The organism is Pontibacter populi, assembly GCF_040278685.1.
Classification (GTDB): Bacteria; Bacteroidota; Bacteroidia; order Cytophagales; family Hymenobacteraceae; genus Pontibacter; species Pontibacter populi.
Genome location: NZ_JBEOKT010000006.1, coordinates 230,687 through 338,569 on the forward strand (window position 1 = coordinate 230,687; position 107,883 = coordinate 338,569).

Genomic DNA, 107,883 nt, shown 5'->3' on the forward strand with positions numbered 1-107,883 from the left:
GCACAAGCGCATAGATCAGCAGGCAGAGCAACCCTAAAACATCGTGGAGTGGGTTGTCGGGCAGAATCTCAAACCAGACCAGCAGCAGGATGCGCAGTAAGTTGGAAACCAGGTTCAGAAGCAACATGAAACCTAACATTAACCCAATAAACCAAACGGGCAAAACTTTTTGGTTGGTACGTTGCAGGTGTGCCAGTATAAACACTGCCAGTATCAGGGCCAGCGACAGCATCGACAAACCTGCACAGGCTGGGTCTACTGAAAACTCTTTTCCATTTACAAGAATGATGTTACCTGCAGCTTCGGCCTGTTTTTCCATGGTTTTAAGTATGGCCACTGCCCAGGTGGTTAACTGCATCCGGAGCGGGAAACTGAGAATGTTGGCGATGTACTTAAAGATAGGAGAGGCCACGGCCAGCAAAAGAACTGGGTATAATGAGATCCTGCCAACTATAAGCTGCGCCCCACACCAAATAGCTACCACAAAAGTAAAAAAGTATAAGGTGCTGTTTTGCAATGTAGCCGCCAGAATAGCAAGTGCTATAGTTGCGATAAATAGGGCTGGTGCAAATACTTTTTGAAGCTGCACCTGCGCTACAAAAGGTACCAATACCAGCGCCAGTATCCATTGGCTGTCCCAGAGCAGGTACTCCCCCAGGAAAAATCCACCGACCAGCAGGTACAAACTTAGTACCAGCAACGGGATCAGCCATTGCTCAGTTGGGCGTAACGTGGCTAACTTCATCTCAGAAAGTAAGGTTTTAAGGTGATAAACCCGATAATGAGAACAGCCAGGATGATGAGCGCCCATTCTTCAGGTTCCGGTACCGCACCGGAACCGTTCATGCTGGCATTACCCAGGCTGTCTTTACTTTTTTGTATGTCGAAGCGTTTGTAATCTTCCTGCGTTTCGAGCACGATAAGGCTGGAAACCGGGGTCACTATATTTGCCTGGGTGGCTTCTGCAATCAGCTCATCTTCTATAAAATCCTTGCTGAAATACCGGGCCCCGATCTGCTGCAACACGTGGTTGTAAGCAAACAGGCGCAGCACATGATCCGGCGCAGTACCGGCTTCTATAGCTGCATTTGTTTTAACTATACCCAGCCCCGATTCTCCCAGGCGCACAGAGTTGTTATCTATAGTTGTGTTGATGAATTGCTGCTTCTGCAATAGGGTAGCCAGTTGTTCTGTACCGCCGTGCATGGGCGCAATTACACGCAGCTCTTTCAGGCTTTTAAAGTAAGGCGCTAGTTGCTGCCCAAGAGAAAATACTCTTATAGTTGCTTGTTGCGGCAACCCTTCAGCCATCTGTTCTGCAAACGGGGTGTCTTTCAGGTCGCTGAGGTTAGGTGAAACGCCGTTACTTTTACTGATGACCAGTGCCTGCTCGGGGTTTTTGATCTTGTGCAGCGGGAAGAGGGAATAGTTTTGTTGTTGCAGCAGGTTAAACAGTTCTGCTTTGCTCTGCTCGTTCAGTTGTACCAGTTTCCCATCCCAGGCATAAACAGGCTTTTGCTTTGCCATCTCCCATACTTGTTCAAACTCGCTCTCAGACCAGCTTGCATTTATATCCAGGTAAAGTTGCTGCGGCTCAAATGGTACAAACTGCTGAGGCAGCTCTGTGATACTATAGTTGTTGCCGGCAAAACTGAAAGCGCCTTTGGCTAATGCAGGTGTGCTAAACCGCAGGCTCCAGTCCTGGTTATAGTTGCCCTGGCGTTTGTACTCGTTGCTACGCGTTAGTTTATAGTTTGATGGTAATTGCAGACTGCTCACGTTATCGTCCAGGTAGATCATGGATGTTTCGGTGGCGCCCTGTGTTCCTGGCCCGGTAAAGTAAATGTTATCATACACGAGTGTTTCGCCTTGTTGCTGCAGTGGAGAAGTTACCCCGATCTTAAACTGGCGGTCTTCTTCGGGCGTGCACGGAAATACCCTGACAGATACCCGGTTGCCTTCCTGCCAGTGTACTACCGATGGGTCGCGGGCTTCTACGCCAACTATAGTTTTGTATGCGGTTTGTGCTTTGCTTTTTGTGGTGAGGTAGCCTTTTTCTTCGCGGCCGTTTATCCAGAGCGAAAGTGATGTAACCACGCTGCCTTCGGGTAAAAAGAATGTATAGATCGCTTCCTGCTGGTTGTTGCTGTGAGTCATGTTGTTATGCACACGCAGCACCTTCTCTGTGTAAGCTAGTCTAAAGTTCGGGTAAATGCGCACCTGCGATACCACATTGGCAGTGCTTAGGTTATTGCCCGACCAAAGGCGCTCTTCGGCCTGGTGGCGGGCATCGTACATGCTTTCCAGAATCTTTATCTTTTCTTTCCTGTCCAGGTTAGGCTCACCCAGCAATAGCACCGATAAGAATACCAGTGGGTCGTAGCGCTTTACTTCCTCAAAATTCTCGCTGGGCATATCCCACATACTGAACTCACCGCTCGGCACCTGGTACACCAGGTCGGTCTTCATCATGCGTTCGGTCAGGTAATCGGCTGGCAATTGCTGGCTTAGTTTTACCCAACGTGGCAGCGTTTCATTTTCCTGTATCACATAATCGTTCCCGCTAAAGGCAATCTGTTCGTCGCGGTTTTGCCATTGCCAGATATAAAATACCCCGAAAAGGATAGGAAATGCAGCGCCGGCCACAAAGCTGCGCAGGTATTGTCTGTCCTCCAAGGCTGCTTTGTACACCCCAAAACCCAGAGCCAGCACCACCCAAAGCGGCACATAAGTGTGCAACGACATCCCCAACGCCAACACCCCGAAAATACTGATGATGTAAAGTGGCAACATGTAAATGGCATAGGACACCCAAAGGATAGCGCTGGCACCAAGTATAAAGAGCAGCAACTGGTTCAGGAGTTTCGGTAACCGATCCCGGAAACTATAGGCCATCAGGGTAACACAGAAGAGTGTAACAAATGCCTCCAGCCAGGGAACAGAATCCTGAAAAATGCTCATCTGCCGGTTAAGCGAGTAACAGCTGATGATAAAAAGTACCAGATACAGATATAGGTATTGCAGGTGCTGGAAAGGCCTTTTAAATGAAAATACCCCTTGTGAGAACATCACCATAAAGTAAACGGCAACCAAACTATAGTTTATCCAGAACAGCCCGAATGATGCCTCATCTGTTGCCCCAACGCCCCACTCCGGAAGCATAAATAACAGGAAGGAAACTATAATCAGCCCGACCCCAATAAACTTCAGCTTAAGCTCGGTTTTAACAGGTATTTCTTTGATCAGTGTTTGCATATTTTTTGGCATAGTTGTGGTGTCTACCACATTAGAGGCAGGTAAATGGATAGTTTTTGAAAAGAAAGGAGGCGTGAAAAGTCGTGAGCTTACATAAACCCAAACAGCACCGGGAACAGGAATACCACGATAATCACCCAGATAAAATAAATCGGCAGGTAAGCGGCAATTGCCCTGCCTAATGCTGCGATATCACCCTTTTTAGTAATTACTTTGAAAAGTGAGCCCGTAACCAGCAGTAAGTTGAATAATATCAGAATATTGCTGCCTAAAACGGCCAGCCTGTTTGGTGTAATGCCCCATTCCGCAATCCGGAACATGATAGCTGACAAGGCAATGCTGTTGACAATGATGGTAACTATAGCCAGCAGAAAAAGTATCCAGGTGCTGGTGGCATCCTGCTCTTTCCGGGAGTTATCTGCGATGGAGAAAAAGATAAGTGCCATCACTCCCACCAGTAGCACATTGAAAAGTATCAGGAACTCGCGGTCATTGTAAGGGTCTTTGCCGGAAAAGGGAATCGCGATGAGGTAAATGGTAAGCATGATAAGCACCAGCGGACTGAAAATTTTGGCGATGACCGGAGATACTTTGTTTACCAGTTGGGGGTTGGTTTGGGTAAGGTACGTCGCAACTATAGGAATGGCAGCAGCACCAAACACCCCGACATATTCCGCATAAAACTCCTCTATCTGTAACCCGATTATTGCAAAAAGGCCAATCGTAATACCCGTCATTATAACGCCAGCAATTACCAGGAGCGCCGTCATGACAAGCAGGTCGCCATTGAAACTGAGATAACCCAACCGCTTGCTATAGTTGTTAAATTCATTGCCGGTATAGGCGGCACCCAACACTGCCCAGAGCAGCAGTGGCAAATGCAGGCAGGCCAGTACCAGGGTGTCATTCTCCAGAGTGCCGGGCAGCAGGTTAATGTAAACCAGAGCCACAAGGGTAAGTCCGGCTAACAAGGCTACTTTATTTACCTGAAGCTTGTTTTTCCAGGCGAAATAGGCAGTGAGCAGCGGGAAAACGATGAAGCCGATATTTCTGGGATAGAAAAATTCTTCCTCTACTGGTAAAAAGGCCGGTACCTTAGCTATAAATCCTGCTACCAGCGATGCCAGCAATACCAACAGCAGATCCCGGCCAGTGCCCCAGGAAATGTCGTCGCTTTCGTAACGAAGCCGTTCGTTCCAGAAATCAGCAAGCAGATTGCCTCTTAGGTCCGGATAAATGGATCTGAACTCCTGCGTAAAAGGAGCCCTGTTGTTACGGTATAACTTTTCGAGCTCACTTGGGTCGTTTAGGTGGGTTAGTATCTCATTTTTCATGGCTGATGATTTTATAGCTAAAGATGTATGTTGCTAAAACCTGCTGGTACCGGAGAGCTATAGTTTGTCGATCATATCGCCCAGATCACTTACGCCTAACGTAAACATGATCAGCACAATGCCCAACAGGATCTTAACTATAGCCGGGATGCCGAAACCAAACTTGCTTCGGATGTAGCTATTTACCGGAGGAAAGTAAACCAGCGAGATGAGCAGGTAAGCAATTCCCGGAACCGGGTGCACCAAAAACAGGTTCAATACGCCGATCGTAACCACAATCAGTGCGAAAATCCAACCAACTATAATCCATATAGTTGGTCTGTTATGCATTGTTATTTTATCTTCCATGATTACTTTATTTTATAGTGTTATCTAAGTTTGATAAGCCTTAAGCTACTCGTTTCCAGTTTTTTATTGTTTAACTTCCGGCAAATGGCGACCCGAAGATACCTACTGCCAGTTCGGCCCAGATCAGGAAAAGAGCTACCAGAATAACTGCAATTAAGCCGATGCGGTAATCAGCGTTTCTTACTTTCCGAATTACAAGTTCCACCACAAGTCCGGTACTAAGTAATAAGACGCCCATCACTATAAAGTCAAATACACCCCAGTTAACTTCGTTTGTAAACTGCATAGCTATTAATGGAATAGATAGTAAGAATGCTACTCCGAGCACTATACCAGTAAGTCTTTTGTTTTGCGTAATCATAATCGTTTTGTTTTTAAGTTATAGAATTATTTAAGTGTTTGAAAACTATAGTTTTAGAATGAGTTGGTCATCATTTCGATCTTGTCGAATAGCTCCCCGACGCCCATGGCAGCCCAGATAATGAAAAGGCCCACCAGTATCTTTACTAACCACATTTTAGGAATGGTAAAGCCTGTCATTTTGTAGAGGATGTCATTAACCGGGAGAAAATAGATGAGCGAAAGCAGCACAATGAAAATTCCGAAACCAGTGTCGCCGCCCCAAAATGTGTTCACTATTCCTATGAACAAAAAGAGTAGGCCAAATATCCAGCTGATAATGGCTATCGCAGTAGAGCCGTCGTTCACTGCTGTTTCTTCCTGAAGGTTTTCCTGGTTAGTCATGTTGTCGTGTTTAAATTTTAGGTTAGTTTTTATGCTGATTAGTAGGAGAGGGTTAGTCCCACATAGTCCCAGCCAGCCCCAGAACAGTTCCGAGCCACAGTACCACAATGAATACCACAAGGCTTAGCATATAGGCTATAATTTCCCGCCAGCCACCCTGAGCCCGTAAATGATCCATGTTGTAATAAAACAGCCCTCCTAAGGCGCCGGCAGCCGGAATTACGAGTAGCGGCCTGATCCACCATAGTTTAGACCAGTCTGGGTCTGGGTGCCCTGCAAGCACGAAAAACAGGCTTACAAATAAACCTACACCTGCGCCTATCAGCATCAGTTTTCCTACTGATACTGGATGAATTGGCTGATTCTGGTATTCACTTCTTTCTGTCATGATAATCGTATTGAAAAAATAATTCTTGTTTAAAGTACTTTGAAATGCAAAGTGTAGCTATAAAAAAAATATCAGTTGTCTTTCCGGTTGTTTAAAATAAGCTGCTCCAATGCATCCAAATGGTTGTTAAAAGCTTTTCGTCCTGCTTCAGTAGCGTGGTAAGTCGTGTTTGGCTTTCGGCCTACAAACTGTTTTTCTACGCGCAGATATTCGGCATCTTCCAGCGCTCGCAGGTGGCTGGCCAGGTTCCCGTCTGTTAATTGCAACGTATCTTTCAAAGTACTAAAGTCTACACGGTCTTCCACCATCAACACCGACATAATGCCTAGTCTTGCCTTGCTTTCGAAGGCCTTGTTTATATTTTCAAGATAATCTTTCACAGGTCTGCTAGCGTTCGTACTTAAAATACACCAGCGTACCATACACTATGTGCAGTACCCCAAAACCCAGCGTCCAGGCCAGTAAGCCATATCCTACAAAAAAGCTGGCTACCAGTCCCAATATGATCTCAATAATACCAAGGTACCGGATATCGCTCAGAGTATACTTGCTGGCATTTAGCAGAGCGCACCCATAAAAAATAAGCATTACCGGTGCCACCAGGTAAAACAGGTTGTGGTACATCAATACTAAACAAAAAACGCCACCAGCTGCCAAGGGTATAAACAGGTTGATCAGCATGCGCTCTGTTTTGCTATCCCAAACGCGGTGGCTGTTCTTTTTGGCGTTACGTGCTGTAAAGTACGTTGCAGCACTAAGGGCTAGTATAAAAACAATGCCCGCTACTGCCAGTATAAAAAAGATGGCTTCTCTGGTAAGCGTGAGGCCAACTATCTCATTATACACGATATTGTTTGTAACCAGGTACCATTTAACCACCGCTGCACCCAAAAGCGCCGAAACACCGGCTGCCACTCCTGAAAGTCCGCTGAGCGAAATAAACCGGGAAGAGCGATCCATTATCTTTCGGATCTCGTGCAGGTCTGCTAACTGGTCTTGCTGTTGATTCATGTTAAAGTACTTTGAGTTTCAAAGTTAATAATGCTTTACGTAAAGTCAAGTATAGTGGATGAAATATTTTTAAAATCTATATTTTATACTAGTTGATGATAACCTGATGGCTAAACTATAGTTAGTATAAGCATTAGCAATGAATATTTATGACCAACACATACTATAAAACCAAGACTGTTCTGATAACCGGAGGTGCCCAGGGCATTGGGCTGGGCATGGCGCAGGCCTTTGCACGCGAGGGTGCAAATGTAGTGATAACTGATGCCGACAAAGAAGCAGGGCTGGAAGCTGTGGAAAGGCTGCAAAAGGAGAAGCTGAAAGTTGATTTTATAATCTGCGATATCAGCCAGGAACATGAAGTGGCAGTTCTGATGCAACAGGTAGGGGAGAAGTATAACCAGTTGGAAGCGCTTATCAACAACGCCGGTATAGCCGACCCGTTTATGGGCGACCTGGGTGAAATGCTGATGTCGGAGTTTGACAGGATCATGGCTGTTAACCTGCGTGGTACGGTGCTGTGTTGCAAATATGGCTTGCCACTATTGCGCAAAGCGGAGCATGGGGCTATCCTGAACATCAGCAGTACGCGGGCTTTTATGTCGGAACCAAACACGTTTGCCTATTCGGCCTCAAAAGGTGGCCTGGAAGCACTTACACATTCGCTGGCCATAAGTCTGGCCGAAGACAGGATCAGGGTAAATGCCATTGCACCCGGCTGGATTGAAACTGGTAACTGGCAGAAAAAAAGCCAGCAATACAAACCCCAGCACACCAAAGATGACAAAGAACAGCATGCGGTTGGCAGGGTCGGTACCCCGGAAGATATAGCCGAAGCATCCCTCTTCCTTTGTTCCGATAAAGCTGGTTTTATCACGGGTCAAAGTATAACTATAGACGGTGGCATGACCGTGAAAATGATCTATAAATAGTAGACCGAATTATGAATTCGATCCTTTAAACAACTATAAAAGTTAAGAGGCCAATATATCAGATTGTATAACGAACAACTACCTTCCGTTGAATTTATAAAACCTACTTGCACTGGGTTTGGTAAACTATAGGCTATAAACAACTGCTGGTTATGTCTCAAACTTCCAATACGCCAACTATAATATACGTTACAAACCCGATGTGTGCCTGGTGCTACGGTTTTACAGCGGTGGTTCGCAGACTGGCAGCATTGTGGCGGGGCAGATTGCAGGTGCAGGTGCGGTTAGGTAATTTACAGGCCTATGCCACAGAACCTCTGCAGCGCGAAGAAAGGGAGCGAATCGCTACCAACTGGCATTGGGTACAGCAACGCACACACCTCCCTTTCGATTTCCGGTTTTTCCTGCAGAAGCGATACGTTTTTGCGACAGAGCCTGCCTGCAGGGCCTTGCTTTGCATGCGTTTGCTTAAGCCTGTTTTAACCCTGGAAGTACTTCGTGCCATGCATTCCGCGTTCTTCGCCGATGGCCAGGACATAACCGATACAGCTGTGCTGGTACGAATTGCCGGTATTTTTGGGGTGTCTGAAAACCTGTTTCTGGCTTTGTTTGAGTCGGAAGAAGTGATGCAGCAGTTAGATGAGGAGTTTGAGTTTATAGCTAATTTAGGAGCCACTAATTTCCCCAGTGTTTACCTCCAGACCCGCCACGGTGCACAACTGATCTCGAAGGGTTTTTGCCAGTTAGATGAGTTGGAACAAAGGCTTTTAGCGCATTTATAGTTTTTGTATTGTCATTTCGAGCGCAGTTGAGAAATCCTATATGTTATATTGTTGCCAGAGCTAGCAGTGTGCGCAGCTCCTGCTAGCGTCTGATGTTCTATAGTTGAATCGACTTTCAACTTGAACCAAGTTATCCTTGCAAATTTCCTCCAACCCTGGTAGCTCTACTCACCTATCGTTTTATAGGTAATTTGGTACCCTCATGGCCGGGAGGCCCCGTCTTCGGGCATCGCGCTGCTCCTTTCTCGCTACCCTCGTGCCTCGGTTGGCTGCGCCACCGCAACAAATCAAAGGCGCTCAACCCAAAGACTGCGATCTTTCACATAGTTATAATTCGTCTATAGTTTGAACCGCTAAGCTTCGAGATTTATCGTGGTTGTATTTCCGCAGGGACAGGTCGCGACCTGTCCCTGCGACAGGCTGTAACTATAGAACTATAAAACCAACTATAGTAAAGGCAGAAATTGTCCCCTTGAGGGGACTACAGGGGTGTTAAATCACCAACTATAAAACAATAATCTCAATTATAACAAAGGCAGAAAAGCTCCCCGCCTATACAAGTCTTAGACCCCGGACTTATTCCGGGGTAGAGGTTGGGGTGGTTGGACTACGCCAACTATAAACTATAGGCACCTCAGCCTTGTCCTTGCCGGGCCAGTTGAGTCAGGAGACTCAACACTATAATAAGTCACGAGTCTGCAGACTCGCGCCGGCGTAACATGGTAAAACCCTAACTATAAAACAATAAACTGAACGCTAACAAGAATCAGAATTATTGACAATAATATTAAATATGTCGTATATTTAGGAGCTATTATCGAGGTTGTAAACCACTACAGATAACTATGAGAACCAAGGCTACCACAAATCAGGTGGATGAATACATTGAAAAGCTGAACCCTGAAAAAGTGCATTTGGCGCAGGAAATCCGTCGCATCATTCATGCATCTGTTTCGCACCTAGAAGAATGTGTACGTTGGGATTACCCGTGTTATTTCTTTTATGGCCCGGTTTGTTATTTTGCATCTTCGCGTAGCGGTATCCACTTCGGCTTCTTCCGCGGAAAAGAGCTGTCTGACCCAGCCCGTAAACTAGTGAGTCGTAATGGCCAGCACCTTCATATCAAGATCCGTACCCTGGACGATATTGACGAAACTTATTTTGGAGAACTGATCCGGGAAGCTGTATTGCTTAATCAGAATTAGGGTTACTGCAGTCCTCGTGCTGGCAGGCATATCCCGCAACTTCCAACTCTACTGTAACATGTTGCACAGCCAGGTCAGCCATCATTTCCCGGATCCGGGTTTTTATAGTTTCGGTTTGCTCTAAAGGGAGGTTTTCAGTTATCACAGCATGCAACGTCAGCACATTATAGGTGCCGTCAAGTGTCCAGCTATGCAGGTCGTGAATCGATTGTATTTCCGGTAGTGCCAGAATACGATTTTGTACCTCGTCTAGGTTTATGTTGGTTGGCGTGCCCTGCAGCAATATCTTCATGCTCTGGCGCAGGTTCTTCACTACATTGTAAAGCACAAAAAGCGTAATACCTATCGATAGCAGCGGATCTATAGCAGGCCAGTCGAAAAAGTAAAGAAAGACACCGCCAACCAGCACCGCGATCCATCCCAGCACATCCTCCATCAAATGCAAACGCACCACGCGTTCGTTTATAGAGCTATCTGCTTTTAGCCTGAGTACTGCCGCGCCGTTTACAATTATACCTAATATGGCAAAACCGATCATTCCGAGAGCATTAACCGGTTCGGGGTTCCAGATGCGCGGAATAGATTCTGATAGGATTATAAAAGAGCCGACCAGCAGAATAACCGAATTGATGACAGCCCCCAGCAGCGAGAAACGTTTATAACCATAAGAGAAATTACGGTCGCTACCCTTTTTAGACAGCTTTTCGAAGTACCAGGCCAGTCCCAGCGAGAGCGAATCGCCGAGGTCGTGCAGGGCGTCTGACATAACGGCCACACTGTTTATCCAGAAACCACCTACAAACTCCAGTATAGTAAAGCCAAGGTTCAGGAAAAAAGCTACTTTTATATTGCCGCTTCCGTGGTGATGGTGGTGCGTGTGGTTGTGGTTATGTGACATAGTTTAAACAACGTAGCAAACGTGTTTTAGATGTTTGTGCTTAACTTTAGATGAATTTTCTGTTTAGCGGTAACAGGAAATGCGCTATAGTCTGAAATCACTGGTAAGATAACAAAAGAAACAGAGCTTACATGAGAGTATTGTTGATCGAGGATGAGCCCAAAGTAGCCTCTTTTATAAAGAAAGGTCTGGAAGAACAGGCTTTTGATGTTGACCAGGCCTACGATGGTACCTTTGGTGTTAAACTGGCCTTGCAGAACGAGTACGACCTCATTATTCTGGATGTGATATTGCCACACATGAGCGGGCTGGATGTTTGCCGGGAGATCCGGAAGAACAACACGACGGTCTCTATCCTGATGTTAACGGCCCTTGGCACCACCGATGACAAGATTACCGGTCTGGATGCCGGTGCCGACGATTACCTGACAAAACCTTTTGAGTTTAAAGAACTGCTGGCCCGTATGCGCGCCCTGAGCCGACGCAGCACGGATAATAATACCGGCGAAAAACTAACTATAGCAGACCTTGAACTGGATGTAGTTAAGAAGACCGTGACGCGTGCAGGCAAGCCCATTAACCTTACTGCCCGCGAGTTTGCGCTACTGCATTACCTGTTGCGCAACAAAGAACGTGTCGTGTCGCGGGTAGATATAACGGAGCAGGTCTGGGAAACCTCTTTCGATACAGGCAGCAATGTGATTGATGTGTATATAAATTTCCTTCGCAAGAAGATAGATAAAGATCATCCGGCTAAACTCATACACACGCTTGTTGGCATGGGCTATGTACTAAAAGAGCAACTGGAAGCATGAAAATAAGAAACAGGCTTACCATGCAGTTTGCTGGCATCTTTAGCTTGCTGCTGGTGCTTTTCTCATTGGTAATCTACTATTTTACCTCCATTTACAGGCAGGAAGATTTTTATGATCGCATACTTAGTCGTGCGCACGTGGTGGCTAAATATGTTTTTGATGCTGATGTAGCCGATGCCCGGACCAAACGCATGAACCAGATCCGTTTTTACCAGGTGCTGCCCTACGAAGTAGTAAAGATATATAACAGCGATAACAAGCAGATTTTTACAGAAGGCAACGGTGACCTGGAAGTGAGTGAAGTCTTGCTTGATAAAGTGCGCCAGGAGAAAGAAGTACATTTTGAACAGGACGTACGGCAGATAGTAGGCATAACCTATACTGACAACCAGGGCGAATTTGTGATACTGGCCTCGTCAGTGGATGCCTATAGTTTAAAAAAACTGCAACACCTGAAGGTAATTCTTATAGTTGGGTTGCTGGGCTCGCTGATAGTAGTATTGGTAGCTGGTTGGGTGTTTGCAAAAGAAGCCCTGCGGCCAATAACCAAAGTGGTTAGCGAAGTGGAAAAAATCACAGCATCGGACCTTCACATGCGTCTGAGCGATGCCGATGGTAAAGACGAGCTCTCGCACCTGGCCCAAACCTTTAACAAAATGCTGGAGCGCCTCGAGCTGGCTTTTGATATGCAAAGCACTTTTGTATCCAGTGCATCCCACGAACTACGCACACCGCTTACCACTATGATGGGTGAACTGGAAGTAGCTTTAATGAAGCCCCGCACACCCGAAGAATACCAACGGGTACTACAGTCTACCTTAGAAGATGCGCGCCTGCTGACAGAACTTTCCAATGGCTTGCTTCAGATAGCCCAGGCAAGTATAGACTCCTCTAAAATAGAGTTGGCTTACCTTAGGTTTGATGAAATTGCGTGGATGGCCCGCGACCAGGTTATTAAGCGCCGCCCGGATGCACACATCGACATTGATTTTGCAGAACTGCCCGAAGATGAGGACAGGCTTATAGTTAATGGCAACGAAGCTTTATTACTCATTGCGATGGTGAACGTGATCGAGAATGCCATTAAGTTCTCACCCTCGGGTAAAAGTGCTACCGTGCGCATCATGATCGGTAAAAACGATGTGAAGTTAGTCGTGAAAGACCGCGGACTGGGAATACATGAAGAAGACCTGAAACACGTTTTTGTGCCTTTCTTCCGGGCTGATAACGTGCGTAATATAACAGGCCACGGCATTGGTCTGCCGTTAAGCGAGCGTATTTTAAAGTTACACCGGGGTACTATAGAAGTTCACTCTAAAATTAACCAGGGCACCGAAGTAACGCTGACTTTACCACAGGCTTACGGAATTATTTCTGCCCGTTCCTGAATTTTAATCTCTTTTTAATCTCGTTTTAATTCCAACTTAATACCGCAGCTATAGCTTTGTTGCTTAGGTGAGACTAACAGCTTTCGTTCCTTCCCTTACAGATCATCTGTGGGGCGGGAGCGATCGTTGTCTCTTCATGAGATTAAAACAGTTTATGAAATCAGAAACAAATAAGAATACGCGTTTTTCCACGCTGGCCAAAGACATCCCGGCCGGATTGGTTGTTTTCCTGGTGGCGCTGCCACTTTGCCTTGGTATTTCGCTGGCGTCGGGTGCACCGCTTTTTGCCGGTATCATTACAGGTATAATTGGTGGTGTGGTTGTGTCGTGGCTTAGTGGGTCTTCCCTGAGCGTAAGTGGCCCCGCCGCCGGACTGACCGTTATAGTGCTGAATGGTATTGAAACGTTGCAGACCTATGAGGCATTTTTGCTGGCTGTAGTGCTGGCAGGGCTGTTGCAGTTAGTGCTGGGTTTTTTAAAGGCAGGTGTTATTGGTCTTTACTTCCCTTCGTCGGTTATCCGGGGCATGTTGGCCGCCATTGGTCTTATACTTATCCTGAAGCAGATACCGCACTTTTTGGGTGCCGACGAAGATTTCTTTGGTAGCCTGAATTTTATACAGCTTGATGGCAATAACACGTTCTCCGGAATCACTAACGCTTTTTCTGCTATTAACCTGGGCGCTTTTATAGTTGGACTTGTTTCGCTGGGTATTCTTTTACTTTGGGATACCCCTGCATTTAAGCGTGTAAAGCTGTTTAAGTTTATACCGGGTGCACTTATAGTTGTACTCTCGTCAGTTGGTATAAATGCGCTGTTCCTTAACTTTTACCCGGAACTGGCCATTTCAAGCAGCCACCTGGTAAACCTGCCCATCATCTCCAGTTTCCAGGATTTTGGCAACGAACTGCGCTTACCTGACTTTGCCTCCTTTACCAATCCATCGGTTTATGTGGTGGCGTTTACCATAGCTATAGTTGCCAGTTTAGAAACATTGCTTAGCGTAGAAGCTGTCGACAAACTGGACCCGCACAAACGACGCACGCCAACCAACCGGGAGTTAAAAGCGCAGGGTGTAGGTAACATGCTGAGCGGCCTTGTTGGTGGTTTACCAATGACGGCGGTAATTGTGCGTAGTTCAGCTAACATAGTAGCCGGCGGCGAAACCCGGTTGTCAAGCTTCTTTCATGGTTTGTTACTGTTACTTTCTGTGGTGCTGATGGCCGGTTTCCTGAACCAGGTGCCTTTATCTGCGCTTGCCGCGGTGTTGCTTATAGTTGGTTTTAAACTTACAAAGCCAGCATTATTTAAGGGGCAGTTCAAGCTAGGCTCCGAGCAGTTCATTCCGTTCATCGTTACTATCCTTGCCATCTTGTTCACTGACCTGTTGGTAGGTATCTGTGTTGGTCTGGCGGTAGGTATCTTCTATATTCTGAAAGCAAACTATAAGTCGCCTTACTTTTACCACGAAGAGGAGCAGAAAGACAAAGCACTTATCCGCATCAAACTGAGCGAGCACGTATCGTTCCTTAACAAAGCCAGCATTGTGCTAACCCTGGACCATATGCCAGCCAACAGCCACGTGATCATCGATGGTGAGAACTCAGAGTTTATAGATTACGATGTGCTGGAAGCGATACAGGAGTTTAAACAGACTGCTCACGAGCGTAACATCGTAGTGGAAGTACTGAATGTGCCCGCAGTAACGGCCATGGAAGTACACTAACACCTGTTTTAAAGTAAGTTAGCAGTGCATATTATAACTGAACTATAGCATGAAAAAGATATTAGAGAACAATAAGAAATGGGTAGCTGGTAAACTGGAGGAGGATCCGGATTATTTCAACAAATTAGCCCTGGGGCAGGAGCCACGTTATTTATTTATAGGCTGCTCCGACAGCCGTGTACCATCGTCTGCTATTACGGGTACTGGCCCAGGCGAAATGTTTGTACACCGTAATATTGCCAACCTGGTAGTGCACTCCGACATGAACCTGCTTTCGGTACTCCAATATGCCGTGGAAGTGCTCAAGGTAAAAGATATTATAGTTTGCGGCCACTATGGTTGTGGCGGAGTAGCGGCTGCGGCCAGCAACAAACAGTTCGGGTTGATAGATAACTGGCTTCGTAATATAAAAGATATGATGCGTCTGCACGAACGCGAAATGATGAGCATATACGATGAGGAAACCCGCCTGCGCCGCCTTGTAGAGTTAAACGTGATCGAGCAGGTACACAACTTGTCCAAAACCTCCATCATCCAGAATGCCATGCTAACCGATAACCCTCCGAAACTATACGGTCTGGTGTATGACCTGAAAGAAGGCTTGTTACGCGACCTGAATGTAGATATAAACTCGTTTAAGCGTTACGAACACATTTATAGTGTAACTGAAGAAAGTGAAATGGTTTAATTCTGCACCAATCTGAACCTGAACAGAAAAGCCCCGGTTTATGGCCGGGGCTTTTCTGTTATATGGCAGTTGCTGCCTGCGAATGTATTAGTAGAACAGGTAGCTCAGCATCAGGAAAATAGTAGAGTTACGACGCTCCTGGCCTACAAACGGACCTTCATCATCAATATTTTTCAGGCCGCCTGTGTAACGTACCTCCAGGCCAATGTTGCTGGCGCCACGGTAACCGATGCCGGCTGCATAACCAAGGTCAATGCTATAAGGGTGGTCGGTTATATCGGTTTTGGTAGATACTGTAGTATTGTTGTTAGTAGTTTCGGTTACACGTTTTGCTTTAACCATGAACGATGCCTGTGGACCCAGGTCGAAGAACAGACCGCCAGCCGAAACATGGAGCAACACCGGAACATCTACATAATTTAATCTGAATCTGTCTTCGGTGCTCGCTGCTTCTCTTTGGGCTCCGCGTGAGGTATAGATCGCTTCCATCTGTATCCCGATCAGTTCGTTAATGTGCTGCTGATAAAACAAACCGGCCGCATATCCTAAACGGTGATCATAATCTTTCGCGTCATCGCCTTTGAAATTTGAATAAGTTCCGCCAGCCTTAATGCCAAGCTGTTGTGCCGATGCAGCAAATGTGAGGGAGAAAAAGCAAAGCAATAGTACAATTTTCTTCATGAGTATAATTTCTAATAGTTCTTTTCTAAACTGCTGCAACGCCTGAATGAAGCAATGCAAGGCTTGCATAATTTTGAATTTTAAGGGCAGCAAAAGTGCAAATAAAAAAGCCTTGCTGCAATATATCAGCAAGGCTTTTTTTGTGGAGTTTCATCCACTATTCAAATGTAGTAATTACCATTGGTACCCGTATGTATAACGGGGCCGGTTGTAATTTCTACCACTCATAGTCTCTGCGCGAAGATGATCCGTAAGAGTAGGGAGGTCCGCTATAGGTACCTGATGATGATCTGCTGCTGCTCCCATAGCGGTTGTAGTCGCTATCGTGCTCGCGGTCACGCATCTCATCCATTCTTCTTCTGCGTTCTGCTTCTTCATCTCCGAACCATGATTTTATCTCATCACCGGCACGGTCAAAAAAGCCTCTGTCTTCGTCTCTATCGCGGTAGCCTCTGCTATAGTCGCTCATGTTGCGGTCTCTGTCGTAGCTGCCAGTGCCATAGTTTGAGCTTCTGTCATAGTTGCCTGAACCATAGCCTGTAGTACCAGTGCTCATGCTGCCATAAGAAGTGCCACGGCCATAGTTGGAGCTACCATAACCTGAGCCATAGTTAGATGTGCCAGAGCCATAGCCGGAACCAGTGCTGCCATAGTTTGATGAACCATAGTTAGAGCTACCTGAGCCGTAACGGTTGCTGGTGCCATAACCAGATGATGAGCCATAGCTCCTGTTTCTATTGTAATCATCATCGTCTGTCATGCGGTCCCATGCATTTGAAACACGATTTTTGGTACGGTCCCATGCATTTTCAATTTTGTCGCCGGTACGGTCCCAGCTATCGCGGCCGCTTCGGTCGTAGTCGCTTCCGTAGCGTGAGCCTGTAGTACCCATGTTTCTATTATAGTTTGATGAGCCATAGCCAGAAGACGAACCATATCCGGAAGAGCCATAGCCTGATGTGCCATAGTTGCTGCCGGTAGAGCCAGCTGAGCGGCCATACGTAGAGCCGCTGCCATATCCTGAACCTGAACTATAGTCGCGGCCAGAACCTAAAGTAGAGCCTGTTCGGTTAGCTCTGTTTCTATAATCACTGCTACTGCTATTTAAATTGTCGGAAAAGGAATTACTTGACGAGCCTCTGGACTCAGTTCGATAATTGTCGTTGTACGGGTTGTAACCCGAGTTTTCATAGCTTCTCATAGATTTTTTGGGTTTTCGATTAACAAAAAATTCAATTATAAATGCTGCCGGGCTTATGCCAATGCAACGTGTTTTTTTACGGCTCATTTAGCATTTAGTTATCAGAAAAGCACCAGGTAAGGCTGGCTAACGGGCAGGGTGTAATTATAAAATTTGTACTGCAAGCACCAGATTTTCTATAGTTATGCAAGACAAATCTGGTACTGATTTTATAAAACAAGAGCTGTTTTTCTCCTCTTTAACCCAGGCATTAACAGTTCTTTATGCTGTGTTTTGTATGTATTTGCACTATGAAAATAATATAGTTTGTTTTGTGTAGTTTTTAAAAAAATAATCTTGTTCTTAATTGGCTGTAAATTAAATGGTTTGTACTTTAGAATCACTTTAACAGGGTGCGGGCTTGAACTAATAAATGGTATTTTTTAGTTATAAGCTCATTGAGTAGATTAACTTTTAGCCAATATTACCATGAAATTGAAAACAATGCTGGCCGCTATGCTTGCTATAGTTGCCTTATCGGGTTGCGACGACCTTCTGGAGGAGGATAGTATGGCGCCAGATGGCTCTAACCCGAGCTTAACCATTAACAACCCTACCAACAACCAATCGGTAAGCCAAACAAAAGGACTCCGCATTTATGTAACAGCTGTGGATAAGGATGCTGTAAAAGTAGATGTTTCTGTAAAAGGTGATGAAACAAGCTTTATAACTTACAGCAAAATGTCGCGCAAAAATGTTGTTGATTTTGATACGCTTGTTTCTGTGGAGAACCTGGCACCAGGACCATACAAAATAGTGGTTCGCGCAACAGATGGCCGCACAAATGTATCGGAAGAGCAGGTGAATTTTATAGTTAATTAAGGCAAACAGCTTTACACATAAAAAAAGGGCAACTATAGCAGTTGCCCTTTTTAGTTGCCACAATAGCTAACCAGTTTAGAACTGGTATACTACCTGCCACTGGTCATTTATAGCCAGCGAAGCCTCGAAAGCGTTGCCGGTCTTGTGTGAGATAAAGCCTTTTATCTTCCCGGTTTTGCCTTTGGTAAGTAACGTAGCGATCTGTTTTTCAGAAAGTGTTTTTCCTCCTATCTCAAAAGGCACCTTAAACTGGCACCCTTCCCGGAAGCGACTGCAACCATAAGCTGTACTGCCTTTCAGCAATTTGCCTTGCTTACAGCGCGGGCAGGTCGCGAATGGGTCTGCGGCTTGTTTCTTTTCAGCTACTTCTACTTGTATCTGTTGGTCCTTCAACTTTAAGGTTCCATCAAAGCTGTTGCCATCTGCACCTTTTAATCCTTTTATAGTTGGTGTTTTGCCTTTGGTTAGCAGCGCAGTTACCTGTTTCTCGTTCAGGGGCTTTCCAAACTGCTCTATCGGAATTAAAAAACGACAGCCATCTTTGTACCGGATACAACCATACGCTGAGGAACCTTTGACAATATAGCCTTGCTGGCAGGCAGGGCAGGAGCCAAGTCCCTTGGTTGGTGCTGCTGGTTTATCTTTTGCCGGAGCGGCATTCTTTGCTTTTGGTGCAGCAGAAGTTTTTGCTGATGAAGTGGAAGATGCCTGCGGTTCTATTGTTACTGTTGCAGTATCGTATTTTACTTCCTGCACCAGGCTGATCACAAAGTTCTGGAGCTCCTGCAAAAAGGCTTCTGCTTTAAACTCGCCCCCTTCAATCTGGCGCAATTTCTTTTCCCACTGCCCGGTCATCTCCGCCGATTTCAGGGTCTGGTTCTTTATCACACCGATCAGGTCGATGCCCATTTGGGTTGGGATGATCTTCTTTTTGTCTTTGCGGATGTACTGGCGTTTGTAAAGCGTTTCGATGATGGCAGCGCGGGTAGAGGGGCGACCGATACCATTTTCTTTCAGGGCATCTTTCAGCTCTTCATCTTCCATCTGCTTGCCGGCAGTTTCCATGGCGCGTAGCAAGGTAGCCTCGGTATATTCCTTCGGCGGGTTGGTCATTTTCTTCTCCAGTAACGGCTCGTGCGGACCATGTTCCCCTTTATCGAAATGCGGTAATACACCGGTCGTTACTTCTTCAGCTTCACCCTCTTTAGCGGGAGCGTCTGGTTTTATATCTTCAGCCCCATACAACACGCGCCAGCCCGGCTCCAGAATCTGCTTACCCCTAACTCTGAAAGTATAGCCAGCCGATTCTGCATTCACAGTCGTGTTACTTACGATACAATCCGGGTAAAAAGCAGCTATAAAACGACGGGTAATGATATCATACACATCGGCTTCGCGGCCATACAAACTATTGGCAGATGCGCCGGTAGGTATGATGGCGTGGTGGTCAGTTACTTTATTATTGTTGAATACTTTCTTTGTCTTCCGGATCTTGTCCTGTAGCAGTGGTGCAACTTCATTTCTATAGTTGTCAAGGCCCTGCAATATGCCGGGTATCTTCGGGTAAATATCATCAGGCAAATACGTGGTATCCACACGCGGATAGGAAACCACTTTTTTCTCGTACAGGCTTTGTACGGTCTTCAGGGTCTCATCGGCAGACATGCCCAGTTTGTTGTTGCACTCAATCTGCAGCGAGGTAAGGTCGAAGAGGTTACGCGGTGCTTCTGTTCCTTTATTGGTCTCGACGTCGGTTATAGTTAGCTCAGCCTGTTTAATGGCCTCCATTATCTTCTGCGCATCTTCCTCTTTCTGGAAACGACCGTTGGTACTGGCAAAGGTTACATCGCGGTAAACAGTTTTCAGCTCCCAGAAAGGCTGCGGCACAAAGTTGGCGATCTCGTGGTGGCGGTTTACCAGCATGGCCAGTGTTGGCGTTTGCACACGGCCTATAGATAAAGTTTGCCGGCTGCCGTTCGCATACTTCAGCGTAAACAGGCGTGTAGCATTTAAACCCAACAGCCAGTCGCCGATGGCACGGCTTTTACCGGCCTGGTACAGCGAGTCGAACTCTGAACCTTCGCGTAGTTTGGCAAAACCCTGGCGTATGGCTTCTTCCGTAAGCGAGGATATCCAGAGGCGTTTGAATGGTTTTCTGTATTTGGCTTCGGTTAACACCCAACGCTGTATTACTTCTCCTTCCTGGCCGGCATCACCGCAGTTTATTACTTCTTCGGCATTATCAAGTAATTGTTTGATGATCTTGAATTGCTTCTGCACGCCGCTGTCCTGCATCAGTTTAATGCCGTATTGTTCCGGCAGCATGGGAAGGTCGTGTATGCTCCAGCGTTTCCATTCGGGGCGGTAATCGTCTGGTTCGCGCAGGGTACAGAAGTGCCCGAACGTCCAGGTTACCTGGTAGCCGTTACCTTCAAAATAGCCGTCTTTCTTTGTTCTGGCACCAATTACGTTGGCAATTTCGCGGGCCACACTCGGTTTTTCAGCAATGCAAACTTTCAAGCTCTTGTATCCTTTCTGGTGTTACTATAGAATTCAAATTTAACGCTTTTATGCGGGAATCGGTACCTTTTAACTAAATTGCACGCTCAAATCAGGCCACATTTTTACCCATGAAAGTAAGCGGTTTTACCTTTGTCCGGAATGCCATCAAGTATGATTACCCTGTGGTGGAAGCCATTAAGTCTATACTTCCCATCTGCGACGAAGTGGTGGTAGCCGTTGGTAATTCCGAAGACGATACGCTGGGCCTGATCCGAAGCATAGATTCCCCAAAGATCAGGATCATCGAAACCGTTTGGGACGATACCCTGCGACAGGGTGGCCGCGTGCTGGCCGAAGAAACTAACAAAGCCTTTGCTGCCATCTCGCCGGACTCTGACTGGGCCTTTTACATTCAAGGCGATGAAGTGGTGCACGAGCAGTTTCTTCCAACTATAAAAGCCGCTATGGAGCAGTATAAGGCTGATGCAAAGGTAGATGGCTTGCTCTTTAACTATAAGCACTTTTATGGCTCCTATGACTATGTAGGAGAGTCGACACGCTGGTACCGCCGCGAGATACGGGTAGTGCGTAACCGAAAGGACATTTACTCTTACCAGGATGCGCAGGGCTTCCGGAAAGGCGATAACGAGAAGCTGAATGTGAAGCCGATAGATGCCTTTATCTACCACTATGGCTGGGTAAAAGACCCGCGCGCCATGCAGGGCAAACGCGAAAGTTTTAACCGCCTGTACCACTCCGATGAGTGGGTGGAGAAGAACATTGCCACCGTAGAGGAGTTTGATTATTCGGGTGTGGACGCACTTGGACTTTTTAAAGGAACGCACCCAGCCGTAATGCAGAGCCGCATAAACCGGGTAAACTGGAAATTTGATTACGACCTGAGTTACAGACGATTTAGCTTAAAAGATAGGATCAGAATGTTTGTGGAAAGTATAACCGGTTACCGCCTCTGGGAATACAAGAACTATAAGATCATTTGATTTTAGGCAAAACAAAGTAATTATTTCGTAAACAACCCAAACCAAATAATTGCACTGCAGGTATATGCTATCAAATATATACCTGTCTATGCACTCCAGAAATCCCTTCTATACTTTTATTCATAAATTTTTGCTGTTGCTGCTTGCCCTGCCCATGCTGGCCTGCGAAAAGTTTGAATACAGCCCTTACGAAGTACGCCTCGACGATGATGAAATGCAGATAAACCAGCGCAACATCGAAAAAATACAGGCGCTCAATATCGCTGCTTCTGATACCCTCCGCTTTATACTTACTGCCGATACGCAGGGCTTTTACGAGGAGAACGAGATACTTGTAAACCACATCAACCGTAATTTTCCGGATGTAGATTTCCTGTTACTGGGAGGAGATATAACCGATTTTGGGTTAGTAAAGGAATTTACGATGGTGCATGATGAACTGAAAAGACTGAAGATGCCTTATGTGGCGGTAGTTGGTAACCACGATGCGATCAACAATGGCAAAGAGGTGTTCCAGGCCATGTATGGTAAATTCGATATCAGCTTCACAGTAGCCGGCAAAAAGTTTGTTCTGCTTAATACCAATCACCTGGAGTTTGACAAACAAGTACCCGACCTGGTGTGGCTTGAAAATGAACTGAAGGATGCGGCCAACTATGAACATGTGTTTGTGATGTCGCATATTGCACCTATCAGCAACGAGTTTGGTCCCCAAAAAGCTGAAATTTATGAACGCCTGCTTAGCCAGTATAATGTTAGTTTCTCGCTGCACGGCCATAACCATACCTACCAGTTTTATACCCCCGAAAACAGCATAGTCCCTCACCTTATAGCCGGCTCTACCGAGAAGCTGGAATACATTGTTTTTACAGTAATAGGAGATAAGGTGTCCTTTGAACGCGTTAAAATTTAAGACATTGAAAGCGATTATAAAATACCTGCTGCTTTTACTTCCCCTTTTAGGAGCAGCCTATACAGCCAATGCCGGCACCCTGCCAGACAGTACCGATACTGAAAAACGCAAATGGTATGCACCTGATGCCCTTACTCTACAATATGCTGGCAACCTTGGTATGTTCTCAGGTGGTGTAAACTATAGCTTTGTGCATGATAAACTGAATGCGGAATTTTTATATGGCTATATTCCTCGTTTTGATGCGGAAGAGGCATTGCACCTGCTATCATTTAAGGGTATTTACAAACCATTTAAGAAAGTGGAACTCGGGAACGATTATACCCTGACTCCGCTTCGCACTAACCTGGCGGTAAGCTATCATTTCCGGAGCCAGTTCTCGTCTTCGTGGGACAGTTCCTATCCTGAGAATTATTACTGGTGGATAAGTAGTTTCAGGTTGACAGGTGGGTTAGGTACAGCTATAAATAAGCGCATTGATGTTGGCAATTTTAAAGAGATCAGTTTGTATGGCGAGGTAGGAACCTATGACCTTATTGTAACATCGGCAGTAAAAGATAAGACTGTTACAGCCTGGGATATCATGAGCTTTGGGATTGGCACCAGCCTTAGTTTTTAACTTTTAAACAATGCAGCCAGCCGGAAAATATATTGTTATAGTTGGGGTAATTATAGTTGTTGTCGGGTTGCTGATTTGGTTTGCCGGCGACAAGATGAACTGGTTTGGCAACCTGCCCGGCGATATAAAAGTGGAGAAGAAAAACGTGCGTATTTATTTTCCGATCACGACCATGCTGCTTCTGAGTGCGCTGCTTTCGTTGTTGCTGTGGGTGTTCCGGAAGTTCTTCTAAACTATATCGGTTTTAAGGTTTAACTATAGTTTCCTATCTTGGCAGGGCAAAATGAGCCTTCATGTTTCCAAAGTTTAAACCGCATAAAGACGTTATTGCCATATTGGTAATGCTGATTGTTTTTCTGCTGCTTTGGTTAATCTTTTAACCTGATATGTTTTTCCTGCTATCCAAGCTGCTACATCTGTTTCTGATGCCTTTTTTATGGGTATTGCTGTTTCTTTTCCTGGCCCTGTTCCTGAAAAAACCGAAATACCAGCGAGGCTTTTTGCTGACGGCTTTAACTATACTGATCGTTTTTTCTAATCCGTTTTTAGAGAACGAAGCCTGGCGCGCCTGGGAAGTAGAAGCAACTCCGGTTAAAGAAGTGGGCCATTACGATGTAGCCATCATCCTTACCGGTATAACCGGCTACCGAGAAGATCTGCCAGACCGCATACACACGCACAAAGGCGCCGACCGTTTTCTACACCCATTGCAACTATACCGCTTAGGCAAAATAGAGCAATTCCTGATTACAGGCGGAGATGGACGCATAACCGGAACGGCTGTGCCCGAAGCAGAACAGATCGAAAAAGTACTGCTGATGGCTGGCGTGGCCGAAGAAGATATTATTACCGAAAGCAACAGCCGCAATACATACGAAAACGCTGTAAACACAGCAAAACTACTGGCAGAACACCCGGAATGGAAAAAGCGCCTGCTGGTAACTTCAGCGTTTCATATGCGCCGCTCTGCAGCGTGCTTTAAAAAAGCAGGCATAGAGACTGACGTCTATAGTACAGACTTTTACTCCGCCCCGCGCTACCTTACCCCCGACGAAACTATAGTTCCGAATGCAGGCTCGCTTAGCAACTGGCACCTGCTCATTCATGAAATAGCCGGTTATATGGTGTATAAACTGATGGGATATTTATAGTTTAAGAATTAGAGATTTTAGGAGTTAGAGAGTTATAAGTTTTTTAAATCATTGAATCCTAAACTCTTTAACTCACTAACTCCTCAACTTCTTACCCTACCCAGATACTTTTCTGATTCACAAACTCACGGATGCCTACATAGGACAACTCACGGCCGTAACCGGATTTTTTGATACCACCGAAAGGCATTTCCGGTGAGGAGGCAACCATGGCATTCACAAACATAGCCCCGGATTCTACCTGGCGGGCAACTTTTAAGCCGCGTTCGTGGTCTTTAGTCCAGACGGAGCCGGCTAAACCGAAGCGGGAGTCGTTTGCGATGCGGATGGCGTCGTCTTCGTCTTTGGCAACAATAAAAGCGGCTACGGGGCCAAACATTTCTTCGTCGTAAGCAGGCATGCCGGGCTTCACATTGCTCAGGATCATCGGTTTAAAATACGCACTGTCCTTGCCTTCGCGGCCACCTTTCAACACAACTTTTGCCCCTTTTTTTATTGATTGCTCAACCTGTTCCTGTAGTTCTTCTGCCAGGTCGGGGCGTGCCATCGGGCCGTAATCGCAATCGTCTTTCAGTGGGTCGCCGGTTTTGAGAGCTGCCATCTTAGCTTTTATCTTATCCAGGAAAGTATTGGCAATCGTTTCTACAACTATAAAGCGCTTGGCAGCAATACAACTCTGGCCCGTATTCACCATTCTTGATTTCATGGCGTTCTGAGCTGCCAGTTCCAGGTCCGCATCAGCCAACACTATAAATGGATCGGAGCCGCCTAATTCGAGAACTGTCTTTTTAATCTCTTTTCCTGCTGTGGCCGCCACATGGGCACCTGCTGCTTCGCTTCCGGTTAAGGTTACTGCTTTTACTGCCGGATGACCGATCACAGCATCCACTTCTTTAGAGCCTATTAGCAACGTATAAAATACATCTTCAGGGAAACCAGCCTTACGGATGATCTCTTCTATGGCCAGCGCACATTGGGGCACGTTTGAGGCATGCTTTAGTAAACCTGTATTGCCAGCCATAAGCGCAGGAGCCAGGAAGCGGAAAACCTGCCAGAACGGGAAATTCCAGGGCATAACGGCTAGAATAACGCCTAGCGGTTCATAAGCGATCAGGCTTTTTTCTGCTTTAGTTTCTATAGTTTCATCCTTCAGAAAGTCTTCTGCATTTTCAGCATAGTAGCGGCAGGCAAGGGCGCATTTTTTAACTTCAGCAATACCGTCTTTCAAAGGTTTTCCCATTTCGAGGGTAATGATGCGGCCATACTTTTCTGCATCGTTATCAAGTATGCCGGCACATTTTTGCATCAGTTTGGCGCGTTCTGCAAAAGTGGTTTTTCGCCAGTTTCGGAATGCTTTATCAGCAGATTCAATTTTCTGTTCGACCTCTTTTGAAGTGTGCGGTTCAAATGTTTTTACCACCTCGTTGGTGGCCGGATTCATAGTTTGGATGGCCATAGTGTCGTGTTAATATCAAAAGTAAATATACGCAACGCCAGTCTTACAGACTACAAACTATAGCGATCTGAACTATAGTTTATGACAGTAATCTATAGCAGCCGTTCGGTATTTTTTAAGTTATAGTTTAGTTTTCAGTAATGGCTGACGTAGATTTACATACAGGTAACAGCAAACAATACCGCTTGTTGCCGCTTTATTACAGATATGCAGTTATAACTTATGGAAAAGACCTATTACGACCCGGCCGACCTGAAAAAGTTTGGCGATATAACACAACTTCAGCCTGAAATGGGCAACAAGTTTTTCGATTATTACGGTGAAGTGTTTAAGGAGGGCGCACTGACAGCCCGCGAAAAGGCGTTGATCGCACTGGCGGTGTCGCATGCGGTGCAGTGCCCGTATTGCATTGATGCCTACACGTCGGATTGTTTGCAGAAAGGCGCTGACGAAAACCAGATGATGGAAGCAGTGCATGTGGCGGCAGCTATAAAAGGCGGTGCGGCACTGGTGCACGGCGTACAAATGATGAACAAGATCAAAGAACTTACCATGTAATTTATGGCGCTTTCGGCTACATCGCTACACAGGCAGAAACACGAATTATCAGAACCGGCTTACCAGCTTACGGTACTGCAACAGGGCGCGCAGTTCCCGGAGTTTGCAGCACAGTTACAGCAGCATGATTTATACCCGCTAAAGCCAACGGGCGCAACTATACTGCAGGTGAATGTAGGCAAAATGTGCAACCAGACCTGCCGCCATTGTCACGTTGATGCAGGCCCGGACCGTAAAGAGATTATGACCCGCGAAACGATGCAGCTGTGCCTGGATGCGCTGGTAGATTCTCCCGACATCACAACTATAGATCTGACTGGCGGTGCACCGGAGATGAACCCGGACTTCAGGTGGTTTGTAGAGGAATTGTCGAAGCTTGGAAAGCAAGTTATAGTTCGCTGTAACCTGACCATTATCCTGGCGAATAAAAAGTACCACGACCTGCCGCTTTTCTTTAAAGAACATAAGGTGCAGGTAGTATCGTCGTTGCCATATTTTGCTGCCAGCCGTACTGATGCGCAGCGTGGCGATGGCGTGTTTGATAAATCGATTAAGGCGCTGCAATTGCTGAATGAAGTTGGATATGGCAAGACTGGCTCCGGTTTGCAACTCGACCTGGTATACAATCCGTCTGGCGCATTTTTACCTGCTGCACAACAGGCTTTAGAAGCGGAATTTAAACGAAGACTGAAAACTGGCTTTGATATCGATTTCAATAACCTTTTCTGCATCACCAATCTGCCTATAAGCCGTTACCTGGATTACCTGGTGCAAAGCGGCAACTATGAGAGTTATATGGAGAAACTGGTTGATGCCTTTAATCCGGCTGCCGCAGCCAGTGTCATGTGCCGGAATACGATCTCGGTGGGCTGGGATGGTTATTTATACGATTGCGACTTCAACCAAATGCTTGAGTTGCACGTTAGCCCAACTGCCCCGCAACACATCCGCGATTTTAACCTGGCAGCACTTAACAAACGAAACATCATCCTGAATCAGCATTGTTATGGTTGCACAGCCGGAGCCGGCTCCAGTTGCGGCGGACAAACCGTTCCTTAACCTATAGTTGATTCATGCCCAAAAGAATACTTTTTTTAGTTGTTTTTATAGTTGCAGCCATTGTTTTCACAGACCTGGGCAAGCACTATAGTTATAGTTTACTCACCAATATTGTTTCAAACCAGGCGGTACCCAACATCGATCCTGAAGAGCTATATGCTTTAAAAGAACCCTACATTTTGCTGGATGTACGAACCCCTGCAGAGTACAAAGTAAGCCATATAAAAGGGGCAAGGCTCGCGAACTATACTACTTTTCAGGTTGATGATCTGGCTGATTTACCCAAGGATGCGAGGATCATCGTTTACTGCTCTGTTGGGGTGCGCAGTTCCAAGGCGGGATTGCAATTGCTTGAGGCTGGTTACAAAGATGTGGCACACTTATATGGCGGTATTTTTAACTGGGTAAACAATGGCTATCCGGTTTTTGATGCCAATGGCCAGACAAATCGTATACATGGCTATACCCGCTTCTGGGGTTACTGGCTAACGGAAGGTGTTAAAGTGTATGGAAAATAAAAGACTGCTGTTACTGTTTGTGCGTGCCCCCGAACTGGGCAAAGTTAAGACCCGCCTGGCCGAAGCTGTTGGCCCCGAAGTGGCACTCGAAATTTACATTCACCTGCTGCAGCATACCCGCCAGATAACCGAAAAACTGGACACTGACAAAGCTGTTTATTTTGCTGATGCTATAGTTTATGATGAACTATGGCCTAAAGCGATTTACCAGCATCATTTGCAAACGCAGGGAGATCTTGGCCAGAAAATGCAGGCTGCTTTTGAGGACGCTTTTGCAGAAGGCTATAGTTCGGTGGTGATCATCGGGAGCGATTGCAAACAACTGACACAGGAAATTATTGAACAGGCTTTTGATGCCCTGCAGACGCACAAGGTAGTGATAGGCCCGGCGCTTGATGGCGGTTATTACTTGCTGGGCATGAACAAACTATACCCGGAGCTTTTTCAAAATAAACAGTGGAGTACATCAACCGTTTTTGCAGAGACCTTATACGATGTGGAGCGGCTGCATTTATCTCACAAACTTATGCCGGAACTGTCGGATGTAGACCATATGGAAGATGTGGATTTTGACTGGCTGGCTGAACCTGAACTATAAATTTGCACTTTCATAGCCATACACATCATTCCTGAACTGTACTTTGCCATTCTGGTCTACCCAGGCTGTCTGGTATATAATGTGGAGCGGCATTGGTTTCCGGATGCGCAGGTACAGGTTACGATCCCACCTGGCTAATAATGCTTTCGCTTTCTCTTCTGTCTGATCTGACCGTTGCTGCAACAGGTATAACGCCAGCTCATAAGGTTTCTCCAGCCTGATGCACCCGTGGCTGAAATCGCGCTGTTCGTATTTAAACAGTTCTTTTCGGGGCGTGTCGTGCATGTATTGGTTGGCCTTGCTGTTATACAGAAATTTTAGCTCCCCCAACTCATTTTGTTTACCAGGCAACTGCACGATCTGGTAATTGAAATTGCTTGCATTTACTTTGTGCCAGTTCACCCGCCACGGGTTTATCTGCCTGCCATCCAGGTATACGCGCATGTTGCGTTTGTACAGGTAGTTGGGGTTCCGGCGAAGGATAGGTACGATCTCGTTCACGGAAATAGATTTAGGCAGGTTCCAGTTCGGGTTTACAACTATACTCAGCAGCTCTGTTTTATTCTGATAGGTAGGAGAACTTTTCTTGCCAACTATGGTGCGCATCTGCAACAATACTTTACTGCTATCAGCCAGGTATAGGTTAAAGGCCGGGATGTTGATGAAAATGGCTGGGAATTCGATATCAGCACAAGCAGATTGCCAGCGTTGCAGATTAACCTGAAGCAGTTTAAGCCGCTGAGATGGCAGTACATTTATGGCAGCTATAGTCTGTGGGCCTACAATACCGGTAGCTTTAATTCCGTGGCGTTTCTGGAAATTTATAGTTGCCACCACCAACAGCGAATCATAGACCGAAGTAGAATCAAGGTGGTCTAGCTGAAGGTCTTTGGTGAGTAATAGGTTGTGCTGCAGTTTGGGTACAGCCACGTTAGTATCGCCGGGGCTCAGGCGCAGGTCTGTCGGTAAGGTTTTCCAGTCGTTTACATTCGCGATACAGGTGTATAGTTCTATGGCCTGTTGCATCAGAACTGTTTGCCGCTCCGGGTTAAGCCAGGCTGGCTCCACCAGCTGCGCCGCACCCCGCAAAGGGAGCAACAACAAAAGCGCTGTTGCAAACAGGTAATACATGATTGAAAAGGAGAGAGTCCGTATTTTTGTCTACGGAGTTACAGGTTTATAGTATAGTTTTGCCCTGATAACCTTTTACTTAAAATTCGGTTATCAAACCAACTGTACTACCAACTGCTTCCAGTCACAACAAATTAGCTACATGCACTTTATCAAGCAATATAGTTTAGGTTTTATGCTTTTCATGCTGGCCGCCTGCTCTACCCCGGATGCAACTGATCAGAAAGCCGATAAGGATAGCTACGCAACTATAAAACCGTACTTTAAAACCGACTGGGCGATGAATAAACTGTGGGATGATGGCTTGGCAGAAGTTGCGATCTATGATGCGGAAAGGGTAGTGTACGGCAATAATCGGGAATTCGAATTCGCCATGATCACGGTAAAAGAGGATTTTAACCGCGAGTACAACGTTAAAACCGACAACTATACCCGCAATGACCTTTTCCCGGTGATGAAGATAAACCAGCTCTGCCGCATCCCTACGGATAATTACCCTTACCATTACATGACTTCCGTGTTCGTAAACCGCCAATATCCCTGGGATCTGCATAAACTTACCACCTCGTCGCAGGAGTGGTGCGGCAACACGTTTAAGTCTATCACCAGGGGGCGGAATTTCATACTGAACTATAGTTCTTATTTTGACGGGCAAGGCGAAGGCACCTGGCAGCTTTCTACTGAGTTGTTATTTGAAGACCAATTGCCGTATAGTTTGCGTGCGCTTCGTTTTGAAAGCAAGCCGACCTTTAACGTAACTATAGCCGAAACACAGCAGACTAACAAAGCAGCACAGCCGGAAGAATATAACGCCACTATTACAGCCACCGAAGCAACTATAGAGGGCAAAGCGACATGGCTGGTAAATGTGCAGCTGGCACCAAACAAAGTAAACCAGTACTGGTTTGCTACTGCATATCCGAACACATTAATCCGGCAAAAAACCTGGGATGGCCGTACACTGGAACTGAAAAAAATAAGCCGTTACGCCTACTGGCAAGGAAATTAAACAGCATAATATGTCAGCAACTATAGCTAAAAGCACATTACAATTTTTAAGCGACCTGAGCCGTAACAATACCCGCGAATGGTTCGCCGAAAACAAGCCGCGTTACGAAACAGCCCGAAAAGATTTCCTGGGTTTCCTTGATGAGATGCTGAAGGAGATGGCGCATTTCGAGCCTGTCGCCAGCACCCAAACAGGCAAGGATCTGGTTTTCAGGATCTACAGGGATGTGCGTTTTTCAAATGACAAACGACCGTACAAAGCTCATTTCGGGGCGTACGTGGCCGATGGTGGTCGCAAATCCATACTTCCGGGTTACTACTTGCACCTGGCTGGCAACAACAATTCTTTCCTGGCCGGCGGACTCTGGATGCCACCGGCCAATTACCTGAAAGCCGTGCGGCAGGAGATCGACTATAGCCTGGATGAATTTAAAACTATAGTGGAAGCGCCGGCCTTTAAAAAGAAATTTGGCGAGCTGCAGGGCGAGCAACTGAAAACCACACCAAAAGGCTACGACAAAGAGAACCCGGCTATCGAATACCTGCGCTTTAAAAGCTGGAACGCCGTTATGCCGCTGTCCGATAAAGTAGTCCTGGGAAGTGATTTTTTGGAAGTGGTGCTGGATGGATTTAAAAGCCTGAAACCTTTTAATGATTTCCTGACAGCCCCATTAAAAGAGATAGGAGAAGACTAGGCTACTTCAGGTTGGCATGGCTGCGGCGCTGGCGGTACAGGTATACTTCTACCAACAGCCAAAGCATAACGATAGTGTATTCCAGCATAATGAGGGCAGTGTCTTCGGAGTAAATGCTGGTGCGGTAGGCGCTGTAACTTAATATCGCCAGTCCCGACCAAACGACTGCAAACCGGAAAGCACTAAGTGTTGTTAGCGCCACAAGTGTTGTGATGTACCACGGGTGCACGGTAGTAGCCAGCAGCAGGAATACAGTAAGTGCAGCAGCCATGTAACCAGCAAGTCTTCTCACAGAGCCCAGTTTTTTTACCGCAGCCATCGGCACAACTATAGCAAACGTAGCCAGCGAAAGAAGTGGCCCGATTATGGCAATCTGGTTATAACCTGTTAGTTGTAAGCCAACCCATCTGAGCAGGTAATACACGCTTGCATTAAACTCAAACCGTTGGAAGTAAAGGTTCACGCTAGTGGCAATATGCTGTATCACCTCCAGGTTAATCAGCGGGAAACTAACTACTATAAGCGTGAGCCCGACAGCCGTTAAAAAATAGAAAAACTGTCGAGTACCCAGTTTGCGCCACATAAACGGTAAAAACAAAAGCGGCAGTAACTTAACCCCAACCGCAAGTCCGAAAGCACAGCCTGCCCATACCACACGCTGGTAAAAAAGCTGGTACAATCCAAGCAACACAAAAAAGATCATCAATGCCTCAAAATGCAGGTTGCCGGTCAGCTCCAGAATTACGAGTGGGTTTAGTGCATACAACAATACATGCCCATCAGATAAACCCATTTTGCGCAACAGCCTCAGCAACAGGAAAATGTTAAGCACCTCCGCTACCAGTATTATTACCCGGATAACAACAATACTGCCGGTAATGCTGTAAGGGGAGAGCTTGGCAGAAAGCCAGAAAACGGCCTGCGCAACAGGCGGGTAGACACTATAATAGTTGGGGGAGTTGAGTCGCTGGAAAAGTGCCTCATTGATACCGGAAACTATAGTTGCGCCTTCCTGCACAAAATAGCCAGGCAGGTACAAATAAGGATTTATGCCTGCAGACAGCAACCGGCCATCCCAGATAAACCGGAAATAATCGTCGGAAAGTAGGGGAGTGGCCGGCAGCAAGATTAGCCTGAAAAAGATAGCTGCTGCTATGCCATGCCAGAGCGGTACACGCTGGTTTACTACATAAACATACCCCGCAAAACACACTGCAAACAACAATACCAGTTGCGCGAAATTATCGCGGGGCATAGCATATCCCAGCGCAGCATACATAACCGCCGAAACGCCCAGTACAACATAAGCAGCTATAGTTCGCTTTTGTGAGGTCATGCTTTTTTATGATGCACTAAGGTATAAAAAAACACCAGACCAAAGCCAGTTGCCAGCATAATATGAAAAGGAAGCAAGCCATAGTCCTGCAGGTGAAGGCCAAGCCAGATTGCCCAGGCAAAATATAAAGCTAGCAAGCCTTCGAGCCACGTAACCACGCTAATGCCGGGCAAGGTGTAAAGTTTCTTTTTCCAGCTGTCATGCGCCTGCACAAGGTTGTATTTCGGAGTCCGGATAAAAGGTGTTTTTCTTCCTGCATATCCTTCCAGCACTGCCACACTATTATGCAACGACATACCCATCGACATGGTCAGGAACAGTAGGAAATCAACTATAAAACGAAAGCCAGCCTTGCCGGAAGTTCGCCGGTTTGCCGACACCCAGTAAAACGCAAACAATGCCAGAAAGCTAACCATAAAAAAAGCGCCCAGCTTAAAAAACCAACCCAACTGCGGATTATTCTCTTTTATAAAAAGTATTGGAACTGAAAGAATAGCTGTGAGCAACACACAAACAAACACGCTGCTGTTGAGCAAATGGAAAAGCGCATGCAGTTTGGCATTAATGGGCTCAGGAGATCTCAGGACCTTCGCTATGTGTTTACGGGCAGTTTCGGCGGCTCCTTTGGTCCAGCGGTATTGCTGCGACTTTAACCCGCTCATTTCAGCGGGCAATTCCGCCGGCGATTCGGTTTGCTCCTGGTACACAAATTTCCAGCCTTTCAGCTGTGCCCGGTAACTCAGGTCCAGATCCTCGGTAAGGGTATCAGCTTGCCAACCGCCGGCATCCACTATACAGGCTTTGCGCCACACACCGGCCGTGCCGTTAAAGTTTATAAAGTAATTTCCGTAGTTGCGCCCTTGCTGCTCCACCGTAAAATGAGCATCCAACCCAAACGCCTGTAGTCTTGTCAACAGTGAGTAATTTTTGTTCAAATGTCCCCAGCGCGTTTGCACTACGCCAATTTCAGGGCTAGTAAAACCAACTATAGTTTGCTTCAGAAAATCTGGGGAGGGCACAAAATCTGCATCAAAAATAGCGATGAACTCGCCGGTTGCGGTTTGGAGGCCATGCTGCAATGCGCCTGCTTTAAAGCCGGTGCGGTTGCTTCGTCTTACATGTTCAATTGTTACCCCCTGTTGCTGCAGCAAGGCTATCTTTTCAGAAATGATGGTAGTGGTATCGTCTGTAGAGTCATCCAGGAGCTGTATCTGTAGTTTGTCTTTTGGGTAATCGAAAGCGGCAACGGCATCTATCAACCGAGAAATAACATAGCGCTCGTTGTAAACGGGTAACTGTACCGTTACAGTCGGGCAATTCTGAGGAACTATAGTTGGGTTTTGTATGGGAGTGCGGGTAAGATATAGCCACGTAAGGTGCAGTTGCACCAGGCTGTAACAGAAAATGAAGGCCAGGCAAAGACTATAAATCACCACTACTATAGTTGCTACCAGCGTCATCTGTTGTGCGGTTACATGTACCTAAATATCGTGAAAATAATTTTATAGCCAGCCAGCACCGTGCCTTTTATAGTTCCGGATACTTTAGAAACCCCGATACGCTTGCGGTAAGAAACCGGGACTTCCACGGATCGCATGTTTTGCTTCGCTGCTTTGGCTTGCATTTCCACTGTCCAGCCATAGGTGCGGTCCTGCATATTCAACTTCAGCAGCGTATCCAGCTTTATAGCCCGGAAAGGCCCGAGGTCGGTATACTTTACACCGTAAAGCAAACGCAGCAGTTTTGTAGCCAGCCAGTTTCCAAACAGTTGCTGCGGCAGCAACGAGCCGGCCTCTCTTTTGCCCAGCACCCGCGACCCGATCACCATGTCAGCAGTTCCGTCTACAATAGGTTTTAAAAGCAGATCCATTTCCTGCGGATAATCCGAGAAATCACCATCCAGAAAAACAATAATGTCCGGGCGGGTTTCTGCTGGCTTTGCAGCTGCATAGGTAATTCCCTTCATGCAGGCATGGCCGTAACCGGGTTTTGGTTCGTGCAATACGGTGGCTCCGGCCTGGCTTGCTGTTTCGGCGGTGCGGTCGCTGGAGTTGTTATTCACCACGATCACATCCGTTACAAATTCCGGGATGTCAGCCACAACTTTACCAATAGAGTGTTCCTCGTTATAAGCCGGGATAATGACGTTTACGCGTGCCATAGTTCAGGTTGAACTGCAAAGATGCCCATTTATACTTAGTGATACCAAAAACCGCTTTACCTTTGCTATTATTTATTCCATTACACACACGTTGACAACTTTTACAGCAGCAGTTTGTTTAAGTATGGCAAACAAGTAAATACCAGATGAGCGAAAAAGTTAATATTGGAGATAAGGCTCCGGATTTTGAATTGGTAAAACCCGATGGTGGCCTGTTCAGGCTTAAAGACCAGCTAAAGGATAAAAACGTGGTACTGTATTTTTACCCGAAAGACAATACGCCCGGCTGCACCAAACAAGCCTGCGAGTTTAGGGACCAGTATGAAGTTTTTAAAGAGCACGACGCCGAAGTAGTGGGTATTAGTGGAGACAGTGCCGACTCGCATGAAAAGTTTGAACAAAGCCATCGCCTGCCTTTTGTGCTGCTCAGCGACAAAGGCAACCAGGTTCGCAACATGTTTGGCGTACCGCGTAAGTTCGGCATCATTCCCGGTCGTGTTACTTATGTAATTGATAAGAATGGCATTGTTCGCTACATCTTTAACTCGATGACCAAACCACTGGAGCATGTGAAGAATGCACTTGAAGTGCTGAAAGACATAGAGAAAAAGTAATTATAAAAGAGAAGGCCTGCTGGTAGTCAGCAGGCCTTCTCTTTTATAATTCAGCTTTAGCTTAATAACCGCTTAGCGTACCAGTGTAAGCTTTTTGTTATTGTAGAAATCAACGTACAGGAAACCGTACTCCTTATTAAAGAGGACAGTTTTTACACTGTTGAGCTTTACGCTGTCGGCATTGATCTCATATACATTATTATAAACGTTGCCATCTACTTCCAGGGTCTCATGGGTTGGATTGTTTTGATCTAGTACCCAGTCACCAAGGTTATCTACAGCAATCTTAACTTGAAGGCTGTCCGGTCGTTTCAGGATGTAAGTAAAAAGTCGCGGATATCGGCCTGTTGTATCTGAAACTTCGCCAAGTACCTGGGTGTCCAGTCTTTCCATGCATTCATCAGAAAGAGAGATGCCTTCGCCGGGAACATTCTGGCCAAGGAAGCCCAGAAATTTATATGATCTGATCAGCGTGTCTCTTTCATCCTTGTACACAGGCTTATCTCCGATTTCGTAAACCAGCCATTCGGTTTCTGCTTCTGTTGGGTAGGTAATGGTAGGGTTCTCACACGATTCGCAGGAGTAAAGGAACAAGCTGCCAAACAGTAAAGAGAAAATGGTAGTAACAGTTCTTTTCATGGGTGATAGTTAGTTATAGGAGATGCAAAATACGGTATAATCGGCTATAAATGAAATATTTTACAGCAAGGTACAAATTTTACATAAACAACATGTTGCAACACCGTTTCGGGAAAGAATCAGACGTGAAAACTATAGATAGCTGCCTGAATTAGCAACTGAAGGAAGGATAATAAGCAAAGGGCACAAAAAAACTGCCGGCTTACAAAAGCTTCAGCATAAAAAGTATCATCAACACTACCCAACAATCTACTTTTTCCGCTATGTGCTCCGTTAACCGGCAGTATATATTTATAAGTATCTCTAGTTTATAGTTACAGGCTGAGGTTTAACTTTCGGGCGCAGTACCAGCCATATAAACGTGCCGGCTATAGTACCCGAGAAAAACGTAAAAACTGTAACTACCCAGCCATTAATTCCGCGCAACTCTGCATCATGATATACCCAGGTTAAAATAAAACCAAGCAGTCCGATGTATATTAAAAAAGTTGCCAGTATCACCGCTGATGTAATATAAGGCATCCAGAATTCCATGTTTGTAACAGTATTAGTTAAACAGCAACAGCGTTAAAAATTGCACTGTTGTTTGTAAGTTAAACTAGGTAGCAGAATTAATGTTTAGGACATTTTAAAGAATGTAATAGGAATGTGAATATTGTGCAATAAGATTCATTGCATTATTCTATAGTTGGCGGGTAGTATAATTGAATTGGTTGCCAGGCATTAGAGTTTGCCTGAGGCTATAGTTACTGTTCTGTTGCGGTTGACTGGCGATGAGCCTGTATGACTTTCTTGAACAGGTCGGTCAGGTAATCGCCGCCCCATTTTCCGTAAAAGTTCATGTCGCGCACCTCGTATTCATCTAACATATAGTGCCTCGATGGGGTGAGGTAGCCCATGTAGCCCCCATTAAAACCGGTAACCATCAGCTTGTTGTTCTGTTGTGCGGTCAGTTGTTCAAGTTCTTTCATATACTCCCCGGAGTAGTCGGCTGGGGCGCCTAAAAACAGTACATCACCAACCTGCAGCGAGCTTACAAAAGACGGGTAATTGCCAAACAAACTATAGAACAGCCACGGCGCCAGGTGGTAGTTATCACTTATTCTGAACTCGGGGGCCGGTAAAGAAAGGGGCAGCCTGCTGTAGCCAAGCGTGTTTGTATAATGCATTTCTATAGTTGGCAACACCGGAATTATAGTTCGGGACAGTTGCGTACCCAGCGAATCTACACTTCTGAAAGAGTCTTCGTGGTGATAGACCGGCCTGTGACTGGCAACCGCTCCCGCCGTAAAAGCAGCAAAATCTACTTGTGTTTCTAAAGCATCTACAAAAGCGCCCGGGTAATCTCTGGAAAGAATTTGTTGTTTTGAAGGCAACACCGTTGCATGCGCCGAAAATGCTGCCAGCACAGCCACATCGCCATCACGTTGCTCAAACCGCATAAACCGAACTGTTGTGTCGCGTACGCTTTCTTCGCCATTTAAGCGGTTGCCAACCAGGTGACCGGCATAGGTTTTTCCATAACCTACCTTCGCAATTTCGGCATCGGCTCTGGCCAGTTTTATACTTTTGATGATCTGGTCTGTTGTTTTGTTTAACTGCTCCTGGCTATAGTTGCCGGCCATTACCCAACCCATCAGTTTTTCGCCCCAGCCGCCAAAACTGGTGTGCGTGTGTGTAGCCGACAGGTATAGTTGCTCTGGTTTTAGGCCGACTTTCAGGCTTGCATCATTAAGCGCAGCCGTTAAGGTCATAGGCGTAACCAGCATATCCAGAACTATAAAATAAGCCTCCTGTTTGCCGTTGTTGAAAGCAAACGTGCGCACATAAACCGAGTCGTGTACCGAAGTGTATTTTTTGCCTAGGCGTTTACCATAACCTGCCAGCGGAAAGGGCGGGGGAGGCGTAATGCTCAGTTTTGCCCAACCGACTTTCAAGGTGTCACCCTGCAATATTACAGGTTGCTGCTTTTGCAAGGTATTTATAGTTTCTTTATAGTAGGCGGTCTGTGCATACGGCGTAACATCGTTTTTACGGATAGCACAGGCCAGCAGCAACAGCAGCGGTAGCACGAAAAAAAGCGCTTTACGCAGGAATCTATAGTTGGGTCTCTTCTTCAAACAATGCAAGTTAATACAATTTTTTAGCTCACTTTACAGGCACTTTATACAATTTTCCGGGTGAAACAAGTTTACGGTTTGGCATTTAAACTATAAATTTGGCTTTCTGATGATCCGGTAATGGCTATGTGTGCACGAAACTGCGGGTAAAGGCGCCGGATAAACGATAACAGACATTTATTTAAACTTACTTACTAAACTGAGCTTATCAGTTACTTGATTATGGAGTTCAATATAAACCATTTACTTAAGATCGCCGGTGAGCTGAGCATCACGATCAAACAGATCGAGGCGACAGCTACCTTGCTGGACGAGGGTGCGACCGTGCCTTTCATTTCCCGTTACCGGAAGGAAGCTACCGGCTCTTTAGATGAAGTACAGGTTGCTGCCATCCGTGACCGTTTGGAGCAGCTACGCGAACTGGACAAACGCCGCGAAAGCATCCTGAAATCCATACGTGAGCAGGAAAAACTGACCCCTGAGCTGGAAGAGCAGATAATGGCTGCAGAAACCATGGCCGTGCTCGAAGACATTTACCTGCCTTACAAACCGAAGCGTCGCACCAAAGCAACTATAGCCCGCGAAAAAGGACTGGAGCCACTGGCGCAGCGCCTGTTTGAGCAGGAGAATTTTGATGTGGAAGGCGAGGCTGCCAACTATATCTCGGAAGAGAAAGAAGTTAAAGACACTGTTGAAGCCTTAGCCGGTGCCCGCGATATTATGGCCGAGTGGATGAACGAGAATGCCGAAGCCCGTGCCAGCATGCGCCAGCTTTTCGAGAAGAAAGGCGTGTTCAAGAGCCGTGTAATGATGGGCAAGGAAGAAGAAGGCCAGAAGTTCAAGGATTATTTTGAATGGGAAGAGCCGATCGAGAAAGCCCCATCGCACAGAATATTAGCCATGCGCCGCGGCGAAACTGAAAATGTACTGATGCTGAGCGCCCAGCCTGATGATGAAGAAGCGCTGACCCGCCTGGAAGACATGTTCGTGAAGGGCAACAATTCGGCATCGGAGCAGGTGAAACTGGCTGCCAAAGATTGCTACAAGCGCCTTTTAAAGATGAGCATGGAAACCGAAGTACGCCTGAGTTCAAAAAAACGTGCCGACGAAGAAGCCATACGGGTATTTGCCGATAATCTGCGCCAGTTGCTGCTATCATCTCCGCTAGGCCAGAAAACGGTATTGGCCCTTGACCCTGGGTTCAGGACTGGTGTGAAGACAGTTGTATTGGATAAGCAAGGCAAACTACTTCATAACGAAACCATTTACCCGCACACAGGCCAGCACAAAGAGCAGGAAGCAGCCCAGACAGTTCGCTACATGGTTACCCGCTTCGAGGTAGAAGCCATTGCCATTGGTAACGGAACCGCCAGCCGCGAAACCGAAGCCTTTGTAAAATCTCTGAAACTACCTGCTTCGGTAATGGTTGTAATGGTGAACGAAAGTGGCGCTTCTATTTACTCTGCTTCGGATGTTGCCCGCGAAGAATTCCCGGATCAGGATGTAACGGTAAGAGGCGCTGTTTCTATTGGCCGCCGTTTAATGGACCCTCTTGCCGAACTGGTAAAAATAGACCCGAAAAGCATAGGCGTAGGCCAGTACCAGCACGACGTAGACCAGTCTGCTTTAAAACACTCTTTGGATGACGTAGTAATGAGCTGCGTGAATGCCGTGGGTGTGGAAGTTAACACTGCCAGCAAGCAGTTGCTGACCTATGTTTCAGGACTTGGGCCAGCTTTGGCACAAAATATAGTTGAGTACCGCAATCAGAACGGACCATTTAAGACCAGAACCGAACTGAAGAAAGTTGCCCGTTTAGGTGATAAGGCTTTTGAACAGGCAGCCGGTTTCCTTAGAATCCGGGATGCAAAGAACCCGCTGGATGCATCAGCAGTGCACCCGGAGAGTTATCCTATAGTTGAGCAGATGGCGAAAGACCTGGGTGTAACCGTGAAAGACCTGATGCAGAAAGACGAGTTGCGCAAACAGATCAACCTGAAGAACTATGTAACCGATACGGTAGGTCTGCCAACCCTGCAGGACATCGTGAGTGAACTGGCCAAGCCGGGCCGCGACCCGCGCGAAACTTACGAAGCATTCAGCTTTACCGAAGGCGTGAACGAGATAAAAGACCTGCGCGAAGGTATGAAGCTGCCAGGTATTGTTACTAACGTAGCTGCCTTTGGCGCCTTTGTGGATATCGGTGTGCACCAGGATGGCTTGGTGCATGTGAGCCATTTATCAGATCGTTTTATAAATAACCCGCATGATGTGGTGAAAGTAGGGCAGAAGGTAGAAGTTACAGTGCTGGAAGTAGATGCCAGCCGCAAGCGTATCTCATTGAGTATGAAAGGCGATCCTGCTGCTCCAAAACCAGCAAGAGACGGGGGCAACAGAGATCGAAACAACAAAGCCGGAAACAAGAAAGAAGAAGAACCGATGGATGATTTCCAGGCGAAACTAGCCAAGCTGAAAGGCATGTTCAAGTAAGCTTATAGTTTATACCTGCTATAGGAAAGAGCACAACTTTATAGGTTGTGCTCTTTTGTTTATTGGTAAGCATTGCTACATACTTGCTGTAGGAATTTATTTTAAAGCATTAAAGTCTAACATATAAATAGTTGAATATTGAAATTTTTTATGGATGTTTGTGTACATTCCTTCAACTAAGTTTTTATGAAAATGAAAAAATTATTACTCTCTTTTGGCCTTTTGTTTATGGCCGTAGGAGGCACTATGGCACAAGAAAAGGGTAAAATCAGACTGGGTGCTGGTGTAGTTTATGGTACTGAAGCTAGTCTTGGTGATGATAGTGATAATAAAGGTGGTATCGGTTTCAATTTAGGTGGCGAATATTTTATTACAGATAAAATATCAGCTGCTCCTAGCTTCACATATTTCATGAAGTCGGAAACTGAATTCTTAGGTGGTAAATTGTCAGGTCAGCCATCATCACTCAATTTGGATGGTAGATTTTATACCGGTGATGGGGATATCGCTTTTTATGGACTTGTTGGTCTTTCTATGGGATTTGCCAAAACAGAGATGAAAGATAGTGAAGTTGTTGAAAACAGCTCAGACTCAGATAACAAAGCTGGTATTAATGTTGGCGTGGGTTTAGTTTATCCAATCAACGAAAGGATAGGACTTAATGGGCTGGTTAAGTATAATTCACCGTATGAACAACTTGAAATTCAAGCTGGATTTACTTTTACATTGAATTAACAAGTATCTATTTTAAAGTTTATAAAAAAGGCCCTGCTTTCACAGGGCCTTTTTTATTGCCACGAAAAGTTGAATCAGGTCAGATCAAAAATAACAGCCATAGCTTATACCTGATACTAGGGTTTTAAACGTTGATGTATTCGTATGCAAAGCTGCGGTTTTGCATATAGCTTTGTTTTAAATACATCATTTTGATACATTACTTTTTACCCTTTATGAAGATCAGATTTTTCCTTGCAATGCTGTTTGTACTAGGTCTTGGATTTAATTCAATGGCACAAACAATTTCTGTTGGTCCCCGCCTGGGTGTAAACTTTGGTACTCAGAAAGTACCTGGATCAGAGGACAACTTTGCAAAAGACTGGAACGACAAGGTGGAAGCAAGTACCGGCCTGCAGATTGGTGGAGTAGCAAATATAAAATTCAACGAAACATTTTCTGTTCAGCCGGAGCTGTTGTTTACCCAGAAAGGCTACAAATATGTAAGTGACACTAGGACGGTAACTGGAAAGTACGATTACCTGGAGCTACCTCTATTGGCTAAGATATCGTTTGGTGCACCCGATTTTCAGGGCTTTATAACGGCAGGGCCAACATTCGGGTACTGGGCAAGCGGCAAAGACACTTTTAAGATTGGCGGAAGAGAATTTAGCGAAGACGTTGATTTTGACGATGACTTGACTGAGAACCGTACAGAAGTTGGCGGTAGCATTGGTGCCGGTTTTGCGGCTTACCTGGGTGCCGGATCCCTGAATTTTGACTTACGCTATGGTGCTGGGTTTACAAACACGTTCGAATCTGATGAGGATGGAAAATTAAAGAATAGCGGTTTCAGCGTGTCAGTAGCTTACCTGTTCGGTCTGTAATCAAAAACTGAAACCATACATTTGAGAAGGTCTTGCTGAAGCAGGGCCTTTTTAGTTTCCGTATACTTATAAACTATACCTGGTGCGTTGTTTGTTTGGTGTAGTATAAACCATAATCCGATGAACTATAAACGAATAACCACTTGGCTGGCTATAGTTGTTTTCCTCTCTACATTTTCGTGCAAGCAGGCCAGCGATCTGAAAGCATTTACCGAAGCCAACTATAAACTGCAGGGCATTGAAGATCTGCGCCTGAACGGAGTGGATGTAACTGATAAACGCACACCATTTGATTTCAGAACAGCCGAAGGAGACAGTCTTTTATCTGCTTTCACGACAAATAACCTGAGCGCTACCACCACTCTTTTCCTGGAAGTTGAGATGCAGGATCCGGAAGTAGCCCGCTCGATGCAGATCACCAACCTGGAATGGCAGCTTTTAGTGGATGGCAAAGAAACCCTGACCGGAAACGTGGATGAGCCTTTGAATTTACAGGATGGTCTGAATGAATTGCCGGTAGTATCTACGGTTACGCTCGCCGAAGTAGAAGGCCTGCAGAACTATGAAGGCTTTTCCACTTTAACAACCCTGATCGCAAAAGGCAGGGATGTGCGCGACAGGCTGGTTTTCAGGATAAAACCAACTATAAAAACACCGGTCGGCAACGTAACCTTACCCGACTATATCACAGTAGGCCAACCGGCTGGCAGCTGACCCGGCAGAAAATATAGCTTCTGTAAATTCGTTAAACTAAATAAGTTGCAGGAGTATAGCGGAGCGTTTTTTGGCAACAATCTTGCTTATAGAACTATACCGATCTGTAACTATCCGGCTGATCTAATGAAGAATATGATGAACTCAACTATAAAAAGACTAACGCTGGCGCTTGCTTTACTTGTGGCGCCGGTCCTGATCAGGCACTCGTCAACTGCTACTGCTTCTACCGTAACAACTACTAAAACAGTTGGTGCCCGTGATATTGTGAAAGAGATAATTGATGTGGTTGGCTTAAAACCCCGTTTCGAGTTGCGTGCTGCCAATATTGAGAACGCTGCTGCCGTAATTTATAACGGTGAAAGATACATTTTATATAATGAGGATTTCCTGGCAGCTATAAACAATGCCGTGCATACCGACTGGGGCGGTGTAAGCATTTTGGCGCACGAAATCGGGCACCACCTGAACGGGCATACCCTGAGCAGAGCTGGCAGCAACCCTGCAGACGAATTGGAAGCAGATGAGTTTTCAGGGTTTGTTTTACGTAAGATGGGGGCAAGCCTGGCTGAGGCACAGGCTGCGATCAACCTTCTTTCAGAAGAACATACCTCAGCTACGCACCCGGGCCGTAGTTACAGGTTGGCCTCTATCAGCAAAGGGTGGCGCAACGCCGACTCGCAGTTAATAGCCAGCTCGCAAGGCCGTCAGCCAGACCGCAACGAGATCGTTTCACGTCCGGCCACCAGACAACAGACACAGGTGCAACGTGCCTCCCTGGACAGCCGCAATATCCTGAGCCGGGTACATTTTTCTTCTATTCCAAATGAACAGTTTTATGTGACCAAGGGCCTGCAACTGGTATATGTAACCGGTAACAGCGCCCGGGTGATCGGTAAACTTACCAAAACAAATAACCGCAATTATCCTTACTATTTCGAGAGCGATCATATACAAACGCTTTTTGTAACAGACCGGGGAGCCGTAGTAAACCAACAGGGAGAACGGGTCGGATACCTTACCTAAACTATAGACAGCCACCCTAAAGTGGCTGTTTTTGTTTCAGAGGAATACTATAGTTTGTAGAATTGCAATTTAAATGATCGTATAAAGTGCTTATAAGCTAAACTATAGTTCGGGCTGTTCAAGCTTTATACTTAACTTTACTTTATGATGAATACCACAAAACTGAATATATTCTCGCTGGCTGTATGGTTGCTGATGCCGCTTTTTATAGTTGGCTGTAGCACCAAGAGCGATGTAGATGCTTTTAAAGAAGCGAAATATGACCTGGCAGGTATTGATGCCGTGAACCTGAACGGGGTAAGCCTACTAAATAAATCCGATATCAGTGATTTTTCTTTCTCAGAGGCCAGCAGGCTTTTCAGCGCCGTATCCAGCAATAACCTTGCTGCTACCTCTACATTAGGCCTGCAGGTAACCCTACCGGAAGGCAGTAAAGACAGAACCATGACAGTTAACCAATTGAAATGGCAGCTACTGGTAGATGGCAAACAGGCTGTAACAGGACTGGTAGACAAACCGGTAGAGCTGAAGGACGGATTGAACACCATAACTGTATCCTCGCTGGTGAAGCTTGCTGAAGAACAGGGACGTGTGGACCTGAACCAGGTATTGCAGCTGGCATCGCTTCTAAATCAGAATGGTGGTAATAAGCCGGCCGTCTCACTACAGATCAAGCCAACTATACAGACCTCCATTGGTCCTTTGGAGCTGCCTGCGTACATTACAGTAACTAAGTAATGTACTATTTGTAGATGAGATTTAAAATTTTGATAACTTTTTAAAAAACCTGCCGTAGCATGGCACATTCCTTGCAATAGTTGTGTTAGACACATATAACCAACTTAAAGCCTAAGGAAATGAACACAGATGTAAATATAAGCCGCGACCAGCTGTCTATAAACAGTACTGTTAAAAATACAATGCTGAACGGATGGGTAAAGATGGGAAATGTAATTGCCCAGACAGATAGAATAACAACAGAAATTGCAAGCGACCCTTTCAAGAAATTCAACTCGCAGCTGGCTATTCGTGGCCAGAGAAGCTGGGTACGCTGGTAGGTTATTGTTAAGCAAGGCTGTTGTTTTATAACGCGCCTTGTGCTTAATTTGACCTTATGATATATAGATTATTACTCGGGGCTTTTTTAGCCCTACCCTTGGCCGGACTTGCACAGCAACCTTTGCTGCAGTCCGGCCAATTGCTTAAAGACGTTCGCATACTTTCTGCCGACTCGCTTGGTGGCCGCTCAAGCGGAACAGAAGGCAGCCAGATGGCGCAGGAGTACATTATAAAACGCTTTAGGGAAATAGGCCTCAAAAGCTATAACGACAACTATAAGCAGCATTTTAAAATAGCAACTAGGAACAGTTCTGATCTAGAAGGTACAAATCTGGTAGGCTATATTCCCGGCAAATCAGGAAAAGCTATAGTTATAACCGCTCACTACGACCACGTGGGTATCCGGAAGGGCGAGGTATACAATGGTGCCGACGATAATGCCTCTGGTGTAGCTGCGCTGCTGGCGGCAGCCACCTACTTTAAGAACACTACCCCAAACCATACCCTTATTTTTTTAGCTCCCGATGCCGAAGAAAAAGGTCTGCAGGGCGCAAATGCTTTCCTTAATAACCCGCCTGTACCGTTGCAGGATATCCTACTGAATGTGAACATGGATATGCTGGGCATTAATGCGAAAGGCGAACTATACGCCAGCGGTACCTATCATAACCCATCCTTTAAACCCCTTCTGGAAAAAGTTAAGCCACGTAAACACGCTAACCTTGTGCTGGGCCACGATAAACCGGAGCAGGGCCACAACGACTGGACCAATCAATCAGATCATTACCAGTTTCATAAGCGGCAGATACCATTTATCTATTTTGGTGTAGAAGATCATGCCCATTACCACAAACCCACTGACGAGTTTAAACAGATCAACCAGCAGTTTTTCCCGGATGCGGCTGCACTCGTTATCGAGTTTATAGTTCTGGCCGATCAGAATTTAGACAAGCACCCGGATATAAAATAAAGTTGAAAAGGATATATTACATTATTTTGATATAATGATGTAATTATCTTTTTTTGCTTATCTTTTTATAGTATCCAGCGTAGATTAAAACACGCTATTGGTACGTTATGGCTTTAAGTGCTTATGCTTTAGAGTATTGCATTTTTCTAAGCATGTAGCTACTATCTTTTCTAACACTTGCACCCTTAATAACCTGTGTTTAACATGAACAGGATTAGTATAGTCTTTTTACTCTTACTCTGCCTTGGTTTAGCATGGTCTGATGCTATGGGGCAATCTGCGTTGCGTAAGCGTATGCTGGAAAGCAAAGTTCCTGAGCGTGGCGTAGTGGTGCTGGGAACAGCCGGTGTAGCTGCCGTGCGAAGCGATATCTGCGGAACACCGGATTGTAACGAATTCAGACCTGTGTTCGGGATAGGAGCCATGTACAAGTTCGACCCGATCTGGTCTGCCAGCATTAACCTGGATTATGTTAAACTTGGCGCCACCGAAAAAGACCCGACACGTCCCCGAAATCTCTCTTTCAGAACGGATGTAATTGAGCTCACCGGCTCTGTAATGTATAATCTACTGGATGGCTATAGTGGCTCCGGTGGCTACCGTTCGTCCCGTAAGCGGTTTGTGGTACCGTATGTTAAAATGGGTGCGGGTATCATTTACTACACAGCTACCTCATACCCGGGTACCGGCAGTCTAGACGAATCTCAGACAACATATGACCCTGAAAGAAAGTACCCGGCTATTGGGATAGTTGTACCTTTTGGCGGTGGACTACGTTTCCGCTTTTCAGACCAGATAAGCATCGCCCCGGAGCTTATTTATAACCTTACATCCAGCGATTACCTCGATAATGTAGGCCCGCGCCTTGCGCCTGGCAACAGCAAAGACCATTTTGGGTTAGCAGTTATCAGATTTATGTACACACCAGAAATTAAAACCAATATCTTTACCCGGAAAGCCCAGACGGGCAAGTAAGTAGCCGACGTTTTTAACCAGAGTTATTTGGTGCCGTAGTGTAACTATACGTTGCCTTGCCAATCGGCAGGGCTTTACTTGTAACAGAAACACTATGAAAACAACCGATAACAATAATAAACTTTGGTGGCTGGCAGCAGGCGCCGGTGCTTTAATGGCGGCAAGAGCTGTGTACCGTAACCTGAATGCCTACGATTTTAATGGCAAGGTAGTGCTGATAACTGGTGGCTCCCGTGGCTTGGGTCTGGTAATGGCACGGCAACTGGCTAAAGAAGGAGCGAGGCTGGTACTTTGCTCCCGTGACGAAAAGGAATTGGAAAATGCACGTTTTGAGCTGGCTGGTAAAGGTGCCGATGTGTTGGTAATGAAGTGCGATGTAACGGTAGAGCAGGAGGTGAGCGAAACGATTACGAATGTACAGAACGAGTTCGGGCCGATTGATGTGCTGATAAACAATGCAGGTGTGATACATGCCGGGCCGGTAACTGAAATGACGGTCCAGGATTTTGATGAAGCTATAAAAACACATTACTGGGGCCCGGTTTATACTACGCTGGCCGTTTTACCAGCTATGAAAGCCCGTCGCGAAGGACGTATCCTGAACATTGCATCTATAGGCGGAAAGATAAGCGTGCCACATTTGGTGCCCTATAGTGCCAGTAAATTCGCTCTTGTTGGTCTATCAGAAGGACTGCGTGCGGAACTGGACCAATATAACATTACCGTTACAACCGCTACACCGGGATTGGTGCGCACAGGTAGTCCGCGCCATGCGTTTATTAAAGGGCAGAATGAGAAAGAGTATGCTTTGTTTAAGATCATGGACTCGAGTGTGCTAACATCTAACAGTGCCGAAGCTACTGCTAAAAGTATCCTGGATGCGCTGCGCCACGGCGATGCCCAGGTAACGACTACTTTTCCGGCGATGTTTGGCGAGTTTATACATGGCATCTCACCGGCTTTTATGACCTCTGTTTTCTCGGTCATAAATAAGTTTTTACCCGGTGAAGGTGGTATAGGTAAGAACAGGGCAACAGGCGCCGAGAGCGAAACCGACCTGTCGATGTCTTGGCTGACGGAGCGTACCCAGAAAGCTGCCATGCAGAACAATGAAATATAAAACCAAACTATAAACTATAGCAACCACCCTTAACGCTGCGCAGGCAGCCATAAAAGTAAATGCAGATCAAAAACAAACAGAAAGTATATGACGGTTACTTTAAAATGTATGAGCTGACCGTAGAGCAGGATGGCCATACATTTAAGCGCGAGCAATTTGACCGAGGCACTGCCGTAGCCGCGTTGGTGCATGACACTGAAAAAGATAGTTTTATTCTGACCAAACAGTTCAGGATAGGATCGGAATCAGAACTGATTGAAGTTGTGGCCGGCATGATTGACGAAGGGGAGGCTCCGGAAGTGAGTATTAGACGGGAGATAGAAGAAGAGATAGGCTACCATGTAGATCAGCTGGAGCATTTGTATACCTTCTTTTCGTCGCCGGGAGGTACTACCGAGAAAGTACTTTTATATTTTGCCGAAGTAAGCAAGCAGCATACCGACGGTGGCGGAAAAGCCGATGAGCACGAGAAGATCGAAATTGTGGAGTTAAGTGCCAAAGAGTTCCTGGAATTGCAAACCCCGGATGCCAAAACGATCATTTCTCAACTATGGTTTAAGCTGAAGCAGAAGTAACAACTATAGCATATAACTATAAAAGGCCGGTCAATCAACCGGCCTTTTATAGTTTGTTTTTACTCAACTTCGTTCAGCATGTTTCGGGTATCGGCGGCACCTTCCAGGGCCAGGTATTCGGCCTGCAACGTTCTGATCTTTAACTTATCGGATGTGCTGATCTGACCTTCTATCTGTCCGCGGCGCTCATTCAGTTTGCTGTACACATGGTCTACATAATCCCAGTCTCCTGGTGTCCAGCTGCGTTTTTTAATGCGGACCTCACTCATAAAAGTTAAGTAAGCTTCGCGAATGCTGGATGGGCCTATAGTTGAAATATTTTGATAGTCGCGCAGCAGTTTTTGTTCCCATGTTTTTACCAGAGCCGGGTCAAGTGGCTGGCTTTGGCGACGTTCCTGTCGTGCTTCCCAGGTTTCGTAGCGTTGTTTCAGCCGGCGGTATTCTTCCTTCGATTCCGTGGATAAGCTATCAAAATTACGCTCAATGTCCTCGTTCATGCGGCGGAGCTCCTCTTTAGTTTCAGGCCAGTTCTCACGGATGGCAGTATCGGTTCTGTCAGCTTTTTCGTTCATCCAGCTGCGCAGCTTTTCCAGTTTATCTTCGGTAGTTTCGCCGGTGGTGGCAACTATAGTTGTATCTCTGTCCCGGTCGGTAGCATCTCCTTCCTCTACAGTTCGGGTTTGTTCGCAGGCAAACAGGCCGGCAGAAAATAGTATGGCAGCCAGCCAGTTCATCGTTTTATTTTGCTTGTTCATGTCGGTTTGGTTTTAGTGCAATTGTTCGCCTCAACTATCATACGCAATACCCAATTATCCAGATACTTTAATGTAATGTGGCAATCACTTTTCCTTTCCGGATACCATCACCATACCTGAAATCCTGGTTTACGGTAACCGGCAATCTGCCCCGTGCCTTCAACTCACCGAAAGCTACCTGTGCCGCAGCCTGCTGTGCATGAAACAATGGCTGATACGCAACTATAAGCGCTTCGCTTTCTTCAATCCCCGGGAACTGGTTGATGGCATAAGCATTATCAAAAAGTACAGTTACCGTTTTCTTATCTCTGATGATGTGGCGAACCAATGCTTTTGCTTCTGGGGAATAGCCCATGTTGTTACTAGGCCTGATGCTAGGCCCGTAAAGCGACAGCAATACCACATCATATTTCCGGAGCTGTTTTTGAAGTTTAAGAATCTCTTTTTTAGTAGCCTTACGCGATATGATAAATTCCTTTGTTCTGGCATACTTATCGGCCTCACGCTGGAAAACTGTAGTTCTGCGGGCACCTATTGATACGGTAGCGATACGGGTTCTGCGACGTTGCTTAACAGGAATGATCTTTTTGTAGTTACGGAGTAAGGTAATTGAAGCTTCCGCCAATATACGGTTGGTACTGTCTGCGATAGGTGGGTTCAGGTCTTCGTAAAGGTTGTTTAACTCTATGGGTTTATAGTTGTCGAGGCCCAGCCATTGCTTGGCAGCCAAAACACGACGGCATTTCAGGTCTATTTCCGCTTGTGTAAGGTCCCCTCTGACTATGGCTGCCTTTATAGCTTGTATGGCTTTGGGCACATTATTCAGTCGTTCCAGTATATCGTTTCCGGCCATCAGGGCGCGCACTTCCGCTTCGCCAGGTTCAAAGTATTTGGTAACGCCTTTCATTACCATGGCATCTGTAAATATCAACCCTTTAAACTTAAGGTGATTTTTAAGCAGCCCTGTAACTATAGGTTTGGATAGGGTAGATGGCAGAAGCCTGGCGGAATCGAGCTTAGGGATGTGCATGTGAGCCACCATGATACTGCCGATCCCATATTTAATTAGTTCCTTAAAAGGATATAGTTCCAGCGAATCGAGGCGCTGCCTGTCGTAGGGTATAATGGGTAAGTCGTAATGCGAGTCCACGTCGGTATCGCCATGGCCCGGGAAATGCTTTGCTGTGGCCAATATCTCGTTGTCCTGCATGCCCTGCATATAGGCCAGGCTTTTGGCTGTTACATCCAGGCGGTCTTCGCCGAAGGCGCGGTAACCAATAATAGGGTTGGCAGCATTGTTATTGATATCGGCAACGGGAGCAAAGTTTACGTGCATGCCCAGTCGCTTGAACTCTGAAGCAACCTCAGCCCCCATCTGGTAGATCAGGCCGTTATCCTCAATAGCGCCCAGCATCTGCTGAAACGGGTATTGCACCGTACTGTCCAGGCGCATGCCCACACCAGTCTCAGCGTCCATCGCGATCATAAGCGGAACCTTTGCTGCTGCCTGGTACTTGTTGGTTAGCTTAGCCTGCCGTACTGGTCCTCCCTGGAAAAATATGATACCCCCAACCTGGTACTTTTTGATTAGCCGCATTACATCAGCCTCATACTTTGGGCCCTTATCTGAAAAAGCCTCTACTATAATAAGCTGCGCAATGCGTTGTTCCGGGGTAAGGGTATTAAATACCGAATCGACCCAACGCGAAGACGGATTTTCAAGCGCCTCTATTATTGAAGCCGGTCGTATGTAAGGTACATGTTCTTCAGGGGCATAATTTTCTTCCTGTTGGGCATGGCGGCTCGCGTCGGAACCTTCGCAGTTCCAAAGCAAGAATGGCAGCACAAAAAGCAGTAAATGATAAAATGGCTTAGCCGCAGGGTGGTAACGTAAGCAACGCATAGTCGAGTAAAACACTTCTGTACTTACTTTTTATCTCAGATTAGGTTTTAACTTGTCTGTAATTTTAGGTAAAACAATTGTTTTGCAGGGGCTTTTGATTTACCTGGTATAGGTTTATTACGCAATTTTGGCTACTTTTTGATCTGCAGAAACACATAACTATAGCAAATGAACACAGGGACCGGAATACTGGAAAGCACAGAACAGGAAAGCAGCCGGTTTGCCTATAGTTTTCTGCCGGGGCTGTTATTTGTAGTGCTGATCTGGCTAGTACATTTGCTGGCATACCTGACCGACGCAGACCTGGCATTTCTGGGGGTATATCCGCGTAGCTTTTTTGGCTTGACTGGTGTGTTCCTGAGCCCGCTCATCCATGCCGATCTGAAACACCTCTTATCCAATACTTTTCCGTTGGTGCTGCTTTCGGGGTTTATACTTTTTATACACAGGCGAGAAGGGGCAAACGTGATCGGGCTGGTTTATATCCTGAGTGGGGTATTTACCTGGTTTATCGGGCGGCAGGCTTACCACATTGGGGCAAGTGGGGTAGTGTATGGTATGGCTGGTTACCTGCTTTTCAGAGGATTTATAACCCGCGACCGTGGTGCGCTGGCCGTGGCCTTTGCCGTGCTGTTCCTGTACAGTGGTTTGTTCTATGGCTTGTTTCCGAAAGAGGAGCGCGTATCGTGGGAGGGGCACCTGGCCGGCATGTTTGCCGGATTAATAGCTGTGATCATCTACGGGCAGCGACCTTTCAGGAAAAGGAAGACTTCGGATACAACTATAGCCATACAACCAGATATAACGCAGCGCCATACCAGCAATACATTTGTGCCTTATTACATACACTATACTATAAACTATAGTACGCCCAATGCAAAAGATACTAAGCCCTTTGTGTATACCTTAAAACCTGATACTCAACCTGGCCAAAAACCAACCCTTCTGCAGCATTCTGCGTCTGTAAAGGAGCGGAAAAAAACCTGATACATGACCGAGCTTCAAAAAAACAGTAATACTGACCATCAACATAAAGAAGAAATTAAAGAAAGCAAGTGGCCTATGATCATTACTGGGCTTATAATTGCGGCCCTGGTTAGCTCTTATTTTATTTTTCCTGAATTTAAACAAACTATAAACGAAGGCTGGCAGGTGCTGACCAGCGGCGATAAGCAGCGCATATCGGAGTGGGTAAGCCAGTTTGGTTTCTGGGGTCCGTTTTTTATAGTGCTGGCGATGATTGCCCAGATGTTTTTGCTGGTTGTAAATGTGGTGCTGCTGATGCTGGTGGCCATTATTGCATATGGACCAGTATGGGGATCTGTTATTGCAGTGGCGGCCGTTCTGGTTTCGTCAACTATAGGCTATATAATTGGTAAAAGTGTAGGCGAGGCAGGCGTAAGCAAACTGATAGGTGCAAAAGCAGAGCGCAAGGTTTCTGAGTTTATGGATGAATATGGGATCTGGGCGATTATAATTGCGCGTATCTCTCCGTTCCTCTCTAACGATGCCGTCAGTTTTGTAGCTGGTTTTGCCACCATGCGCTACTGGCAGTTTATACTTGCAACTATAGCCGGAATTGTGCCGCTTACAGTGTTGCTTGCCTGGCTCGGCGAGAACAATCAACGCCTTAAGACCGGACTTATCTGGGTATCGGCTGTAAGCCTTGTTTTGTTTATCGGGTATGTGCTGTATGATAAATATTACAAAAATAAATCTGCTCCTAAATCCTAGATAAAGACCTGTTTTAAGCTTTGTTTTTGAAGGCATATTTATACAATTAATGCATTCATAGAGTCGGGGTATATGTGAGTCAAACCACTGAAACCCTTGCATTAAGAGCATTACGTAGTGCGCTATATATAGCTATAGCTATGTTTTTATAGTTGTATCATTTTTTAGGAAATTTATAAGTATAAATAATTATTAAAAAAGTACCTTTTTATCAATTCCAGCCTATAGTACTATAACCTATATCCTGAAGTGTCGTTTAAGCGGTTTGTTGTTGCCAAATCGATGTTTCACTAAAAGGATTTCTTATGATTAGGTACAAAATACTTGCGGCTGTGTTTTCTGTTATAGTTGCCGTCGCCGAAGAATTTTCATTACTGAAGTTAGAACCTGCCTCCTCAAATATAGAAAGTGAAGAAAAATGGCTCGCAATTCCTGAACCCCCAAGAGCCACTCCGATACCTCTCCCAACCCTTAAAGTTTCCGCTTCTGTTTACCACCCCGAACCGCACCAAACCGATAGTACTCCCTTTATAACTGCAGATGGTTCCAGAATAAACCGCAGAGATCCGGGCAAGCACCGCTGGCTGGCTGTATCACGTAACCTGCATGCACGCTGGGGCGGCGATCTGGAGTTCGGAGATTCTCTTTGGGTCTCCGGTATTTCTGATGATCTGGATGGCTTGTATATTGTGCGTGATGTGATGAACAGGAGGTTCCGGAACCAGGTTGATATATTGGTTGGCCGGAAAGATAAAGTAATGGGTTTCTGGAAAAATGTAGGCATTGCCAAATTTGAACAACCAACCCAACGAAGCGCAGCAGTTGCCGTAACCAATTAGTTAACTCTTAACCGGGTATTGCAGCACCCAGCACCTGCCCGGCTTACAAGCAACTATGCAGCAGCAGGAACGGTTACAGCAACAGGAAGCAAAACAACTGGAAAGGGAGCGATACAAACTCCTGAACCGCTTACAGCACACCCTTGAGGTCCCGATGGTAGTGCTGGGAATTATCTGGCTGGTTTTACTGGTCATAGAGCTTATCAGAGGGCTTTCACCTATACTGCAGTACATTAACACCACGATCTGGATCATCTTTATTCTTGATTTCATTATCAAGATCATCCTGGCACCCCGTAAAATTGAATTTTTAAAGCATAACGTACTAACAACTATATCGTTGGCAGTACCTGCATTGCGTGTTTTCAGGCTGGCACGTTTGTTCCGGGTAATGCGCTCTGTCAGGGCAGTGCGCGGGCTAAGGCTGGTTAAAGTGATCGGTTCTATTAACAGGGGCATGCGGAGCCTGGGTAATGCCATGCAACGCCGTGCTTTCGGGTATGTATTAACGCTGACACTTATTGTTATTGTAGCAGGCGCAGCCGGAATGTATGCCTTCGAAAATAATCATGGCCTTAATACTTACGGCGAAGCACTCTGGTGGACAGTTATGCTACTGACCTCTATAGGTAGTGATTATTTTCCGGTTACTGCTGAGGGGCGTGTGCTTTGCTTTTTGCTCGCCGTTTATGGGTTTGCGGTGTTTGGTTATTTTACGGCAACGCTCGCTACCTTTTTTATTGATAGGGATGCTGAAAGCTCAAAAGGAGAGCTTGCCGGATCCAAGCAGGTTAAAGCGCTGCAACACGAAATAAAAGAACTGAGAGCCGAACTGCAGGCAGTTTTAAAAAGCACTGGAAACTATAACCCCCCTCAGCCGCCACCGCAACTATAAGTTAAGTTTGATGAAACGTAGAAAACACTTATTTTAGAAGTGTAACTATACCATACTCATGACCAGAGAAGAAGCCAGAACAATACTAACCCAGATGACAACCAGCGAAAGCCTTTTGCGCCACGCCCGCACCGTAGAACTGGTAATGGAAGCCTATGCTACAAAACTTGGAGAAGACGCAAAGAAATGGGCCGTTACAGGCATGTTGCATGATGCAGATTACCAGGCTTTCCCGGAACAGCACCCGAATGTTATTGTAAACCTGCTGCGCGAACGAGGCGAGGAAGAAATTGCGCACGCCATCTCAGCGCATTACACGCACTGGGGTGTTTCGTATGATACTTTGCTGGATAAAGCATTACTGGCTTGCGATGAACTGACTGGTTTTATAGTTGCCTGCGCGCAGGTCAGGCCGCAGCGGCTGGAAGGTTTGGAGCCGAAATCAGTGATAAAGAAACTGGGTCAGAAAAGTTTTGCCGCCTCTGTTGATCGGGACGAAGTTAGGATTGGCGCAGAGCTGTTTGAGGTTGATATGAAAGAACACATAGCCTTTATTATTCAGGTGCTGCAACAAAACCAGGTCGAACTGCAACTACAGCCACAAACTGGGGCACAGGTATAAACGAAGCGGGTCTGGAGCCCGCTTTTTTATTGCATATAGTCGCTCAGTATCTCGAAGCCTTCTTTTTCATCTTTGGCTTCTACCACTTCGTTTATCACAAACTGTATTTCCTGTTCCGACCAGTTTTCCTTTTCGGCAGCTTTTACAAACACATCTATAGCGGCATACCTGTTGCCAGTAGTTGGTAAAGCAGCCTTCACTTTCTTCCGAATTCTCATACCTATAGTTTTACAACCCAAAGGTACAAAGTTGCTGGTGTAATCTGAAATAGGGTAAAGTTATAGTATATGCTAACCAACTCTTTATAGTTACCTCCGTTTTACAAAAAGCAACGGAAGTAGCGTATGGAGAAAAAACTTTACACCTGGGACGAGCTCCAACAACTCAGCGAAAATAATATCATGATTTACCTGGCTCCAGTAATTATTGGGCTGGTTATAGTTGAGTTGCTGATAAGTTATTACAGGAACCGGAATTATTACGAAAAGAATGATACGCTGGCGGCACTCGGTATCGGCTTGGGAAATGCGGTTATAGGGATCGGGTTAAAGGTGTCGTTGTTTGCGATCTCGATGTGGATCTATAGTAAGGTGCCTTGGGCAATGCCTCGCGCGTGGTGGGGATTTATAGTTTGCTTTGCAGCCGTGGATTTCTGCCGGTACTGGGCGCACCGCATATCGCATGAGCAACGGTTCTGGTGGGCAACACACGTTACGCACCACTCTTCCACTAAAATGAATTTCCTGATATCGCTCCGCACCAGCTGGACTGCTCCTTTAAAGTTCGTTTTCTTTTTACCTATTCCCTTATTAGGAATCGATCCACTTACTTTTTTTATTTGCCACCAGGCTGCAGTGCTTTACCAGTTTTTTGTACACACGGAGTTAGTCAAAAAGTTACCGGCACCTATTGAGTATATTTTTGTAACGCCCTCACATCATCGGGTACATCATGGTTCCAACCCCGAGTACATCGACCGTAACTATGGATCCACCTTCATTATCTGGGATCGGATATTCGGTACTTTTGAGCCGGAAGTAAATCAGCCGGTTTATGGTTTAACTACTCCTGTAACGTCTTATAATCCGGTTTACCTGGTTTTTCATGAGTGGGTAGATATAGCGAAAGACGTAGCAAGATGCCGCTCGTTTTCCGAAGCATGGAAAGTGCTCTTTAATCCACCGGGCAGTATAGTTATTAAACGAAACAAGCAGCAAGAAGAGATGAAAGTAGAAGTGATGAAAGCCCCAAAGCCGACTTTCGCTAAGGAAAAGGTTTGACTTTGTAGTTATAACTATAGAATCGCTCCAGCGCTGTTTCTACTAATTTTCTTATAACTATAGATCACTGTCAAACAAAACAGGCAGCTATAGTTAGCTGCCTGTTTTGTTTGATGTATATTGGGTTTCTATTAAACTGAGAAGCTATCTCCGCAACCGCAGGTACGACTGGCATTCGGGTTATTAAAGTAAAAGCCTTTACCGTTCAATCCATCAGAGAAGTCAAGTTCAGTGCCAGCCAGGTAAAGGAAGCTTTTCATATCAACCACTACCTTAATGCCTTTATCTTCAAACTCCTGGTCCATTGGCTTCACTTCATCATCAAAGTCAAGGTTATAGGAAAGGCCGGAGCATCCGCCGCCTGCAACAGATGCGCGCAAACGGAACGTGTCATCTAACTGCGCATCGTGCTTCAGTTTAATAACTTTCTCTTTTGCTTTATCTGATACTGTTATCATAACTATAAATCTTTAAGATACCGGGTTCATTACAACACTGAAAACGGTAATAGTGTTCATGTCGCGGCCAAAGTATAATTTATCAAGCGCCTCGTACATATTACGCGCCCGGAAGTAGGATGTATTCAGTTCCTTGTCGCCGCGCGCCATCCACTGTACTGTAAAAGAACTTTCCTTATCACGGTAATTCTGCACATACTCCCACATTTTGCGGAGTACATCCACGCGATCATAACCAACTTCTGTATGAAACAGGAACGACTGGTTGTGACGCGGATTTACCGTGATCAGGTCAAGGCGAACCTTGTTGTCCATTTGGCGAAACTCAAAAAGCAGACTGCTGCCGCTTATTCCTAAGTGGTTCTCAATCTGCTTCTGAATGCGTGCACTCTCAACGTGCACATCTGTCTTCGACTCCATTCGTGAGTCCGGGTTTCTTAGTGGTGAGACTTAGGCATTTCCAATGCTGGAAGGCCGTTCTTAACTCTATAGTCGTTGATAGCAGACTTAATTGCATCTTCCGCTAACACAGAGCAGTGAATTTTAACAGGCGGTAATGCCAGTTCTTCCACTATATCCATGTTGTCGATAGATAATGCTTCGTCAACAGACTTACCTTTTAACCACTCTGTTGCAAGCGATGAAGAAGCAATAGCAGAACCACAACCGAACGTCTTGAACTTAGCATCCGTGATGATCTGGTTCTCATCTACTTCAATCTGAAGGCGCATTACGTCGCCACACTCAGGTGCACCAACAAGGCCGGTACCCACATTGTTCTTCGCTTTATCAAGCGTACCAACGTTGCGTGGGTTGTTATAATGATCAATTACTTTATCTGAATAAGCCATAGCTTTGTTTAATTACTAATTGTTAATGATGAATGACTAATATGTTCTGAGCAATTATTCATTACTCACTATACATTATTAATTATCTTAATGGTCTGCCCACTCAATAGAGTTGATGTCAACACCTTCCTTAAACATCTCCCAAAGCGGAGACATTTCGCGAAGTTTGGCAACTGCTTCTTTTACGTGGTTGATGGCATAGTCCACTTCTTCATCAGTAGTAAATCGGCTGAAACCGAAACGCAGCGAAGAGTGAGCCAGGTCATCACTTAAACCTAACGCTTTTAATACGTAAGATGGCTCCAAAGATGCTGATGTACAGGCGGATCCCGAAGAAACTGCGATGTCTTTCACACCCATCATCAGGCCTTCGCCTTCTACATATTTAAAAGAGATATTGGTAACGTGTGGCAAACGGTGCTCTACAGATCCGTTCACATAAGACTCTTCTATAGTTAAAAGCTCTTTTTCTAAACGGTCGCGCATTGCAGAGATACGGGCTGTATCAGCTTCCATTTCCTGCTTGGCAAGCTCGCAGGCTTTACCTAAACCAACTATACCAGTTACGTTAAGCGTACCAGAACGCATACCACGCTCGTGTCCGCCACCGTCCATCTGGGCAGTAACTTTAACACGTGGGTTCTTACGACGCACATAAAGTGCACCAACTCCTTTAGGGCCGTACATTTTATGACCAGAGAAGGCCATCAGGTCTATTCCGTCAGCTTCTACATCAACCGGAATTTTACCTACCGCCTGCGTAGCATCTGTAAAGAACAGTACACCATGCTTTTTAGCGATAGCAGAAATTTCACGGATCGGCTGGATAACACCAACTTCGTTATTGGCATACATAATAGAGATCAGGATCGTTTTATCCGTGATCGCTTCTTCCAGTTCTTTCAGGTCGATAAGACCTTTTTCGTTCACTTTCAGGTAAGTTACCTTACCACCAAGCTTTTCGATGTGCTTGCACGTATCAAGAACAGCCTTGTGCTCGGTAGTAGCCGTAATAATATGGTTACCCTTGGTCGCGTACATTTCGAACACACCTTTAATAGCCAGGTTATCAGACTCAGTAGCACCAGAAGTGAAAATGATCTCTTTTGGAGAACAGTTAATAAGCGAAGCGATCTGCTCGCGGGCGTAATCAACAGCTTCTTCAGCATGCCAGCCAAAAGCGTGGTTACGTGATGCGGCATTACCAAACTTGTTTGTCAGGTAAGGCATCATCGCATCCAGCACGCGTGGGTCAAGCGGGGTAGTAGCGTTGTTGTCTAAATATATCGGAAATGTTAGCATAGCACTTATCTCTTTTAACTCTGCTACCATAACAGTTGGCAGAATTGATTAGTTTTGATTCGGTGCAAAAATACTAAATTTTACTTACTTAGACTAATTACAAATAAAAAATGAAGAAGGTTGAACACATTGGTATTGCCGTTAAAAATTTTAGTGAAGCAAACGGGTTATACTATAAATTACTTGGCGTAGAACCGTATAAAGCAGAGTATGTGGAGTCGGAGGGAGTAAACACGTCGTTCTTTAGAGTTGGCGAAACTAAAATAGAACTACTGGAAGCTACCAACCCTGATAGCGCCATTGCAAAGTTTATAGAAAAACGTGGAGAAGGCATCCATCATATCGCGTTTGAAGTAGAAGATATTGTAGCAGAAATGGAGCGCCTGAAACAGGAAGGTTTTATTCTGCTGAACGAACAACCAAAGAAAGGCGCTGATAACAAACTGGTTTGCTTTGTGCATCCTAAAAGTGCCAACGGCGTGCTGATAGAACTGACACAGGAAATACGATAGATTGTTAAATTGCTGGATTGTTTAATTGTTAACTCACCTGATAGTTTAACTATAGCAATTCAACAATTAAACCATTTAACAATTAAACAACTGAAACTATGAAAGACTTAGTAAGGGAAGTGCAGGCAGCTGAAGAAGAACTGCTGATGGGCAATGTGATCCTGTACCCGACTGATACGGTTTGGGGGATTGGCTGCGATGCGCAGGAAGCCAAAGCAGTACAAAAAGTCTTCAAAATAAAAGAGCGTGACCCATCAAAATCGATGATCATTCTGGTAGCGGATGTAGAGATGGTGAAGCATTATGTAAAGGAAGTGCCCGATGCGTTTGAGAAGATGCTGGAAGAACAGGATAGGCCCACCACCTATATTTTTGAAGGAGCCCAGAATTTACCGAAAGAAGTAGTTGCACCCGACGGAACAATAGCTATCCGTGTCGTAAAGGATGATTTTTGCCATAAACTTATCCGCCAGCTCGACAGGCCATTGGTTTCTACATCTGCTAACCTGAGTGGAGGTAAATCGCCGTCTAAGTTTGCAGAGATAGATGAAGAATTAAAAAAACGGGTGGACTATGTGGTACGCTGGCGACAGGATGAAGATATGGAGGCTAAGCCATCACGCATTGTTAAAATAAACGCCAACGGCAAAACAGAAACAATACGGGAGTAAACTATAGACAGGCAATTTTCTGGCATCCAACAACAGGCTAACTATAGTTTGGCTCTTATCCTTTGCCTAATTGTCTTTTGTCCTGCTAAGGTGCTTTCGATTTAATACCTTATTTTTGCGCCTCAGGTGTGGCAAAACCACCTGAGGCTTTATTTTTTGATGGAAACTATAAAACTGCCCGATAATCCTGTTTTTGATGTGGTGGCTTCTGCAGCGGCAGAGCTTGGAGTAGATGCTTACGTGATCGGTGGCTTTGTGCGGGACCTGGTGCTGAAAAGGCCATCCAAAGATATTGATGTAGTTTGCATCGGGGATGGCATTGCGCTTGCCGAAAAAGTATCACAACAATTGCCGCATAAACCTAAAGTAGCTGTCTTCAAGCATTTTGGAACAGCCATGCTCCGCTATAATGATTGGGAAGTAGAGTTTGTAGGCGCCCGCAAAGAATCTTATAGAGAACACTCGCGCAAACCCGAAGTAGAGCTTGGTACGCTGGATGATGACCTTAAACGGCGCGATTTTACCATCAATGCCCTGGGCATCAGCCTGAACAAAGCCAACTATGGCCAACTGATCGACGAGTTTGATGGCCTGAAGGATATGAAACGGAAGATTATCCGTACGCCTTTAGCGCCTGGCATTACTTTTTCAGATGACCCGCTGCGCATGATGCGCGCCATCCGGTTTGCTACTCAGCTTGGTTTTGACATTGACCCGGATACGTTTGATGCCATAGCAGATAATAAGGAGCGCATTAAAATAGTATCTCAGGAGCGCATTACAGACGAACTGAATAAGATCATTCTTGCGCCTGTGCCGAGCTACGGTTTTAAACTGCTTTTTGCTTCGGGTCTGTTGCATCTCATCTTCCCGAAAATGGTAGAGTTGCATGGCGTAGAGACCAAAAACGGCAACTCACACAAAGACAACTTTTACCACACGCTACAGGTGCTCGATAATGTGGCGCAGGTTTCGGGTGATCTGTGGTTACGCTGGTCGGCTATATTACACGACATAGCCAAACCCGACACCAAACGCTACGCTCCAAAAGTTGGCTGGACCTTTCATGGGCACGAAGACCGCGGTGCTCGCATGGTACCCAAGCTTTTTAAAGACCTCAAACTGCCGCTTAACGAGCACATGCGCTTTGTTCAGAAACTGGTGAAGTTGCATTTACGCCCGATCGCGCTGGTAAAAGATACCGTTACAGATTCAGCTATCCGAAGGTTATTATTCGAGACTGGCGATGATATAGACGCACTGATGGCACTGTGCCGCGCCGATATTACCTCAAAAAACGATGTGAAAGTAAAGCGTTACATCCAGAACTTTGATAAGGTAGAGAAACGCCTGATTGAAGTAGAGGAGAGTGATAAACTACGAAACTTCCAGTCCGTGATTACCGGCGAGATCATCATGGAAACCTTCGATCTGAAACCATCTAAAACAGTGGGCGACCTGAAAGAAGTGCTGACCGAAGCGATACTGGAAGGAAAAGTTAAAAACGAATTTGATGAAGCCTATAGTTACCTGCTACAGGTAGGTGAGCAAAAAGGCCTTCAGGTTGTAAATAAGAAGTCCTTATAAAGAAAAGGAGCGTAGCTGTAAAATACGCTCCCTTTTTTATGTTATTCTCTCGTACATCGGATAGCTTTTACCAGCTTTACAATAACGCTTCCTTTTCACTATAGCTTATATTCTTTCTCGGGGCAGAACAAAATATTTTCATATCTCATACTATAGTTCCCTAAGCTGATGGCTGTGCCTTGGAGTAATTTTAACCTATAGTTTAGCTTCTGGTTGGCAATAAAAAGTAAAGGGAAATGGTAGTTAGAGGGAAGTAGTTGCTGCTTCAGCTTCTCCCTGGGTTGGGAGAAGCCGTGCAGAATCATCAAACAACTAAACAAGGGTGATACTTAAATAACGTGTTAAATATCAGGTAAAGTATATAGTTTTATTTTGTACTGAGGCTGTGTTATAAGCGGACTAAATCTGGTAAAAATGATTCAGCCCGCTTTTTTGTTTGTAAAGCTATAGCCAATAGTTTACTGGCGTTCTACTTTGCTGGCACCATCAGCATTTATCTGCTTACTGGCCGGGTTGCCTTTGTAGCAGATACGGCTTGCACCTGATGCATCGGCAGTAAGGCTGGAAGTAGCATATACATCTATTTTGTTGGCTCCGCTTGCTTCAACTATAACATCGCTGGCGCGCAACTGGTCGGCGTTCACTTTGCAGGCACCGGCAGCATCCAGTTCAAAACGGTCGGTAGTACCCGTAAATCGTGTGCTTGTGGCTCCTGCAATGTCGGCGCGTATAGTTCTTGCTCTTACATTAATGGCTGCTTGTACAGCACCGGCAAGCTCAAGGTCCAGCTCATTTGTGTTAATACCGATCACATCGGCTTTAATGGCTCCACCTAGTTCCAGGCCATTTAACTCAGGCACAGTAATCTGTATCAGCACCGGATCGCGGTCTTCAAATAAATTGAAAACTTTGTCTTCCGATTCTATAGTTAGCTCGCCGCCATTTTCATTTACTTCCAGTTTGTTGATATCGCGCTGGTTGCCACGTACGGTTACCTGGTGGCGGTTGCCTTGCTTTATCTGCACATGGAATGGTCCGGCAATGCTGATGCGGTCGAAGTTCTCGTAAGGAAAAGTTTTCGTGTTCGAGCCATAATCTCTTTCATTGTCGAGTACGCTTTCGTGATCGCCGATCTCACTGGCTTCGAAGTCAGCAGTGTTAAGACCTTCGCCTGGCTCTTCAGTGTCTAAAGTATCGGTGGCACAGGTAATACACTCCAGCATATCGCCTTTTGCTTTCCAGGTGTTTCTAACGATCTTATCATAACCGTAATCCTGGTCGAAAGTAGCGCTTGGCAATAAGTACACAAACTCACGAGTTAAGCGGAATGGTTTATCCTTTGGCAATCTTAGTACGATGGTCAGGTCCTGATCGCGGAAGCTGGCACCTTTCTTAAACTCATAGCTGTTATCAAAACGTAAGGTCGAATCCTGCTGCACCACGCGGTAAGTTACCATACGGGCGTTATTTTTGGCATCTTCTTCAGTTCGTCCTTTTGCTTCAATCTGTTGAATTACTTCGATGTTGGCCCCATTATGTTCACGCACATCTACATACAGGTTGTTGTATTGCAGGTCCATGTCATAGGCATCCAGCACGCTTACACCTGCAGCAGGAATAGTCTTCGTGATCGTTATTTCCCCACTGCGTTTAAAGTTACCGCTATAAGAGATAATGGAGGCAATCATAACTATAAGTGCCAGTACCCAAACTCCGAACAACGACCAGCCCACGGTAGGGCGCATAAAGAAGCGTTTAGCAAGTAAGCCGATTGCAAGCAGCATTAAGAACAGAAGGGGGATTAGGCCTACAATAAGACCTGCAACCAATCCGAATATGGGAAATCCACCTAGCCAGATAGTTGAGTCAAACGGCTCCATTTGCATAAAGGTGTTATCGTTAACCCAACCCATGCCATGAAAGAACGCAGCAAAAAGACCAACTATAAGCGACGCAGAAACCAGTAACAGTATAATGCCGGCAGCAACACGGATCAGCGCGATCAGGAAACCGAGCACCGGGCCTAACGCTTTGCCTAACCAGTTTATGATCTGGGAAATAAGGCGAATAGGCAGTAAAATGATCTTGGCAAGCGTATTTTCCTGGCCATACTGGTCTTTCATGTTCAGGTTATCTTTCAGGGTCTGCTCTATTCCTGCCAGTGTAACCGGGTTGCCCTGCATCTGCATGCGTTCTGTAAGCGTTACCGCTTCGGGTACCGCTATCCATAAAACTATGTATAACAGTAACCCGAAGCCGCCCAGGAATATAGAGACAAGGAAAAGGATGCGGACAACAGCCACGTCAACGCCAAAATACTTGGCTATACCGCTGGCCACGCCACCTAATTTCTTATCGTCAGGGTCTCTGAAAAGCCTTTTTACATCTGTTTCAGGTAACTCTAAGCTCTCAGGCATGGCAATCCACAACACAATGTATAGTATAATGGCAGCCATTGCTGAAATACCCGCAGATAATACACCTAGCACTACAAACAGGATAAAGAACAGGCGAACCCATACTACATCCAGGTTCAGGTAGTTGGCTATACCAGCACACACGCCACTTACTACTTTGCGGTTTATGTCGCGGTATAGTTTTTTAGTGCCCGGTGTAGTGTAAGCCCCAGTTGCCCCTGCAGCACCTGCCGCACCGCCTGTTTTATAGTTAGGAATCTCTTCCTCTTCCGGCTCAGACACTTCGAACTCTGTAACATTACCCATTCTGGCGATCAGGTACTGCACATCTTCCTGCGAGATAACCTGTTTGCCAGCAGAAAGCCGTGCAGAAAAGATCTCCGCAATTCGCAGCTCTATATCAGCAACTATTTCTTCGTGCCCCTCATAATTCGAGAAGTACGTGCGGATAGAAGCCAAATATCTGCTCAGCTGCTCGTAGCCATCTTCTTCTATATGGAAGATGATGCCTTGTAAGTTGATGCTTATATTCTTTTTCATGACTAATTAGCTTTCTTGTTTTGAATAATGAAGTCGGTGGATTCTACCAGTTCCTGCCATGTGTCGCGGAGTTGCTCCAGAAAGGCCTTGCCGGTTTCGGTGAGGGTGTAGTATTTGCGGGGAGGCCCTGATGTGGACTCTACCCAGCTATAGTCGAGAAGCGACGCGTTTTTGAGGCGGGTTAGTAATGGGTAAAGGGTTCCCTCCACAACGATCATCTTGGCTGCTGTCAGCTCTTCCAACATATCGGACGCATATACTTCACCACGAGAGATAATCTCAAGGATGCAGAATTCCAGAATTCCCTTCCGCATCTGCACTTGTGTGTTTTCTACTTTCATGATGGTGATGTTTATAATGATGAAGCAAATATAATATAAGGTACTATGTAAAGCAAGGTACTGTTTAAAAATAATTACGAAAGTTTTTTAAAAGGGTTAAGAAGTCGGAAAAATTTATATTTTTAAAGTGTATTTTTGTCTTTAAAATATATTTGCCGGAAACACAACTTATTTTTTAAAAGTGGTGTTAGTGGATGAAATCAGGTAAAATGGTTTTAATTGGGAGCACAAATCTGTGCTTCTATAGATATTTTCGATCCGATAGTTTTGGCCTATGCACAAAATTACCCTTAAGTGCTTGCTGGTAGTGTTGTTGCTTGCTTTCTGTATTAATGCAGAAGCGCAGGTTTCTGCTCCCAAGTATAGTAATGAGTTTTTGAATGTTGGTGTAGGAGCACGAGCCTTAGGTATGGGTAATGTGCAGGTTGCCATCACCGGCGACGCTACTTCTGGTTACTGGAACCCGGCCGGTTTGCTTCGCCTCCCCGACAAGTATAACATAGCCTTGATGCACTCCGAGTTGTTTGCCGGTATAGCCAAAAATGATTTCGGAAGCTTTGCCATGCCGATAGATACCAACAGCGCACTGGCAATTTCTGTAATAAGACTTGGTGTAGATGATATTGCCGATACCCGCCGCCTGCAGAATGAATTTGGCTACATACAGTATGATAGTGTAAAGTTCTTTTCAGTTGCAGACTATGCCGTGCTATTGTCGTATGCCCGCAGAAGCAATTTAATTGAAGGCCTGCAACTGGGAGCGAGTGCTAAGATCATTTACCGTAACGTGGGTAATTTTGCCAATGCCTGGGGATTTGGGTTAGATGCTGGTGCACAGTTACAGCGTGGCGACTGGCAGTTTGGTATCATGGGTAAAGATATAACGACCACTTTTACCGCCTGGACGCATAACGTAGAAGAACTGGAAGATGCCTACGCCCAAACTGGTAACGACCTTCCGGAAAACTCAGCAGAACTTACCTTGCCCCGCATTATAGTTGGCGCCGCACGTAATTTCCAGATCAATGATAAATTCTCCGCACTCGTATCTACAGATATAGACTTTACTTTTGACGGTAAACGGAATGTCCTTTTAAAATCTGACCTGATGTCCGTTGACCCGCACATTGGCGTTGAACTGGTGTATGCCAGATCAGTATTTATCAGAGGCGGGTTAAGTAATTACCAGCAAACTACCCGCTTCGACGGCAGCACAGCTTCACAGGTACAACCTAATTTCGGGGTTGGTTTCATTTCAAACGGCTTTAACCTGGACCTTGCACTCTCACGCATGAGCGACCGAGAGAAGAACTCCATCAACAACGCCAACACGTCTTCGGTTATCATCTCTATGGGTTATTCTTTCAGATAAGGTTTTTGTGATCATGAATATATCCGCCAACTCAAAACGCATCTGTCTGTTATTCCTTTTTATAGTTACTATAGTTACCGCACAGGCGCAAACCAACTATGGCAACGAGTGGATAAACTATGAGCAGACCTATCATAAAATAAAGGTTACCCAGACCGGTATTCACCAGCTTGATTACGCCTATCTGAGTCAGCTTGGCCTGGAAAGTGTAAATCCGCAAAATCTGCAGTTGTTCCGAAGAGGTAAAGAAGTAGCTATACATATAGCTGGAGAACAAGATGGTAAACTTGACCCACAGGATTACCTGGAGTTTTATGGGGAACGCAATGATGGTGCGCTGGATGCCGAATTATATAAAGACCCGTCGCATCAGCCTCACCAGTACTATAGCTTATATACCGACACAGCTGCCTATTTCTTAACATTCTCTACAGTTAAGGGGAAGCGCATGCAGCAAAACAACCCTGCCATAAGTGGTAAAACACCTGAGCCTTATCATTTGCAGCAGGCTTTGTTCATGTATACTAACAAGTACTACACTGGCAGGACCTACAACGATAACCGCATGCCCTGGCTAGATGCAGGTGAAGGATATGCCTCACATTCATCCAGATATCCCAAAACTTTTACTAATAGTGGAGCGAGCTTGCTCACAAATGTGGTTACTACAGGCCCGAAGCCTCAACTAGAATATGCCCTGGTAACTACAAACCCTATGTTGCATGAGTTTACTGTAAAAGTTACCAGCGGAAGTACACCGAAGCTGCTTGAGCATTTTCGTGTTTATGGGGATGATTTTGCAAAAAGTAAAGCTACATTAGAGTTTACTGATTTTACATCTTCAGGCCAGATCTCACTCTATATAGAACGCGTTGGACCGGATATAACTGCAGACCAGGTTGGCTTTGCATTTGGAAATGTAACTTATCCTCAGGCTACAAATTACCCTATAGGGCAACCCCAACTAGTATTCTATACTGACCCTGCCCGTGGCCAATCACCTTATTATGAAGTTAAAAATAGCCCAGTAACATCAGTCGCATACGATGTTACAGACCCGTATAATGCAGTGCGTATAGCGGGGTATAGTGCAAGTACAGGTAAAGGCTTCGTGATTGATGGAAATTCGATATCTCGTAAAGTTTTAGTTGCTGATGTTTCAAAATTATGGAAACCAACCCGGACTGATAAAAATATTCGTTTCAGGAAAATTACTCCCTCAGCACATAACTATATTATTCTTACCAATAAGCGCCTGATGAAAACGGTGTCAGGCGAGAGTCTGCGTGCACCGGAGGCTTATGCTGCTTACCGTGCATCTGCTGCAGGAGGAGGTTACGATACGTTGTTAGTTCATATGGATCAGGTGACAGACCAGTTTCATTATGGTGAATTTTCTGTAAACAGTATCCGTAGGTTTATGAGCTTCATGCTCAGTTCGAACAGGGCTAAACATCTTTTTATACTTGGTAAAGGCATAAAATATGGAGCTGCAGAGTACCAAGAAACTTATGGAGGCAAATTTAGCTATTACCACATTGGAGGGCGCCATGCTAAAGTGCATGAAATAGACCTCGTACCTACTGGTCTTGCTCCAGTTTCAGATGTTTTCTTTACAGCAGATTTTAAGAATAATTCATTTTCTCCCGAAGTTCCGACTGGCCGTCTTGCTGCTACAAAAGCTGAAGACATTGTTAACTATCTCAATAAATTAAAAGCATATGAAGCCTTGCCTGAAGGATTGCCTTGGCGTAAAAATATTTTGCAATTAGGTGGAGGTAGTAATGTATCGGAAATAAACCAGCTAGCGAACTACCTGAAGAAATATAAAAACATAGCTGAAGGTCCTTTCCTGGGAGCAAAAGTAATTGAGAAATACCGGCAAAATGTAAGCGAAGTTGTTGAGAATATAAATGTTGCTGATGAAATAAATACAGGAGTTTCATTAGTGACTTTTTTTGGGCATAGTTCGCCAAGTACAACCGACCTGGATATAGGATTGGCATCAAGTCCTGTAAATGGGTATAATAACAAGGATAAATACCCGGTAATCTTAATGAATGGGTGTAGTACTGGTGATGCATTTATACCTAACAACAAATCGTTTGGTGAAGACTGGGTTAATACACCTGATAAAGGGGCTATAGCTTTTATTGCACATGCTGAGTCCGGATATCCGTATTATTTAGATCTCTACTCTACTAATTTTTACTTTACTGCATTTCAGGACCCGGCATTTTATGGAAAAACATTGGGCGAAGTTCAGCAGCAGGTAATTAAAAGAACTTTGCAGGATAATCAAGGTGAAATTACCAGGGCAATGGTTATGGAAATGGTACTGCAGGGTGATCCTGCTGTTAGAGTTTATAATCCATCAAAACCCGATTATGTTGCTGTTGAAAGCGAGTCTGATATAGAAAGTGTTGTGGCGGGAGAGATTTTAACCGCTTCTGCTGAAAAGTTTAATCTGTTTTTAGGTGTACGCAACTGGGGTAAGGCACTACCAGACTCAGTTGGCGTAACAGTTAAAAGAACTCTTGCAAACAATACTGAACTTGCACCGGAGTCATTTAAAGTGGCTCCGATTTATAACAAGGACAAAATTGTACTTGAGATAAATAATTCGGGAGTGGCTGCCCTGGGTATGAACCGTTTTGAAGTTACTCTTGATGGTGATTTTAAATTTGATGAGCTAGATGAAACAAATAATGTGGCCCGTTTCCAACACTTTTTCCCAGCAAACGGAATAGTAGCCTTAGCTCCTGCAAAGTTTAGTATAGTTAATAGTAAAAATGTAAAGCTGGTTGCACAAACTACGCTCTTGGAAGAGAGCAGGCAAGGCTTCTTCCTTGAAATAGATACTACCCATCATTTCAACAGTAATCTCAAACGCTCCTTTACCACCAACAATACCCTGATCCCGAGCTGGGATGTGAATGTTGCTGATGTAGGTAATTTGCCGGATAGCACAGTATATTATTGGCGGGTTCGCTTTCAGCACTACGATGATGGGGAAGATACCTTGTATGCTTCAAGTTCCTTCAGGGTAATTAACGGATCCAAAACCGGGTGGTCACAGAGCCATATTGGCCAGTTTAAGACCATAGAGCCAGATAAGGTGATTATTAGCGATTCAAAACCGCATTTTAGTTTTATACCTGGTGTGACTGATATATCAATTAAGACAATTGGGGGAGATTCAAGATATAATAATCCAAATCGTGGACATGGTTTGTTTTTAAATGATAAGCAGCTTTTAGGAGTACCATGTGATTACCCGGAGAGCAGCACTGTATCCAGGTTATATATGGTGGTGATTAACGATAAGACACTGGAACTTGTGCGAGGGTTACCTTATGCCGTATCCTGTAATGGGACTGAGTTTGATTACCTATATCAGTTCCGGGATATGAATAATGCTGCCGTTCGTGCTAATGTAGAAACCTTCCTGAAACAAGTGCCAGCAGGTTATTATGTAGCGGTAATAAGTATAAATAAAGTGCCGTTTGAGGGTTTTACAGAGAGTTTAAGAAATGAATTCAGAAGCATAGGTTCTAAAGAAATTGGAAACCTGAAAAATGGACATCCTTATGCTCTGGTAGGTAGAAAAGGAGCAGAACCAGGCGCTATGTATGAAGCAATTGCAATAGTTGGCGACCAAACCATCCCTACAAAACAGGAAATAGCCTTACGGGTAACTTTAAAATCAACGCAACAAGCCGGCGAAATTACCTCTCCGGCAATAGGGCCGGCTTTGAGTTGGGGAACAGTGCACCATAACATAGAGAAGTATAAAGCCGGCAATGATGCTTATACGTTGCGCATAATCGGTATAGATAATGATGGGAATACGAGCGTATTGAAGGAAGATGTAAGCATTAAGAGCCTCGACATTTCCGCAATTGATGCGAAACGATACCCTTTTCTAAAATTGCAGGCATCGCTATCTGATGCAACTGACCGTTCTGCACCGCAACTGGACCAATGGATGGTGTTATTTGAAGCAGCACCGGAAGGCGTAATTCGACCTGATTTGGTAGATGTGAGCTCAGCCATAATTACCGAACAGGCTAACAAAGGGAAGATAAAAGTGCCAATGATATTTCAGAATGTTACTTCTTCTGCTTTTAAAGATTCGCTTGTAGTAGATATTACATTAACTGGAGATGGAATAGAGCCGATACATAAACGTTTAAAACTTGCCCCTTTGGCTGGTAATGCTTCGGCTACCTTTACCTATGAGCTAAATACCCATACTTTAGATGGTAACTATAAGTTAAGTATGTATGTAAATCCACGTTTACAGCCGGAGCAGAATTACTCCAATAATATTTATGTAGTACCATTTAAAGTTAAGTCAAAGTTACACCCAATAATGGATGTGACTTTTGATGGAGTACATATTATGGATGGTGAACTGATCTCGCCTAGCCCCTTGATTAGTGTAACCGTAAAAAGTGAGCATAAACAGGCATTCCTGGAGGATACCAAAGGTATGTTTATAGTTTTGGTTCATCCAAATGGCGATCAGAAAGAACTTATTTTAGATAAAAATTCAACTGACCTAGATCATATGGAGATCTTTCCGGCTACAGAAAAGAGGGATTTCAGGGTAGAGTTTAAACCGAAAAAACTTGAAGAGGATGGACTTTACCGAATGGAAATCCGTGCTAAAGATGTAGCTGGCAAACCTTCAGGTATTTCACCTTATCGAATTAATTTTGAGGTAGAGAATCAGTCAACTATAACTAACTTCTATCCGTTTCCTAATCCGTTCTCGACCAAGACAAACTTCATATTTACTTTAACTGGTGCCACCATACCTGACCACATTAAAATACAGATCTTAACTATAACTGGCAAAGTGGTAAAGGAGATCATGAAGGAAGAACTCGGGCCTTTGCGTATTGGTAACAATAAAACCGAGTATGCCTGGGATGGCACCGACATGTATGGTGATAAGCTTGCGAATGGTGTATACTTGTACCGTGTAGTTGTCAGTAGAAGCGACGAGATGATGTACCATAAGCAGAAGTTCGGTGATAAAGCCTTTAAGAATGGTTATGGCAAGATTTATATATTACGCTAAGCTATAGCTGCATATTGGTATTAAGATCAGATGTTTCTAAAATCCAAAATACAAACTATAAATCCTTGAAAACAGAACAGGCAGCTAACTATAGCTGCCTGTTCTGTTTAACTCAATAACCTTAGTTATTATTCTGTTCATTATATCGCGTGCCCCCCTGTGTGCCGGAAGCGGGGAAGGTTTGGGCTTCTTTCGGAACACCCATTTTCTCTTCGCGGCGCTGCTGGTACTGCGAGAATTGTAATGGGGTTAACACATCTTTAATTCTTGAAAGCCGGGTTTCAGTGATTATCTCCATTTCAGAAGCTACTTTTTTGGGGTTACTTTTATGTTTTTTCAGCACTTTGTCGGCTTCCTTCATGCTGGTCAGGTTTATATCGGCCACCTTTTTTGTTTGCTCAGGTGTTAGACGCAGGTGCTTGGCCATACCAGCGGTAATATCGGCGGCGCGCTGCTCTACCGGCTTTGGAGCCGACTGTGCAGATCTCGGGCTTTGCGCAAAGGCGGTTATGGTTGCAAAAACAAATACAGCTGCTAAAAGTGCTTTTCTCATATCTATGTCAGGTTATTTCTGTGGTTACCATCTAAGCAAGAACTGTTCCGTTCCGCTATCTGTCAGGCTTTTTAAACAAGCTTAGCTAAACTATAGTTTCTGTTGTACTTACGATTCGCTATAGAAGAATACTTTGTAAAAGTGCATGCCCCGTTCTTCATCATAGCCGCGCTCTACATATTGTTCACTTTGCTCCGGGTTATAACCACTAAACTTGATCTCGATCTGCGTATCCAGTTTAATAAAGTTGCGGAACTTGCGTTTCATATTACGCACGGTACTCTTATTTATTGTAAAGCCCTGTATATCTTCTAAGTTGCGCTCTTCTGCAAAGTTCTGGCTATAGTTCTTAAAGCGCTCCGCCGACTCCGGTTCGTCTATTACACTACTGGTAAAGTCTTCCAGGTCAAAGGTCTCATTCTTCGAGAAATAATCTACAGAGCGGGTTATAAACTCAATCTGCTCTTTCTTGCTTTCGCTTTTGGCAAAAACTTCTTCCGAAAAATCTTTACACATGTTCAGTACCGTTCTCGTCGAGAAGTTGGTATCTTTCAGTTCATCAACATGCAGGAAATCATCTTTCCAGAACTGGGCATCGGTGCTGTTGGCATCCACCATTTTTACGCGATAACCATCTTCAGCTTCAATGTTATAGATCATGCAACCTTTGTCAACGCCTTTCAAGTTTACGCCGGCATGGTAATCAATGCTCAGGTCATCGTGGCTGTCTTTAAAGGTAAGGAACGTGTCTTTATTCTCTGATTTAAAGATACCGATCGCGTCTACTTCTTCGTCGTTTATAATGCAGCCTTTAAAGTAAGCCACGTATAGTTCGCCGCTCTTTACTTTAGGATGGTCCGATTGCTCATACAAATGGTTGAGGATATGAACAGAGTAAGTATGAAACTTGGCCGGCTCGTTAAAGATAAGCGTTGCGTAAGCAAACATTTCGTTCAGGGCCAGGTCGGAGGTATGCGTAAACCGGAAAAACTCTTCCTGCTTAAACGGGGAAATAAAGTAGCGTAACAACAGCTCGTTCAGTTCTCCATCGTTCAGGTCAACCAGGTCCTGCGAGGCAACCACACCTTCTTCTTTCGACTTATTTCCAACTCTATGTACTGCCAAACGCTGCAGCCTTACCTGTATCTTATCGCTCATGTATTCTCTTAACTGATATCGGACCGCAAAGGTATTATTAATTGCTGATTGTTGAAGTGCAGATTGTTCCTTTAGGCCTACATCTTTTCGCTTTTCTGTAAAGGACTTTCTATAGGGGATAGTACTTTACATTTCAGTACATACTCAACTGTAATTGCTCAAACAACCACTCCTTTTTTCAAGGAAGTTATCACTCACGATCTCCATCAAACTATAGTTACATTACTTTTAGTTGATTTATTTATTTGTAATTATCTGTTTTATAGTGTGTTAATATTTGTTGCTAATTACTTGTCATCCCTTTGTACTTTTCTGGCATGGTTTTTACTTAATCAGAATCAGAGCCGCGCAGCTTATCAAACTACAGAATTTTAAACTAAGGGGATCATGAAAAAGATATTTTTACTCATAGCCGTAGTGCTGGGCTTTGCGGCTACAAAAGTAAACGCACAACAAGCACAACCTATCCGTTTCGGAGTTAAAGTTGGCGCAAACTTATCAAACTGGCAGGGTGAAACTGTAAACAGTGCACAGAACCTGATCGATCTTTCGGACGGTAACGTTAACCGCAAAATGCGCGAAGGGGTGCATGCCGGATTATATATAAGCATACCGGTTGGGCCGGGTTTCGAAATTGAACCGGGGCTGCAGTACTCTCAGAAAGGTACGCGCTTAACAGGTAAATTGCCTTGGGTAGAGACCGAGTTCCTGAATGCGAACATGACCATCACTAATAAATCAGAGTACATTGAGCTGCCGGTACTGGCGAAACTATACGTAGCAGAGGGCTTCCATATTTTTGCAGGACCACAGGTAGCGTACCTTCTATCAAACAAAGTGCAGGCGCAGGCCAGTGTACTTGGGTTTAATGCTTTTAACCGTGAGTGGGATATGAAAAACGGTTTCCGTGAGTTTGATATGAGTATAGTAGGAGGGGTTGGTTACAAATTTGCAAACGGACTTAACCTGAGTGCCGGCTATGATCATGGCTTGAATACTATCGATGAGAATGCAAACTTCGAGACGTACAATAGAACATTTAAGGCCTCAGTAGGTTATACTTTTTAGTGAGAGTGAATTGTTTAGTGTTTTGGTGATTGCAACGGGCTGCTATTTTTAGCAGCCCGTTGTGTTTTCATACTATAAAAGGCCGTTTGCTATAGTTGCAAACGGCCTTTTATAGTATGGAAGTACTTATAGTTTAGTGATGGTGATGATGGTCGTGGTCGTTGGGTTTGCTGTTATAGTTGGCAAAAGCGCCTAATGCAAAAAATAACGCCCAACATATATACAGCGCAGAAAAGTTGTGAATGCTTTTCCCGATAAGCGCAAGTATAAGATGCGCCAATAAGGTCATGACCAAGCCTGTAGCAGCTACAAACTGGTAAGAATTCATTTCTCGCGGGTCGTATATCTTTGATAATTTCATCCAGGTTTTGCGTTTCTTTTCTGTAACAGCGCTACTATAGTTTAGGTGCCATAGCTTCGTGTTTCTGCGCAAAGATAGCGATTGATGATGGGTAAGTTATAGCCGGAAGTTCAACTGCATATAATTTTTGCACTTCTGTATTTATCTAGAATCTAACTAACTATAGTTAACAGGTCTGTAAGAATAAAACTATAGTTGCATAATTATGTTAAGTAAATGATGCTACCCGGGAACAAGCCCACTAACTGAGCGTATATAAGGTACAACATTTAAAAACTGATTATGGCAACTGAAGAAGAAAACATACAAAATACACCAAGTAGTCCGAAGAACGTGAACAGTGAATTTAACAAACGTGTATCTATGGGCAACCACCCCGATCCGTCGGCGAAACGTAATGTAGGACCAGGTGGACAACTGGAGCGCAGCGGACAAAAAGATAAACTGGAAAATCTGCACATACAAGGTAACGAAATAACAGGTTACGGCGCCAGTGATACCAGCAAAAGTGTAGAATATCTGGCACAAGGCCCGGGTTTTGAGTTTGAAGGCAGCGATACCGCCATGGACGATGACCTGAATGGGATCAGAAGCAACGATCAGCCGCTTGGCGCTAAAAAGACCAAACCGGATGACTCTGACCATAGCCGCACCTAAGCATAACTTTTAGTTAAAAACGGGATCCTAATGCAGGTTCCCGTTTTTGCTTTTACAACCTGGCGTACAACTATAACCGAATTTTTATAAGTTTGCCTGTACCCGATCATTACCTATTAAAACTGACCTGATGCCTCAGCAAAACCAACCACCTGTGTTTTACAAGTTACATATCCGGAATATGGTGTGCCCACGCTGTATTAAAGTAGTATCAGAAGAGCTGGAGAAATTGCAGTTACCTGTGCAGGGAATTACACTGGGAGAAGCCACTTTAACCACTGAGCCCAGCCAACAGGAACTGGTAATGATAAAACAAAAATTAGCAGCAGAGGGATTTGAGCTACTGGAAGACCCTAAAGCCGAACTGGTAGAAAAAGTAAAGATAGCTGTCATTAACCTGCTACGGTCCGGTAAGGTCGAAGAACTGCATGTAAACTTATCTGATTACCTGTCGGAACTATTGAACAGAGATTACAATATGCTTAGCGCTTTATTTTCAGCGGCCGAAGGAGTAACTATAGCCAGGTACATGGTGTTGCAGAAAATTGAGATGGCAAAAGAGTTGCTTGATTATAATGAGCTTAGCCTGAGCCAGATCGCTGATAAGTTAGGCTATAGTAGCGTGGCGCACTTATCGAACCAGTTTAAGCAGGTGACGGGGCTTACACCATCAGAGTATAAAAAGAGTAGTGCCGTAGCACGAAAACCGCTGGACCAACTACAGTAGCAACTATAAAAAAGAAGCCTCAGATAATTTATATGCTGAGGCTTCTTTTTTATGATCTTCTGCTAAGAGCAGATAAATTCTTCTTTTATAAAGCTGAGTATTTCAGGGGAGAGCGGTTTAGAGAAAAAGTCTTTTACTTCTTTCAGGCTCTTTGCCGATATAATGTCTTTTCTGTCTACTGCCGATGATAGCATGAACAGGCAGCAGTTCTTGGTCACCTCTTCAGGTATCTGCTTATATTCTTCAATAAAGCTCCAGCCGTCCATGCCGGGCATGTTTATATCCAGGAAAATTAGATCAGGGAAAGCCTCTGGTTGCTGTACAGCCGTATTCTTCAGGTAATCCAAAGCGTTTTCAGCCCATTCAAAACTTTGTACTTCTTCTGCAAACCTTTCATTTTTGATGATGCTTTCACAGACAAAGTTGTTGATCTGATCATCATCAATCAGTATTACCTTTTTCAATATATTCATCTACTACACTACTCTTTAAAAAGTAAACACTGAAAATGGTGCCTACCCCAACGCTACTATCAACTGCCACTTTCCCTCCAAGCAACTCCGCCTGGCTCTTTACCAGGTGTAAACCCAGGCCTTTGCCTGCAATATTTGGATGGAATCTTTTGTATAGTCCAAAAACCTTGCCTTTTTCTTTTTTAAGATCAATTCCAAGGCCATTGTCACTGACTTGCAGACAAATATAGTCATCAATGGCAAATGTTTTAAGGTTTATGTGCAGTTTTTTAGATGTGTCCCGGTATTTAATAGCGTTAGAAACCAGGTTATGGATGATGCTTTTGAGATAACTTCTGATCGTAACTATAGCGGGGGCTGCTGTAAAATCGTGTTGCAGGGTAGCCTCAGCATCTGTTATCTCATCTGCCAGGCTATCGGTTACGTGCTGAAAGATCTCGTCGAAATAAATTTTTTCTTCAGCGTCATGCAGGTCGTTTCGCATGGCAAGCAGTTCGTTCAGGTCGCGGATCGTGCTGTCGAGCAATTTGGCCGACCGGAACATGTTGTCTACAACGCGCAGGTTGATAGGTGCTGCCGGGTTGGTGCTATCATAAATAGAGGTCAGGCCAAGTATATTTGCAATTGGTGCACGCAGGTTATGCGACACGATGTAAGCAAACTGCTGCAGGTTTTGGTTCTGTAGCTGTAGTTTTTCCGTTAACTGAGCCTGCTTTGTTTCGGCCAGTTTATTTTCAGTAATATCGGCTACGGAGCTATCCAAACGCAATACTTTACCATTGTTATCCAGCATCGGAGACATACGAAGCATCATCCATCGTAATTCGCCGGCGCGTGTTATGATCCTGAATTCCTGTTCAATTTTATGTCCCTGTAATGCCTCGTTCACAAACCGGTTCCGGAGCATGGGCAGGTCATCTTTATAAATGATGCTTGACCATAGGTCATCATCGGTAAATTCATCCTCGGTGTAGCCTGTAAGTTCGTAGCACTGCGGGCTAATATAAAAAATGCGGAGGTTAGCATCTGCTGATAAGATGATCTCAGGAATATTTTCTATAGTTGACTGGAAACGGTTCTTGGTTTCAGTTATTTCGCGCTCACGTTCTTTTTGCTCCGTAATATCCTGGGTCGTGCCTACCACCTTTATCACTTTTCCCTCCATATCCATTACAGGCTCCATAATATGGTACAGGTACTTCTGAGTGCCATCCTGTAGTATTACCCGGTGCTCCAGCGTTACGGTTTGTTTTGTATCGATCACGCGTTGGTATTCCTGCAGTGCAAACTCTTTATCGTCCGGGTGGAAAAATGCGAGGATATTATGGAAAGTAGGGCTGAAATTTTCCGGAAGTTGATAAATGGCATACGAGTTTTGCGACAGTTTCAGGATATTTCGCTCCAGGTCGTGTTCCCAGCTTCCTACTTTTGCCAACGACTGAGACCGGATAAGCTGTGCCTCGTTGTCTTTTATCGCCTTTACAATATTACGCTGTTCTGATATATCGTTAATGCTTAAAGCCACCGCTATAGTGTCGTTAAATTTAGTGAAGACCGGGCGGTAAGAAACTTCAAACCACAAGTTTCCACACCCTGTTTCGTAGGACACTGTGTTGCCCTGCAGCGCTTTCTGGTGGTCCTGTATGAGTGATTGCTGTTGCTCTGGTGCTGTATAATCCAGTATGCTCTGGCCTTCTTTCAGTTCCTCAACCTGTAGCCTGTTTACCTCTTCTGCAGCAACTTTATTAAAAGATAAGATCCTGAGGTCTTTATCGAGCAGGTATATAGCTTGCGGCGAACTGTTCAGCAATGCGGTAAGGTTCGCTTCACTTTCAATAAGGTGCTGCTGAGCTTCTTTCTGGGTCGTAATGTCTATCAACGTTCCGTTATAAAGCACGGTTCCGTCTTCTTTCTCGGTTGGCAAACTATGGCCCCTTATCCAGATCCATTTATTTTCAGGAGGGCTCCACATTCTCAACTCTTTCATCCAAGGCGAAAGCGTTCTGACAGACTCATGGATGCTTTCCCAGATGGATTCCAGTTCGTCAGGGTGCGCGGCCTCAAAAAGCAATTGTGGGTCCCGGTAAATATCTTCGGGTGTAACATCATACAAGTTTAGCAGACTACCACTGATGAACGGGAAACTAAAATTCATCTCCTTATCTATCTGGAACTGGTAAACGGCACCCGGAACACTGGAGCTGATTTCGAGCAGTTGTTTTTCACGTCGCTTCAAATCCGAGATCGCTTTTACTCTTTCATCAATATTAATGGCCACTACCACTCGTGGATTAATGTTACCCTGCGCAGGAAGCCCATGCGATTTTATATCAACATAAAAGGTGCTGCCATCTTTCCGTACATGTTTCCAGTTATCAGAGAAACTATAGTTTTCACTAAGTCCAGGCAATAGCTTTAGCAGTTCTGCTTTTTGTTCTTCCGGCTGCAGGTCCAGTATAGTTAGGTTAAGAAATTCATCACGGGTATAGCCATATTCTTCCAGGGCAGCCTGGTTTACTTCCAGCACGCGCTTGGTCTCGAAATCAAACACCCACATGGGTATGGCAATGTTCCGGAACAGCGACCGGTATACTAACTGGCTTTCATTCAGGGCGTTTTTTAGTTGTTGGCTTTCGCGCTTTTCAGAACTAAGCACAGCATTGCTGAAAAGTATCTGGGTTATTACTTTCCGGATAAAAATGGCAGCAAAAGTTGTAACTAACAGCGAAGCAAGTAGGAGGAGGTTATAGTTGCGGATGGTGCTATCTATAGTCTGAAGTGCCTCATTACCTCGCAAGCGTGTATTAGTGCTTATTGTATCGCCCAGTATGTTCAGAAATTTTTGCTGACGATGGTAAGCTGGTGTCAGTTTAAGTGCTTCATACAGTTCATCCTGCCGGCCCTGGCGACTTAAGCTTATAAGGTGGCTCAGCATCTCCGCATACTGGCTCCGCTGATCCACATATTGCTGCAACAGTTGTTTTCTGCTTTCAACTATTATAAGGTCTCCAAGCTTTGCCAGGTCTGTATTTATAGTTGCATTTGTTGTTTGTATTTTTTGCTCGAGGCGGGCCATAGTGGCAGCATCGGTTGCGTTCATGTGTTTCAGGGCTGCGTTGTAAACAAGGTCTTCTTTGTTATGCAGGCTGTTTATAAGCTCCAGCCTGAGCAGCGAGTCAGAAACCATTTTGTTATAGTTCTCCTGTACTTCACGGGCTGTCAGGTAAGAGTAGGCACTTATAGTTAGTAAGGCAATTGCCAGTATGGCAAACGCGATCGCCGTGTAGCGTGTGCTTATCTTTTGTTTGTTATAGAGTTCGTTTTCGTCTTGCCCGCTGGTCATTACCTGAATTGGTATGGTGTTATATTATATAAGCACTGGTTTTAAGATTAAGACAGCCTTCATCTGATTTAGTAAACAGGTTAAGGTTATCATACTTTAAAACTCAGGAGTAAGTTGGTATTATGTTTAAACATTAACATGACAGGTTTCTGCAATGGCGGTGTCCGTCAGTAAATAAAATAAGTACTAAATATAATAGCTGCCTGATTATGTTAAAACATTTAAAAGGCTGATGTGCAAAAAATAATCATAAAACCGGCTTTTCAGAAAATCTGTAAATGATAAAAACAAATCTGTAACAGCAGCCGGGGGTAGCGGTAGTATCTTTGTAGTGTTATAAATGAGAAGAAAAAGATGGCAACACTTACACATACGAATTATGAAAAAGCCACTTATCCGGTAGAAGGAATGACCTGTGCCTCCTGCGCATCGAGCATTGAAAGTATGCTGCGCGCTCGCGAGGGGGTGGCAGACGCAAACGTAAACTTTGCCGGCAAAAGTGTGCAGGTAACTTATGAGCCAACTATAGTTAACCCGAACCAGCTTCGCGAGACAGTAAAGGAAATTGGTTTTGATATCCTGATCGAGAACCAGACGCAGGAACAACTAGAAGAGCGCGAAGCGAAAGCAATACAAGACCTGAAGCTGAAAACTATAGTTGCCGGCGTGTTGGCGCTACCGGTTTTTATTCTGGGCATGTTCTTTCACGGACATTTTGCATGGGGTAACTGGGTAATGCTTTTACTTACTTCGCCCATCGTTTTATGGGCTGGTCAACGGTTTTTTACAGGTGCCTGGGCGCAGGCAAAACACGGCCGCGCCAACATGGATACCCTTGTGGCTCTCAGTACTGGTATCGCTTACATTTTTAGCGTTTTTAATTCAGTTTATCCTGAGTTTTTCCTGAGCCGTGGCTTGGAGCCACATGTGTATTTTGAAGCCGTAGCAGTAATTATTGCCTTTATATTGCTGGGGAAATACCTGGAGGAAGGGGCTAAGAACCGAAGCTCAGCGGCTATAAAAAAGCTAATGGGCCTGCAACCAAAAACGGTTCGAATACTACGGAATGGTGCAGAACTGGAAATAAAGATTGAAGAGGTGCAGGTAGGAGACAGGGTAGTGCTGCTGCCCGGAGACCGCGTGCCTGTAGATGGTGAAGTGGCAGCCGGAACAACTTATCTGGATGAAAGCATGCTGAGCGGTGAGCCGTTGCCGGTACAAAAACAACCCGGTGATAAAGTATTTGCCGGAACCATAAACCAGAAAGGCAGTGTGCAACTGATAGCCGAGAAAACCGGTGGTGAAACCATGCTGGCCCACATCATTAAAATGGTGCAGGAAGCCCAGGGTAGTAAAGCCCCTGTTCAGAAACTGGTAGATAAGATTGCCGGAATATTTGTGCCTGTCGTGCTGGGTATAGCTTTGCTGACTTTGTTGTCGTGGATCATGTTTGGCGGACAGGCTTACCTTACTGAAGGCTTTTTGTCGATGATCTCGGTGCTTGTAATTGCCTGCCCGTGTGCGCTTGGCCTGGCAACACCAACGGCTATTATGGTTGGTGTAGGTCGTGGAGCCGAAAGCGGTATCCTGATAAAAGATGCCGAAAGCCTGGAACGTGCTCATGAAGTAAGTGCTGTGATACTGGATAAGACCGGAACTATAACCTTAGGTAAACCAACTGTTACGGATGTGGTGTGGTCCGATGAAGCGGCTGAAACAAAGCAGTTGGAAGAATACTTTTATGCGATGGAGGCTCAGTCGGAGCACCCGATAGCCCAGGCAGTGTATAATTACTACAAAGAAGCGGGCGCACAGGTGAAACAGCCTGACCACTTTAATAGCCTGACGGGCATGGGTATCGAAGCTGACTTTAAAGGTACACGCTATTATGCCGGTAACCATAAATTGCTTCAGCAACATGGCGTAACTATACCGGAAGAGCTGGAGCAGCAAACTATAACATTGCAGGAAGATGCCAAAACCGTGATTTATTTTGCTGATGCGAAGCAGGCGCTGGCTGTATTTGCCGTATCTGACCCGATAAAGGAAACCGCTGCACAGGGTATAAAAGCGATGCAGGATGCCGGCATAGAAGTGTACATGCTGACCGGTGATAACAAACAAACAGCAGCTGCCGTAGCCCGACAGGTGGGTATAACGAACTTTAATGCAGAGCTAATGCCCCAGGACAAAGCAGACTTTGTGAAGCAACTGCAGGCTGAAGGCAAACACGTAGGCATGGTAGGAGATGGCATAAACGATGCCCAGGCCCTGGCCACCGCAGACCTGAGCATTGCCATGGGACAGGGCACCGATATTGCGATGGACGTAGCCGGAATAACCCTGATGCGATCAGAGCTCACGCAGGTAGCAGCTGCCATAAAACTATCGAGAGCAACCGTAAAGACCATACGACAGAATCTGTTCTGGGCCTTTTTCTATAATGTCATCTGTATTCCGATAGCGGCCGGTCTGTTATTTCCGTTCACTGGTTTCCTGCTCAGCCCCATGATAGCAGGAGCGGCTATGGCTTTCAGTTCGGTATCGGTAGTGGCCAACAGTTTACGTTTAAGAACCGTTAAATTAAAATAAGTGTATAGTTAAATAATTATATTAAATATGAAGACCTATAAATTTAAAACCAACATAAACTGCGGAAGCTGCATAAAAGCAGTAACACCACACATGAACAAACTGGAAGGTGTAACCTGGGAAGTAGACACCAATAACCCGGAGAAAATACTGGAAGTGAAATCAGAAACGGTAGATGCCGCAGAAATTAAGAACACTGTAGAGAAAGCCGGTTTTAAAGCTGAGCAACTATAAACTATAGTAACAGAATAAAAAGCAAAAGGCTGATCAGGAATGATCAGCCTTTTGTGTGGTAAGGGGAGTAGTTTCATTTTTGAGCCGGCCGGGCATGATCGCATAAAGGAACATGACTACCCCGATCAAAAGTAAACCTAAAGCTTCGCGGGCTTCTTCAATGTTCTTGATATCGCCGCCTCCAACTTCCAGGCCTTCATACTTTTCGGGCCACAGGTACATGGCACCAATAACGCAGGCTACTGTAACTATAGCTAAAACTATAACAGGCAATTTGCCATAAGCAGCCAGTATTGTTACAGCCGCAGCAACCAGGTAAATGATTACCCACACAGTAGCATCGGGGTCATTGTACTGCAAGCCGGCAAAGCTGATAAAAACTAATCCGAGTATTATTCCGATGATCTTCGTGAGCATAGTCTGGCTATAGTTTAAACTATATAGCTTTACTTGAATTTAAGCAAAAGGTTATAGTTAAACAAAGCAAAAAGGGTAGCGAAATGCCACCCTTTTCAATATGTCTATAGTTTAAGAACTACCAGGCCCACTCCGGACAGATGATCCGGCGGGTATTTCGGAGTTTAAAGCCCAGCACAACTTCGTGGCTTCCGGCATGGCCTGTACCTAACGGAGAGGTGCTGGCATCATAAGAATAAGCCAGGTCAAAAAGGTGACTGATATTCATACCAGCCATAGCTGCCACCGACTCGTTATGTCGGTACGTTACACCCGCCCAAATGCGGTTGGCATACATTACTTTAGCAGATGCATCAAACGAAACAGGGCTTGGCTGGGCCATTTTAACCATTACCGACGGGATAACTGCCAGGTCCGGAGTCATATCGATTCTGTAACCGGCTGTGGCAAAATAATGCTGCTGTAACCTTCCTTCTCTATCCTCCGGCGTAGTGCTGTCGATAATAAACTTACGCTTGCTTGGCACCAGTTGAGAGCCCGATGCACCAACATAAAAGTTGTACGAATATAGCCAAATACCCATGTTCAGGTCAAACTTCATTTCGTTTACACGGCCGTCATAAATTGCCGGGTCATTGCCCTGGGCTGTCGTTACAGTGCCTGGGTCCAAACTATACTGAATGATGCCTGGAGCTACACCAGCCGCTACACGTAAAGACCTGGTGATGGGCTGATGATAAGCATAACTAACGCTAAGGCTACCACGCTTTAAAGGACCGGTTTTGGTGCTGCTTGCCATGGCACCTATGCCGTGGTGCGGACGAATACGACGGTACTTGTTCGGCTTTTTAGTGCTTTCTTCTTTTGCATTTGTCCCGATGCGGCTGCCTCTGTAGGAACTACCCATGTCTTTGTTCAGGGGCATATGAAACGAAGCGTAATACGTTTGCGGGGCACCCTCCAGGCCAGACCACTGGTGCCTTGTTCCCAGTTTCAGGTCGGCATAGTTTTCTATGCCGGAAATGGCTGGGTTAAGCAGGTAGTTGTTGGTAGAGTACTGCGTGTACTGCGGTCTTTGCTGCGCCATTACCTGGCCGGCAAAAAGTAACACAAATCCCAGGGCTAAAAGTCTTTGCATATACGTTATTTAACTATAGTTATACTTCCTGTTAATGGTTTTTCGCTTGGCTCCAGTTGGATCACATAGTAATAAGTTGCCAGCGGTAATTCCTGACCGTTGTAGCGGCCGTCCCAAGGTGCCTGGTACCCATTTGACTGGAATACCATAGTGCCCCACTGGTTGAATACCTGTACTTTACAGTTCGGGTATTTCTTCAGGTTGGCAATTTCCCAGGTGTCGTTAATGCCGTCGCGGTTAGGCGTAAAGGTGTTCGGGATTTCTACAAAAGGGAGCACCGTTATCGTTACATCATCCGAGAATGTACATCCACCAGCCGTTGTTATAGTTACCGTGTAGGTAGTTGTCGTTTCTGGTGTAGCCACCGGGTTTGCAATGTTCGGGTTATTCAGGCCAATAGCCGGAGACCAACTATAGGTGTCGCCACCGCTTGCTTCCAGTGGTATGCTTCTGCCTTTAATGATCGTTTTATCAGGCCCGGCATCTGCCGATGGTTCCATTACGGTTACCGTAACCGGAGTGCGGTCGCTGGCACACGATAGGGTTACTTCCTGCACATAATAGGTAGTGGTATGTGTCAGAACCGGCGTGGTAAAGCTATTGCCTACAGTTAACAACTCACCTGAACTTGCCGATGCATACCATTCCAATCGGCCTTCTTTGCCGGTTGCCTTTAGCGTAACACTGCTACCAGAACAGGTTGTAACATTTTGCGCTATAGGTGCTAATGGCTGCGCATTTATGTTGATCACAACCGCGTTACTCACCAATCCTTCACACGACTCCGACGTCACAATTCTGCGGAACCATGTTTTCTGGGTTAATGGCATCGGGTTATAGTTCTGGCCATTGTTGGCGCCCGGCGCAGTAGTAAAGCCTTTGTCTGCACTTTCAGTGCTGTATTCCCACAGGTACGTATAGTTACCGCTGCCACCTGTTGGTGTAGAGCCGGTTAAGGTTGACGGCGCTGTTGCATAACATACTGTCTGGTTTGTGCTGATCTTGTTGTTGCTCATAGCAGGCTTCACCGTGATCATCACTTCCTGGCTATTGTCTGAACGCGGCCCTGAAATAACTACTCTTCGGAACCAGGTATCCTGCGTAAGGGCCGGCGGAGCATAATCCAGGCCGTTACTGATACCTTTTGCAGATAACCAGGTAGCGCCAGCATCCGAAGTTTTGTATTGCCACTGGTAAATGTAGTTGCCTTCGCCACCTTCCGGTATTGAGCCTTTCAATGGTTTTGGCGTATTGCCGTAGCAGATCACCTGGTCAGCCTGAATGTTGTTGTTCGAGATGCCTAGCGTGATCGTGATCTTAACCGGGTTAGAGGTGCTTTCGCAACCACCCGAGTACACACGTCTTCTGTACCAGGTATCAGAATTTAATACACCCGGAGCATAGTTCTTGCCATCGTTCAGGCCTGTTGCCGTAGTGTAATTTTTACCATCCGTACTCACTTCCCACAGGTAAGTATAAGTATTGTCTCCGCCTGCCGGTAACGAGCCAGTTAAAGGCGCCGGACGCTGCCACGCATAGATCGTTTGATCGATAGTTACCGTATTCCTACTGATCTGAGGCGATACGGTAACCTTAACCACGTTCGAAATATGCGAACACGCTCCCGAAGTAACTACTCTTCTAAAGAAAGTTGTCGTGAATAAAGCTTCAGGCTGGTAATCTTTATTTTTGCCATTTGAAGCCACAGGAGCAAAGTTTGCCGGTGAGTTTGATGTAGCAGATTGCCACTCATAAGTATACTTGCCGTCACCACCCATAGGTATCGAGCCTTTTAACAGGGTAGGAGCGAATCCTACGCACACCATTTGCTCTTCCGTGATCGTATTTTCAGTGATAACAGGATTTACATCGATCTTAACAGCTGCAGAAAGATCAAAGCATTTGCCTGATGTTACCTTGCGGCGGAACCAGGTTGGCTCAGTTAAAGCTGCCGGCTGATACGATTGGTTACTGTTCACGCCCGGAGCTGTTGTATAGTTTACACCATCGGCACTAACCTCCCATAAGTAAGTGTATGCGCTGATACCACCTACGTGCTGAGAACCCGTAATGATACCCGGTTTCTCGTTCTCGCAAACTATAGTTTCGGATGCTGTTATGGTATTGGCAACTATAGCCGGATGAACAATGATCTGAATAGAGGCACTTTCAACCTGAGCACATGGACCTGAAATAACCTTACGCTTGTACCAGGTAGTTTGAGTCAGTTTACCTGGCTGGTAATCCTTTGTATTGCTGTTTGGGATCTCCGTAAAATAGGTGCCATTCTCGCTGTAAGACCAACTATAGGTATAAGTGCCATCGCCGCCAGTTGGCGTTGAACCCGTAATCAAGACTGGCGTTTCACCTTCGCAAACAGCTTCAACTATAGTTAGTGTATTATTTTCCAGCGCAGGCAGCACTTCCACTTTCACTGCTTCGCTCACGTTCTCGGCACACGGGCCTGAAATAGCTACACGGCGGAACCACGTGGTTTTAGTGAGTGCAGTTGGCTGGTATATTTCTGAAGTAGCGTTGGCTATGGTTTTAAAGTCTGCGTCTACGCCTTCCGTTTTCTTCTCCCATCGGTACGTTATGCCCAGAACGTTTCCACCTTCCGGACGCGTTCCTGAGATCTGGTTAGGGATTTGGCCGGCGCAGATAGCTGCGGTAGGAGCGACAAGGCTGTTGTTTGTGATGTTCTTGTTAACCGTAACTGTAACGGCTGTTCTGTCAGAGCTTCCGCAACCATTGGCATTCACAGTTTCTACATAATAAGTAGTGGTAGCACTTAATGCTGGTGTTTCGAAGCTGCGACCACTAAAGACTGGTGTTGTGGCATCTGCAGCATCATACCAGTTATAGTTGCCAGAGGCTGTTACCGTAAGTGTTGCAGTTGTATTCTCGCAGATGGTAACAGAAGCTACAGCAGGTGCCACCGGAAGCGGAACAACTGTAATTTCAATAGCCGGAGATACATCCACGCACGTGCCGGATAACACTTCGCGCTTGTACCAAGTGGTAGTAGCTACCTTGCCAGGCGTATAGTTTGGCTTATTATTTATGCCTACCGCAGGAGTGTAAGTGCCATCAGCACCGGTTGTGCTCACCATCCAACGATACGAATAGTTGTTATCACCACCAGTTGGCTGGCTACCAATAAGTTGTGCTGCTTCTGTTCCGAAGCAGATCACCTGGTCTTTAGAGATACTGTTGTTAGCGATAACCGGATTAACGTGTATTTTTATAGTATTGCTGACGCTGGCACCGCATGGGCCGCCCGTAACTTCACGCTTAAACCAGGTCGTTTTAGTGAGTGCACCCACCGCATAGTTAACACCGCTGTTCTGGCCTGTTGCTGGCACAAAATTCTCGCCGTCGTTGCTCATGTACCAGCGGTAACTATAGTTGCCATTACCATTTTCAGGCTGACTTCCTTCCAGCACCTGCGGAATCGCGTTAGCACAAACTGTCTGCTCGCCAACTATGGTGTTATTGGAGATAGGCTTATAGATCGTGATCTTAACCGGCTGACTGATATGTACCTGACAGGTACCAGAAGTAACTTTTCTGCGGAACCAGGTTGTCTCATCAATTATTTCCGGGCTATAGTTCTGTTCTGTATTGTTGCCTGTGGCTGCAGTATAGTTTCCGTTTTCGCCGGTGGTGCTCATTTCCCATAAGTAACTATAGGTTTTGGTTCCGCCAGTTGGCTCGCTGCCGTTCAATTGGGCCGCTTTCGTTCCGATGCAGTAAGTTGTGTCTTCTGTAACGGTGTTGTTGGCAATAACAGGTGTTACACTAACTTTAACCGGCTCTGACACATGCGAGCAAACGCCCGAAACAGTTACTCTACGGAACCAGGTTGGTACAGAAAGGGCACCCGGTTGGTAATCTTTAGTTGTAGCACCTTCCACTTTACTAAAGCCTTCTGTTGCCGATTTTGTGCTGATTTCCCAATAATATGTATAGTTGCTGTCGCCACCAATAGGAGTAGAGCCAACTAGATTTGCAGGAGTCTGGCCGGCGCATATTTCAGCTACCTCTTCTATTGTGTTGTTAGTGATAACGTCCAGTACCGTTATAGTTGCCGCCGTTCTCGGGCTGATACAACCTTCAATAACTGCCTGCACATAATAAGTCTTGCTTTCATTTACAGCTGCAATACCAAATGACCTGCCCTGATGCAGCATCGTACCACCTTCAGCTACATCAAACCACTGGTAAATTGTAGCATTGCCCTGTGCCGTAAGCGTAGCACCGCTTCCCGGGCCGCAAAGCGTAACAGGAGCTACCGTAGGTGCTGGAGTTGCCGGACGAACCGTAACTTTTACAGGCGTTCGTACGCTGGTACAACCACCTTCTATAGTTGTCTCAACATAATAGGTGGTAGTAGTTTCAAGCGCAGGAGTTTCAAAAGTAGCACCTTCACCTAACAGCTTACCACCTGTTGCTGCATCGTACCAGGCCAGTTTACCAGCCGGGTTCTGTACCTGCAGCGTTGTGCCAAATCCAGGGCAAAGTATTGCAGGACTTGCTACAGTCGGGGCCTTAGGAAGTTCGTTTACTGTAACCGTTACCTGATCTGATGTAGCGCAGCTGCCTTCGCCGTAACTATAGGTAACTATAAATGTGCCTGCTTTGGATGGCGTAAACGTACCCTCCTCCGAAACCAGTTCAGTGCCACTCCATTTGCCGCCCGGTAAGTTGGCCGTTAAGTTAAAGCTGCCGCTGTTAAGGCAAACTGTAACATCCTGGCCGGCATCTGCTACAGGAGCTTCGTTTACCGTTACCTGTATGGTGCTATAGTTGCTGCAGCCTTTCGGGTCGGTGTAAGTATAAGTTAAAGTATAAACGCCTGTTTGTGTTGGTGGGGTAAATGTCCCATCTGCGGTTACATGTTCGCCGCTCCAGATGCCGCCTGCCGGGCTGCCCTGTAATTTAGTGGCTACCGGTCTGTTACAAACAATAATATCTGAACCAGCGCTAACAACAGGTAACGGGTTTACTTTTATAGTTATTTCTTTTGAGGTACTGCAGCCGGTTTCGTTATCATAACCGGTTACTGTGTAGGTTGTAGTTTCGGCAGGAGTAGCTGTTACGCTGGCATCTGTCGTAGCACTCAGTCCTGCTGCCGGCGACCAAACATAACGATCTGCACCTGTAGCTGTAAGCATAGCTTGACCCTGGCCAACGCATATTTCTGTTACATCAGCTGTGACGTCCACTTTAGGCGGCTCATTTACAATAATGGTAACAGTAGTTGTGCTGCTGCAACCTGTAGCGCTGTTTGTGCCGGTTATAGTATAGGTAGTGGTTTTGGCTGGCGTTGCTGTAACTGAGTTACCATTTGTGGCGCTTAATCCTTCAACTGGTGTCCAGGTATAGGTATCAGCACCGGTTACGCTTATAGTTGTGCTGCCACCAAGACATAATTCAGGTGTTGCGGCAGTCGCTTTCAGTTCCGGTAAAGCATCAATTCTGATTTGCTGCACAGCTGGTTCTGACTCGCCGCACTCGTTTAAAGCAACTACGCTAACAGTATATAAACCAGCTTCAGTAAACGCTATAGTTGGGTTTGCCGATGTACTGTTACCAGAAGCAAATTCCGTTGCATTGTCGCTCGTAACTGTCCATCTATAACCGGTTATAGTTCCCGACTGTGCATCGTACGTTGGCTTATGGGCAGCATTATCAGCTGTAAAAGCTATAGTTTGCGGGCCACAATACACCGCATTTTCAGGAAGTATAACAACAGGCTTACTACGCACCGTTATTTTTTCTTCCTTAATGCTAGCTGGCGCACACTGGTTCGTTGCGGTTAGCTTAATGGTATAGTCCCCTGCCTCTGTAAAGTTAAATGCAGGGTTTTCAGAAGTAGCAGATGAGCCATTGGCAAAGGCCCAGCCGGTAGCCGGGGTAACTTCCCAGGTATAGGTTAAATTATCGCCAGTAGAGTTATTCTGAACGTTAAAAACACTTGGTGTACAGTTGCCGGAAGTAGAAGGCTGTAATGTAAAGTTTGCTTTCGGAGGCTCGTTTACGATGATCTCTTTTTCTTTGGAACTTAGCGAACAGGTAGAGTTTGGGTCTAATGGCTTCACAACCAGTATCAGCTTGTATTTGCCGGGCTGTGTAAATACAACTTTCGGGCTTTTAGTATTGGCAGTACCAGAAACAAAACGCCATCCGGTTGCAGGTTCAATCGTCCACTCGCTCAGGTAGTTTTCTGTATTGTTAGTGGCGTCGTACCCACTCTTGGTCAGGTTCTGCAGGTTTATGGGCTGGTTAACGCATAACGATTCGCCACCACCTACTGCAAAATCGGCCTCCGGTCCTTTGGAAATACGGATACCCGAGAAGGTAGCGCGCGATGAGCTACACGGATTTTTCGCGAAACCTGTTAAAGTAAAACCAAATTCAGTGTCTTTTGATGATTCGTTGAAGGTATGTTCGATGTAGCGATCGGCTGGTAATTCGTTGTGCTTGTAGGTTATGGCTGGGGTACCATCATCGAACTGGAATGTGTAAACGGTTTCTGGAGAGTTGCCTTCTACGCCGGTAATTTTAAAACGGTAGGTTGCCGGAGCACACTGCGTATTGTTACCATCGCTGGAAATTCCCAGGCCAGGGTTACTGCCCACAAACATGCGTTTTACCGTTGTGGTAGTGCAGCCGTTTTCTCCTGTAACAGTTAGTGTAATGTCGTAACCGCCGGAAGCGGTATAGGTATGAGTTGCTGTTCCGAAGTTTTTACCGTAGGTGTCTGTCTTGCCATCACCCCAGCTAATAAGGTAGCTGTTGTTCGTTTCTTTGGTGGTAGAGGTATTTTCTACAGTCAGGTTAAACTTAAAATTAGACGTATTACCAGCGTAGCTGCAATAAGTAAAATCAAGTTCAGGGTAAACCGGGTCAGTAATGCTGGCATCCGGTGCGCCGACTATAGTTATAGTTTCAGAAGTGGCTTCGCAACCGTCGGCTGTGGTGGTTTTAACCCAGTACGTTCCGGGCTTGGTAACGCTGATGCTGGGGGTAGTTGCGCCTGTGGACCAGGTATAAGTTTTAGCTTCAGATGACTGTAGAACTATAGAATTTCCGTTGCACAGAGAGGTTCCTGTAGGAGTATTAATTACAGGTTTACAATCCTGGGCAGCAACACTGTTAAACCACATCCCAAAAAAGAGGACAAGGAAGGGCAACAGATTGCCTTTATGAAATGGCTGCATGGCTAAAAGTTGTAAAGTTTATTACAGAAGCAGTTTTTTAAATTGTATTAAAATAAAACAGATAGAGAAAGACCGTGCTTTCCCAATTTGTCCTGTAACCGGTAAGAGTATCTTGCTTTCATCAGCATTCGCCTCAATTGCTATATTCTATCCATCAAATTAACCCGATCAGTTTACATCAGGCTATAGTTCAGAACGAAATGAAATAATATAATCAGATCGTTTTAGAGAGTCATGTCGTGAATTGTAATTTAAAAGGTATTTTAAATCAGGTATCACGATGATTGGCTAACCAATTTTAAAAATAATTAGTTTAAACAGCCTGTTATTTTTTTCTAAATATACCTCGTAATTACTTATGTAACTTATTTATTATGTGATTTTTATTAAGTTACTGGGTTGGTCAGTCTAAATTTATATAAAGTTGAGTTGCTCATTTAAATTTACTGTAATAGTATAAATTGAACTATACTTATATTTTGTTGATTTGTTAGTGATTGTTAAACTATAGTAAGTTATAAATCCGGTATTTTTTTACCTATAGTTGTATTTATGCTCTGGATAACTGCTGTTCTCTCTTCCTGCTATTCTCCTCTTTTCTTACCATTCTAAAATAATCAGTAAAAAAGTTTATTGGCCAGTTGCATTATAAATTCAGGGCAGTGTTGCACAGGTTTATATGGTGGAATAAAAAAAATACAATTGATTGAGATGTGCTAAAAAGTGCTTTTAGTCTTGTGTTATGGCCCAAAATGGAGTTGAAAACACCTGTATTGGCTTATATATGTATATTTAGATATAGTGAGTTTCATCTATTAGTCAATTTCAATTATTTAATAAATATAAGGAAAACACTAAACCATTCGGAAACTACACCCGTAATTTAGACTGCTTGAAGTAAGGAAAGGAACCGACTGGCATAACATCCTCCTTACCCCGGCAACTTAGTATACTATTAACTATTTTATCGCATAAGTCTGAAACGTTCCGGAGAAGCCGGATTTGAAGTTGGAGCGCATGGAGCCAGTACCAGCATGCAGAACATTATTCGATAAAATGACCAGAGTTTATATGGTTAAAATTTTACAGCGTCTCAAAAATGAATAAATATCAGCATTATTACAGTTTCAACAGGATTATTCTGCTGATCCTGGATGTAGCCCTAATCGCCCTAGCGTTTAACTTATCAAATCTCTTCAGATATGGAACAGTTGAGCTGGACCATCAGTACAGCATCTTCTTTGTATTGTTTGCACTTGTATGGTGGATCGTTTCAGGTTTCTCTAACTTCGTGTTCCGCATAGATGGATTTCTGCCGATAGGCAAAAAGCTGGCTAACCTGATCAATGCCTTCGTTCTGCATGCATTTATTCTGGCAAGCTGCATTGTAATATTTAACCTCGAAGAGATCTCACGCCTATTACTGCTTTACACTTACCTGTCAACAGCCATGCTGATTGGCTTCAGCAGATTGTTGTTCACGCAACTAAGCCGTTACTTCACTAAGTCTGACATGGCGTATTCCCGTTTTGTAGTTGTAGGTAGCGGACAGGCAGCAATTAACCTATACCACACATTTGGTAACGAAGAAAACCCTGGTACTAAATTTATGGGTTTCTTTGATGATGAAGTGGATAAGAATAGCCCATACGCTCACCTGGTAAAAGGCTCTGTAGAAGATCTTCAGGATTACTGCCTGCAGCACAGCATTGACGAAATATACTATACCAAACCATTGAACAACAGAGAGCAGGTTGATGAACTTACCTCTTTCTGCGACGATAACTTTGTTTACTTCCGTATTGTGCCTGATTTCAGTGCCATCGTACAGAAAGACGTAAACTTATACTTCTACCATAACATCCCGATGATCAGTGTGCGTAAGGAGCCACTGGAGCAGGTTACGAACCGCGCTATCAAACGTGTCTTCGATATCGCCTTCTCTATGGCCGTTATCCTGCTGATCTTCCCGATCGTGCTGCCGGTTATAGCGCTTCTGATCAGAATGGAATCTAAAGGACCGATCTTCTTTAAGCAGTTGCGTCCGGGTAAAAAGAACAGGCTGTTTGTATGTTACAAGTTCCGTACGATGCGTGTAAATAACAATACAGAGCTTCAGGCAACTAAAAACGATCCACGTATCACCAGAATCGGTGCCTTCCTTCGCAAAACCAACTTAGATGAGCTTCCGCAGTTCTTTAACGTACTGTTAGGCGATATGTCAGTTGTTGGCCCGCGTCCGAACCTGGTATCGCAGTTGGACCACTATTCAAAAGTTATCACAAAATACAAAATGCGCCATTTTGTAACACCGGGTATTACCGGCTATGCACAGGTTAGCGGCTACCGCGGCGAGACCAAAGAAGTGCACCTGATGGAGAAACGTGTAGAGTATGATGTAAAATATATGGAGAACTGGAGTTTTATGATGGACATGAAAATTATTTTCCTGACCGTTTGGAACATGATAAAAGGCGAAAAGAATGCTTACTAATGATACCTATACCAAGCCTGCCGTTACACCACCCTTACAATTAAAGCGCAGGTTACTTACCGCTGATATTACAGCGGGTTCTTTTAAAAGTTTTGCAGAGCAGGTGTTCTGGCTTAGTGAACACAAAAAGTCGAGTTATGTATGTTTTGCCAACGTGCACATGCTGGTTGAGGCGTATAAAGACAAAGACTTTAACAACATACTTAATAATGCGGATGTGGCCTGCCCGGACGGCGGCCCCCTTTCCAAGCTTATGAAACTGCTCTATGGGCAGCAGCAGGACCGGGTAGCAGGCATGGACCTGTTACCTGCACTTCTGCAAGAGGCCGCTGCCCGTGGCAAATCGGTTTACTTTTATGGCTCTACCAACGATGTGCTGGAAGCTGTAGTTGAAACCGCAAAAAAGAAACATTCTGACTTAAAAATAGCCGGCTACTATTCACCGCCCTTCAGGAAACTGACTGACATGGAGGACGAAGCTATAGTTGACATGATAAATGCTACTGAGCCTGACCTTGTGTTTGTGGCATTAGGTTGCCCGAAACAGGAACGCTGGATGGCCGATCATAAAGACAGGGTAAATGCCTGTATGCTGGGTGTAGGTCAGGCCTATATGACCTTTGCAGGTCTTGAGAAACGCTTGCCAAAATGGGCCAGAGATCTGTCGCTGGAGTGGGTTTACAGGTTAGTGCAGGAGCCTAAGCGCCTCTGGAAACGCTACCTGGTAACAAACAGCGTATTTGTAGCCCTTGCTTTAAAACTGATTGTACAGCATAAAGCTGGTTTTAATACCCGGCAGGAATCCATCAGCGGATAACCTGCCCTTAACCATGTAAGATGAAATATGGCACTTACATAGAACATTATTATCGTTATAAAACCAATTATAGCCATTACCGGCGCTGCGTAGTACGGTACTATACTAAAATGTGCCAGTCCCGCCGAAATAAGAGTGCCGTTCATTATCCAAAACAACTGTGTGTGGTTACCTCCATGCAATTCTATACCTCCAAAAAGTACGAGCCGGAAAGCGCCTTAGCTGTAGAAACTGCAGCGTAAACAGGGGTATTTAAAAAAAGTGAAATTTAACAAATCAAAATATAGCGATTGCCGTATCAATTACCGACCGCAACAAAAGCTGAACGATATAAAAGCATAAAGCCGGGCGGTTAGTATGTCTCAACCTATTAAACCCTTATACATTATGAAAGCAGTTATACTAGCTGGCGGGTACGGAACCCGAATAAGCGAAGAGAGCGGCGTAAGACCAAAGCCCATGGTAGAAATTGGTGGAAAGCCGATCCTTTGGCACATCATGAAGATCTACTCTTATTATGGCATAAATGAATTTGTGATCTGCTGCGGCTATAAAGGCCATATGATCAAAGAATACTTTGCTAACTATTGCCTGCATAACTCTGATGTAACCTTCGATATGCGCAAGAACAGCATGGAAGTGCACAGAAACAACACTGAATCGTGGAAAGTAACGCTTGTTGATACCGGCGAAGGCACTATGACAGGTGGCCGCTTAAAACGTGTGCAACAATATGTTGGCGACGAGACATTCTGTTTAACATATGGTGACGGTGTAAGCGATGTAGATATAGCTGCCGCTATAGAATTCCACAAAGCACAGGGAACAATGGCTACACTTACTGCCGTACAGCAGCCAGGCCGTTTCGGAGCGTTCAATCTTTCATCAGAAGCAACCCGCATCAACCAGTTTCAGGAAAAGCCGACAGGTGGCGAAATGCCATGGATAAACGGTGGTTTCTTTGTACTGGAGCCAGGTGTATTCGACTATATTGAAGATGACAGCACTACCTGGGAGCGTGAACCAATGGAACAGTTAGCCAAAGAAGGCGAGCTTTCTGCTTACCGCCACACCGGTTTCTGGCAGCCAATGGATACCCTCCGCGATAAACATGTTCTGGAAGAACTATGGCAGAAGAATGAAGCACCTTGGAACGTATGGTGCAGAATGCTTTCTAATGCTAAAAACTAAGGAATCCCTTCCCAAACTATAAAATCCCTTTACCAATGAAGATATTAATAACCGGAAACATGGGTTATGTAGGTCCTGGCGTAGTTAGCCAGTTGCGCGCTACATACCCGGAAGCTACGCTTATTGGCTATGATATGGCCTATTTTGCAACAAGCCTTACAAATGCACCATTTCTGCCAGAGAGCAAACTGGACCAGCAACTGTTTGGCGATGTGCGCACAATGCCAGCTGATGTGCTGGAAGGTATGGATGCTGTAGTACATTTAGCTGCTATCTCCAACGACCCGATGGGTAATAAATTTGAAGAGGTAACACTGGATGTAAACTATAGATCAACTATAAGAATTGCAGAAATGGCGAAAGCTGCCGGTGTGAAGAACTATGTGTTTGCATCGAGCTGCAGCATGTACGGCGCAGCTTCAGAACAGGCTAAAACCGAAGATTCTGAACTGAACCCACTAACAGCTTATGCCCGCTCTAAGGTAGCTTCTGAAAAAGAACTAGCTCCATTGGCTGGCGATGGTTTTACCGTAACCTGCCTTCGTTTTGCAACGGCTTGCGGTATGAGCGACAGATTACGTCTGGACCTGGTACTGAACGACTTCGTCGCCGGAGCGATCTCAACAGGTAAGATCACGATACTGAGCGATGGTAGCCCATGGAGACCATTGATCCACGTAAAAGATATGGCGCGTGCGATTGAGTGGGCAATAACCAGAACACCGGATAACGGTGGTGAATTTTTAGCTGTTAATGCCGGTAGCAACGAATGGAACTACCAGGTAAAAGAGCTTGCTGAAGCTGTAGCTGAGATCATACCGGGTACTGAAGTTAGTGTAAACCTAGAAGCTGCCCCGGACAAACGTTCTTACCGTGTAAACTTCGACAAATTCAAAGCACTGGCACCAAACCATCAGCCACAGGTATCGTTGAAGCAGGCCATTCAGGAGCTGCGCGATGGCTTAACACAAATGGACTTTAAAGACGGCGACTTCCGTAACTCGCTACTGATGCGCCTGAAAGTGCTAAACCAACTGCAGGAGATCAATGCTATTAACGAGCAACTACAGTGGAACCGTAGTACTGCCAAGGTAGCTAAAGAAACAGAATTAGAGATCGCATAATATCCCTCACCTATGATATTTACAGAAACAAAGCTGAAAGGCGCTTATATAATAGATGTTAAAAGACTGGAAGACGAGCGTGGCTTTTTTGGCCGTTCGTTCTGCCAGAAAGAGTTCGAAGAGTTTGGCTTAACAAATGACATCCGCCAGGCAAACGTATCTTATAACAAGGTAAAAGGTACCCTGCGTGGTATGCACATGCAGTTAGCCCCGAACGAAGAGACCAAACTGGTACGCTGCACGCGTGGTGCCATTTATGATGTGATCATCGACATGCGCCCGGACTCTGAAACGTATAAGCAATGGATAGGCGTGGAGCTTACTGCCGACAACTATAGAATGCTGTTTGTACCGGAAGGATTTGCACACGGCTTCATTACGCTGGAAGACAACACGGATGTAACGTATAATGTGACAGAATTCTATACACCTGGCGCTGAACGTGGTATCCGTTGGAATGATCCTGCTTTCAACATCGAATGGCCGATCGAGCCGGTTGTGATCTCTGAGAAAGACCAGGCACATCCTGATTTTGAAGAAGTATCCAAAGAAACTGAAGGAAAGCTGCTGGTATAATGCCGGCGGCTTTCCGTCTTATAACCCTTAACTAAAGTATAAAATGATAATAATTGACACTGCATTAGCCAAGCGTCACGCAGAAAATAACCCTATCAGAGTTGCCATGGTTGGTGCCGGCTTTATGGGTCGTGGTATCGCGCTTCAGATCTGCAAATATGTGCAGGGCATGGAGCTGGTAGCCATTGCAAACCGCGACATCTCAAAAGCAAAAAGAGCTTATACCGAAGCCAGCGTAGAAAATGGTGTAGAAGAAGTAGCATCTGTTGAGAAACTGGAAGAAAACATCCGTAACGGTAAGTTTAGCATTACTGATGATGCCATGCTGCTTTGCAAAGCTGAAGGTATTGATGCAATTATTGAAGTAACCGGAGCTGTTGAGTTCGGTACAAACGTAGCTATGCGCGCCATCGAAAACGGAAAGCACATCATTATGATGAATGCGGAAGTGGATGGTACTGTTGGCCCGATCCTGAAAGTATACGCTGACAAAGCCGGTGTTGTGTTTACAAATGCTGATGGCGACCAGCCGGGCGTGATCATGAACCTGTACCGTTTTGTGAAATCATTAGGTGTTAAGCCTGTGCTTTGCGGTAACATTAAAGGTCTGCATGACCCGTATCGTAACCCAACTACGCAGAAAGGTTTTGCCGAGAAATGGGGACAGCAGCCCTCTATGGTTACGTCGTTTGCCGATGGTAGCAAGATCTCGTTTGAGCAGGCTATAGTTGCTAACGGAACTGGAATGCGTGTAGCCAAGCGTGGCATGCACGGACCAACTGTACCAGCTGGTACGCCAATTAAAGAAGCTGTAAACCTTTATCCACTGGAAGACCTTGTAAATGGTCCTGGAATAGTGGATTATGTGGTAGCAGCGGAGCCAGGTCCGGGAGTATTTGTACTGGGTACGCATGACGACCCAATTCAGCAGCATTACCTGAACCTGTATAAACTGGGCGAAGGTCCGTTATACTGCTTCTATACACCTTACCACCTGTGCCATTTTGAAGTACCAACTACCGTAGCGCGTGCCGTGTTATTTAACGATGCAGCACTTACACCAATGGGCGCTCCTTGCGTTGAGGTAGTTTCTGCAGCTAAAATAGACTTGAAAGCTGGTCAGGTTGTAGATGGAATAGGCCACTACATGACGTATGGTTTATGTGAGAACGCTGATACAACTCAGGATGAAAGATTATTGCCAATTGGTGTAGCTGAAGGCTGTATCTTAAAACGCGATATCCCGAAAGACCAGGTGTTGACTTACGACGATGTTATTCTACCGGAAGGCCGTTTAGTTGACCAGTTGCGCGATATTCAAAGCCGTTACTTTAACGCAACAGATAACGCTGAAAAAGAGCAGATACTGAAAAGCGTTTACGGTAAAAGCGAATCGTTAACAGAAGCATAGATCTCCTGAACTATATATTACAGCATCCCGGCAAGTAAAAACTCGTCGGGATGCTTTGTTTAAACTATAGCTATGAGGCAAAATATAGTTGGCATTATCCCGGCAGCAGGGTTAGGTTCCAGGTTGGGGCAGATTCCTTTCAGTAAGGAACTATATCCGATCGGTTTTAAAGCGGATGGTTCTTCTAAAGTTGTGTCGGAATATTTGCTGGAAATGATGCGGGAAGCAGGAGCGGAGCAGGTTTATTTTATACTTCGGAATGGCAAATGGGATATACCGGGCTACTTCGGAGACGGCAGCAACTATAATTTGGCCTTCGCTTACCTGCTGATGAACCGGCCTTATGGAACACCTTTCTCTGTGGATCAGGCTTATAGTTTTGTCAAAGATAAAACCATCGCTTTTGGCTTTCCGGATATTATAGTCGAGCCTGCAAATGTATTCACTCAGCTTCTTGAAAAACAACAGGAGACCGGTGCAACTATAGTTCTGGGCTTGTTTGAAGTAGCGCATCCGCATAAATGGGATATGGTTAATGCGGATGATGCCGGAAATGTGAAAACTATACTTCCCAAACCTGAGAACTCCAACCTCACACAGGCCTGGTGTATTGCAGTGTGGACGCCAGCGTTTACAGCGTTCATGCATCAGTATTTACAGCAGATAGAGGAGCAGTTTATAGTTGGTGAGCTGAAAGAATTGTCGATGGGAGCCGTAATACAGGCCGCTATTGATAACGGAATGATAGTGCAATCCGTATGTTTCTCCGGAGACAGCTGCCTGGATGTTGGAACGCCCGAAGACCTTAGAAAAGCCATTAAGCGCTTAACCTGATTTACCCTTATACCCCGATGAGAATCCTACAGGTACATAACCATTACAAACAATCTGCCGGCGAAGACACCGTGTTTTTTGCCGAAGCAGCCTTACTCGAAAGTTATGGTCATGAAGTTGAACTGTTTACGCTTACGAACAACGAAGTAAACTCCGTTTCTGAAAAACTACAGGCTGCTGTTGGTGTGCTATACAATACTGATAGTGCCAAATTGGTAGAGGCAAAACTGAAGTCCTTTAAACCTGATATAGTTCACGTTCACAACTTCTTTCCGCTTGTATCACCCGCTGTGTTTTATGTAGCGCAAAAGCGGAACATACCTGTTGTGATGACGCTGCATAACTATAGACTGATCTGCCCGAGTGCGTACCAACACTATAATGGCCGGTTACACTTAGAGAATGCTGCACAGGTTTTCCCGATAAAAGCTATAGTTGAGAAGGCGTATCGTGACTCCTATTTCCAGACGGCATCAGTAGTGCTGACAACCGGTATACATAAGCTGCTCGGGACCTGGCAAACCAAAGTAGATCGTTACATTGCGCTTACCCAGGGCGCCGCCGACATGTTCCTGAATTCATCGCTGAAACTGAAGTCGGAGCAGCTGACTGTAAAACCCAACTTTACAACTGATTTAGGAGAAGGAGCAACTGAGCGGGAAGATTATTTCCTGTTTGTCGGCAGATTATCTCCGGAAAAAGGAGTGGAAACTTTGCTTAGAGCAAATAAACTGCATCCGTTTAAGCTAAAGATTATTGGTGACGGGCCTTTGCGCGGAGCCGTGGAAGAACATGCTGCCACTCACCCGAATGTGGAGTATTTAGGATACCAGAAACGGCCAAGGGTAGAAGAGGAGCTTAAACACGCAAAAGGTCTGATATTTACATCGGAGTGGCCCGAAATGTTTGGGATGACGATAATTGAAGCATTTTCTACTGCTACGCCTGTTATTGCATCTAATATTGGTGGCGCGGCGCACCTGGTACAACACAACTATAACGGTTTGCTATACACGCCCCAGGTAGCTGAAGAACTGGTAGAACAGGTAAAGCTGCTTGGTTTTAATACTGAGCTTGCCAGCGCGCTCGGGCAGGAAGCACGACGAACATACCTGCAAAACTATACAGCTGAAGTTAACTATAGAATGCTCCTGGATATCTATACCGATGTTATCAGGGCAAAAAGAAAGTCTGCCCCGGTTATGGCCGAAGCAGACTTGTAACTATAGTTCTGATGTAAAAAATAAAGGCTGTTATAAACTAACAGCCTTTATTTTTTCAGGCAACTTTCATTTTTGCCGTTACAGCCTTCTTTTTAATGTTCTGTAAAATATCTACTACTTTGCCTATTTGCACGGTTATGTTGGCGCGTTGTCCCTGGTCAAAATTATACACCTTACGCTTATTAGCGCAGATAATGTAGTTATAGTCCAGGTCCAGTTTGGTAGCAATGTCATAGAATGGTTCTACTACAAAGCCTTCGTTAAAGATCTCTACTACTTTTGTGCCTGGTCTGCAGAAGAACAAACTGATCAGTCCGGCGCCGGTAGCTCCCATTACAACATCAGCTTTAGAGAACAGCTTTATCTTCTCTTTTATAGTTAGCTTACTTGAGATGATTTTCTGGAAATTATAAGGAGTCAACGCTTCCATCAGTTCATCCTCGTTCAGCACAACCCTTAAACTGGAGTCTGAACGGCTGATGTACAGAGATGGAGCTTCCGGGGTGATCAGATCCTCTTCCTCATCAGCGAATGGTAAAAACGACGACTGTATATAGTTGCAAAGCCATTGCGGAACAAGGGTATGGTTGCCACGCGGTGCTGTAGAAGCTATAATGCAATCGGCTGTGATATGTGTATGCTTATCGCCTTCAATGATCTTATCAGTAGGAATGCCCAGCAGTTCAAGTGTTTCGCGTTGATAATCGTAACGAATACTTGGCACCAGGAACCAGTCTACTTTATCGTAAAGGCCGCTTTCGCGGAGCAGGTGCAGGCGAGGCAACACATCTATAAACCAGTGGCCGATGTTGTTAAGGCCGGCACCACCGGTTAGCAGCGAGAAAACAGTTCCTTCAAATCGGTGAGGCGGGCTGAAATAGCGCTGCTCAAAAATGTTGTTCAGGTTTGGTTCTGTTACTTTCCCGCTCACCAAACTCAAAGATACATTCTCGATGAGGCGGTTGTATTGGGTAACAACAGCCACACTGCTTTCATTATCAGTATAAATGCGGCCATTTGGGACCTCCACCACCATATAATCGGTTTTCACCTCGCGGGCAGGCTTCCAGTAAAAAGAGCCGGCTTCGTATAGTTCTTCGGGTATGTTAAGCTGTGTTTTAAGCCCCGGATAAATGCTGTGTACTATAACTTCTTTCGGGTGGTGGGCTTTTGCGTCTTCAATTTTAACTCTGCAGACATCTGATGGCCTATAGCGTGTATTGTATGGGATGATGCGTCCCATAATCTTCTTGACTTGTTTATTCCCCTTATGGTAGTAGGCCTTAAATTTCATTTGTCTATTTCTTAGAATCCAACTGCTTATTTAAACAGGAAAATGTGTAGTTCATATTACCTGGTATAGTTTACAAAATGACTCGTGTCTTTTTTATTCGGGTCATGCTGCTTGATCTGCTGTACAACTAAATTTGCTGCTACTTCTACTGCGGTATGGTTCCAGTGCGCATCGTCAGTTGGGTAAAGGGCAATATTTTCCTGTTGGTAAAGTTTCTCAAAATCTGTTTGTGTGTCTACTACATTAATGTTGCGTTTACGTAATTCTGTCATTAACCTCGGTAAAAAGTCAGGTTTCTTTTTAGAGGGCAACATCTGGTAGTAAATATTTTCTTTGTTAGGAATTGGCATAAACAAAAACCTGATTCCACGCTCCTCTAAAGCTTCTTTATAGCCCTCCAGGGTGTTAGCCATATCCATAATCTCTTTTTCGGTATAGTCGCGGTTTGCTATTTCTCCTTCAATAAAGAATTCGTTGTTATAGGAGATGTATTCTTTTTTGCCGAAAGCCCGCTCAATGTTGGCCAGTGTACGGTGATACAGACCCAGTTTTGTAGTGCGGTCGGCTGTTACAAAAAGCTTAGTGAGTAGTGGCGAGTTGTTTATAACATTGCCTGTAAAATTCCTGATCTTAGAGCCGAAGCCATTTGCCCCAACCGGCGTAAGGTGCGGAATTCTGCGCTCGATACTGGATACAATTACCAGTTCCGGCGGGTCTTGCACAAAGCGGTCTGTGGCCAGGAAACGATTCATGGTGGCAGGCGCGAAAGAATAAACATCCTGGTTCAACTGGCGCTCCAGCACTTCGGCCAGTGTTTCGTCCTGCGATAGTTTGGCCCCGGTTATATTGGAATCACCTATCAGTAACACATCGTGTTTTGTGTCGCGGTTGCGGTAGCCGTATGCATCCGTAAACCATTCTACTTTGCGTTTGGTAGCAAAAGGTGTGTGCGGCGCAAGCTCGCCTTCTTCCACCATAACCATGTGCTGGTTCGGGTAAAAAGGACCAGCCATTACATCCATTTTATTTACAGATATAGTTTCCCAGATGCGGAACGTGAAGAAGTTGATCGGAACTATAGTTGCTTCGATAACAGGCCACAACGCAAATGGTAACACCAGCAAGGTTAGTTTAACCAGCAGCTTTTTTACGCCCTTGTTTTTCATAACCTTATACTATTAAAATTGAAAATAAATAAACTCCTGGTTGCCGAACTGCCCGAAAAGCAGCACCGCAATAAGAGCGATGTAGTACACACTCCATCTGACTATAGCAGGCCGCTGCATGATCAGCTGCGATACACTGCCGTTTCGCTGGATAAGGTGCACTGTTTCCATAATAAGTATAGCTATCACCGAAACCACGAATATTTTGGGTCCCTGGTCCATGAACAGCAGGTGATCGAGGTTTACACCCGCAAATACCTGGCCGATGTTGCCTAACCCTACGAAACTATACTTGATGATATAAAGCGCATCCGAGATATTATTGGCCCGGAAGAAGATCCAGGAGAAACATACCAGCACAAATACGCTTAGTACCTGCACCCACTTATATAACAACGGGTGGCTGGTCAGGCCTATAGTTCGGGCCAGGGCATCGCGCTGTTTGGCAGTAACTATAGCAAATATCAGGTAAAAGCCGTGTAAAGCTCCCCAAACCACAAATGTCCAGTTGGCACCGTGCCACAGCCCGCTCACCAGAAAAGTAAGGAACAGGTTATAGTACCATCGCCATTTTACAACGCGGTTACCGCCCAGCGGAATGTATAAATAGTCCCGGAACCAGCTTGATAAGGAAATATGCCATCTGCTCCAGAACTCAGATATCGATTTTGAAAAGTATGGTCTGCGGAAGTTCTCCATCAGGTTATAACCCATTACCTGCGCTGCACCAATGGCTATGTCGGAGTAACCCGAAAAGTCGCAGTAGATCTGGAAAGCAAAGAAAATGGTGGCAAGTATAAGCGTAACTCCTTCGTAGTCGGTGGGGTTGTTATACACCTGGTTCACCAGCAGTGCCAGGTTATCGGCAATTACCAGCTTTTTAAAGAAGCCCCAGGCCATTCGGCGCAAACCGGCAACTACACGCCCATAATCAAAATCGAAACTGGAGCGCAACTGGCCCAGCAGGTTTTCGGCACGTTCTATTGGGCCTGCAACCAGCTGCGGAAAGAACGTGATGAAAAGGGCAAAAATACCTAAATGCTTCTCAGGTTTGATGCGGCCATTGTACACATCTATACTATAGCTCATCGTCTGGAAAGTATAGAACGAGATACCCATTGGTAGCAACAGCTCAAAAGCCGGCATAGCATAATTCATACCCAGACCTTCGGCAATGCCCCGTGCGCTATCGTTAAAAAAGTTGTAATATTTAAAGAGACCTAATGTAGTCAGGTTAGCAATAAGCGAGATATATAAATAAGGTCTTCGCTTGTCTTTCTCCTCATCAGAGAAGCGTCCCATGGCACGGCCAGTTGCATAATCTACCAGCGTTGATACTACTAAAATAAGGGTATAAGCCGGCTTCCAGGACATGTAAAAGTAGTAGCTGGCAAGCAACAGGATGATCCACCTTCTATTACGCGGAGTCAGGAAATAGAGGGTAACTACTACCGGAAAGAAAATGAAAAATTCAGTAGAGTTAAATAACATATTATTGGCCTGTTAGGGTGTAGAGGATGTTTTTGTACCGGATACATGGAGTTGATCCGGGTAGTCTGTTATAAGCCAGCCGTCCGCTTATGCCTTCTGTTTTTTTCTATTATATAGTAATTGGGTAAAAAGGTTGGCCGAAATCCAAAATATTTTTTGTACGGAATATAGCCGGGACCTAATAAGCAGATTATACGTTATAATATTTTTTAAGAATATGGTTTTCTCTTTTATTTCTATAAATAATTGCATGTTTTAGGATTAAAAAAATATAACCTTCAGTACATATAGTCGTTTAAGAGGTCAGCAAATTTGTATATAACTTACAGTGTGTATGCCCCACCCTTACTTTAAGAGGCAGTTTCGCCTATTTATATTATTTTTTATTATACTTACTTCTCATGTTACTGCCTCGTTTGCAGCCCGTGTTACTACTTTTGCTATTGCAACGCCAACCTTACAGGCTAAAACATCGCTGGTTGGTGCCATAACTATAAAATGGACACCTGTAGCAAATGCCACAGGCTATGTTCTGGAGAAGTCGAATACAGGAGATGCTTCAACTTTTGTTACGCTCAAGTCTTTTGGAGCTTCCGAAACGTATTACCGCCACACAGGCCTGTACTATAACCAGAAAGTATACTACCGGATAAAAGCTATCGGAAACGGAGAAGAATCGTCTTATAGTTCGGTAGCCAGTGCTACAACCCATGCACAGAACAAAGATTACAGGATAATGCCGCTTGGCGACTCTAACACCGAAGGTGGTGCCGGTAACTTACCCAATGATGAACTGGCTGCTTACCGCGACAGGTTAGAACAACTCCTGAACGGCACTGCCATAAAAGACAACTATGATTTTGTTGGCAGCGAGCAATCCGGAAGCAAGTATTTAACCGACCTGGACCACGCCGGTATGGGTGGAGCCCGAAACGAAGACATTATAACACTGCTGCGCAACGGTTTTTATAGCCGCTATTATGATGGCAAGCATATGGGGATGGATAATGCAGGTAACTATTTACAGGCCTTTACTCCTGATGTTATTTTGCTGCACATCGGAACCAACGACATAAGCAGAGAGGGCATCGATAACTCCCAGGAAACTGTGAATGAGCTCGAAACAATACTGAATGAGATAGACAAATATGAGCAGAGTTCGGGAAAGGAAGTAACCGTTATTCTGGCCAAAATTATTAAGTCGCTTTGTCTTGGTGAAGATTGTTTTAAAGGACCGAATGGTACCATGAACGATGTTATAGCGCTGTATAACCAGAAGATAGAAGCACTGGCAGCTAAGCGAATAGCAGCAGGCGACAGGCTGGAACTGGTTGATATGGCAGATGCCGGCATAAAATACGAGTACACCTACACCGGCGGCGATATGGCAGACCGTTTACACCCGGCTATGAGCGGCTACAATAAAATGGCAACAGTTTGGTTTCCGGTTTTAGATAGGCTGTTAAATGTACAGCCACCAGCCCAGGACACCGAAGCTCCTGAAACCAGTATTGCAACCAAACCAGCTGCGACCACAAACAGCAAAACCGCCACCTTTACCTTTACCAGCAACGAGCAGGGAGTAACCTACCAGGTAAGCCTTGATGGAGGTGCATTTACGACGGTAACCACTCCTTATACTATAAATAACCTGACTGACGGCGCCCATACTATAAAAGTAAGAGCAGTAGATGGAGCCAATAATTTTGATGCCACACCAGCCACTTATACCTGGACTGTAGACACACAAGCGCCGGGGGTTCCGGTAGTGCTTGCTCCGGAAGAAGATGCTTTGCTGAACAAGAACAAACCAACTATAAGCGGAACGGCAGAAGCAGGCGCAACGGTAAAAGTTTTTGAAGGAAGTACCCAGATCGGAACTGCAACAGCCGGCACAAATGGTAGCTGGAGCTTTGTGCCCGGCACTGCCCTGACAGAGGGAGAGCATAAACTTACGGCAGAAGCCACAGATGTTGCCGGTAATACAAGTGCCAGCAGTGCCGTTCGCAGCTTTACGATCGATACAAAAGCGCCCGAAACAACTATAGCCAGCGCCCCGCCAACTATAACCAACAGCAAGTCTGCAGAATTTAGCTTTACCAGTAACGAAACAGGAGTAACCTACGAGGCCAGCCTGGATGGAGCTCCATTTGCTACTGTCAGCAACCCGGTAACATTTAATAACCTGCAGGATGGTTCGCACACTTTTAAAGTGAGAGCTATAGATGCAGCCGGAAACATAGATTCTTCGCCGGCAACGCATACCTGGACGATAGATGCC

The 107,883-nt window shown here is 45.2% G+C and carries 97 protein-coding genes (1 of these 97 running past the window's edge); 56 read left to right on the top strand and 41 right to left on the bottom strand.

Annotated features, from left to right (window positions below):
• The 9 genes from xrtN to ABS362_RS09035 form a co-directional block, all read right to left on the bottom strand.
• A protein-coding gene (gene xrtN, locus ABS362_RS08995; RefSeq protein ID WP_350412094.1) for an exosortase N crosses the window boundary here: on the bottom strand, positions 1-745 show its 5' portion. 626 nt of this gene lie to the left of the window's left edge; only the first 745 of its 1,371 coding nucleotides appear in the window; the start codon lies at positions 743-745; its stop codon lies beyond the left edge, outside the window.
• A complete protein-coding gene (locus ABS362_RS09000) occupies positions 742-3,255 on the bottom strand; it encodes an XrtN system VIT domain-containing protein (RefSeq protein ID WP_350412095.1) in 2,514 nt (837 codons plus the stop codon). The genes xrtN and ABS362_RS09000 overlap by 4 nt, the downstream gene beginning before the upstream one ends.
• A gap of 89 nt (positions 3,256-3,344) precedes the next feature.
• The gene (locus ABS362_RS09005; RefSeq protein ID WP_350412096.1) at positions 3,345-4,589 is read right to left on the bottom strand and encodes a hypothetical protein; all 1,245 of its coding nucleotides are present in this window, start codon (positions 4,587-4,589) and stop codon (positions 3,345-3,347) included.
• A 57-nt stretch (positions 4,590-4,646) separates the two neighbouring features.
• Positions 4,647-4,937: a hypothetical protein gene (locus ABS362_RS09010; RefSeq protein WP_350412097.1), complete on the bottom strand. Its 291-nt coding sequence runs from the start codon at positions 4,935-4,937 to the stop codon at positions 4,647-4,649.
• Between the two features lie 70 nt (positions 4,938-5,007).
• Entirely contained in the window at positions 5,008-5,298 is a 291-nt protein-coding gene (locus ABS362_RS09015) for a hypothetical protein (protein WP_350412098.1), read from the bottom strand.
• Positions 5,299-5,351: 53 nt separating this feature from the next.
• Complete coding sequence (locus ABS362_RS09020; RefSeq protein ID WP_350412099.1) at positions 5,352-5,681, bottom strand: hypothetical protein; 330 nt, start codon at positions 5,679-5,681, stop codon at positions 5,352-5,354.
• A 52-nt stretch (positions 5,682-5,733) separates the two neighbouring features.
• Positions 5,734-6,069 carry a potassium transporter KefB gene (locus ABS362_RS09025; protein ID WP_350412100.1) on the bottom strand — a complete coding sequence of 112 codons (336 nt, stop codon included), beginning with the start codon at positions 6,067-6,069 and terminating at the stop codon, positions 5,734-5,736.
• Positions 6,070-6,140: 71 nt separating this feature from the next.
• Complete coding sequence (locus ABS362_RS09030; RefSeq protein WP_434086519.1) at positions 6,141-6,449, bottom strand: winged helix-turn-helix domain-containing protein; 309 nt, start codon at positions 6,447-6,449, stop codon at positions 6,141-6,143.
• A gap of 7 nt (positions 6,450-6,456) precedes the next feature.
• Entirely contained in the window at positions 6,457-7,080 is a 624-nt protein-coding gene (locus ABS362_RS09035; protein WP_350412101.1) for a hypothetical protein, read from the bottom strand.
• Between the two features lie 149 nt (positions 7,081-7,229).
• Between ABS362_RS09035 and ABS362_RS09040 the strand changes: the two genes are divergently transcribed.
• From ABS362_RS09040 to ABS362_RS09050, 3 genes are all read left to right on the top strand, one after another.
• The gene (locus ABS362_RS09040) at positions 7,230-8,012 is read left to right on the top strand and encodes an SDR family NAD(P)-dependent oxidoreductase (protein WP_350412102.1); all 783 of its coding nucleotides are present in this window, start codon (positions 7,230-7,232) and stop codon (positions 8,010-8,012) included.
• A 152-nt stretch (positions 8,013-8,164) separates the two neighbouring features.
• Complete coding sequence (locus ABS362_RS09045; RefSeq protein ID WP_350412103.1) at positions 8,165-8,794, top strand: DsbA family protein; 630 nt, start codon at positions 8,165-8,167, stop codon at positions 8,792-8,794.
• 845 nt (positions 8,795-9,639) lie between these two features.
• On the top strand, positions 9,640-9,999 hold the full coding sequence (locus tag ABS362_RS09050) for a DUF1801 domain-containing protein (protein WP_350412104.1): 360 nt from the start codon (positions 9,640-9,642) through the stop codon (positions 9,997-9,999).
• Here ABS362_RS09050 and ABS362_RS09055 read toward each other — a convergent pair.
• Positions 9,986-10,897 (bottom strand): cation diffusion facilitator family transporter, encoded by a 912-nt coding sequence (locus ABS362_RS09055; protein ID WP_350412105.1) that lies wholly within the window; start codon positions 10,895-10,897, stop codon positions 9,986-9,988. The two genes, ABS362_RS09050 and ABS362_RS09055, sit on opposite strands and share 14 nt — an antisense overlap.
• 131 nt (positions 10,898-11,028) lie before the next feature.
• Between ABS362_RS09055 and ABS362_RS09060 the strand changes: the two genes are divergently transcribed.
• The 4 genes from ABS362_RS09060 to ABS362_RS09075 all read left to right on the top strand — a co-directional run bounded on the left by ABS362_RS09060 (position 11,029) and on the right by ABS362_RS09075 (position 15,514).
• Positions 11,029-11,712 carry a response regulator transcription factor gene (locus ABS362_RS09060; RefSeq protein WP_350412106.1) on the top strand — a complete coding sequence of 228 codons (684 nt, stop codon included), beginning with the start codon at positions 11,029-11,031 and terminating at the stop codon, positions 11,710-11,712.
• Entirely contained in the window at positions 11,709-13,100 is a 1,392-nt protein-coding gene (locus ABS362_RS09065) for a HAMP domain-containing sensor histidine kinase (protein WP_350412107.1), read from the top strand. Before ABS362_RS09060 ends, ABS362_RS09065 begins: the two co-directional genes overlap by 4 nt.
• Positions 13,101-13,254: 154 nt before the next feature.
• A complete protein-coding gene (locus ABS362_RS09070) occupies positions 13,255-14,826 on the top strand; it encodes a SulP family inorganic anion transporter (protein WP_350412108.1) in 1,572 nt (523 codons plus the stop codon).
• A gap of 49 nt (positions 14,827-14,875) precedes the next feature.
• Positions 14,876-15,514, top strand: coding sequence for a carbonic anhydrase (locus ABS362_RS09075; protein WP_350412109.1), 639 nt, complete (start codon positions 14,876-14,878; stop codon positions 15,512-15,514).
• 87 nt (positions 15,515-15,601) lie between these two features.
• Here ABS362_RS09075 and ABS362_RS09080 read toward each other — a convergent pair whose 3' ends face one another.
• Positions 15,602-16,195: a porin family protein gene (locus tag ABS362_RS09080; protein ID WP_350412110.1), complete on the bottom strand. Its 594-nt coding sequence runs from the start codon at positions 16,193-16,195 to the stop codon at positions 15,602-15,604.
• A 217-nt stretch (positions 16,196-16,412) separates the two neighbouring features.
• Positions 16,413-17,396, bottom strand: a complete 984-nt coding sequence (locus ABS362_RS09085) for an SWFGD domain-containing protein (RefSeq protein WP_350412111.1) — start codon at positions 17,394-17,396, stop codon at positions 16,413-16,415.
• 468 nt (positions 17,397-17,864) lie between these two features.
• Between ABS362_RS09085 and ABS362_RS09090 the strand changes: the two genes are divergently transcribed.
• A complete protein-coding gene (locus tag ABS362_RS09090) occupies positions 17,865-18,257 on the top strand; it encodes an Ig-like domain-containing protein (protein WP_350412112.1) in 393 nt (130 codons plus the stop codon).
• 75 nt (positions 18,258-18,332) lie between these two features.
• Here ABS362_RS09090 and ABS362_RS09095 read toward each other — a convergent pair whose 3' ends face one another.
• Positions 18,333-20,777: a type IA DNA topoisomerase gene (locus ABS362_RS09095; protein WP_350412113.1), complete on the bottom strand. Its 2,445-nt coding sequence runs from the start codon at positions 20,775-20,777 to the stop codon at positions 18,333-18,335.
• Between the two features lie 110 nt (positions 20,778-20,887).
• On the opposite strand from ABS362_RS09095, the gene ABS362_RS09100 reads away from it, so the two are divergent.
• From ABS362_RS09100 to ABS362_RS09120, 5 genes are all read left to right on the top strand, one after another.
• Positions 20,888-21,760, top strand: coding sequence for a glycosyltransferase family protein (locus tag ABS362_RS09100; protein ID WP_350412114.1), 873 nt, complete (start codon positions 20,888-20,890; stop codon positions 21,758-21,760).
• An 88-nt stretch (positions 21,761-21,848) separates the two neighbouring features.
• Complete coding sequence (locus ABS362_RS09105) at positions 21,849-22,673, top strand: metallophosphoesterase family protein (protein ID WP_350412115.1); 825 nt, start codon at positions 21,849-21,851, stop codon at positions 22,671-22,673.
• A gap of 4 nt (positions 22,674-22,677) precedes the next feature.
• Positions 22,678-23,292: a hypothetical protein gene (locus ABS362_RS09110; protein WP_350412116.1), complete on the top strand. Its 615-nt coding sequence runs from the start codon at positions 22,678-22,680 to the stop codon at positions 23,290-23,292.
• 10 nt (positions 23,293-23,302) lie between these two features.
• Positions 23,303-23,524, top strand: coding sequence for a DUF2905 domain-containing protein (locus ABS362_RS09115; RefSeq protein WP_350412117.1), 222 nt, complete (start codon positions 23,303-23,305; stop codon positions 23,522-23,524).
• Positions 23,525-23,678: 154 nt separating this feature from the next.
• Positions 23,679-24,443 (top strand): YdcF family protein, encoded by a 765-nt coding sequence (locus ABS362_RS09120; RefSeq protein ID WP_350412119.1) that lies wholly within the window; start codon positions 23,679-23,681, stop codon positions 24,441-24,443.
• A 91-nt stretch (positions 24,444-24,534) separates the two neighbouring features.
• Here ABS362_RS09120 and ABS362_RS09125 read toward each other — a convergent pair whose 3' ends face one another.
• On the bottom strand, positions 24,535-25,899 hold the full coding sequence (locus ABS362_RS09125; RefSeq protein WP_350412120.1) for an NAD-dependent succinate-semialdehyde dehydrogenase: 1,365 nt from the start codon (positions 25,897-25,899) through the stop codon (positions 24,535-24,537).
• Positions 25,900-26,121: 222 nt separating this feature from the next.
• Between ABS362_RS09125 and ABS362_RS09130 the strand changes: the two genes are divergently transcribed.
• Genes ABS362_RS09130 through ABS362_RS09145 form a run of 4 tightly spaced genes read left to right on the top strand, consistent with a single transcriptional unit; the run spans position 26,122 to position 28,632 of the window.
• Positions 26,122-26,457, top strand: coding sequence for an arsenosugar biosynthesis-associated peroxidase-like protein (locus tag ABS362_RS09130; protein ID WP_162346629.1), 336 nt, complete (start codon positions 26,122-26,124; stop codon positions 26,455-26,457).
• 3 nt (positions 26,458-26,460) lie between these two features.
• A complete protein-coding gene (gene arsS, locus ABS362_RS09135; RefSeq protein WP_350412121.1) occupies positions 26,461-27,516 on the top strand; it encodes an arsenosugar biosynthesis radical SAM (seleno)protein ArsS in 1,056 nt (351 codons plus the stop codon).
• A gap of 14 nt (positions 27,517-27,530) precedes the next feature.
• The gene (locus ABS362_RS09140) at positions 27,531-28,034 is read left to right on the top strand and encodes a rhodanese-like domain-containing protein (protein ID WP_350412122.1); all 504 of its coding nucleotides are present in this window, start codon (positions 27,531-27,533) and stop codon (positions 28,032-28,034) included.
• On the top strand, positions 28,024-28,632 hold the full coding sequence (locus tag ABS362_RS09145) for a TIGR04282 family arsenosugar biosynthesis glycosyltransferase (protein ID WP_350412123.1): 609 nt from the start codon (positions 28,024-28,026) through the stop codon (positions 28,630-28,632). The genes ABS362_RS09140 and ABS362_RS09145 overlap by 11 nt, the downstream gene beginning before the upstream one ends.
• Here ABS362_RS09145 and ABS362_RS09150 read toward each other — a convergent pair.
• Positions 28,627-29,763 (bottom strand): L,D-transpeptidase family protein, encoded by a 1,137-nt coding sequence (locus ABS362_RS09150; RefSeq protein ID WP_350412124.1) that lies wholly within the window; start codon positions 29,761-29,763, stop codon positions 28,627-28,629. The two genes, ABS362_RS09145 and ABS362_RS09150, sit on opposite strands and share 6 nt — an antisense overlap.
• 142 nt (positions 29,764-29,905) lie before the next feature.
• Here ABS362_RS09150 and ABS362_RS09155 point away from each other — a divergent pair, with 142 nt between their 5' ends.
• Entirely contained in the window at positions 29,906-30,772 is an 867-nt protein-coding gene (locus ABS362_RS09155) for a hypothetical protein (protein ID WP_350412125.1), read from the top strand.
• 10 nt (positions 30,773-30,782) lie between these two features.
• Positions 30,783-31,466 carry a DUF2461 domain-containing protein gene (locus tag ABS362_RS09160; RefSeq protein ID WP_350412126.1) on the top strand — a complete coding sequence of 228 codons (684 nt, stop codon included), beginning with the start codon at positions 30,783-30,785 and terminating at the stop codon, positions 31,464-31,466.
• A gap of 1 nt (position 31,467) precedes the next feature.
• Here the strand turns inward: ABS362_RS09160 and ABS362_RS09165 are convergent, their stop codons facing one another.
• Genes ABS362_RS09165 through ABS362_RS09175 form a run of 3 tightly spaced genes read right to left on the bottom strand, consistent with a single transcriptional unit; the run spans position 31,468 to position 34,963 of the window.
• The gene (locus ABS362_RS09165) at positions 31,468-32,802 is read right to left on the bottom strand and encodes an MptA/MptB family glycosyltransferase (RefSeq protein WP_350412127.1); all 1,335 of its coding nucleotides are present in this window, start codon (positions 32,800-32,802) and stop codon (positions 31,468-31,470) included.
• The gene (locus tag ABS362_RS09170) at positions 32,799-34,262 is read right to left on the bottom strand and encodes a glycosyltransferase (RefSeq protein ID WP_350412128.1); all 1,464 of its coding nucleotides are present in this window, start codon (positions 34,260-34,262) and stop codon (positions 32,799-32,801) included. Before ABS362_RS09170 ends, ABS362_RS09165 begins: the two co-directional genes overlap by 4 nt.
• A gap of 11 nt (positions 34,263-34,273) precedes the next feature.
• Complete coding sequence (locus ABS362_RS09175) at positions 34,274-34,963, bottom strand: glycosyltransferase family 2 protein (protein WP_350412129.1); 690 nt, start codon at positions 34,961-34,963, stop codon at positions 34,274-34,276.
• Between the two features lie 146 nt (positions 34,964-35,109).
• Here ABS362_RS09175 and ABS362_RS09180 point away from each other — a divergent pair, with 146 nt between their 5' ends.
• Entirely contained in the window at positions 35,110-35,577 is a 468-nt protein-coding gene (locus tag ABS362_RS09180; RefSeq protein ID WP_350412130.1) for a peroxiredoxin, read from the top strand.
• Between the two features lie 72 nt (positions 35,578-35,649).
• On the opposite strand, the gene ABS362_RS09185 is transcribed toward ABS362_RS09180, so the two are convergent.
• The 3 genes from ABS362_RS09185 to ABS362_RS09195 form a co-directional block, all read right to left on the bottom strand.
• Complete coding sequence (locus ABS362_RS09185; RefSeq protein ID WP_350412131.1) at positions 35,650-36,216, bottom strand: hypothetical protein; 567 nt, start codon at positions 36,214-36,216, stop codon at positions 35,650-35,652.
• A gap of 303 nt (positions 36,217-36,519) precedes the next feature.
• Positions 36,520-36,750 (bottom strand): hypothetical protein, encoded by a 231-nt coding sequence (locus ABS362_RS09190; protein WP_350412132.1) that lies wholly within the window; start codon positions 36,748-36,750, stop codon positions 36,520-36,522.
• 212 nt (positions 36,751-36,962) lie between these two features.
• Positions 36,963-38,336, bottom strand: coding sequence for a neutral/alkaline non-lysosomal ceramidase N-terminal domain-containing protein (locus ABS362_RS09195; RefSeq protein WP_350412134.1), 1,374 nt, complete (start codon positions 38,334-38,336; stop codon positions 36,963-36,965).
• A gap of 222 nt (positions 38,337-38,558) precedes the next feature.
• On the opposite strand from ABS362_RS09195, the gene ABS362_RS09200 reads away from it, so the two are divergent.
• The 11 genes from ABS362_RS09200 to ABS362_RS09250 all read left to right on the top strand — a co-directional run bounded on the left by ABS362_RS09200 (position 38,559) and on the right by ABS362_RS09250 (position 48,866).
• Positions 38,559-40,826 carry a Tex family protein gene (locus ABS362_RS09200; RefSeq protein ID WP_350412135.1) on the top strand — a complete coding sequence of 756 codons (2,268 nt, stop codon included), beginning with the start codon at positions 38,559-38,561 and terminating at the stop codon, positions 40,824-40,826.
• A gap of 186 nt (positions 40,827-41,012) precedes the next feature.
• The gene (locus tag ABS362_RS09205; protein WP_350412136.1) at positions 41,013-41,561 is read left to right on the top strand and encodes an outer membrane beta-barrel protein; all 549 of its coding nucleotides are present in this window, start codon (positions 41,013-41,015) and stop codon (positions 41,559-41,561) included.
• A 215-nt stretch (positions 41,562-41,776) separates the two neighbouring features.
• Positions 41,777-42,427: a porin family protein gene (locus ABS362_RS09210; RefSeq protein ID WP_350412137.1), complete on the top strand. Its 651-nt coding sequence runs from the start codon at positions 41,777-41,779 to the stop codon at positions 42,425-42,427.
• Between the two features lie 120 nt (positions 42,428-42,547).
• On the top strand, positions 42,548-43,141 hold the full coding sequence (locus ABS362_RS09215; protein ID WP_350412138.1) for a hypothetical protein: 594 nt from the start codon (positions 42,548-42,550) through the stop codon (positions 43,139-43,141).
• A 45-nt stretch (positions 43,142-43,186) separates the two neighbouring features.
• A complete protein-coding gene (locus ABS362_RS09220; RefSeq protein ID WP_350412139.1) occupies positions 43,187-44,167 on the top strand; it encodes a M48 family metalloprotease in 981 nt (326 codons plus the stop codon).
• Between the two features lie 144 nt (positions 44,168-44,311).
• Complete coding sequence (locus tag ABS362_RS09225; protein ID WP_350412141.1) at positions 44,312-44,905, top strand: hypothetical protein; 594 nt, start codon at positions 44,312-44,314, stop codon at positions 44,903-44,905.
• A gap of 119 nt (positions 44,906-45,024) precedes the next feature.
• Entirely contained in the window at positions 45,025-45,225 is a 201-nt protein-coding gene (locus ABS362_RS09230) for a hypothetical protein (protein ID WP_350412142.1), read from the top strand.
• A gap of 98 nt (positions 45,226-45,323) precedes the next feature.
• Complete coding sequence (locus ABS362_RS09235; protein ID WP_350412143.1) at positions 45,324-46,196, top strand: M28 family peptidase; 873 nt, start codon at positions 45,324-45,326, stop codon at positions 46,194-46,196.
• 204 nt (positions 46,197-46,400) lie between these two features.
• Positions 46,401-47,171 (top strand): outer membrane beta-barrel protein, encoded by a 771-nt coding sequence (locus tag ABS362_RS09240; RefSeq protein ID WP_350412144.1) that lies wholly within the window; start codon positions 46,401-46,403, stop codon positions 47,169-47,171.
• A 94-nt stretch (positions 47,172-47,265) separates the two neighbouring features.
• Positions 47,266-48,291 (top strand): SDR family NAD(P)-dependent oxidoreductase, encoded by a 1,026-nt coding sequence (locus ABS362_RS09245; RefSeq protein ID WP_350412145.1) that lies wholly within the window; start codon positions 47,266-47,268, stop codon positions 48,289-48,291.
• A gap of 59 nt (positions 48,292-48,350) precedes the next feature.
• Entirely contained in the window at positions 48,351-48,866 is a 516-nt protein-coding gene (locus tag ABS362_RS09250; RefSeq protein WP_350412146.1) for an NUDIX domain-containing protein, read from the top strand.
• A gap of 59 nt (positions 48,867-48,925) precedes the next feature.
• Here the strand turns inward: ABS362_RS09250 and ABS362_RS09255 are convergent, their stop codons facing one another.
• Both ABS362_RS09255 and ABS362_RS09260 read right to left on the bottom strand, forming a co-directional pair.
• On the bottom strand, positions 48,926-49,621 hold the full coding sequence (locus ABS362_RS09255; protein ID WP_350412147.1) for a DUF6565 domain-containing protein: 696 nt from the start codon (positions 49,619-49,621) through the stop codon (positions 48,926-48,928).
• Positions 49,622-49,688: 67 nt separating this feature from the next.
• A complete protein-coding gene (locus ABS362_RS09260) occupies positions 49,689-51,524 on the bottom strand; it encodes a glycoside hydrolase family 3 protein (protein WP_350412149.1) in 1,836 nt (611 codons plus the stop codon).
• A gap of 168 nt (positions 51,525-51,692) precedes the next feature.
• On the opposite strand from ABS362_RS09260, the gene ABS362_RS09265 reads away from it, so the two are divergent.
• From ABS362_RS09265 to ABS362_RS09285, 5 genes are all read left to right on the top strand, one after another.
• On the top strand, positions 51,693-52,511 hold the full coding sequence (locus tag ABS362_RS09265; protein ID WP_350412150.1) for a rhomboid family intramembrane serine protease: 819 nt from the start codon (positions 51,693-51,695) through the stop codon (positions 52,509-52,511).
• Between the two features lie 3 nt (positions 52,512-52,514).
• Positions 52,515-53,258 carry a TVP38/TMEM64 family protein gene (locus tag ABS362_RS09270; RefSeq protein WP_350412152.1) on the top strand — a complete coding sequence of 248 codons (744 nt, stop codon included), beginning with the start codon at positions 52,515-52,517 and terminating at the stop codon, positions 53,256-53,258.
• Positions 53,259-53,563: 305 nt separating this feature from the next.
• A complete protein-coding gene (locus ABS362_RS09275; protein ID WP_350412153.1) occupies positions 53,564-54,097 on the top strand; it encodes an RlpA-like double-psi beta-barrel domain-containing protein in 534 nt (177 codons plus the stop codon).
• A 55-nt stretch (positions 54,098-54,152) separates the two neighbouring features.
• Positions 54,153-54,992 (top strand): potassium channel family protein, encoded by an 840-nt coding sequence (locus ABS362_RS09280; protein ID WP_350412154.1) that lies wholly within the window; start codon positions 54,153-54,155, stop codon positions 54,990-54,992.
• A gap of 58 nt (positions 54,993-55,050) precedes the next feature.
• Positions 55,051-55,614, top strand: coding sequence for an HD domain-containing protein (locus ABS362_RS09285; RefSeq protein ID WP_350412155.1), 564 nt, complete (start codon positions 55,051-55,053; stop codon positions 55,612-55,614).
• A 26-nt stretch (positions 55,615-55,640) separates the two neighbouring features.
• Here ABS362_RS09285 and ABS362_RS09290 read toward each other — a convergent pair whose 3' ends face one another.
• Entirely contained in the window at positions 55,641-55,832 is a 192-nt protein-coding gene (locus tag ABS362_RS09290; RefSeq protein ID WP_350412156.1) for a hypothetical protein, read from the bottom strand.
• A 126-nt stretch (positions 55,833-55,958) separates the two neighbouring features.
• On the opposite strand from ABS362_RS09290, the gene ABS362_RS09295 reads away from it, so the two are divergent.
• Complete coding sequence (locus tag ABS362_RS09295; protein WP_350412157.1) at positions 55,959-56,894, top strand: sterol desaturase family protein; 936 nt, start codon at positions 55,959-55,961, stop codon at positions 56,892-56,894.
• A gap of 131 nt (positions 56,895-57,025) precedes the next feature.
• Here ABS362_RS09295 and ABS362_RS09300 read toward each other — a convergent pair whose 3' ends face one another.
• The 4 genes from ABS362_RS09300 to ABS362_RS09315 form a co-directional block, all read right to left on the bottom strand.
• On the bottom strand, positions 57,026-57,352 hold the full coding sequence (locus ABS362_RS09300) for a HesB/IscA family protein (RefSeq protein WP_350412158.1): 327 nt from the start codon (positions 57,350-57,352) through the stop codon (positions 57,026-57,028).
• Between the two features lie 12 nt (positions 57,353-57,364).
• Positions 57,365-57,772: a hypothetical protein gene (locus ABS362_RS09305; protein ID WP_350412159.1), complete on the bottom strand. Its 408-nt coding sequence runs from the start codon at positions 57,770-57,772 to the stop codon at positions 57,365-57,367.
• Positions 57,773-57,789: 17 nt separating this feature from the next.
• Positions 57,790-58,203: a Fe-S cluster assembly scaffold IscU gene (gene iscU / locus ABS362_RS09310; protein WP_018478387.1), complete on the bottom strand. Its 414-nt coding sequence runs from the start codon at positions 58,201-58,203 to the stop codon at positions 57,790-57,792.
• 87 nt (positions 58,204-58,290) lie between these two features.
• On the bottom strand, positions 58,291-59,505 hold the full coding sequence (locus tag ABS362_RS09315; protein WP_350412160.1) for an IscS subfamily cysteine desulfurase: 1,215 nt from the start codon (positions 59,503-59,505) through the stop codon (positions 58,291-58,293).
• Positions 59,506-59,615: 110 nt separating this feature from the next.
• Between ABS362_RS09315 and mce the strand changes: the two genes are divergently transcribed.
• From mce to ABS362_RS09330, 3 genes are all read left to right on the top strand, one after another.
• Entirely contained in the window at positions 59,616-60,017 is a 402-nt protein-coding gene (mce, locus tag ABS362_RS09320; protein ID WP_350412161.1) for a methylmalonyl-CoA epimerase, read from the top strand.
• 98 nt (positions 60,018-60,115) lie between these two features.
• Entirely contained in the window at positions 60,116-60,688 is a 573-nt protein-coding gene (locus ABS362_RS09325; RefSeq protein ID WP_350412162.1) for an L-threonylcarbamoyladenylate synthase, read from the top strand.
• Between the two features lie 159 nt (positions 60,689-60,847).
• Complete coding sequence (locus tag ABS362_RS09330; RefSeq protein ID WP_350412163.1) at positions 60,848-62,275, top strand: CCA tRNA nucleotidyltransferase; 1,428 nt, start codon at positions 60,848-60,850, stop codon at positions 62,273-62,275.
• Positions 62,276-62,733: 458 nt separating this feature from the next.
• On the opposite strand, the gene ABS362_RS09335 is transcribed toward ABS362_RS09330, so the two are convergent.
• Together ABS362_RS09335 and ABS362_RS09340 are read right to left on the bottom strand one after the other, a co-directional pair.
• Positions 62,734-65,232 carry a GIN domain-containing protein gene (locus ABS362_RS09335; RefSeq protein WP_350412164.1) on the bottom strand — a complete coding sequence of 833 codons (2,499 nt, stop codon included), beginning with the start codon at positions 65,230-65,232 and terminating at the stop codon, positions 62,734-62,736.
• Between the two features lie 2 nt (positions 65,233-65,234).
• Positions 65,235-65,573 (bottom strand): PadR family transcriptional regulator, encoded by a 339-nt coding sequence (locus tag ABS362_RS09340; RefSeq protein ID WP_199109914.1) that lies wholly within the window; start codon positions 65,571-65,573, stop codon positions 65,235-65,237.
• A 274-nt stretch (positions 65,574-65,847) separates the two neighbouring features.
• Between ABS362_RS09340 and ABS362_RS09345 the strand changes: the two genes are divergently transcribed.
• Both ABS362_RS09345 and porU2 read left to right on the top strand, forming a co-directional pair.
• Positions 65,848-66,945, top strand: coding sequence for a putative type IX sorting system protein PorV2 (locus ABS362_RS09345; protein ID WP_350412165.1), 1,098 nt, complete (start codon positions 65,848-65,850; stop codon positions 66,943-66,945).
• A 13-nt stretch (positions 66,946-66,958) separates the two neighbouring features.
• Complete coding sequence (gene porU2, locus ABS362_RS09350; RefSeq protein ID WP_350412166.1) at positions 66,959-72,034, top strand: putative type IX secretion system sortase PorU2; 5,076 nt, start codon at positions 66,959-66,961, stop codon at positions 72,032-72,034.
• Positions 72,035-72,155: 121 nt separating this feature from the next.
• Here porU2 and ABS362_RS09355 read toward each other — a convergent pair whose 3' ends face one another.
• Together ABS362_RS09355 and ABS362_RS09360 are read right to left on the bottom strand one after the other, a co-directional pair.
• Entirely contained in the window at positions 72,156-72,587 is a 432-nt protein-coding gene (locus ABS362_RS09355) for a DUF4890 domain-containing protein (RefSeq protein WP_350412168.1), read from the bottom strand.
• Between the two features lie 108 nt (positions 72,588-72,695).
• On the bottom strand, positions 72,696-73,745 hold the full coding sequence (locus tag ABS362_RS09360; protein ID WP_350412169.1) for a nucleoid-associated protein: 1,050 nt from the start codon (positions 73,743-73,745) through the stop codon (positions 72,696-72,698).
• A 387-nt stretch (positions 73,746-74,132) separates the two neighbouring features.
• Here ABS362_RS09360 and ABS362_RS09365 point away from each other — a divergent pair, with 387 nt between their 5' ends.
• Positions 74,133-74,813, top strand: coding sequence for a porin family protein (locus ABS362_RS09365; protein WP_350412170.1), 681 nt, complete (start codon positions 74,133-74,135; stop codon positions 74,811-74,813).
• A 133-nt stretch (positions 74,814-74,946) separates the two neighbouring features.
• Here ABS362_RS09365 and ABS362_RS09370 read toward each other — a convergent pair whose 3' ends face one another.
• On the bottom strand, positions 74,947-75,246 hold the full coding sequence (locus ABS362_RS09370) for a hypothetical protein (RefSeq protein ID WP_350412171.1): 300 nt from the start codon (positions 75,244-75,246) through the stop codon (positions 74,947-74,949).
• Positions 75,247-75,456: 210 nt separating this feature from the next.
• On the opposite strand from ABS362_RS09370, the gene ABS362_RS09375 reads away from it, so the two are divergent.
• On the top strand, positions 75,457-75,831 hold the full coding sequence (locus ABS362_RS09375; protein WP_350412172.1) for a hypothetical protein: 375 nt from the start codon (positions 75,457-75,459) through the stop codon (positions 75,829-75,831).
• A gap of 130 nt (positions 75,832-75,961) precedes the next feature.
• Positions 75,962-76,558 carry an AraC family transcriptional regulator gene (locus ABS362_RS09380; protein ID WP_350412173.1) on the top strand — a complete coding sequence of 199 codons (597 nt, stop codon included), beginning with the start codon at positions 75,962-75,964 and terminating at the stop codon, positions 76,556-76,558.
• A 62-nt stretch (positions 76,559-76,620) separates the two neighbouring features.
• Here ABS362_RS09380 and ABS362_RS09385 read toward each other — a convergent pair whose 3' ends face one another.
• Together ABS362_RS09385 and ABS362_RS09390 are read right to left on the bottom strand one after the other, a co-directional pair.
• Positions 76,621-77,031: a response regulator gene (locus ABS362_RS09385; protein WP_350412174.1), complete on the bottom strand. Its 411-nt coding sequence runs from the start codon at positions 77,029-77,031 to the stop codon at positions 76,621-76,623.
• Entirely contained in the window at positions 77,000-80,374 is a 3,375-nt protein-coding gene (locus ABS362_RS09390) for a PAS domain S-box protein (protein WP_350412175.1), read from the bottom strand. The genes ABS362_RS09385 and ABS362_RS09390 overlap by 32 nt, the downstream gene beginning before the upstream one ends.
• Positions 80,375-80,728: 354 nt before the next feature.
• Here ABS362_RS09390 and ABS362_RS09395 point away from each other — a divergent pair, with 354 nt between their 5' ends.
• Positions 80,729-82,966 (top strand): heavy metal translocating P-type ATPase, encoded by a 2,238-nt coding sequence (locus ABS362_RS09395; RefSeq protein WP_350412176.1) that lies wholly within the window; start codon positions 80,729-80,731, stop codon positions 82,964-82,966.
• Positions 82,967-82,993: 27 nt separating this feature from the next.
• The gene (locus ABS362_RS09400) at positions 82,994-83,200 is read left to right on the top strand and encodes a heavy-metal-associated domain-containing protein (RefSeq protein ID WP_350412177.1); all 207 of its coding nucleotides are present in this window, start codon (positions 82,994-82,996) and stop codon (positions 83,198-83,200) included.
• A gap of 33 nt (positions 83,201-83,233) precedes the next feature.
• Here ABS362_RS09400 and ABS362_RS09405 read toward each other — a convergent pair whose 3' ends face one another.
• The 3 genes from ABS362_RS09405 to ABS362_RS09415 all read right to left on the bottom strand — a co-directional run bounded on the left by ABS362_RS09405 (position 83,234) and on the right by ABS362_RS09415 (position 91,981).
• Positions 83,234-83,617: a transmembrane 220 family protein gene (locus ABS362_RS09405; protein WP_350412178.1), complete on the bottom strand. Its 384-nt coding sequence runs from the start codon at positions 83,615-83,617 to the stop codon at positions 83,234-83,236.
• Positions 83,618-83,735: 118 nt separating this feature from the next.
• Entirely contained in the window at positions 83,736-84,755 is a 1,020-nt protein-coding gene (locus tag ABS362_RS09410; RefSeq protein WP_350412179.1) for a PorP/SprF family type IX secretion system membrane protein, read from the bottom strand.
• A gap of 5 nt (positions 84,756-84,760) precedes the next feature.
• Positions 84,761-91,981: a DUF8696 domain-containing protein gene (locus ABS362_RS09415; RefSeq protein ID WP_350412180.1), complete on the bottom strand. Its 7,221-nt coding sequence runs from the start codon at positions 91,979-91,981 to the stop codon at positions 84,761-84,763.
• A gap of 1,099 nt (positions 91,982-93,080) precedes the next feature.
• Between ABS362_RS09415 and ABS362_RS09420 the strand changes: the two genes are divergently transcribed.
• From ABS362_RS09420 to ABS362_RS09455, 8 genes are all read left to right on the top strand, one after another.
• Complete coding sequence (locus tag ABS362_RS09420) at positions 93,081-94,475, top strand: undecaprenyl-phosphate glucose phosphotransferase (RefSeq protein WP_350412181.1); 1,395 nt, start codon at positions 93,081-93,083, stop codon at positions 94,473-94,475.
• Positions 94,465-95,292 (top strand): WecB/TagA/CpsF family glycosyltransferase, encoded by an 828-nt coding sequence (locus ABS362_RS09425; protein WP_350412182.1) that lies wholly within the window; start codon positions 94,465-94,467, stop codon positions 95,290-95,292. The genes ABS362_RS09420 and ABS362_RS09425 overlap by 11 nt, the downstream gene beginning before the upstream one ends.
• 387 nt (positions 95,293-95,679) lie before the next feature.
• A complete protein-coding gene (gene rfbF / locus ABS362_RS09430) occupies positions 95,680-96,483 on the top strand; it encodes a glucose-1-phosphate cytidylyltransferase (RefSeq protein WP_350412183.1) in 804 nt (267 codons plus the stop codon).
• 35 nt (positions 96,484-96,518) lie between these two features.
• Positions 96,519-97,607, top strand: coding sequence for an NAD-dependent epimerase/dehydratase family protein (locus ABS362_RS09435; RefSeq protein WP_350412185.1), 1,089 nt, complete (start codon positions 96,519-96,521; stop codon positions 97,605-97,607).
• Positions 97,608-97,619: 12 nt separating this feature from the next.
• Positions 97,620-98,183, top strand: a complete 564-nt coding sequence (rfbC, locus tag ABS362_RS09440) for a dTDP-4-dehydrorhamnose 3,5-epimerase (RefSeq protein ID WP_350412186.1) — start codon at positions 97,620-97,622, stop codon at positions 98,181-98,183.
• A 43-nt stretch (positions 98,184-98,226) separates the two neighbouring features.
• Positions 98,227-99,594 carry an NAD(P)H-dependent oxidoreductase gene (locus ABS362_RS09445; RefSeq protein WP_350412187.1) on the top strand — a complete coding sequence of 456 codons (1,368 nt, stop codon included), beginning with the start codon at positions 98,227-98,229 and terminating at the stop codon, positions 99,592-99,594.
• A gap of 72 nt (positions 99,595-99,666) precedes the next feature.
• Entirely contained in the window at positions 99,667-100,428 is a 762-nt protein-coding gene (locus ABS362_RS09450) for a nucleotidyltransferase family protein (protein WP_350412188.1), read from the top strand.
• A 17-nt stretch (positions 100,429-100,445) separates the two neighbouring features.
• Positions 100,446-101,651, top strand: a complete 1,206-nt coding sequence (locus tag ABS362_RS09455; RefSeq protein ID WP_350412189.1) for a glycosyltransferase family 4 protein — start codon at positions 100,446-100,448, stop codon at positions 101,649-101,651.
• Positions 101,652-101,706: 55 nt separating this feature from the next.
• On the opposite strand, the gene ABS362_RS09460 is transcribed toward ABS362_RS09455, so the two are convergent.
• The 3 genes from ABS362_RS09460 to ABS362_RS09470 form a co-directional block, all read right to left on the bottom strand.
• Positions 101,707-102,894, bottom strand: a complete 1,188-nt coding sequence (locus tag ABS362_RS09460; RefSeq protein ID WP_350412190.1) for a glycosyltransferase family 61 protein — start codon at positions 102,892-102,894, stop codon at positions 101,707-101,709.
• Positions 102,895-103,001: 107 nt separating this feature from the next.
• Positions 103,002-104,111 (bottom strand): alginate O-acetyltransferase AlgX-related protein, encoded by a 1,110-nt coding sequence (locus ABS362_RS09465; RefSeq protein ID WP_350412191.1) that lies wholly within the window; start codon positions 104,109-104,111, stop codon positions 103,002-103,004.
• Between the two features lie 12 nt (positions 104,112-104,123).
• Entirely contained in the window at positions 104,124-105,602 is a 1,479-nt protein-coding gene (locus ABS362_RS09470; protein WP_350412192.1) for an MBOAT family O-acyltransferase, read from the bottom strand.
• 334 nt (positions 105,603-105,936) lie between these two features.
• On the opposite strand from ABS362_RS09470, the gene ABS362_RS09475 reads away from it, so the two are divergent.
• A partial coding sequence (locus ABS362_RS09475; protein ID WP_350412193.1) for an Ig-like domain-containing protein occupies positions 105,937-107,883 on the top strand: 1,947 nt, incomplete at its 3' end.

Excerpts from the sequence above, each read along its gene's own strand:
- ABS362_RS09000 (WP_350412095.1), bottom strand. The coding sequence starts at position 3,255 with ATGCAAACACTGATCAAAGAAATACCTGTTAAAACCGAGCTTAAGCTG.
- ABS362_RS09005 (WP_350412096.1), bottom strand. The coding sequence starts at position 4,589 with ATGAAAAATGAGATACTAACCCACCTAAACGACCCAAGTGAGCTCGAA.
- ABS362_RS09010 (WP_350412097.1), bottom strand. The coding sequence starts at position 4,937 with ATGGAAGATAAAATAACAATGCATAACAGACCAACTATATGGATTATA.
- ABS362_RS09015 (WP_350412098.1), bottom strand. The coding sequence starts at position 5,298 with ATGATTACGCAAAACAAAAGACTTACTGGTATAGTGCTCGGAGTAGCA.
- ABS362_RS09020 (WP_350412099.1), bottom strand. The coding sequence starts at position 5,681 with ATGACTAACCAGGAAAACCTTCAGGAAGAAACAGCAGTGAACGACGGC.
- ABS362_RS09025 (WP_350412100.1), bottom strand. The coding sequence starts at position 6,069 with ATGACAGAAAGAAGTGAATACCAGAATCAGCCAATTCATCCAGTATCA.
- ABS362_RS09035 (WP_350412101.1), bottom strand. The coding sequence starts at position 7,080 with ATGAATCAACAGCAAGACCAGTTAGCAGACCTGCACGAGATCCGAAAG.
- ABS362_RS09040 (WP_350412102.1), top strand. The coding sequence starts at position 7,230 with ATGACCAACACATACTATAAAACCAAGACTGTTCTGATAACCGGAGGT.
- ABS362_RS09045 (WP_350412103.1), top strand. The coding sequence starts at position 8,165 with ATGTCTCAAACTTCCAATACGCCAACTATAATATACGTTACAAACCCG.
- ABS362_RS09050 (WP_350412104.1), top strand. The coding sequence starts at position 9,640 with ATGAGAACCAAGGCTACCACAAATCAGGTGGATGAATACATTGAAAAG.
- ABS362_RS09055 (WP_350412105.1), bottom strand. The coding sequence starts at position 10,897 with ATGTCACATAACCACAACCACACGCACCACCATCACCACGGAAGCGGC.
- ABS362_RS09060 (WP_350412106.1), top strand. The coding sequence starts at position 11,029 with ATGAGAGTATTGTTGATCGAGGATGAGCCCAAAGTAGCCTCTTTTATA.
- ABS362_RS09065 (WP_350412107.1), top strand. The coding sequence starts at position 11,709 with ATGAAAATAAGAAACAGGCTTACCATGCAGTTTGCTGGCATCTTTAGC.
- ABS362_RS09070 (WP_350412108.1), top strand. The coding sequence starts at position 13,255 with ATGAAATCAGAAACAAATAAGAATACGCGTTTTTCCACGCTGGCCAAA.
- ABS362_RS09075 (WP_350412109.1), top strand. The coding sequence starts at position 14,876 with ATGAAAAAGATATTAGAGAACAATAAGAAATGGGTAGCTGGTAAACTG.
- ABS362_RS09080 (WP_350412110.1), bottom strand. The coding sequence starts at position 16,195 with ATGAAGAAAATTGTACTATTGCTTTGCTTTTTCTCCCTCACATTTGCT.
- ABS362_RS09085 (WP_350412111.1), bottom strand. The coding sequence starts at position 17,396 with ATGAGAAGCTATGAAAACTCGGGTTACAACCCGTACAACGACAATTAT.
- ABS362_RS09090 (WP_350412112.1), top strand. The coding sequence starts at position 17,865 with ATGAAATTGAAAACAATGCTGGCCGCTATGCTTGCTATAGTTGCCTTA.
- ABS362_RS09100 (WP_350412114.1), top strand. The coding sequence starts at position 20,888 with ATGAAAGTAAGCGGTTTTACCTTTGTCCGGAATGCCATCAAGTATGAT.
- ABS362_RS09105 (WP_350412115.1), top strand. The coding sequence starts at position 21,849 with ATGCACTCCAGAAATCCCTTCTATACTTTTATTCATAAATTTTTGCTG.
- ABS362_RS09115 (WP_350412117.1), top strand. The coding sequence starts at position 23,303 with ATGCAGCCAGCCGGAAAATATATTGTTATAGTTGGGGTAATTATAGTT.
- ABS362_RS09120 (WP_350412119.1), top strand. The coding sequence starts at position 23,679 with ATGTTTTTCCTGCTATCCAAGCTGCTACATCTGTTTCTGATGCCTTTT.
- ABS362_RS09125 (WP_350412120.1), bottom strand. The coding sequence starts at position 25,899 with ATGGCCATCCAAACTATGAATCCGGCCACCAACGAGGTGGTAAAAACA.
- ABS362_RS09130 (WP_162346629.1), top strand. The coding sequence starts at position 26,122 with ATGGAAAAGACCTATTACGACCCGGCCGACCTGAAAAAGTTTGGCGAT.
- arsS (WP_350412121.1), top strand. The coding sequence starts at position 26,461 with ATGGCGCTTTCGGCTACATCGCTACACAGGCAGAAACACGAATTATCA.
- ABS362_RS09140 (WP_350412122.1), top strand. The coding sequence starts at position 27,531 with ATGCCCAAAAGAATACTTTTTTTAGTTGTTTTTATAGTTGCAGCCATT.
- ABS362_RS09145 (WP_350412123.1), top strand. The coding sequence starts at position 28,024 with ATGGAAAATAAAAGACTGCTGTTACTGTTTGTGCGTGCCCCCGAACTG.
- ABS362_RS09150 (WP_350412124.1), bottom strand. The coding sequence starts at position 29,763 with ATGTATTACCTGTTTGCAACAGCGCTTTTGTTGTTGCTCCCTTTGCGG.
- ABS362_RS09155 (WP_350412125.1), top strand. The coding sequence starts at position 29,906 with ATGCACTTTATCAAGCAATATAGTTTAGGTTTTATGCTTTTCATGCTG.
- ABS362_RS09160 (WP_350412126.1), top strand. The coding sequence starts at position 30,783 with ATGTCAGCAACTATAGCTAAAAGCACATTACAATTTTTAAGCGACCTG.
- ABS362_RS09165 (WP_350412127.1), bottom strand. The coding sequence starts at position 32,802 with ATGACCTCACAAAAGCGAACTATAGCTGCTTATGTTGTACTGGGCGTT.
- ABS362_RS09170 (WP_350412128.1), bottom strand. The coding sequence starts at position 34,262 with ATGACGCTGGTAGCAACTATAGTAGTGGTGATTTATAGTCTTTGCCTG.
- ABS362_RS09175 (WP_350412129.1), bottom strand. The coding sequence starts at position 34,963 with ATGGCACGCGTAAACGTCATTATCCCGGCTTATAACGAGGAACACTCT.
- ABS362_RS09180 (WP_350412130.1), top strand. The coding sequence starts at position 35,110 with ATGAGCGAAAAAGTTAATATTGGAGATAAGGCTCCGGATTTTGAATTG.
- ABS362_RS09185 (WP_350412131.1), bottom strand. The coding sequence starts at position 36,216 with ATGAAAAGAACTGTTACTACCATTTTCTCTTTACTGTTTGGCAGCTTG.
- ABS362_RS09190 (WP_350412132.1), bottom strand. The coding sequence starts at position 36,750 with ATGGAATTCTGGATGCCTTATATTACATCAGCGGTGATACTGGCAACT.
- ABS362_RS09200 (WP_350412135.1), top strand. The coding sequence starts at position 38,559 with ATGGAGTTCAATATAAACCATTTACTTAAGATCGCCGGTGAGCTGAGC.
- ABS362_RS09205 (WP_350412136.1), top strand. The coding sequence starts at position 41,013 with ATGAAAATGAAAAAATTATTACTCTCTTTTGGCCTTTTGTTTATGGCC.
- ABS362_RS09210 (WP_350412137.1), top strand. The coding sequence starts at position 41,777 with ATGAAGATCAGATTTTTCCTTGCAATGCTGTTTGTACTAGGTCTTGGA.
- ABS362_RS09215 (WP_350412138.1), top strand. The coding sequence starts at position 42,548 with ATGAACTATAAACGAATAACCACTTGGCTGGCTATAGTTGTTTTCCTC.
- ABS362_RS09225 (WP_350412141.1), top strand. The coding sequence starts at position 44,312 with ATGATGAATACCACAAAACTGAATATATTCTCGCTGGCTGTATGGTTG.
- ABS362_RS09230 (WP_350412142.1), top strand. The coding sequence starts at position 45,025 with ATGAACACAGATGTAAATATAAGCCGCGACCAGCTGTCTATAAACAGT.
- ABS362_RS09240 (WP_350412144.1), top strand. The coding sequence starts at position 46,401 with ATGAACAGGATTAGTATAGTCTTTTTACTCTTACTCTGCCTTGGTTTA.
- ABS362_RS09245 (WP_350412145.1), top strand. The coding sequence starts at position 47,266 with ATGAAAACAACCGATAACAATAATAAACTTTGGTGGCTGGCAGCAGGC.
- ABS362_RS09250 (WP_350412146.1), top strand. The coding sequence starts at position 48,351 with ATGCAGATCAAAAACAAACAGAAAGTATATGACGGTTACTTTAAAATG.
- ABS362_RS09255 (WP_350412147.1), bottom strand. The coding sequence starts at position 49,621 with ATGAACAAGCAAAATAAAACGATGAACTGGCTGGCTGCCATACTATTT.
- ABS362_RS09260 (WP_350412149.1), bottom strand. The coding sequence starts at position 51,524 with ATGCGTTGCTTACGTTACCACCCTGCGGCTAAGCCATTTTATCATTTA.
- ABS362_RS09265 (WP_350412150.1), top strand. The coding sequence starts at position 51,693 with ATGAACACAGGGACCGGAATACTGGAAAGCACAGAACAGGAAAGCAGC.
- ABS362_RS09270 (WP_350412152.1), top strand. The coding sequence starts at position 52,515 with ATGACCGAGCTTCAAAAAAACAGTAATACTGACCATCAACATAAAGAA.
- ABS362_RS09275 (WP_350412153.1), top strand. The coding sequence starts at position 53,564 with ATGATTAGGTACAAAATACTTGCGGCTGTGTTTTCTGTTATAGTTGCC.
- ABS362_RS09280 (WP_350412154.1), top strand. The coding sequence starts at position 54,153 with ATGCAGCAGCAGGAACGGTTACAGCAACAGGAAGCAAAACAACTGGAA.
- ABS362_RS09285 (WP_350412155.1), top strand. The coding sequence starts at position 55,051 with ATGACCAGAGAAGAAGCCAGAACAATACTAACCCAGATGACAACCAGC.
- ABS362_RS09290 (WP_350412156.1), bottom strand. The coding sequence starts at position 55,832 with ATGAGAATTCGGAAGAAAGTGAAGGCTGCTTTACCAACTACTGGCAAC.
- ABS362_RS09295 (WP_350412157.1), top strand. The coding sequence starts at position 55,959 with ATGGAGAAAAAACTTTACACCTGGGACGAGCTCCAACAACTCAGCGAA.
- ABS362_RS09300 (WP_350412158.1), bottom strand. The coding sequence starts at position 57,352 with ATGATAACAGTATCAGATAAAGCAAAAGAGAAAGTTATTAAACTGAAG.
- ABS362_RS09305 (WP_350412159.1), bottom strand. The coding sequence starts at position 57,772 with ATGGAGTCGAAGACAGATGTGCACGTTGAGAGTGCACGCATTCAGAAG.
- iscU (WP_018478387.1), bottom strand. The coding sequence starts at position 58,203 with ATGGCTTATTCAGATAAAGTAATTGATCATTATAACAACCCACGCAAC.
- ABS362_RS09315 (WP_350412160.1), bottom strand. The coding sequence starts at position 59,505 with ATGCTAACATTTCCGATATATTTAGACAACAACGCTACTACCCCGCTT.
- mce (WP_350412161.1), top strand. The coding sequence starts at position 59,616 with ATGAAGAAGGTTGAACACATTGGTATTGCCGTTAAAAATTTTAGTGAA.
- ABS362_RS09325 (WP_350412162.1), top strand. The coding sequence starts at position 60,116 with ATGAAAGACTTAGTAAGGGAAGTGCAGGCAGCTGAAGAAGAACTGCTG.
- ABS362_RS09330 (WP_350412163.1), top strand. The coding sequence starts at position 60,848 with ATGGAAACTATAAAACTGCCCGATAATCCTGTTTTTGATGTGGTGGCT.
- ABS362_RS09335 (WP_350412164.1), bottom strand. The coding sequence starts at position 65,232 with ATGAAAAAGAATATAAGCATCAACTTACAAGGCATCATCTTCCATATA.
- ABS362_RS09340 (WP_199109914.1), bottom strand. The coding sequence starts at position 65,573 with ATGAAAGTAGAAAACACACAAGTGCAGATGCGGAAGGGAATTCTGGAA.
- ABS362_RS09345 (WP_350412165.1), top strand. The coding sequence starts at position 65,848 with ATGCACAAAATTACCCTTAAGTGCTTGCTGGTAGTGTTGTTGCTTGCT.
- porU2 (WP_350412166.1), top strand. The coding sequence starts at position 66,959 with ATGAATATATCCGCCAACTCAAAACGCATCTGTCTGTTATTCCTTTTT.
- ABS362_RS09355 (WP_350412168.1), bottom strand. The coding sequence starts at position 72,587 with ATGAGAAAAGCACTTTTAGCAGCTGTATTTGTTTTTGCAACCATAACC.
- ABS362_RS09360 (WP_350412169.1), bottom strand. The coding sequence starts at position 73,745 with ATGAGCGATAAGATACAGGTAAGGCTGCAGCGTTTGGCAGTACATAGA.
- ABS362_RS09365 (WP_350412170.1), top strand. The coding sequence starts at position 74,133 with ATGAAAAAGATATTTTTACTCATAGCCGTAGTGCTGGGCTTTGCGGCT.
- ABS362_RS09375 (WP_350412172.1), top strand. The coding sequence starts at position 75,457 with ATGGCAACTGAAGAAGAAAACATACAAAATACACCAAGTAGTCCGAAG.
- ABS362_RS09380 (WP_350412173.1), top strand. The coding sequence starts at position 75,962 with ATGCCTCAGCAAAACCAACCACCTGTGTTTTACAAGTTACATATCCGG.
- ABS362_RS09385 (WP_350412174.1), bottom strand. The coding sequence starts at position 77,031 with ATGAATATATTGAAAAAGGTAATACTGATTGATGATGATCAGATCAAC.
- ABS362_RS09390 (WP_350412175.1), bottom strand. The coding sequence starts at position 80,374 with ATGACCAGCGGGCAAGACGAAAACGAACTCTATAACAAACAAAAGATA.
- ABS362_RS09395 (WP_350412176.1), top strand. The coding sequence starts at position 80,729 with ATGGCAACACTTACACATACGAATTATGAAAAAGCCACTTATCCGGTA.
- ABS362_RS09400 (WP_350412177.1), top strand. The coding sequence starts at position 82,994 with ATGAAGACCTATAAATTTAAAACCAACATAAACTGCGGAAGCTGCATA.
- ABS362_RS09405 (WP_350412178.1), bottom strand. The coding sequence starts at position 83,617 with ATGCTCACGAAGATCATCGGAATAATACTCGGATTAGTTTTTATCAGC.
- ABS362_RS09410 (WP_350412179.1), bottom strand. The coding sequence starts at position 84,755 with ATGCAAAGACTTTTAGCCCTGGGATTTGTGTTACTTTTTGCCGGCCAG.
- ABS362_RS09415 (WP_350412180.1), bottom strand. The coding sequence starts at position 91,981 with ATGCAGCCATTTCATAAAGGCAATCTGTTGCCCTTCCTTGTCCTCTTT.
- ABS362_RS09420 (WP_350412181.1), top strand. The coding sequence starts at position 93,081 with ATGAATAAATATCAGCATTATTACAGTTTCAACAGGATTATTCTGCTG.
- ABS362_RS09425 (WP_350412182.1), top strand. The coding sequence starts at position 94,465 with ATGCTTACTAATGATACCTATACCAAGCCTGCCGTTACACCACCCTTA.
- rfbF (WP_350412183.1), top strand. The coding sequence starts at position 95,680 with ATGAAAGCAGTTATACTAGCTGGCGGGTACGGAACCCGAATAAGCGAA.
- ABS362_RS09435 (WP_350412185.1), top strand. The coding sequence starts at position 96,519 with ATGAAGATATTAATAACCGGAAACATGGGTTATGTAGGTCCTGGCGTA.
- rfbC (WP_350412186.1), top strand. The coding sequence starts at position 97,620 with ATGATATTTACAGAAACAAAGCTGAAAGGCGCTTATATAATAGATGTT.
- ABS362_RS09445 (WP_350412187.1), top strand. The coding sequence starts at position 98,227 with ATGATAATAATTGACACTGCATTAGCCAAGCGTCACGCAGAAAATAAC.
- ABS362_RS09450 (WP_350412188.1), top strand. The coding sequence starts at position 99,667 with ATGAGGCAAAATATAGTTGGCATTATCCCGGCAGCAGGGTTAGGTTCC.
- ABS362_RS09455 (WP_350412189.1), top strand. The coding sequence starts at position 100,446 with ATGAGAATCCTACAGGTACATAACCATTACAAACAATCTGCCGGCGAA.
- ABS362_RS09460 (WP_350412190.1), bottom strand. The coding sequence starts at position 102,894 with ATGGGACGCATCATCCCATACAATACACGCTATAGGCCATCAGATGTC.
- ABS362_RS09465 (WP_350412191.1), bottom strand. The coding sequence starts at position 104,111 with ATGAAAAACAAGGGCGTAAAAAAGCTGCTGGTTAAACTAACCTTGCTG.
- ABS362_RS09470 (WP_350412192.1), bottom strand. The coding sequence starts at position 105,602 with ATGTTATTTAACTCTACTGAATTTTTCATTTTCTTTCCGGTAGTAGTT.